This is a genomic window from Flavobacterium sp. PL12, assembly GCF_039123485.1.
Lineage (GTDB): Bacteria > Bacteroidota > Bacteroidia > Flavobacteriales > Flavobacteriaceae > Flavobacterium > Flavobacterium weaverense.
This window is the reverse complement of the sequence record NZ_JBANDI010000001.1, coordinates 1-115,343: the sequence shown is the minus strand read 5'-3', so window position 1 is coordinate 115,343 and position 115,343 is coordinate 1. Positions and strand designations below refer to the sequence as shown.

Here is a 115,343-nt window from a genome sequence, read left to right as displayed (position 1 = left end):
TGATTTTAATTTTGGAATTGCCGTTTATGATATTAATGAGCAATTATTGTTTTGGTCTTTTAATACTGACACAGAACCTTTGTTTAGGGTTAATGTTAAATTAGGACTTAATGAGATAACAATACAATTTCCAAAAAATATTTTAAATGAAGGAGAATATACTTTTCACTTCATTGCGAGTAGACATTTTAAATGTTGGCTTTTAGAACCTAATGTGAATTCACCAAGAGTCCAATTGAGAATACAGGGTGGATTGAGTAATTCAGATTTCTGGATAGCAAAACGAAATGGTATTTTAGCTCCAATTTTAAAATATCAATGTAATGATTAAAATTTCAATCGTATTACCAAATTTTAATGGTGGTAAGTATATAGAAAAAGCAATAGACAGTTTTTTATTTCAAGAATATGATAATAAAGAATTAATTATAGTTGATGCAAAATCTACGGATAATTCGCATGAAATTATAAATAATTATTCATCATTACACCATAATATAATTTGGGTCAAAGTAAATGACAACGGTATTTCAAATGCTTTTAATATTGGTTTAAAATATGCAACAGGAGATTTAATAGGTTATTTAGGGTGTGATGATATTATATATCAGAATTTATTTTCAATTATTAATTTTAATTATAGATATGTAAAATATGATGCCATTTATTTTAATTCTTATACTTATTATGTAAATGAAACGAAAATAATTTTAAGAGAATGTCCAGATTTAGAATTCAATATTGTTAATTTATTATCTTATGGAACGATTGTAGGATGGCAGAATATTTATTTCTCTAAAGAAATATATGACAAATACAATATAGATGAAAACAATAAAACATGTATGGATTACGAGCTTTATCTACGTATTTGTTTAAATGAAAGACTTTTAATTATTAAAAATAATAGTATAGGTACTATAAATTTTTTTGACAATAACATTTCATCTGATTTAGAAAGAACCCAATATAAAGAATGTGTTTCAGTAGCAAACTATTATTCTAATAAAATAAATTATAAAGGACATGTACTTGGTAATAAGAAAAGAAAAAAATCATATTACGAAAGAATAAAAATAAAATTCAAGAAGTTATTGCAATTTTTATAACAAAAAAATGGTCGTCATAAATTTAATAGGAGGTTTAGGAAATCAAATGTTTCAATATGCCACTGCAAAAGCAAAATCATTAGAAACGAAACAAAAGCTATATTTGAATCTTAAGGCGTTTGAAACTTACAACTTACACGAATACGGATTGTATCACTTTACACTAAAACAAAAAAAGTACAAAAATCCTTCCCGATTAAATCAGAAATTTATTAAATTATTTGGAAACAATTTTTTTTATAAAGAAGAAGAGTTTAATTATAATCCTTTGTTGTTAAAGGTAAAAGGAAATCCTCTTTTTTTAGAGGGTTATTATCAAAGTGAAAAATACTTTATCAAATATGAAAAACAAATTCGGGCTGATTTTAAAATAATTTCTCCTTTAAAACGAAAAACAATTGAAACGATTAATTATATGAAAATAGTTAATTCAGTAGCTATTCATATTCGTCGAGGTGATTACTTATTGCATGATATTCACAATACTGATAAAAGTAAGTATTATAAAGACAGTATGATGACGATAGAAGATAATGTGAATAATCCTGTTTATTTTTTGTTTTCTGATGATATAAATTGGGTTAAGAGTAATTTTACATCAAATTTTGAAACCCATTTTGTTGATTTTAATGATGCGCAAACTAATTATGAAGATTTAAAACTAATGTCCTCTTGTAAGCATAATATAATAGCTAATAGTAGTTTTAGTTGGTGGGGAGCATGGTTAAATCCAAACCCAAACAAAATTGTTATTGCACCAAAAAAATGGTTTAATGATGAAACTTTAAACTATCAGGATGTGATTCCTGAAAATTGGTTAAAATTGTAACTTAATTGAAAAGATTTAAGGTTTTACTGATTTAATATATTTTATAAAATGATTGTAAGAATTGAAAGATATTTTAAATACCCTGATCTAAAAAGACAAACCCCTAATTCATCTTATAAATGGAAAGAAATTACATTTACAGAAGAACTTGTAAAAGAATGTGATTATCTAGTAATTTTAGAATATCCTAAGAAAGATTTTTCAGTAAATGTTAATAATAATAATATTATTCATCTTTGCCTAGAACCATCAAATGAAGTTTCTAAATATAGACAATTTGCAAATAAATGTGTAAATATAAATTTTAATCAACTGGATATAAATAAGAACAATATTCTCTCTCAGGGTGCATTACCTTGGCATATTGATAAAGATTATGATTTCTTAAGTGCTTTAAGTAAAGATGAATTGTCTAAAGAGGATGAAATTGTTTGGATAACCAGTAACCAGAGAAGTTCAAAAGGGCATAAAATTAGAATGGATTTTTTGGATTCGATACAAAGTTTAGAATTTATCAATTTATATGGGCGTGGTATACGACCAATAGATGATAAATGGGATGTATTATGTAAATCGAAATATGCAATTGCTTATGAAAATTTTCAGAACGATTATAACTGGACAGAAAAAATAAGTGATTGTTTTTTAACTTATACAATGCCTTTATATTTTGGATGTAATCATATTGAAAATTTCTTTCCAAAAGATTCCTTTATACAAATCGACCCCTTTGACAAGCATATTGGTTTGTTTTTAAAAGAAGTTGTTGCTTCAAAAAAATGGGAAAATAATTTAGACGCTTTAGAAGAAGCTCGCAATTTAGTTTTAAATAAATATCAATTATTCCCTTTTTTATATAATCAGATTATGGCGATTGAGTCTGCAAAAGGGGCATATAAAAAAAACAAAAAAGAATTAATTTTCATTGAAGGAGGAAATAAATATTTTAATAATACTCCATTAAATGTTTCCATAGAAAAGTTTTTGTATAAGCAAATTTCTAAGATTAAAACAATTAAATTATAATTTTCATTGTAATTATAAAGTAATCTATTTTTAAATAAAATGAAAAAATGAAAAAAGCATTAATTACAGGGATTAATGGACAAGATGGTTCTTACTTAGCAGAGTTGCTATTGCAAAAGGGATATGAGGTTCATGGAATAATACGCAGAAGTTCTACATTTAACACTGAAAGAATAGAGCATTTGTATATAGAATCATTGATTCAAGATTTGCATAAGGATAAAAAAATTAATCTTCATTATGGAGATATGACTGATGCCACTAGTTTAATACGTTTAGTACAAGAAATTCAACCTGATGAAATATATAATTTAGCAGCTCAATCTCATGTAAAAGTTTCGTTTGAAATGCCAGAATACACTGCTGAAACTGATGGTGTAGGAACTTTAAGATTGTTAGAGGCAATCCGAATTTGTGGATTAACTCAAAAAACTAAAATATACCAAGCTTCTACTTCTGAATTGTATGGTAAAGTACAAGAAGTACCTCAAAGAGAGACAACACCTTTTTATCCTCGTTCTCCTTATGGCGTGGCAAAATTATACGCTTTTTGGATTACCAAAAATTATCGAGAATCGTATGGAATATTTGCCGTAAATGGTATTCTTTTTAATCATGAATCGGAACGCAGAGGTGAGACATTTGTAACTAGAAAAATAACTCTCTCAGCATCTAGAATTAAACACGGAATTCAAGATAAATTATATTTAGGAAACTTAGACGCTCTGCGCGATTGGGGTTATGCAAAGGATTATGTTCAGTGTATGTGGCTTATGTTGCAACAGCAAATTCCCCAAGATTATGTGATTGCTACAGGACTTCAATACTCAGTGCGTTATTTCTGTGAACTTGCTTTTAAACATGCAGGTATTGAATTAGAATGGCAAGGTAAAAATGAAAATGAAAAAGGGATTTGCAAAGCTACTGCTAAAATTTTAATTGAAGTAGATCCAAATTATTATAGACCAGCAGAAGTGGAAAGTTTATTGGGTGATCCTACAAAAGCAAGAACAGAATTGGGTTGGAATCCAAACCACACTTCAATTGAAGAACTTGTAAAAATTATGATGCAGCACGATTTGAACTATGTAGCACGATTTTTAGATAGAGATTCATTAAATAAATACGAATAAAAAAATGAAAATTCTAGTAACTGGAGGTAATGGAATGGTTGGTAAAAATATTTTGGAACATGAAAAAGCTATCCATTATTTTCTATTGGCTCCATCTAGTACCGATTTAAATCTTAGTGATTATACTTCCGTTGATAATTATCTAAAAGAATATCAACCTGATTTTATAATTCATTGCGCTGGATTAGTAGGAGGAATACAGGCTAATATTGCTAGACCAGTTGATTTTTTAGTTTGTAATTTAGACATAGGTAGAAACATAATTATGGCTGCAAAAAATAATGGAATCAAAAACTTTATGAATATAGCAAGTTCTTGCATGTATCCACGGGAAGCACAGAACCCATTACAAGAAGAATTAATTTTGCAAGGAGAATTAGAACCCACAAATGAAGGATATGCACTAGCAAAAATAGTAGCAACTCGTTTATGCGAATATATAGTTAAAGAAAATTCTTCTTTACAATACAAGACCATTATTCCCTGCAATTTGTATGGTAAACATGATAAATTTTCTAATAAAGATTCCCATATGGTACCAGCAGTAATTAAGAAAATATATGAAGCCAAACAGAATAAAGCTACTGAAATTGATATATGGGGTAATGGTTTAGCTCGAAGAGAATTTATGTACACGGAGGATTTGGTTGATTTTGTATATTTTGCATTAGAAAAATTTGACCAATTGCCACAAAATATTAATGTAGGATTAGGGTTTGATTATACCATAAATGACTATTATCAAACAATAGCAGGAGTAATTGGTTTTGATGGTAAATTTGTTCACGATTTGACAAAACCCATTGGTATGAGACAAAAAGTGGTAGACGTTACAAAACTTAAACAATTGGGTTGGGAGCATAAAACATCATTAGAGGAAGGCATAAAAAAAACAGTTGAATATTTTAAAATAGCTATTTTACATGATTAAATATTCATTAGCATCTTCTACTTGGGATGAAAAAGAGATCGAAGCCATCAATGGAGTTATCGCCAAGGATATGTACACCATGGGTGAAGGTGTAAAGCAGTTTGAAGAAAATTTTGCAAAATTTGTCGATTCTAAATATGCCGTGATGGTCAATTCGGGTTCATCGGCTAACTTAATTGCAGTTGCAGCTTTATTTTATACTAAAAATCCAAAATTAAAAAGAGGAGACGAAGTTATAGTACCAGCAGTTTCTTGGTCAACTACCTATTTTCCTTTATATCAATACGGACTAAAATTAAAATTTGTAGATGTAGATTTGCATACTTTAAATTTTGATTTAGAACAATTGAAATTAGCCGTTAGCGATCAGACTAAAATGATATTAGCCGTAAATCTTTTGGGTAATCCAAACGATTTTGAGGTAATTAAAGATATTATAGGGAACAAAAATATCATCTTAATCGAAGACAACTGTGAATCTATGGGGGCTGAATTTAAAGGTAAACAAGCAGGTACTTTTGGATTAGTAGGAACTTATTCTACTTTTTTTTCACATCACATGGCTACTATGGAAGGCGGATTGATTGTAACAGATGATGAAGAGTTATATCATGTAATGATATGTTTGCGTGCACATGGATGGACGCGCCATTTGCCAAAAGAGAATAAAGTTTCTAACAAAAGTGACGATTGGTTCGAAGAGTCATTCCGATTTATCTTGCCAGGCTACAATGTTCGTCCAGTAGAAATGAGTGGAGTAATTGGAGTAGAACAATTAAAAAAATTACCTTCATTTTTGGATCAAAGAAGAAAAAATGCGGCTCTTTTTGTTTCCTTATTCAAAGACAATAAAGATTTTTATATACAAAAAAATATAGATAATAGCAGTTGGTTTGGATTCAGTTTTATTATAAAACCAGAATCCAAATTAGATCGTCTCGAAATTGTAAAAGCATTAGAAAAAAATCAAATTGATTGTCGGCCAATTGTTACAGGCGATTTTACTAAAAACGAAGTGTTAAAATATTTTGATTATGAAATTTTTGGGGAAATGAAAAACGCACAATATTTAGACAAAAAAGGTTTTTTTGTGGGTAATCATCAAATTGATTTAACCAAAGAAATTATCCATTTACACAAGGTGTTAACTGCTTTGCAATAAAGTTATATGGAGAATAATCCCTTTATTTCTGTCTTAATGCCTGTATACAATTGCGAATTGTATATTAAAGAAGCTGTAGAGAGTATTCTTAACCAAACCTATACCAATTTTGAATTATTGTTAATTGATGATTGTTCTAATGATACTACATTACAAATTTGTAAATCTTTTCAAGACGAAAGAATTGTAATTATTGAAAAAGAAAAAAACACAGGATATACTAATAGTTTAAATTACGGTTTAGCCATTGCAAAAGGAAAGTATATCGCTAGAATGGATGGAGATGATATTAGTTTACCTGATCGTTTTGAAAAACAATTTGCTTTTATGGAAGCTAATGAAGATGTGGTGGTTTGTGGTACTTCTTTTTCAATAATTGGAAGCAATAAATTAATAAGAGTTCCTGAAACTCATAATGAAATAAAAGTTGGATTATTAAAAGAATGTAAAATAGGTCACCCAGCAGTAATGCTTAGAAAAAGCGTATTAGATAACTATCGAATTACTTATGATAAGTTAATGGAGCCTGCTGAAGATTATGATTTGTGGGTTCGATTATCTATTATTGGTAAGCTACATAATTTGCAAGAATGTTTATTAAATTATAGAATACATGAATTACAAGTTTCTAAGGTTAGAAATAGTAAACAAGAAGAGGCAGCTAATAAAATACGCTTAAAACTAGTCTCATTATTTGATAATTCCATTACTGATTGCCAGAAAGGAGTATATCTAAAAGCAATTAAAAACAAAGAATTACTAGATTTTAAAGAGTTTGAAATTTTGATAAATTTGAAACAGCAATTGTTTAAGAAAAATAAAAATGAATTTTTTAACACAGAAGAATTTTTACGATATTGGATTTCAATTGAAAGAACTTTTATAAGCCACTATTTTAAAAATAGAAAAAATTATTCAGTTTCAATATTTTTAGAGTATATAAGAGTTTTTAGTTTACTTTCCAGTACATTAAGTGTTAAGGAAACTATTAAACTATTTATTAAATCTTTAATACATCATAAAGTAAAATGAGTCCTTTAGTTTCTATCATAGTTCCTTGTTACAACCAAGCACAGTATTTATCGGAAGCTTTGCAATCCATATTGGATCAAACCTATCAAAATTGGGAGTGTATTATTGTCAATGACGGTAGTCCAGATAATACCGAAGCTGTTGCTCAAGAATGGCTTGCCAAAGGCTCTCGTTTTAAATATGTTTATAAAGAAAATGAAGGTTTAAGTAGCGCTAGGAATTCAGGAATTGAAATTGCAATTGGAGAATTTATTTTGCCTTTGGATGCGGATGATAAAATAGGAAAGGATTATTTGAAATTAGCTTTACAAGCTTTTGAAAACGATCAAACTTTAAAAGTGGTATATTGTAAAGCAGAAAAATTTGGACAAGTTTTAGGGATTTGGAATTTGCCTTCTTATTCTATAACAGAAATTGCTCGAAATAACTCCATTTTTTGCTCAGCAATTTATAGAAAACTAGAGTGGGAAAAAGTCTGTGGCTATGATACTAACATGATTTATGGTCTGGAAGATTGGGAGTTTTGGATTGCTATTTTAAAAGATGGAGGTAATGTGAAATGCATCGATTATATTGGTTTTTATTATAGGATAACTGCTGGATCAATGGCAAGAATAATTAATCAAGAGGAACGTTTTTTTTCAGAGAAATATGTTGCCATTAAACATTTAGATTTTATTCTAAAGAGTTATGATGAGCTACTTAAGGAAAACAATGAAATTGTTTATAAGTTAACTAGCGAGAAGTTTGTCAGTAATCTATTTACTAAAATGTTTTTGGGGTTTAAATTTTTTAAATAAATCCTAAATGGACATTTCAATTATTATAATCAACTTTAATACGGATGAATTAACGATTCAAGCTGTGGAATCTGTGTTTAAAAATAGCAGTGACTTGGATTTTGAAGTTATTGTTGTTGATAATAATTCAAGAGAAACAAAACTAGCTGAGGCGTTATCTTTGTATCCGAAAACTTATTTCTATCAATTGAATTCGAATGTAGGTTTTGGGAACGCCAATAATTATGGTTATTCAAAATCCAGCGGAAACTATATTTTTCTATTAAATTCAGATGCTTATTTAATCGATAAAAATACCTTTTCAACATTTGTTGATTATTTAAAAAAACATTCAGATGTAGCTTGTGTAGGTGGGAATTTGATGGACTTGAATCATGAACCCAATATTTCTTACGGTAATTTTTTGAGTGTTGAGCGGATGTTACACGATTTCGGGATAAAAAAAGCAGCAAATGATCATTATACGCAACAACTGTCTACGTCAAGGATTTGCTCCTTTACGGAACCAACCGCAGTTCCCTATATAACGGCTGCTGCAGTACTGATAAAGCGCGAAATTATTGAGAAATATGGATTGTTCAACCCTCAATATTTTATGTATCTTGAAGATATGGACATGTGTTATCGCTATAAAAAAGAAGGGTATTTAAGCGTTTTAATACCAGAAATCAGTATGGTTCATGTTGGAGGTCAATCCGGTTTGAATAATGCGACGTTCTCAAGATTTGTGAATAAAAAAATAGTATATAGTAAGTATCTTTTTCTTCAAAATGTAACCAATTGGCCAACAGCTTTTGGATTGTTTATGCTTGGAAAAACAATTCCAATTTTCAGAAGGATAGTAAGGAAATTAAAAAGCACATGAGAGAATCAAAAAAAACAGCCATATATTGTAATACTTGGGATGCTGATGGAGGTGGAGGTATTGTATATGTTTTGGCAATAGCCAAGATATTGACCACAAATGGTTTTGATACAACTGTTTTTTTTAATGACTCGATACTTTTGTCTGAATTACATGCTCGTTATGAAACCTCGGGACTAAAAATTAAAACCCAAAAGAGAAGTCATATTCCACTATTGTCACAGGTTCATTTTGCGATAAAGGAATGGTTTAATTTCGATATTGTTATACAACAATCGTTGGTTGGCCCACGACTTACTTTTGTAAAGGAATCCTATATTTTATGTGATTTTCCCATGGGAAAGCGAGAAACTATTAGTGAAAAAATTCGTTTTAGATTTTGGAAAAATACCATAGTCAATTCGGATTATACTAAACAGTGGGTGCAAAATTATTGGAAACGAGATGCTTTAGTATTATATCCATTAATAGACATACCAACTGAATTTAATTGTAATCGAAATATTGATATTGTTTGTATTGGGAGATTTAACAATGGAAGACGATCTAAACGGCAAGATGTTGTAATTTCTGTTTTTAAGGATTTGATTCAATTGGGTTATGAAGGGGTTAGGCTTCATTTAGTGGGTTATGTTCAGGATGAGAATTATGTTAATAATTTAAAAGATTCCGTTTTTGGATTTCCAGTTTTGTTTCATGAAAATTGTTTAGCAAAAGATAGAATTACACTCTTAAATAATTCGGCTGTATTTATAAGTGCTTGTGGATTTGAGAATAATGAAAAACTGGAGCCAATGCTTGTGGAGCACTTTGGAATTTCAGTTATTGAAGCAATGTCTTATGGTGCTATTCCGTTAGTTATAGGCAAGGGTGGGCATCTGGAAACGGTTGACAATAGAATAAACGGCTATCACTGGTCAACAAAAGAGGAATTAAAAGAAATATTAATTTTGTTATTTGAAAATCGTCAGTTGAGAGAAACAATGAGTAAAGAAGCATACTCAAAATCAATGGAATATTCATCTAAAAAATTAGAAGAAAAAGTATTGAAGGTATTTGTAAAACCTAAAATTTAAGAGTAGTATAAACCGTCAATTTATTTTAAAATAAAATAGTAGTTTTAATTATGAAAATTATTAAAAACATAAGTGCAGAAATCAAAAAAAAACTTAATAAGTTGCCTTATATTAGGGTTTTATATCAACAGAGTTTGAATTCGTGTTTTCCAAATGGACACTTTTATTCGCCAATAATTTTAATTGAAGAGGTGAAAAAAAGAGAAGTTGAAATATGGAAAAAAAGAGATATTGATGGGGTTTTGGGTATCGATTTAAGAACAGAAGAACAGAAACAACTTGTTCGAAAATTAATAAAATATTATCAAGAACTTCCTTTTAAAGCTGAAAAGCAAGCTAATATCAGATATCAGTTTGAGAATGGATCCTATTCTTATACTGATGGTGTAATTCTTTATTCAATGATTCGATACTCCCAGCCTAAGAGAATTATTGAAGTCGGTTCAGGCCATTCTTCGATGGTAATGTTGGATACGAATGAATTGTTTTTTAAGAATCAAATTGATTTGACATTTATTGAACCTTATCCAGAAAGATTGTATTCTTTAATGAAGGATTCAGACAAGGAAAAAGCGACTGTGCTTGAAAGTGATGTTCAACTAATTCCATTATCAGTTTTTGAAGAACTAGAGTCTGGAGATATTTTATTTATAGATAGTACTCATGTGTCTAAAACGGGAAGTGATGTAAATTATATGTTATTTGAAATATTACCAATATTAAAAAGTGGGGTGTTAATACACTTTCATGATGTTTTTTATCCTTTTGAATATCCAAAAGAGTGGGTGTTTCAAGGTAGAAATTGGAATGAAAACTATATTTTAAGAGCGTTTTTGATGTATAACGAAAATTTCGAAATAAAATTATTTTCAGAATACTTGCATACTCATCATAAAACTATTTTTGAAGAAATGCCATTATGTTATAAAAACCCTGGAGGCAATCTGTGGATTGAAAAAAAATAATTTCCTAAATTGCATTTCTTTACACCTCGTTGAATGGTAAAAAATAGAAATATTCTCCTTTGTTTCGGTACCCGTCCAGAGGCCATTAAAATGGCACCGCTTTACCACGAATTACAGCAAAATAATTTTGAGGTCAAAGTCTGCGTGACTGCACAACACAGAGAAATGCTGGATCAGGTTTTAGATTTCTTCGAAATAATCCCTGATTATGACCTCAATTTGATGCAACCCAACCAAACATTGAATGGATTAAGCGCCAAAATTCTTTCGGAAATAGACGTTGTTTTAACAAAAGAACAACCAGATTTGGTTTTGGTCCACGGGGACACAACGACATCTGCAATGGTAGCTTTGGCATCCTTTCATTTGGGTGTAAAAGTAGGTCATGTTGAAGCGGGCTTACGAACCTATAACAAGCAAGCTCCATTTCCTGAAGAAGTCAATCGCCAAATTTCGAGCCGAATTGTAGATTTTCATTTTACACCAACTCAACAAGCTACTCAAAATTTGTTGCAAGAGGGAATTGCTAAAACCGCAATAATTCAGACAGGAAATACAGTTATTGACGCTTTGCTGTGGACGGTTAATAAAATAAGTAAAGAGGAATACTTACATCCAGAAATTGAAGAACTAAAGAAGTTAATTCCACTACATAAAAAAACATTATTAGTTACCGGACATCGTAGAGAGAGTTTTGGAGAAGGGATAAAGAATCTTTGTGAGGCATTATTAGAAACCGCCAAAAGAGACGACGTTGTTATAGTGTATCCTGTGCATTTAAATCCTAATGTGAAGGATGTAGTTTATGAATTGTTATCTAAAAAAGAAAATATTCTATTGATTCCTCCAGTTTCTTATCCTGCTTTTGTGTGGTTAATGCAACAATCGTTTATCATTGTCACAGATTCAGGAGGAATACAAGAAGAAGCACCATCATTAGGAAAACCAGTAGTAGTAACGCGAACAATTTCCGAAAGGCCAGAAGGAGTAAGTGCGGGGTTTTCGACTTTGGTAGGAACTGATAAAAATAGAATTGTATGTACTATTCAAAATCTTTTAGATAATTTCGTTGGTTTTGAAAAGAGCAATAATCCTTATGGGAATGGTTGTGCATCAAAACAAATTGTTGACTATTTATTAAAAAAATGATAAAAAAAATACTTGTTGTAGTCGATTCTATAAATATTGAGGACAGTAGCGGATCAAAAGCTAATGTTGTGTTTATTCAGAATTTGGCTGAAGCGGGATTTGAAGTTTTAGTGTATCATTACACAAGAATGAATATTAAATTAAAAGGTGTTTCTTGTTATTCAATTCCTGAAATAAAATACAGTCCACTCTATTTTTTAAGCCGATTGCAAAGAGTTTTACAACGCCATTTGAAAGTGAATTTTAATCCTTATTTAGAAGGCTTTTTTGGGTTTTCCTTTACTTTTTTTAATGACACTAAAATCATTAGTAAAGCTTTAAAAAAGAATATATTTCTGCCAGACTTAATTTTGACATTGAGTAAAGGAGCAAGTTTTAGACCGCATTATGCTGTTTTACAAATCCCTGAATTTCATGATAAATGGATGGCTTATGTTCATGATCCGTATCCTTTTCACTATTACCCAAGACCTTACAATTGGATAGAACCGGGATATAAACAAAAGGAGGATTTTTTCCGAAAGGTCTCGCTAAAATCTAGCTATAGTGTATTTCCTAGTCAGTTATTAAAGGAGTGGATGGGAAGTTATTTCCCAAATTTCATTAAAAACGGAATTGTCATACCGCATCAAAATGGAAATTATATTATTCAAGACAAATCATTTCCTGATTATTTTGATTCCTCAAAATTTAATATACTCCATGCTGGTAATTTAATGCAAGAAAGATCTCCTAAAGGATTGATTGAGGGTTTTATGTTATTTTTGAAACAAAATCCTGAAGCAAAAAAAGAGTCTAAATTAATTTTGGTAGGTAATGCTTCCGATCATTCGGAAATGCTCAAAGGCTACGGAAATGAGCCTGAAATTTACATTTATAATGGGAATATTGCATTTGATGTTGCTTATAATCTTCAAAAAAATGTTTCTGTAAATGTTATTTTAGAATCAAAATCTGAAATAAGCCCCTTTCTTCCAGCTAAGTTTCCACATTGTGTAGAAGCTAATAAAAAAATAATTTCTTTAGCTCCTTATTACAGTGAAACAAGGCGATTATTAGGAAATGATTATCCATATTGGGCTGAAGTAGATGAGGTTGATAAAATTGCTGCTATTATTACTTCATTATTTAAATTATGGAAGCAAAATCCTGTGAATTTTTTTTTGAATAGAGAAGATTTAATAAATTATTTATCAGCTGATTATTTAAAAAGAACAATTTTAGATTTAAAAAATATCAATTAATAATGCGGAATCCTTTTTTTTCTATACTTATCACTACCAAAAATCGTAAAGATGATTTAGCATTTACATTAGTTAAAATCCAACATTTATTAATTAGAGAAGAGGTCGAATGTATTATTTGCGATGATGGCTCTACAGATAATACAGTATCATTTTTACAATCCAATTATCCAGAAATTCAATTAATTCAAAATAAAAAAAGTGAAGGGTTAATTTACAGTCGCAATAGACTCATGAGCATAACAACGTCTGAATTTGCTATTTCAATAGATGATGACTTGCATTTTGTTACAGAAAATCCTTTAGCCATTATTCAAAAAGCTTTTGATGCGAATCCCCATATAGGATTGTTGAGTTTTAGAATTTTTTGGGATTTAGAAGCACCAGAAAGCATAGAATGTAATGAGGTTTCACATCGGATGAAAAGTTTTGCAGGAGGTGCAAATGTATGGCGAATGGCTGCTTGGCGAGAGGTTCCAAATTACCCAGCTTGGTTTGTGTTTTATGGAGAAGAAGATTTTGCATCGTATCAGTTATTTAAAAGCAAATGGGAAATTCATTATTTACCCGAGGTTTTAGTAAATCATAGAGTAAATGTTAAAGCTAGAAAAAAAGACACCGATTATAGTTTGCGTTTGCAACGTTCCTTACGTTCGGGTTGGTATCTTTATTTTTTATTTTATCCAATTCCAGTTATTCCTCGAAAATTATTTTATACACTTTGGATTCAACTTAAAACGAAAGTGTTAAATGGTGATTTGAAAGCATTAAAAGCAGTTTTGTTAGCTATGTTAGATGTTTTGTTGGCTATTCCAAAGATTATTAAAAATTCAAATAGGCTGTCAATGAAAGAATATAAGGAATATCAGAAACTAGAAGAAACTAAATTGTATTGGAGACCAGAGGATAAATAAACTGTTATATGAAAACCATCGCAATAATTCCAGCACGAGGAGGGTCGAAAAGATTACCTCATAAAAACAGATTGGCATTAGGAGGTATCCCTCTTATAGTACATAGCATTTTATATGCGCAACAGCACGATTTTATTGATGAGATTTATGTTTCAACAGATGATGAGGTAATAAAAAATATTGCATTGCAATATGATGTTAAGGTAATTGACAGACCAGTTGCTATTTCAGGAGATGTAGAGCCAACAGTTTCCGCACTTAAAAATGTATTAGAACAAATAGCAGAAGTGGTAGAGAATGTTATTTTGTTGCAACCCACAAATCCATTACGTCCAAAAGAATTATTAAAGGATGCTTTTGAAGTCTATCAAAAAAACAATTGTGATAGTTTATTTACAGTTACTAGAAATCATCAAAAATTAGGAAAGCTTAGTAATGGTGTTTATATTCCATTTAACTATACAATAGGACAACGTTCTCAGGATTTAGAACCTTTATTTTATGAAAATGGATTGCTTTATATAACAAAAGCAAATTTGATTAAAGAAGATATAATTATTTCTGATAAAGCTTTCCCGTTTGAAGTAGATCATATTTTTGCCAATGTTGATGTCGATACAAAAGCTGATTTAGATGATGCAGAGTATTTATACAATAAACTCATAACTTATAACTCATAATTTTATTTATGAATCCATACATAGAAATCGCAGGTAGGAAAATAGGTTTAGATTTTCCACCTTTAGTTATTGCTGAAATCGGGATTAATCACGAAGGTTCTTTGCAAACAGCCAAAGAAATGGTTGACGCTGCAAAAAGAGCAGGTGCTGAAGTGGTAAAACATCAAACGCATATTGTAGAAGATGAAATGAGTGGAGCTGCTAAAAAAGTGATTCCAGGCAATGCGGATGTTTCTATTTATGAAATAATGGAACGTTGTTCACTCAATGAAGCGGACGAATTAGAATTAAAAAAGTATGTTGATAATAAAGGAATGATTTTTATATCAACTCCTTTTTCTCGCGCAGCAGCCGAAAGATTGAAAAAATTTGATATTCCCGCCTACAAAATTGGTTCAGGTGAGTGTAATAATTATCCTTTATTAGAACACATTGCTTTGTTTGGTAAACCTGTTATTTTGAGTACAGGAATGAATACGATCGAAAGTGTTCAGAAAGCAGTAGCGATATTTGACAAACACAATGTTCCAGTAGCTTTGTTACACACCACCAATTTATATCCAACACCAATTCATTTGGTGCGTTTTGGTGCAATGGTCGAATTGTATGAAGCTTTTCCAGACAAAGTCTTCGGATTATCAGATCACACGTTGAATAATAATGCTTGTTTAGGAGCAGTAGCTTTGGGAGCGAGTATTTTAGAACGTCATTTTACAGATCACATGCAGCGTACAGGTCCAGATATTGTTTGTAGTATGGATGAAAAAGCCTGTCAAGAATTAATTAACTCTTCAGCCGAAATAGCATTGATGCGTGGTGGAACTAAAAAACCAGCAGACGAAGAGCAAGTCACAATTGATTTTGCTTTTGCAACGGTTTGTTCTATAGCAAATATTAAAAAGGGGGAAGTGTTTTCTAAAGAAAATATTTGGGTAAAACGTCCAGGAACAGGAAAAATACTAGCGGAAAATTTTAGTGGTATTCTTGGTAAAATTGCTACAAGAGATATTGAAAATGATGAACAATTAGATTTTAATGATTTTGAATAATGAAAGAATTTGTAGCTTTTTTATTGATTAGGGTTTATAATAGTAAAACAATTCTTGATGAAATTATACTTTCAGCATTTGATAAAACTGTTGCGGACGTTCAGTATCATTTTCCAAATTTATCAACTGCCGATATTGAAACTAGTATAAAATCGAATAGTAATGAATTGGCAATCTTTTTATATAGATTAGGTAATGAAATTCATAAACATGGTTTAGAAGAGTTGAAACCTCAAATACATTGGTTATTAAAAGAATTATGTTGCTGTGAAATTTATTTCAATAACATTATTGATGTAGGTTTTTACATTGTACATGGTCAAGGAACTATTATTGGAAGCAGAAATACAATTGGAAAAGGATTTATTGTTCATCAAGGTTGTACTATTGGACATAAAAAAAATGGTCATGGTGATGGCAACAAGATTGGTAATAATGTTACCATATATTGTAATTCTTCAATAATAGGAGAGCTTACAATTGGTGATAATGTTATTATTGGAGCTCATCTATTAATAAATAAGGATATTTCTGATAATAAAATAATTACAATAAATACTTTAAACTAAATTGAAAAAAATTCTTTTCCTAACAGGAACACGAGCTGATTTTGGCAAAATAAAATCATTGATTTCAACTCTTGATAGGGATCAAGATTTTGAAGTTTTTGTTTTTGTTACAGGAATGCATTTGCAGGAGCAATATGGATATACCCTAATTGAAATTGAGCGCTGTAATTTTAAAAACATTCATACTTTCGAAAATCATACTCATGAGACTACGATGGATTTAACTTTGGCAAAAACCATCGAAGGGTTGTCGGCTTACTGTAAACAGGTCAAACCTGATTTGATTGTTGTTCACGGCGATAGACTAGAAACTTTAGCAGGTGCTATTGTAGGTTCTTTAAATAATATTTTGGTAGCTCATATTGAAGGAGGAGAATTATCAGGTACTGTGGATGAATTGATTCGTCATAGTGTGAGTAAATTGAGCCACATACATTTTGTGTCTAATAATGAGGCCGCTAAAAGATTGAAGCAAATGGGCGAAATAGAATCTGCCATTTTTACCATTGGTTCACCCGATATTGATATTATGTTTTCGGATAATTTGCCTGATTTATCGATTGTAAAAAAATACTATGATATTAATTTTGAAAACTATGCCATTGTAATGTTTCATCCTGTTACGACCGAGGTAAATCAGATGCAATCGTATGCAGAAACTTTTGTAAAATCATTAGCAGCCGATAATCATAATTATGTAGTTATCTATCCAAATAATGATTTGGGAAGCCAATTTATAATAGAAGAATATAAAAAATTAAAAGACAATTCCCGATTCCGGATTTTTCCATCACTACGGTTTGAATATTTTTTGACACTATTAAAGAATAGTCAGTTTATAATAGGTAACAGTAGCGCAGGAATTCGGGAAGCACCTTATTATGGAATTCCAATTATTAATATTGGAACTCGTCAACAAAATAGAGCAGTTCAAGCCGATATTATTAATGTTAATTATGGATTTCAAGCAATCAAAGAAGCTTTATCAGTTATTGATACTCATAAAATTAAAAGGTCAGATGCCAGTTTTGGAAAAGGAAATAGTACAGCATTATTTCTCGAGTGTCTTAAAAAAGAGAATATTTGGCAGTTGAATCACCAAAAACAATTTAGAGACAGAGAATGAGTTTTTTAAAGACAATTAAAAATTGGTACTATATTTCTTTAAAGGTAAAAAGTAGGCTTCTAATTGGTAGACCTGTTTTAGTAATGATGTATCATAGAATTAATAATTCCGTTGGAGAAAAATTAACAGGATTGTCAGTTGATATTTCTAATTTTGAAAAGCATTTACTTTTTTATAAAAATAATTTTCATATTCTAAGACTAGAGGAAGAGTGGACTTCTCTAAAAAAAACTGGACTTGTAATTACGTTTGATGATGGTTATGCGGATAATATTATAAATGCATTACCGCTATTAGAGAAATATCAGCTACCTGCAACCATTTTTGTAACGACTTTAAATATAGACTCTAGAGACGAGTTTTGGTGGGACCGTTTGGTTTTTGATTATTCCAATTGCAAGGAATCATTTTATGTTCCCAATCAAAATAACGCAATTTTAAAATCAAATCGTTCCTATACGTTTCTTACGGATTGTGTTCATGCATTGCGAAATGAAAACAAAGAGGAATGGTTTTTAGCTTTTGAAAAGATAAATAATATCTCTTTTTTACATAGAGAAGGATTTCGTTCATTGACAAGATCAGAGTTGAAATTGTTATCAGAGCATCCTTTGATTTCAATAGGAATACATACACATAACCATTACTCTTTGGGGACTTTGAGTTATGAAGAGCAAAAAAAAGAGTTGCAATTATCGATACAAAACTTAAACGAATTAACAACTCAGAATATAAAATATCTGGCTCTGCCTCATGGTTCCTATAATCAAGATACAATTGAGGTTATGAATGATTTGAATTTGTCAGCAGTTTTATTGGCTAATAATTATTATTCAAGTAGTGAAAATAAAGCCAGTAGAAAAATTTATAGAATTTTGATGCCTAATATTAAGGATAATGAATTAAGAAATTATATTAAAAAATATGATTTTAAAATTTGGTAGTAGAAAGTTCTAATATAGAAATACTTTCGACAATTGTAAATTTTCAATTATATGAAAAAACTTCTCAATTATCTCCCTAAACATTCAGAGATTGAAAGAAAAGGGAATTGAATAGCTAATTATGACAGATGAAGTTATGATTTTTAATAATAAATAATTTTATGCCATACTTGTTATGCTAGAAGTTATGGTTTAAGTGAAAAACATACCAAAAGAATAAATAATTTATTAGGTAAAGCTTTAAATTTTGAAATTAATAGAAAAGAGCAAAAGTCGAAAATTATTTTTTACAAAAAGAAAACATTTGCAATTGAACAAATGATTAAAAAACAGTATCGGCGAATTTGTTTAAAATTAAAGTAATGAAAAAACTAGCAATAGTTATAACAGACGGAGTAGGATTTAGAAATTTTATTCTAAGTGATTTTCTATCTGAAGCGGAACAGCAATTTGATGAGGTAGTTATTTTATCTTGTTTGCCAGCATCTGTTTATGATGGTTTTCTGCAAAAAACAAGAGTTTTAGAATTAGTCGTTTTTGAAGAAAAATTCCAAACTTGGTTTTTTAGGAAAGCTAAAGAAGTAGCGCATTTGCAACTGTATAAAAAAGGTAATTTTGGAATTACAGATAATTTAAAAGCAAATAGGTCAAAAACAAAAACTCCGAGAGGATATGCTTCTCGATTTATTTTTAAATGGACTTCACTATTTCATTCGGAAAATTGGATTCAGCGATATACTAAATTGCAACAATTCTCTTTTAAAAATAATGCAATTGTAAAAGAGTATAAAACAATTTTACAAAAAGAACAATTTGATATCTTGTTTTTTACCCATCAACGGCCTCCATTTATTGCACCCTTGGTTTATCAGGCAGAGAAATTAAAAATAAAAACTGCTTCTTTTATTTTTAGTTGGGACAATCTGGCTTCGAAAGGGAGAATGGCGGCTGACTTTGATTACTTCCTAGTTTGGAGTGAATTGATGAAGACTGAATTACTACATTTTTATAAAAAAGCTAATGCTGAGGATATTGAAGTTGTTGGTACACCACAATTTGAGCCTTATGTTTTGGAACGATATAAAGTTACGAAAGAGGATTTTTATACCCAATTTAATTTAAATGCTGTAAAAAAAACTATTTGTTTTAGCTGTGGTGATATTTCGACAAGTAAGAATGATGAACTGTATATAACTGTAATTGCCGAAGCTATTCAAAAAAGTAAAATTCCAGATGTGAATTTTTTAGTTCGAACTTCTCCTGCTGAAAATCCCATTCGTTTTGAAAGCTTTGTTGCCAAATATCCTTTCATAAAATGGAATTATCCCAAATGGCATTTATCTAGAAAAGGACATCAAGAGGAATGGTCACAACGAATTCCATCAAAACAAGATGTTATAGATTTAAGGATTATTTTAGAATATTCTGATTTAAATATTAATATGTTGTCTACCATGAGTCTGGATTTTATGCAATTTGACAAACCAGTAATTAATCCTGTTTTTGGTAATAATGAAAATGGACTTTATGATGACCAACGCTTTTTAGAATATCCGCATATTGAATACGTTGTTAACTCCAAAGCCAGTCAAATTGTTAAGACGGAACAGCAATTAATAGATGCCATAAATTTATATCTCCAAAAACCAGAAACCGATACAGAAAAAAGAAAAGAATTAATTCAACTGCAAATCGGAAAACCGCTAGAAGGAACATCTAAACGAATCATTCTAACACTTTTAAAATGGGTATAAATACAAAGAGAATAGATTTACTAGACAGTTTTAGAGGTTTGGCAATATTAGGTGTGCTGTTTACTCATTTATTCTATAGATGGAATGATGCTACTTACCCTTATTTATATGCAAATCTATTTCATTATGGTTTTAAGGGAGTACCTTTTTTCTTTATGATTAGCGGGTTTGTAATTTGTTATACTCTTGAAAATACATTAACATTTGTTGACTTTTGGAAAAAAAGATTTATTAGATTATTTCCTTCCATGTTTATTGCCAGTTCTTTAACCTTTGTTTTTTTGTTGGTTTTTGATCAAGAAAAAGTATTTCCTAATAGTCATTTATTCAGGAATTATTTAGTTAGTCTTACTTTTTTATTACCGAATATTTTTGACTTTATTTTTTCTAAAAAAATACACTTTAGCTACATAAATTCAAGTTATTGGAGTCTTTGGCCAGAAATTCAATTTTATTTATATGCAAGTTTAATTTACTTTTACAATAAAAGTAAGTTTTTCAATAACTTTTTAGTTATTTCAAGTTTTATAATTTTAGTATTTGGTTTTATTTCCTATTTTGATTTCGATAAGAATGTAATTTTTGAAAAAACAGTTAATTTATTTTCACTTATTAAACATCTTCGATTTTTTTTTATTGGCGCATTGTTTTATCAATTGTTTAGTAAAATGAGGAAAATTAGGATAAGATATTTGATTGCTGTCCTAGCAATATATTACCTTACCTTTTGGATTTCTTACAATAAAGTAGAAATAATTTCTACTTCAATAATGTATATTCTTTTTCTTATTATGGTTTTTGCTCCAAATTATTTATTTTTTTTAAATAATAAAGTATTAATTAAAATTGGGTATTCTTCTTATTTTTTATATTTAATTCACGAGTATATTGGGGTTGTTGTAATAAAAAAGATAGTTAATTTATTTTATCCTTACAGTTTTATTGCACCATTATTGATGATTATTTTGTTTATAATCTTAAGTATTAAATATTCAAAATATATTGAAATTAAAATAACAATATTTCTACGAAAGTTAATTTTTAAAATACGTTTAAATGAAAATAGCCATACTTTGTAATTACGAACTCTTGCCCGAGCGAGTAGGCGGCATGGATTATTTTTTTTGGCAGTTTGATGCAAAATGCAAACAAAATAACATTCACGTCGATTGGTTTTTTCCAAATCAATCCAGTCATGGCGATTATGCTAAATTAACGATTTTGGATGCTAAACATCAAAATCTAGAATCTTTTTTTCTAGAATATTGTTCCCAAAAACATTCAAAATATAAGTATGTAATTACTCATTTTATAGAATTATGTACGTCTTTTTTTAAAAAAGTAAAAAAGTTTTCAGACACAAAAATTATTGTAATTGATCACAATCCAAGACCTTTGAACGGTTATTTTTTTGTGAAAAAAATAAAGAAAAGAATCAAAGGTTTATTGAATTCTAAATACATTGATACTTTTATTGGAGTTTCTGAATACACAAAAAAAGAGATAGTTAAAGATTTTGGTTTTCAAATAAAAAAGAAAACTAAAGTAATATACAACGGAATTAATATAGAAAGCATTCAAGTAAGAGCGAAACGAAGTAACACTAAACCAAGTTTTTTAACCGCTTCACACTTGCGTCAATCCAAAGGAATTCAAGATTTGATTGAGGCAGTTTCATTATTGCCTGAAGACATAAAAAAGGAAATTGTTATTGATGTTTATGGTAATGGTCCATATGCTTATAAATTAAAACAACATGTCAAAAGTTTGTCATTAGAAAATTGTTTTAATTTTAAAGGAAGCAATTCTGAATTAAAATCGATTTATTGTATTTATGATTATTTGATTCATCCCTCTCATGAAGAAACTTTTTGTTATAGTGTTGTTGAGGCTTTAGCAGCGAATACAAAAGTAATTACAACTCATGAAGGTGGAAATGTATTATCAATTATTACTCATTTGGAAAATGGTTTTTTATTCGATTCAAAAAACACAAAGCAACTATGCAATTTAATTATTCAAGTTTGGAACGGTACTTTTGAAAACACTAAAGAAACAAGAACTTATATAGAAAATAATTTTTCTTTAGAACGTATGGTTCAGCAACATTTTGCCTTACTTAATCCATAATTAATTATAAATTTGTTCATCAAATTACGCTAATCTATTTATGTTTTTCAATTCCTTTGCTTTTGCTATTTTTCTGCCTATTGTTTTTATCTTGTATTGGTTTGTATTCAATAAAAATAAAAGCACTCAAAATGCGCTATTAATCATAGCGAGTTATTATTTTTATTCTTGTTGGGATTGGCGTTTTTTATTTCTGTTAGTATTCTCTACATTTTTAGATTATTATACAGGGATTCAAATTGAGAAAGCCAAAAAAGAAAGTATTCGAAAATTTTGGTTTTGGTTAAGTATCAGTGTCAATCTTGGTTTTTTAGGTGTTTTAAATATTATAATTTCTTTGCTGATTCCTTTTCGGATTTACTCAACGGATTCGGCATGCGAACGAGCCCTTTGTTACTGCATGTCATTCTTCCAGTTGGGATTTCTTTTTACACTTTTCATGGTTTATCGTATGTAATCGATATTTATTTAAAAAGGATTAAAGCCGAATACAACTTTGTTGATTACTCTTTATTTGTAAGTTACTTTCCATTATTGGTGGCAGGTCCCATAGAAAGAGCTACACATTTATTACCACAAGTAAAAATAAAACGAGAGTTTAATTATCAAAAGGCCAAAGAGGGAATTTTTCAGTTTATTTGGGGATTAGTCAAAAAGGTCGTAATTGCAGATACTTGTGCAACTTATGCCAACCCAATTTTTGATAATTATTCCTCCATGAATTCCCTATCATTACTATTGGGCGCGGTTTATTTTGCCTTCCAGATATATGGTGATTTCTCTTGTTATTCTGATATGGCCTTGGGAATGTCTAAGTTGTTTGGTATCGACTTGCTCAAGAATTTTAATTACCCTTATTTCTCAAGAGATATAGCCGAATTTTGGCGTCGTTGGCATATTTCATTGTCTTCGTGGTTTAAAGATTATTTATACATTCCTTTAGGCGGTAGCAAAGGAAGTAAGCTAATGCAAGTACGAAATGTATTTATCATTTTTGTTGTTAGCGGTTTTTGGCATGGAGCCAATTGGACTTATTTGGCCTGGGGATTTATTAATGCTGTCTACTTTCTACCCCTATTATTGTTGAAGAAAAATAGAAATAATATGGAGAGTGAAGATTTAAGCTGGAATGTTGAATCTATTAAAGTGCGATTAAGTATTATTTTAACTTTTTTACTTACGTGCATTGCTTGGGTTTTTTTTAGAGCCAAAAGCATTACTGATGCGGTATTGTATTTAGAAAGAATTGTTGTAAACGGTGACTTTGCCTCACAAAACCTTTCTAATGAAAGATACAACTATGAGTTGTTGTTAATGATTGGTTTTTTTGTTTTGGTAGAATGGAATAACAGAACCAAAGTTGAACCTATTTCTGGTAACTATTCGTATTTAAAATTGACATTGTGTTTGGCCGCAATTATTGCGCTTGGAACGTATTCGGATCATAAAGAATTTATTTATTTTCAGTTTTAAACAATAGAGATTGACTTAGTATTGTTTTTAACGTGTTTTAATTTTAAAAAAGTAAAATGAAGAAATTTTCGCACCTGGTTATATTTATTTTCGCAATAGTAATAGTATTGTTGTGTGTGCTAGACTTAATCTATACCAAAGTCTATTTAAATTCTTCTACTAGAGGTAAAATAGATTACGTATTCAATTCTACGAAAAAGGATTATGATGTGATTATCTTAGGTTCTTCAAGAGCAAATAATCATTTTGTGTCAAAAATGTTTGAAGATAAAGGATTGAAAACTTTTAATTACGGAATGAGTGGCGGACATTTGTTTGAAGCCGATTTATTATTGCAATTAATGATAGAGCGTAATTATCAAATTAAGAATGTAATTCTTGAAGCCGATTTAAATTTATCTAATGATAAAAGAGCGGACGGAATTTCCTCTAAATTTTTGCCGTATTTGCATGATTCCGAGAGTATAAAAAAACACTTTTCTAAAGAGGAAGATTTTAATTATTTATATTACATTCCATTTTATAGATACATACAGTTTGATCCTGAAATTGGATTTAGAGAAATGTTTTTTCAGAGTATACATAAAAAGACAAGTCATTTACAAAACTTAGGATATCATGCTTTAGAAAGTGGGAAAAAAGGGAATATGAAAAACAACTTAACAAGTTTAAAGCCTTTGATAAATAACAAATATTATGAAAATATAAAGCAAATTTGCAAAGAAAGTAAAATCAACGTCATTGCTGTTTCAACTCCAATGTGTGAAAATACGAAAGGAATTAACTATTTTGAGAAAGTAAAAAAACAGTATCCAGAGATTCATAATTATGAGAATGTAGTAATCGAAGATAAGTATTTCTCTTCCTGCGGACACGTGAACGATAGCGGAGCACGAATTTTTACGGCTCGAATTATAAAAGATTTTTTTTAAATTTTAGGCTTTTAACCCTGTCAGAGTTAAAAACTCTAACAGGGTTAAAGTAATATCAAAACAAAATGAAAATAGCTTTTCTAACACCAGAATACCCACATCCAAAGACCGGAAATTCTGGCGGAATTAGTACCAGTATAAAAAACCTAGCTCAAGGACTTTTGTTAGAAGGATGTCAAGTTCGTATTTTGATATATGGTCAAAAAGAAGATGCTGTTTTTGAAGATGACGGAATAATTATACAACAAATTCGCAATATAAAAGTTAAAGGTTTGTCATGGTTTTTTACTCGAATAAAATTACAGAAAATAATAAATCAACTTTATGAAGACAAAACAATAGATTTGGTTGAAGCTCCAGATTGGACAGGAATTACCTCTTTTATTCAACCAAAAGAATGTCCAATTGTTATAAAATTACACGGATCAGATTCTTATTTTTGTAATTTGGATAAACGTCCTGTGAAATGGAAAAATAAGTTTCATGAAAAAAGAGCGCTACAAAAAGCAGATGCTTTACTTTCTGTAAGTCAGTTTACGGCCGATAAAACTAATGAAATTTTTGTTCTACAGAAACAATTTACTGTTATACCCAATGGTATTGATAGTAATTTATTTGCTGTAAATACTCCTTTAGATTCCAATTCAGAAGCAAGCGAAATTTTATATTTTGGTAGTTTAATTCGCAAGAAAGGACTTTTAGAATTGCCCTTTATTTTTAATGAAATTATACTTTTAAACCCAAAAGCAAAATTAACATTAATAGGTAAAGATGTCCCAGATATTGTTTCTGGTTCGGCTTCAACCTGGGAAATGATGCAAACACTATTTTCACATAAAGCATTGCTTAATGTTCATTATTTAGGAAGTGTTTCCTATCAAGAAATTCAACAGTATATTAATGAATCTACAGTCTGTGTTTTTCCTTCTTTTGCGGAAGCATTACCTGTTTCGTGGATAGAGGCCATGGCAATGCAAAAAGCTGTTGTAGCCTCAAATATTGGTTGGGCAACAGCGGTAATTGACGATGATGTTAACGGTTTTTTAGTAAATCCTAAAAATCATGTAGAATATGCTTCAAAAATTAATACATTACTTTGTAATCCGTCACTACGTCATAAATTTGGAGTTGCTGCTAGAGAAAAAGTGATTGAGAAATTTAGTATTTCGGTTGTTGCAAAACAAAGTTTGGTATTTTATAAACAATTATTAAAAAGATGATTCTAAAAGAATATAAGAGTAATTCAGGTGAAGTTATTTTATATAATGGTAATCCTGATTTACAGAAATTAGAACAGCTTTCAAATGGATCTGGAGATATTTGGCATAGTTCTTTTGAACAGGGTTATAAAAATGCATTTCCTGAATTAGTGTATCAAACAGCAGTTTTTTTTTGGTATATTAATGATTTTGACAATTTGGACGAATGTATAAGCTGGAGAATTAATCCCAATCATTTTGCTGTTCGAAAATCGGTTTGGGAAACACTAAATGGGTTTGATAATGATTATAAGAATCCGCAAATACAGGCATTAGATTTTGGATATAATGCGATTAGAAACTCGGGTGCTGTTTCATTGTATGCAAAAGGTTTATTTGTTAGTAATGAAAAAGAAAAAATAAACATATCGGTGCGAGATCGATATACTTTTTTTATCAAAAATTTTAAGCTTGAGCATTCTTTGTATATGATTTACAGACAAGGTTTCTGGAAATTTACCGAATGGAGTGCTTTTTTTTACGCAAAAAACAGGTTTAATAAAATCTTACTTAAGCCAATAGTAAAGCCTAAAGAATTAAAACCTATTGTTGATAAGCCATCAGTAAGTTATATAATACCAACAATGTTTCGTCAAGATTATACTTTACAATTGTTGAAAGATTTGGCGAATCAAAGTTATCGAGTTACTCAAGTAGTTGTAGTTGATGCTACTCCAGTAATTGATCGGAATGAAAGTCTATATCAAGAAAAAGAATATCCATTTGAGTTAATTGTAAAGTGGCAAGAATCTAAAGGTAGTTGTCGAGCAAGAAATGAAGCTATTGACTTGTGTAATGGTGATTATATTGTTTTTGGAGATGATGATATTCGAATTCCATCTGATTTTATAGAAAATCATATTCGTTTTCTACAAACCAATAATTCAGGAGCATGTAATGGATTGGATATAAGAGCAGATCATCAAAATCAAGATTTACAAGATTTAAAAAATAAATTAAAGATACTAGGCAATAAAAGATGGATTGCTGGTAGTGCGCAAATGTTTAGTAATGCTAATTCCTGCGTAAAAAAAGAATTTGTGTCGCAATTACATGGAAACGATGTTAATTTTGATGGCGGTTATGGAGAGGATAGCGATTTTGGAATGTCATTATCAAAAATAGGTGTTACAGTTTTACATAATCCATTTTCGGTAAATTTACATCTCAAACCACCCGTTGGAGGTTATCGATTTTGGGGGCTTGAAGCTAAAGTTACTGGTAAGAAGAGAAAGGCTCAAGCATGGGAATTAGAAGTTCCTGTAAAAACAATTAAGCCTGTTCCAAGCCCTACGGTACTATATGGAATTGTAAAACATTTTACTCCGCAACAAGTTATTGAATATAAGAAAAAGCATTTTTTTTTATATCTTTTTAAAGGAAAAAAAACTTCTTTTTTATACCGATTAATACGTATTCCATATAAAAATATTCAATTTAAAAAATCGCTGTTTTATGCCAAAAATCTTTTGGCTTTAGGAAAAAGAATAAATTAATTCATGAAATTTTCTCTAATCATATGCACTTATATGCGTCCAAAACCATTGCTTAAATTATTACAATCGGTTAAGGAGCAAACTATTTATCCGAACGAAATTTTAATTATCGATGGCTCTACTGACGATGTAACAAAGGCTATTCTTGAAGAGAATAATTTCAAAAATTTAAAATATTTCCTTGTTGCAGAAGATTTCCGTGGACTAACTAAACAAAGAAACTTTGGTGTTTCGAAGATAGATCAAAAGAGTGAAATGCTTGCTTTTTTAGATGACGACACTGTTTTAACTTTAAATTATTTCGAAGAGCTATTAAAAACATTTAATTCTGATAAAGAAGTTTCTGGAGTGGGAGGAGTGGCATACAATGAAAATGCTTGGTCCTTATTTGACACTGCTAAAAGTTATAATAAATACAAGTATTTCAAGTTTGAAGATTACATATATAAGGAGGGACAACGGAATATTATGCGCAACTACCTGGGGTTAAACTCGAAGCAAGGACCTGGAATTATGCCTACTTACTCTCATGGTAAAACATGTGGTTTCCCACTTAATGGAAATACTTATCAGGTTGATTTGCTTATAGGAATGTCATTTGCATTCCGGAAAATAGTTTTAGATTCTATCAAATTCTCCACTTATTTTGAGGGATATGGCTTGTATGAAGATGCTGACTTCAGTTTAAGAGCTCTAAAGTATGGCAAGAATGTAATAAATACCAAATTACAATTAGCCCATTTCCACCACCCGTCAGGCAGGCCCAATCAGTACCAATATGGGAGAATGGTAGTACGCAACGGTTGGTATGTTTGGAAGGTAAAAAATCCAAAACCTGTTGGTAAAGATCAATTCAAATGGTATTCAATTACGATACTATTAACTTTGATAAGATTTTCGAATATGGTAACCACCTCTAAAAGAAAACAAGCTTTTACAGAAGCACTAGGAAGAACCGTTGGATTGTGGAGTTTACTTTTTGATAAGCCGAGAGAAAAATGAAATTTATTTAAATCAATAAAAATTTTCCTTTTGATTTAATAAATAATAATGACGCATGGTTTACAAAAAATTTGCATTAATGCGATTACTTTTGTCAGTATAGGGATGGCATATCTCATAATTAGTAATAAAAATCACAAACTTTATAAATACAATTAAAGTGCTAAAGTCAAATTTATTTAGGATATAATGTTTCGCCATAGAATAAAAAAATAATAATGAAAACAATACTTATCAGTCACAATTTTAGCGAAATATCATTTTCTTGTATGAGTTATAGTTTGGCGCATCATCTGGCTGATTTAGGACATAAAGTTATTTTTATTTCTCATAAACCGTATTTTTCAAAAAAACTTACAATAAAAAAAACTGAAGGTAGCATCATTATTTACTCTTGGCCGACAGTAAAAAGACCTACTACTTTAAAAGATTTTTTTTGGTTCAGTAAGTTGTATTTTCAATATAAACCAGATATTGTAGTTGGGCATTTTGTAGGTAGCAATATTAGTGTCTCGATGTCAAAATTACTTTCTTTTGGAAGAGTAGACACTTATGCGTATTACCATACTTTATCTAAACAGCTTTTATTGGACGAAAAAAAAACATCATTAAAGCAAAAAGTTAAATTTATTAGAAAAAAAATATTTTACAAATTCTTCTGTGATATAATTGTTTGCCCATCAGAACTAGCTAAAAAAGATTTGAAATTATTTCACAATGTAGATAAAGCAATTGTACTTTTAAATCCAATGATAGATAGATTTGAAAATAAAAAAGATATTGAAAACGATTTTATTATAATAAGTTATTTAGGTAGATTAGATAATTCTAAGGGAGTAGTAAATTTAATCAAAGCTTACTTGTCTTATAAAAAGGAATTTAAACATTCTAAAATTATTTTAAAAATTGCCGGTACAGGCGCACAACAAAATGATATTAAAGAATTGAGTAAAAAAAATAGTTCAATTGCTTATTTTGGAGGACTTTCATATGATAGAATTGATGATTATTTAAACAAAAGTCATTTTACAATAATTCCATCTAAGTTTGATGCTTTTAATGTAGTTGGTGTAGAATCACTGATGAATCAAACCCCATTATTAATATCTAATATGGTTGGTTTAGCAGATTATCTAACTGATGGAAAAGAGTGTTTTAAATTCGATCCTAATATTGATTCAATGGTAAGTTTGTTTAGTAGAGTGGAAAATAGTTTTGATTCTCAGAAACAAATGTCCTTGGATGCGAGACAAACTTTTTTAGAGAAATTCGGCATTAGTACGTACTGCAATAAATTTTCAGAAGTCTTATTATGAAATTCCTAATTGTAACTCACGTTCCACATATTCTAGAAGAACGATCGTATTTTGCGTACGCACCTTATATTGACGAAATGAATATTTGGGCAAAACAAGTCAGTGAAGTGATCATCATTGCGCCATTAAAAACTGCTAACAAAACAGCAGTTGATAGTACTTACAGAGATCCGAAAGTTAAATTCTTAGCGATTGAAATTTTCGATGTATTAAGTTTACGAGCTGTATTTCGAGCTTTAATAAAACTCCCTAGAATTAGTTGCAAAATTTTCAAAGCCATGCAACGAGCGGACCACATTCATCTGCGTTGCCCAGGTAATATTGGATTATTAGGGTGTTTTGTTCAGATAGTATTTCCTAACAAAAAGAAAACAGCAAAATATGCAGGGAATTGGGATCCGAAATCGAAACAACCATGGAGTTACCGTTTGCAAAAATGGATTTTAAGCAATACTTTTTTAACCAGAAATATGCAAGTCTTAGTTTATGGAGAATGGAAAAATCAGTCTAAGAATATCAAACCTTTTTTCACGGCAACTTATCTAGAATCGGAAAAGAAGGATTTTCAAGAAAAATCATTAAGTCAAAACATTCATTTTATTTTTGTAGGGACATTGGTAAAAGGGAAAAATCCAATGTATGCAATTCAACTAGTACATGAGTTGGTTAAAAGTGGTTATTCAGTATATTTGGACGTATACGGTGAAGGAGTTGAAAGAGCGAGTTTAGAAAAATATATTTTGGATTTTAACTTAGCGGAAGCTGTTAATCTAAAAGGAAATCAATCAAAAGATATTCTAAAAAAAGCCTATCAAGAAAGTCATTTTGTTATTTTACCTTCTAAAAGTGAAGGTTGGCCAAAAGCAATAGCTGAAGGGATGTTTTGGGGTTGTGTTCCTATTGCTACTCCCGTTTCCTGCGTTCCTTTTATGGTAGATTTTGGAAATAGAGGAGTGTTGTTGCAAATGAATATAGATCAAGATGTTTCGCAATTAAAAGTTTTATTAAACAATGAATCAGACTTTGTTACAAAAGCTAGAATGGCTGCTGCTTGGTCAAAAAAATATACTGTTGATCTTTTTGAAACTGAAATAAAAAAAATGATTTTGTCATGAGAATAGTTCAGTTAATTGATTCTTTAGAAGCAGGCGGCGCAGAGCGTATGGCAGTTAATTATGCGAATATTTTGTCTGGTGAAATAGAATTTTCTGGATTGGTAGCCACTCGAAAAGAAGGTGCTTTATTACAGCAAGTAAATCCTAATGTTTCGTATTTATTTTTGAATAAAAAAGGTAAGCTTGATTTAAGAGCTCTATTTAGATTGCGTTCTTTTGTTTTGAAAAATAAAGTAACCCATATTCATGCGCATAGTACCTCTTTTTTATTGGCATTTTTATTGAAATTGATTTGTCCCTCTATTACAATTTTCAGACATGATCATTACGGTAATAATGAGTTTTTAGCAACGAGACCTGCATTTGTCTTAAAAATTACTGCTTCTTTTTTTAATGGTACTATTGCTGTAAATCAAAAACTTAAAGTTTGGTCTGAAAAAAAACTAAATGCAGGAAATGTTATTTATTTGCCAAATTTTCCAGTACAAGAAATAGAAGATAGTAATCTTTCCAATTTAAAGGGATTAGATAAAAAGCGAATAGTATGTTTGGCAAATTTAAGAGTGCAAAAGAACCATTTTTTACTTTTAGAAGTCGCTAAAAAATTAAAGAAATCAAATCCAGATTGGAGTTTTCATTTAGTTGGAAAAGATTTTGAAGACGGTTATGCTTTTCAAATCAAGAAATTGATAAAGCAATATGATTTAGAAGATAATGTTTTTGTTTATGGATCCAAACAAAATATAGAAAACATTCTTCAGCAGGCAACAATTGCAATTTTAACTTCTCAATCGGAAGGTTTACCTGTTTCACTGTTGGAATATGGCTTGTATAAAAAAGCTGTAGTGGTAACGCAGGTAGGAGAAATTCCAATGATCGTTGAAAATGGAAAAAATGGATTTAGTGTAGTGTCAAATGAACCCGAACTATTTTTTCAATCGCTACTCGCTTTAGTCGAAAACGAAAACTTAAGAACTACTTTTGGTGAAGCATTATTTAGGACAATTCAGTCGACTTATACTGCTGAAAGTGTTATGAAAAAATATTTAAATTGGTTGCAAAAAAGTTAAAATGAAAAAAGAAGATCAAATTTATTTTTATTTAATTCTTTTTCACGCGATAATAGGAACTTTAGGTTATCTGTTGCCCTTTACCACAAAGATTTACGGGTACTCCATATTTATATTTGGAATCTACTACATTGTAAAAAGTCAAAACAAAAATAATGAAGCTCTGATTGCAGCAGCTTATGTAGTAGGAAGTGAAGTTTTCTTGAGGATGACTGGAGGAAATCCATTATATGAAATTTCCAAGTATGGGGTCATGACATTTATTGTTATTGGAATGTTTTTTAGCGGTTTTTCCAAAGGATCAGTACCTTATTGGTTCTTTTTATTATTATTAGTTCCTAGCATTATTATTTCAACGACTTCACTAAATTTTGATACGAACATAAGAAAAGCAATTGCGTTTAATATTTCTGGTCCAGTTTGTTTAGCATTAACTTCTCTATATACTTGTAGGAGAAGGATTACACTAGACGAAATGAACAAGATTTTACTTAGCATGGGGTTACCAATTATTACTTGTGTAGTATATTTGACGCTCTATACGCCAATGCTTCAAGATGTTATTACTAGCACTGAATCTAATTTTCAAACTTCGGGTGGATTTGGTCCTAATCAAGTGGCCACTATTTTGGGTCTTGGAGCGTTTATCTTTTTTTCTAGATTAATGTTGGAATCTAAAACAAATTTTCAAATTGTAGTCAATCTAATTCTAGCTCTGACTATCACTTATCGAGGAATGTTAACTTTTTCTCGTGGAGGAGTAATCACGGGTTTCGCTATGATTGTTGTATTAGTAGGTTATCTATATTTTAAATCTAATCACGTCGGAAAAATTAAAATGAATTATATTATCCTATTGTTAGCACTTTCTATGTTAGCAACGTGGACGTACACCTCTTTTCAGACTGGAGGATTGATCGATAAAAGATACTCTAACCAAGATGCTGCCGGTAGAGTTAAAAAGAGTCAGTTCACAGGTAGAGAGCAAGTTGCTGAGAATGAAATCAGTATGTTTTTAGAAAATCCTATTTTTGGAGTAGGAGTGGGTAAAGGTAGAGAGGCCAGAGAAGAGGAAATCGGAATAAAAGTCGCTTCACATAATGAATTGACTCGAATGCTAGCAGAACATGGTACTTTAGGTATCATAGGTTTGTCAATTTTGTTCATTATGCCTTTGATATTGTATTTTGAAAATAAATTTACTTTATTTTTGATATGCTTTACGCTGTTTTGGTTTTTAACTATGAATCACGCTGCAATGCGAATGGCAGCGCCCGCTTTTGTTTATGCATTATCTCTGCTAAATGTTCATTTGCGATTTCCGACGAAAACTGAGTAATAAAATGATTTTTATTAGGGATCGAAAGTTCAATAAATAATCTAATTTAATTAATTTTCTTACTAATTTAGTTGTTGGGATTTATTTTATTGATAGACTTCGAAATTGTTACAATTTCTCCAATTAAAAAACCATAAATTGCGCACAAAACATTTATTACTTCATGCCTTCATTTGATAAAATGCATTTTGAAATATCGGAACGAAAGATGGGTCTTCGTCTTTTTGACGTTCTCTTTGTTTTAATAGCTCTTTACATTACTGGTCGAGTATTTGAGTTCGATTATTTTGTTATTTCCACTTCTAATTTTTATTGGACTATCGTTTTGGCAGTTTATATTAATGTGTTTGGAACAATATTCGAAATGTATAATCTGCAGGTTGCTAGTAATCAATTTCAGATTTTAAAAAGTACTATTATTACGGTTTCTACTACGGTTTTAGTTTACTTATTAACGCCTTTTTTTTCACCACAGTTACCTTCCAGTCGATTACAAATTCTTTTGTTTTTTGGAGTGATGTTTTTTACAATATTTATTTGGCGAATGTTTTATGTTAGATTTTTAGCATCCACACGTTTTTATCAAAATGCTATATTAATATGTGATCAAAAAGAATTGCGAAAACTGATTGCTGGTTTAGAAAATATTGATCCACATTATAAAATAGTTGGTTTTGTCAATACAGACGTTAGCAAACAAGATTTTGAAAAATATAATTTTATAAGTAGTATAAAAACAGAAGATTTGTCTAATTATGTAAAAGATAACGGAGTTTCAGAAATCGTCATCGCCTCTCAAAAAACAGTGGGAATTACTGCTGAACTATACCAACAATTATTACACTTACTGCAATCTCGAACAATTATAAGGGAATACAATCAAGTTTATGAAAGCAAAACACAGCGTATTCCGGTACAATATATGTCTAGAGATTTTTATCGCTTTTTCCCTTTTAGCCGCAGTAATCAAAATAAACTATATCTTTTAATTGCTCGAGTTTTTGAAGTTGTGGTTTCTTTAATCGGTTTAGTAATTGGTTTTTTACTACTTCCATTGATTGTTATAGGAAACGCAATTGGAAATAGAGGAAAACTATTTTATTCTCAGCAAAGAGTAGGGCAGGACGGAGTAGTTTTCGAAATTTCGAAATTTCGCACCATGGTGAAAAATGCTGAAAATGAGGGTGCTGTTTTTGCAACTACAAATGATTGCCGAGTGACAGCATTTGGTAAATTCCTTCGAAAAACACGAATTGATGAATTTCCGCAGTTTATAAATATCTTGAAAGGAGACATGGCTGTTATAGGTCCAAGACCAGAACGACCATTTTTTGTTAAAGAATTAGCTGAAATAATGCCGTTTTACGAAACTAGACATATCATCAAGCCAGGTCTTACGGGTTGGGCACAAGTCAATTATTCGTATGGCGAAACGGTTGACGATAGTTTGATAAAATTACAATACGACTTGTATTACATCAAGCACCGAAGTATTTACTTAGATTTAAATATTGCGTTTAAAACGATCACAACTGTGTTGTTTTACAGAGGTCAATAATTAACAGATGATCTTTACATCTATGTTAAATTACACTAGGAATGCGTTTTTTATTCTGAATTGCTATTCTCACTAAAAGTATCCCGCTAGCAATCACTAATGGTAAAACTATAATAAAATGTGCTTTCCCTATTAAGACAAATATATAGACCACCAGGCAGAAAATATTAAAACCTGCGAGCCTATAGATTGCTTTTTTATTTTTAATCCAATAGAAGTATAGAAAAAGTAAAAGAGAAGGATTGAAAAGTAAAATGTTGTAGTTATATCCTAATTCTAAATGATTTGAATAAAATCCAACGAAAGCAAAGAACAAACCAATAACCCCAATCATACTTAGATAAAATAAGCTGATACTTTTCTTTCTCACAAAAATAAAAAACAGAAGGAAGATCAAATAACTGTAAGGATTATTCCACCAAGAGAATGAATGAGTATTGCTGTACTCAAGAACCGTTTTATTTTGCGGAGCTAATGGTACATTTTGAAAGGAGACCTTTTCTAAACTTTTTTGTAATTCAAAGGGCAAGAATATTTGTGTCCCCAACTGATCTACCTTCTTTCCAAAAATAATGCTAGTTCCTAGTTTTTCGTAAAAATGTCCATCGAAATAGGGATAAAGAATCGTTCGATAAGTGATTTCAGTATTTTCTCCTTTTATAATAGCATTCGTTTTTAATGTTTTATTGATAATGTCAACTACCATCGACGTGCAATTTTTATCAATAAATTTATAGGTGTAGTAGCTTTCTCCTGATGATAGAGAAGTTTGTAAATTTTCAAAAAGTTGTTGCTTAAGTTCTAATGGAATATTAAGATCCTGCTCGTACACTGATCTTTTTTCATATTGGTATTGGTTAATAAAATCTTTGTATGAGTTTGTAACTGCAAAGTATTGTAAGTCACCTTTTATAAATTTCATTACAAAATTAGGTGTGTTGAAATCAAAAGCGCCATAATTATAAACGACATCAATTCCATTTATGCTATCTTGAACTCGTAAGGCAGTGTGTCCAAAAAGGGAGTAGGATTCGTTACCCAATCCGCATGTAATTACGCTAACATGAGAATCTTTTGAAAGTTCTATATTTTGCCCAAAACTTGAGCACGAAAATAGCATAACTGCTATTATTAAGATATTTTTTTTGAGTGAAGAGAAATTTAGAGACATAAAATTTATTAATAATCCTAATGGACGTAATTAATGAAAGAGAAATATTTGAGTTAATGGAATCTGCAGATCAGAATTTTAATTAGCCATTTTTAATTTCGAAAAAGACCCAAGTCAACTTTTATCGAGAAAATATTTGAATACAGCGCTGCACTTTGATTTCCTAAATCAGTCAAAGCATAATCGATTTGTATTCCTTTATATTTGAATCCTAAGCCGATATTGGGTTGGAAACCTACTCTTTCTGTATTATCTAATTGTTGGATGTTTTGAAAATTTCCAACTCCAGCACGAACGAAAACTAAGTTTGTATATCCAAATTCGAATCCTAAAGCTGGATCTATACTTACAAAATCTGTTGCAATCAAATCATTTGTTTTAGAAAATCGCATATTCATATTCGCTGCGGCCAAAATACTGTAATCATATCTGATGATAAATTTTTTAGCAATTCCTAATTGTGCTTTCGGTGCAGTAATCTCTGTGCTTTCTGGTAATTCTTGATTTTCTCCCGGAATAGCATTTGCAATTTTTTGATATTCTTTTTCGTCAATATTCCATACATTATAAGTAGTGGTGATATCTCGAAGCATCAATCCAAATTGCCAGTCATTCTTTTCAAATTGGATTCCAGCATCAAAACCAAAACCCCAAGAGTTTGCAAATTTCCCAATAACTCTACGGATTATTTTAGCGTTTACTCCATATTGAAATCCTGGAACAGGTAGCTTACGAGCGTAAGATAAGGTAAAACCATAATCAGCAGTTGAAAAAAGACTAATACGATTGTAATCGATATTACCTTGACTGTCTATTAGCTCTGTGGTGTTCAGAATATCGTCAACGCCAAAACGAATTAATGAAATACCCCACGCGCTGCGTTCATCTATTGGGCTAGCGTACGCTAAATAATCATATTGTGCAATGTTAGCAAAATAGCTTGCATGCATGAAAGAAGCCTGGTGGTCTTCTAAGTGGATTAGCCCTGCGGGATTCCAGTAGCCTGCATTCACATCGTTAGACGAGGCTACTACAGCGTTTGACATACCTAATGCTGCAGCATCGACGCCGATGTTCATAAACTCATTTGAATATTTTCTAACTACTTGGCTGTAAGTCAAAAAACTCCCAAAAAAAGCAGTTACTAAAAAGTACTTCTGAAGTGACGTCATTTTATACAAATGGATGTTCTATTTAATTTTTATCAAAAATATAATATTTATTGAGCATATTTCGCCATTTCGCGAAATATTAGTTTTACAATGATGATTTGTATCAAGGTTTATTTTCAATTTATAAATTAAGTTCTATGATTGCTGCTTATCATTACAAAGGAGATTTAATCGTCGGCTATTACTGGTAAATAATATTGCGCTAATCTTTAAGTCAAAATGTATAGTACAAAACGCACTGCGCATTCAGTTATTATATTAAATTTGTCATCTTTGCTTTTCTATTTAAGCATTCCAAAGACGACATTGAAAATGAAAACAACAAACTATGAATATTAAAAAACATATCCCTAATCTAATTACTTTACTTAATCTTTTTTCGGGTTGTATTGCTTTAGTATTTGCTTTTAATGCAAAATTTGAAATGGCATTTTATTTTGTTTGTCTAGGAATATTTTTAGACTTTTTTGATGGCTTTTTTGCGAGATTATTTAAAGTTTCAAGTCCGTTAGGATTGCAATTAGATTCCTTAGCTGATATGGTCACTAGTGGAGTTGTGCCGGGTTTAGTAATGTTTCAAATGATGGTCAGTAATTCATCAGATTCAGTGGAGAGCTATTTACAATTTTTTCCATACTTAGCTTTTGTAATTACGATGGGCTCTTGTTATCGACTCGCAAATTTTAACATTGATACTCGTCAAACAGATTCTTTTATTGGTTTGCCCACACCAGCAAACGCGCTTTTTATTTTAAGCTTACCTCTTGTTTTACAAAATACAGATTCGTTAGTTGTAATTGAATTATTGACTAATCAATGGTTTTTATTACTAATCACTTTTTTAAGCGCTTATATGCTTAACGCTGAAATCCCTTTATTTTCATTAAAAATCAAGAAGTTTAGTTTTAAGGAAAATGCATTGCAAATCATATTTTTACTTTTGTCTTTCCTGCTATTGATTTTCTTTCAGTATTTAGGAATCCCTCTATTGATTCTTTTATACGTTTTGCTTTCTGTAGTAAACAATAAAGTACTTCAAAAGTAAAAGTATAATGGCTAAAAGAGTTGTCAGAAAAAGAACTGCGGTAGTGCGCAAGCGCCAAAAAAAAGCAACATTTTTTTCAGGTAATTTTTTGCGGTACGCCATATTTACTTTTTTAATTCTCTTAATAACTGGTGTTGGTTTTCATTATCGCAACGGTTTAGCTTATTATCTTGGTTTCAAGTCAGATAAGGCTTTAAAAGCAAAAAGCGAATCTAAAAGAATTTCTGATGTTCGTAACTATCAAGTTTTAGAGAAACATGAAGGAAAGAGTATTGGAATTGACGTTTCAGAATACCAAGGCGAAATAAGTTGGACATACGTGGATACAATAGAAAAAAAATATCCTATTGACTTTGTTTTTATTCGAGCTACAGTTGGAAAAGATCGCCAAGATTATAAATTTGAAAAGAACTGGCTTGGCGCCAAAGCAAATAAAATGATTCGTGGAGCGTATCATTATTATCGTCCGAATGAAAATTCTCTCGAACAAGCAGAACTATTTATTGCGACCGTCGAACTTAAAAAAGGCGATCTACCACCTGTTTTAGATATCGAACAATTACCAAACAAACAATCAATTGCAAATCTCAAAATAGGATTGAAAAGATGGCTAAAAGTGGTTGAAGCGCATTACGGAGTAAAACCAATTATATATACAGGAGAACGCTTTTATAATGACTTTTTAAAAGATGAATTTAGTGACTATCTTTTTTGGATAGCAAACTATAATTTCTACCGTGAAGAAATAGTCTCTGATTGGCTTTTTTGGCAATTTACAGAGAAAGGTTCAATTCCAGGAATCAAAGGAAATGTTGATGTGAATATTTACAATGGTGATTTGCAGCAAATACAATTTATCACTGTAGAATAAAATTCTTTTTAATTATTTAATCCAACAAAGGTAAACGCTATTAATAAAATAATGAGCAATAAGCTTACTGAAAGCGGATTGGCAAAGTTTACTGTCCATCCCATCCAAGCTATCCTTTTCGGGGGAAGAATACGTTTATCTTCGACATTGTAGTAGAATATTCCCAAGAACCAATTATTAGGATCTTGATGCCACTGTCTTTTTGTTTCTTCTGAAGGTTCGTTTTCGTTTTTCATTTTCGAAATTTAGACGATTCTATATAATTTTCGAAAAAACCGAAAAAACAGTAATATGGAATTCTTTATGAATTAAAACTCGAGTTTTTTCTTTCTCAATTCAAAATTCTGTCCAAGATAAACACGGCGAACCATCTCATCCTCAACTAATTCTTCTGGGATTCCCGCTTTCAAAATTCCTCCTTCAAACATTAAGTAGGTTTTGTCAGTAATCGCTAATGTTTCTTGAACATTGTGATCTGTAATCAAAATTCCAATATTCTTATTTTTTAATTGAGCAACAATACGTTGAATATCTTCTACAGCTACTGGGTCAACACCAGCGAAAGGCTCATCAAGTAAAATAAATTTAGGATCCGTAGCAAGACAGCGTGCTATCTCAGTTCGACGACGTTCTCCCCCAGAAAGTAAATCGCCACGGTTGGTTCTAATGTGTTCTAAGCTAAACTCTGCAATTAGACTTTCCATCTTTGCTTCTTGTTCGGCTTTCGAAAGTTTGGTAAGTTGTAACACACTTAAAATGTTGTCCTCAATACTTAATTTTCTAAAAACAGAAGCTTCTTGAGCTAAATATCCTATTCCTTGTTGGGCTCTTTTATACATTGGATAATCTGTGATATCCAAATCATCTAAGAATATGTTACCAGAATTTGGTTTTACTAAACCAACAATCATATAAAAAGAAGTTGTTTTTCCAGCACCATTTGGACCTAAAAGTCCAACGATTTCTCCTTGATTCACTTCCACCGATATGCCTTTTACAACACTGCGTCCTTTGTAGGTCTTTACTAGATTTTCGGCTCTTAATTTCATGTTTTTAGGTTTAATCGTTCACTGAATGTAAAGAAACGAATTTGGTTTCTTTACATTTAGTTTTTAACTTCAATTTTAGAATTATCTGCTAGACTAATTCTCTATTTATTTTTTTCGAGAGCTTCCCAAAATTCATAAGCTCTACGTAAATGAGGTACAACTATAGTTCCGCCCACAAGTGTAGCAATTCCCATAGCTTCCATCATTTCCTCTTTAGTAACTCCTTCTTTATGACTCGTTTCTAAGTGATACTTTACGCAATCATCGCAACGTAAAACAGCAGATGCAACTAATCCTAGTAACTCTTTAGTCTTAACATCTAATGCACCAGCGGCATAAGCATTGGTATCCAAATTGAAAATTCGCTTTACAATTTTATTGTTGTCAGCTAATAATTTTTCGTTCATTCTTGAACGGTATTCATTGAATTCTTCTATAATATTATCCATTTACTTTCTTTTGATTTTTTACTACTAATTTTGAAATTAAGATGCTTGCTTCGTAAATAATAAGCATCGGTATTGTTACAATTACTTGGCTCACAACATCTGGAGGAGTTACTATAGCAGCAACAACAAGAATAACGATTACTGCATATTTCCAATATTTTCTTAAAAATTCAGGAGTTACTAACCCTAATTTGGTCAAGAAATATATGATTATTGGTAACTCAAAAAACAATCCACAGGCAATAACACTAGTTTTTACCATACCAATATAGGAGTCAACGCTAAACTGATTTATTACCACGTTACTAATAGTAAATGTAGCAAAAAAGTTAACGGACATAGGCACAATTAAATAGTAACCAAACAACACTCCTATGAAGAATAATAAGGAAGACGAAAAAATAAAAATTTGTGCATGTTTTTTCTCTGTCGAATAAAGCGCTGGGCTAATAAATTTCCAAACTTCCCAAAGTATAAAAGGAAATCCCAGAATAAAACCAGTTGTTACACACGTCCAAATCAAAACATTGATCTGGCCTTCCATATTGGTGTTCTGGATTATAAAAGGCATTTCGGTGACACAAATAATATCTGAAAAACCTAACTGATTTGACAAATCACAAAAAAAGCGATACGTTATGAAATTAGGATCTGTAGGACCAAATATGATTACATCAAAAATATAATCACTTATAAAAAATGCAACTGTAGCTAAAATTAATATTGCTATTGTGCTTCTAACGAGCAACCATCTTAATTCTTCAAGATGATCTAAGAACGACATTTCGTTCAAGTTTTTTTTTGCCATTATACGATTCCTTCTTTTAAAATGTCATGTAAATGCAGCACGCCTTTGTAATCGCCATTATCAACAACAACTAACTGAGTAATTGAGAAGTCTTCCATGATATTCAATGCTTCAACCACCATTGCCTCTGACGAAGTCATTTTTGGATTTTTTGTCATAATATCTTTTGCTGTCAAATCAGTGAACGTATCTCTGTCATTAAGCATTCTTCTAATATCACCGTCGGTAATAATTCCTATCACTTTATCGTTTTCAACTACGGCTGTAACACCAAGTCGTTTTTCTGAAATTTCAAAAATTACTTGTTTGATAGATGCTTCTGGCGATACTATAGGTTTAAGACTATTTTCTAGCATGTCTTTTACTCTTAACAATAATCTTTTCCCTAATGCGCCACCGGGATGATAAACTGCAAAATCTTCTGGTTTAAAATCGCGCATTTCCATTAAGCACACAACCAACGCATCACCCATAACTAATTGTGCTGTGGTACTATTTGTAGGAGCAAGATTATTGGGACAAGATTCTGATTCCACAGTTGTATTTAGAACAATGTCAGATCCTTTAGCTAAAAACGAAGTCATGTTTCCCGTTATTGCAATCAAGCTGTTTCCAAATCTTTTCAGTAAAGGAACTAAAACTTTGATTTCAGGACTGTTTCCGCTTTTTGAAATGCAGATAATTACATCATCCGTTTGAATCATCCCTAAGTCGCCATGAATAGCTTCAGAGGCATGTAAAAAGAGCGATGGTGTTCCAGTCGAGTTGAATGATGCTACCATTTTTTGAGCAATTATGGCGCTTTTTCCTATTCCCGTAACTACTAGTCTTCCCTTTGAATTATAGATCTTTTGAACTGCTTCGGTAAAGTTTGCATCCAGAAAATCAGCGAGTTTAGCAATGGATTCACTTTCTGAAAGGATTGTTTTTTTGGCGCTTGCCAATATGTTTTCTTTAATAATCAAAACTGAATAATTAAAATTTGTATGTGTAAAAGAAATTTGTACCTTTAGGTGTCGCAAATTTATACAAAATACTACATAATCAAGAATGAATCCAAACGAAATTGACATACATAAAGAATTAAAGAAGTATTTTGGCTTCGGCCAATTCAAAGGATTACAGGAACAAGTCATAAAAAGCATCCTGAATCAACAAAATACATTTGTGATTATGCCTACAGGGGGAGGAAAGTCTCTTTGTTATCAATTACCCGCTTTGGTGCAAGAAGGAACTGCCATCGTAGTTTCTCCTTTAATTGCCTTGATGAAAAATCAAGTGGACGCTATTAGAAGCTTGTCTTCAGAAAATGGTATTGCGCACGTTTTAAACTCCTCACTTACTAAAACTGAAATCGCACAAGTCAAGAAAGACATTACTTCTGGATTGACAAAATTGCTTTATGTTGCACCTGAGTCTTTGACAAAAGAGGAATATGTTAACTTTCTTAAAAATGTTACCATTTCGTTTGTGGCGATTGATGAAGCGCACTGTATTTCAGAATGGGGACATGATTTTAGACCAGAATATAGAAATCTTAAACATATTATAAAGCAGTTAGGAGATGTTCCTATCATTGGCTTAACCGCTACTGCTACTCCAAAGGTTCAAGAAGATATCTTGAAAAATCTAGATATGACTGATGCTACCACTTTCAAAGCATCGTTCAATAGACCTAATTTATATTACGAAGTACGTACAAAAACTAAAAATATTGAATCGGATATTATTCGATTTATAAAGCAGCATAAAGGGAAATCAGGTATTATTTATTGCTTGAGCCGTAAAAAAGTGGAGGCTATTGCTGAAGTTTTGCAAGTTAATGGAATAAGTGCTGTGCCATATCATGCTGGACTAGATGCGAAAACACGGGCAAGGCATCAAGATATGTTTCTGATGGAAGATGTTGATGTAGTAGTTGCGACAATCGCTTTTGGAATGGGAATTGACAAACCAGATGTGCGATTTGTTATTCACCACGATATTCCTAAATCATTAGAAAGTTATTATCAAGAAACTGGACGTGCGGGTAGAGATGGTGGCGAAGGACATTGTTTAGCGTATTACTCGTACAAAGATGTTGAAAAGTTAGAAAAGTTCATGTCTGGCAAACCAGTAGCTGAACAAGAAATTGGTTTCGCTTTACTGCAAGAAGTCGTGGCTTACGCCGAAACTTCGATGTCACGTAGAAAATTTTTACTCCATTATTTCGGAGAAGAATTTGATGATGTGACTGGTGAAGGTGCTGATATGGATGATAATATTCGAAATCCAAAAACAAAAATAGAAGCGAAGGATCAAGTCGTAAAATTACTTGAAGTGGTTCGTGACACAAAACATCTGTACAAATCTAAAGAAGTTGTTTTTACCTTAATAGGTCGCGTAAATGCTGTGATAAAAGCACATAGAACGGATGTTCAATCTTTTTTTGGATGCGGAATTAAATTCGATGAAAAATATTGGATGGCATTATTGCGACAAGTTTTAGTCGCTGGGTATTTATCTAAAGATATTGAAACGTACGGAATTGTAAAAATCACTGATAAAGGTCTCGATTTTATTAAAAATCCAAAATCTTTTATGATGTCAGAAGATCATGAGTATAATGAAACTGTTGATGAAGCGATTGTAACGGCTTCAAAATCAACAGCTGTTGCTGATGAGGTTTTGATGGGTATGTTGCGTGATTTACGTAAAAAAGTAGCAAAAAAAGTAGGAGTTCCTCCTTTTGTAGTTTTCCAAGATCCTTCTTTAGAGGATATGGCATTAAAATATCCAGTTTCTCAAGAAGAAATGATAAATATTCACGGTGTTGGAGAAGGTAAAGCAAAAAAATATGGTAAAGAATTCTTAGAGTTAATTAGTAGATACGTTGATGAAAATGATATCGAACGTCCAGAAGATTTAGTCGTGAAATCTACGGGAGTAAATTCAGTAAATAAACTATATATTATTCAAAATATAGATCGAAAATTACCACTTAATGATATTGCTTCGGCAAAAGGAATAAACATGGATGCTTTGATCAAAGAAATGGAGCAAATTGTTTATTCTGGGACAAAGCTAAATATTAAGTATTGGATTGATGATATGTTAGATGATGATCAGCAGGAAGAAATTCACGATTACTATATGGAATCAGAATCCGATAATATTGAATCAGCATTAAAGGAATTTGATGGTGATTACGACTTAGATGAGTTGCGCTTAATGAGAATCAAGTTCATTAGTGAAGTAGCCAATTAAAAATAAATAAGCAATTAAAAATTCCAAATTTCAGCTAATCGTATAGTCGAAATTTGGAATTTTTCTTTTCAATCTATCCCTCGTATATTTCTCCACGATGCGGTTTCAGAGCGTCGCGAACAGCGATCATGTTTTCATCTGCTACTACCATAAAAGCAATTGCTTGCATTTCGCCTTGAATTTCAAAACCGGTAATGTTAATTGGTAATTTCTCTATTGCAATATATTCTTTTAGATGAATTTCGTGGTGCTCAGCCGTTTTACCAGATGCAGGACCGCGGAAATCCCATATTAATTTTATTTTTCTAGACATTTTTATTGGAGATTAATCGATTCAATTTTTAGTTTTTAGAAGATGCAAAGTTACAAAGTCTAAATTGATTACATACTAATATAAAGCTTTGAAAATCGATTCTAACTGGAATAAGAAGATGTCAGTACAAAATGTTACTTTTGCACAAGGATTGTTTCATGTTTTTAAAAGAATCAACGACCTACAATTGAATAATTAAGCAAATGCCTCAAGAACTACTTTTACAAGTTACTCCCGAAATAGCAGCAAACGAATTGTTGCTAAAAGATTATTTAGCGAAACAAATGAAAGTTTCAGTAAATGAAATTCAGCATATTTCGATATTGAAGCGCTCTATAGATGCGCGTCAGAAAACCGTCAGAATCAATTTAAAAGTTTTAATATTTCTAAAAGGTGAAAAATTTGAGCAAACTAAATTCCAACTTCCAGATTATAAAAATGTTTCTGATGCTCAAGAAGTTATAGTAGTAGGAGCGGGGCCAGCTGGTCTTTTTGCAGCATTGCAATTAGTAGAACTAGGTTTGAAACCTATCGTAATTGAGCGCGGAAAGGACGTTCGCGGTCGTCGTCGCGATTTAAAAGCAATTAATGTTGATCATATCGTTGATGAGGATTCTAATTATTGTTTTGGTGAAGGTGGAGCAGGAACCTACTCTGACGGAAAATTGTACACGCGATCGAAAAAAAGAGGTGATGTAACTCGCATTTTAGAACTTTTTGTAGCTTTTGGAGCCACTCCAGATATATTAGTGGATGCTCATCCGCATATTGGAACAAATAAATTACCTCAAATTATTCAAGATATTCGCGAAAAAATAATTGAATTTGGTGGGCAAGTTTTATTCGAAACAAGATTAACAGATATATTAATAAAAAATAACGAAGTACAAGGAATTGTAACTCAAAAAGGTGATACGATACTTGCTAATAAAATAATACTAGCAACAGGTCATTCAGCGCGAGATATTTACGAATTACTTGATCGAAAGAAAGTGTTTATTGAAGCCAAGCCCTTTGCTTTAGGAGTACGAGCTGAACATCCACAATCTTTAATTGATAGTATACAATACAGTTGCGACTATCGCGGTGAACATTTACCGCCAGCTCCATATTCTATTGTAAAACAAGTTAATGGACGCGGAATGTATTCTTTCTGTATGTGTCCAGGAGGCGTTATAGCGCCATGTGCGACTAGTCCTGGCGAAGTAGTGACAAATGGATGGTCACCCTCTAAAAGAGATCAAGCGACAGCTAATTCTGGAATTGTAATAGAATTAAAACTAGAAGATTTTAAACCTTTTGCAAAATTTGGAGCCTTAGCAGGAATGGAATTTCAGAAAAGTATTGAGCAGAAAGCTTGGCATTTAGCTGGTGAAACTCAAAAAGTCCCAGCACAAAAAATGATTGACTTTACTCAAAATAGAGTTTCATCAGAAATTCCAAAAACTTCTTATGTTCCTGGAACTACTTCCGTGGAAATGGGACAAGTTTTCCCTGGTTTTCTGTCTCAAATATTAAGAGAAGGTTTTACCGAATTTGGAAAATCCATGCGTGGTTATTTAACCAATGAAGCAGTGATTCACGCACCAGAATCGAGAACATCATCTCCTGTTAGAATTCCTAGAGAAATACTAACTTATGAGCATCTACAAATAAAAGGACTTTATCCTTGTGGTGAAGGAGCGGGTTATGCCGGCGGAATAATTTCTGCAGCAATTGATGGTGAGAAATGTGCTATCATGATTGCTGAAGCCTTAAAGAACTAGATTTCTAAAATTAGACATTCTGCAATTTTCAAAATACGCTTATAAACAAAAAACGCCTTGTTACTAAAAAGGCGTTTTTCATATCTTAATTATTTTTTGTTCTTCAATCGGTCTTTAAAAAGTTTTTCAAATTTTTCAATTTTAGGCTGAATAACTAACTTACAGTATTGCTGATTTTTATTATTGGCGTAATAGTTTTGTTGATAATCCTCAGCTTTATAAAATTTTTTTAAAGGTTCTAAAGTTGTTACAATTGCACTATTGTAAATTTTAGCTTTTTTCAACTCATTAATAATAGATTGAGCAGCTGCTTTTTGTGCCTCATTTTTATAAAAAATTGCCGAACGGTATTGAGTACCTACATCACCACCTTGACGATTTAATGTCGTAGGATCGTGAACTGTAAAAAACACATTGAATATTTCGTCGAGATTGGTAACGTTTTTGTCGTACGTAATTTGAACTACTTCAGCGTGACCTGTCGTCCCTGTGCTAACTTGTTCATAATTAGGATTAGCGATTTTACCACCTGCGTATCCAGAAACTACTGATTTTACTCCATCTAAATTTTCGTAAATTGCTTCAACGCACCAGTAGCAACCACCTGCTAAAGTAATAGATTCAATATTTGATTGCTTCGTTTTTTTTACTGCTTTATTGCTTTGTGCAAACGTACTTATTGTAGCAAGTAAGCAGACTAAAAGTATTTTTTTCATGATTATTTAGTATCAGGCACAAAATCAAGTGCGATTGAATTCATACAATATCTTTTTCCAGTTGGTTCTGGTCCATCGTCAAATAAATGGCCTAAATGTCCATCACATCTCCCGCATAAGGCTTCGATTCTCTCCATCCCTAACGAGTTATCAGTTTTGTAAACGACACTAGTTTTACTGTCTTGTTCAAAGAAGCTTGGCCAGCCGCAAGTGCTAGAAAACTTTGCGCCAGAGCGAAATAATTTGTTTCCACATGCTGCACAGTAATAAGTTCCTTTGTCATCAGAGTCCCAGTATTTACCTGTAAAAGGTCTTTCTGTATCTGCTTCTCTTGTTACCGCATAAACATCTTCAGGTAATACTTTTTTCCACTCTGCGTCGCTAACCTTTAATTTGGTAGTATCAGTATTAGAGTAATAAGGATTTCCTGGTTTTTCAATTGTATTTTCCATTGTGATTTTGTTTTTAGGATTGTTTTGCTTCTTTGCCGTTTGGCCGCAAGCGGTGAACATAAATAAGGGTAGCAAAAATAAGATGCTTAAAAAATGTGTTGCTTTGTTCATGATTATATTTTTTTTAAAGCGTAAGCAATTTTATAAATAGCCTACTTCTGTTATGTTATTTTTGTTAAACCTTTCTTTTTTTCGTCAAAATTATTAATTGTTACACAAATGTAAGGGTTACAATTAATTTGCATCTGAATCGTCAATTATTTTAATAATGATTTAGGCTAGGTTTAACTACTAACATTTACGAGAAATGACTAGTTATGGTTTCGTAAGTCTTATAGTTTTAAGTTGCTATGACGGCCTTGAAGTTTAATTATGGATTCAAAAAGTAAATTTCCAAAATTGAATTCACTTAATACAGATAGTGAGAGTCTTAGTTAACAGATGTATTTATAAACAGTAATAGTGTTATTTGCGACTTTTTATTTTATGCTTCATTTTAAGAAGTAGAGATAAATAATAGTCGACAATCTTATATTTTAAAGCTATTTTATCAATTAGAATTGCTCTTTTACGTCTTTAACAGAGTTAATAATCAAAAAAACATATCAAAATACATCAACAAACTGAAACAGAATGTTAAACGCTCTGACCATAGTTTTCTTTTTTGTATTTTTGACCTGAAAAACATTAATATGACAGAAGAAAACGTAATCTTAGTGAATGAGAAAGACGAGCAAATAGGATTAATGCCTAAGCTTGAGGCACATGAAAAAGCAGTTTTACATCGTGCCTTTTCTGTGTTTATATTAAATAGTAAAAACGAGATCATGTTGCAGCAACGTGCGCATCAAAAGTATCATTCCCCTTTATTGTGGACTAATACATGTTGCAGCCATCAGCGTGACGGAGAGACAAATATTCAGGCTGGAAGTCGCAGATTATATGAAGAAATGGGTTTTAAAGCAGATTTAAAAGAACTGTTTCATTTCATTTATAAAGCTCCTTTCGATAACGGTTTGACAGAGCACGAGCTAGATCACGTAATGATTGGATATTACAATGACGAACCAGAGATTAATCCTGAGGAAGTTGAAAGTTGGAAATGGATGAAAATTGAAGATGTAAAAAAAGATATGGAAGTTCAACCTACTCTTTATACGGTTTGGTTCAAAATTATTTTTGACGAATTTTATCATTTTTTAGAAGAACATAAAAGTCCTTTATCAGCTGAGGAAGAGATTTAATTATAATAATTTATTCTATTTATGAAAGTTACTATATCAAGAAAAGCGCATTTTAATGCAGCACATAGATTACATAGAAAAGACTGGACTTTTGAGCAAAACGATGCGATTTTTGGCAAATGTAATAATCCAAATTTCCATGGTCATAATTACGAATTAATTGTAAGTGTAACAGGACCAATTGATCCTGAGACAGGATACGTTATGGATGTAAAGTTCTTAAGTGATATTATAAAGGAAGATGTTGAAAATCAATTTGATCATAAAAATTTGAATTTAGACGTTCCAGAATTTAAAGATTTGAATCCAACTGCTGAAAATATTGTTGTTGTCATTTGGGATAAAATTAGAAAAAGAATCAAGCCAGAATTTGAATTAGAAGTTGTTCTTTATGAAACACCTCGAAATTTTGTAACCTATAAAGGAGAACAATGGAACTAAAAGTAGGCGATAAAATTCCAAATTTTACAGCAAAAGACGCAAATGGTGTTGAGTTTAAAAGTCAAAGTTTTGTAGGGCAAAAGCCTTTAGTTATTTATTTTTATCCAAAAGATAACACACCAGGATGTACTACACAAGCTTGCAGTTTTAGAGATCAATATGAAGATTTTAAAGATTTAGGTGCTGAGGTTATTGGTATTAGTAGTGACAGTGTTGCTTCACACGACAAGTTTAGCAGTCAATATAAATTACCCTTTATACTTTTGTCTGATTCCGATAAGAAAATCAGAAAGTTGTTTGGAGTACCTACAGGAATGTTTGGATTGCTTCCAGGTCGAGTTACTTATGTAATTGATAAAAATGGCGTAGTTCAAATGGTTTTTGACAGCATGTTAGCTGGAAAGCACATTCCAAAAGCGCTTGACGCTATTAAGAAATTAGTGAAGTAAATTAACATTGTTGCAGCGTCACTTTTTCTTAATTAGCTCGCTGTAACAATTGTAATATTAGATTTCGGGAAAACGATTTATATTAAAAATTGTTTTTCGAAATCACATTAGAAATAAATCAAATGAAATTTTATCCTTTACAATTTACGCCTATCCTTAAAGGCAGAATCTGGGGTGGAAATAAACTAAATACGGTTTTAAACAAATCTATTACTGCTGATGCAAATGGCGAGAGCTGGGAACTATCGACTGTGAAAGGAGATGTTAGTATTGTTGCTAATGGTAAGTGGAAAGGGAAATCGTTAATGGATTTAATTAATGAGTATCCCACAGACATTCTAGGTACAGAAGTTTATCAGCGGTTTGGAAAAGAATTTCCGTTGTTATTTAAATACTTGGACGCTAAAGAAGATTTATCAATTCAAGTTCATCCAAATGATTCTTTAGCTAAGACACGTCACGGCTCTTTTGGCAAGACTGAAATGTGGTACATAATACAAGCGGATTTAAATTCCCATATAATAGCTGGTTTCAAAGAGCATTCAAATTCTGACTTATATTTAGAACACGTAAAAAACAATACCTTACTTTCGACTTTAAATGAAGTAGAAGTTAAATCAGGTGATGCTTTTTTTATTGAAAGTGGCACAGTTCATTCAATAGGAGCTGGACTAGTAGTCGCTGAAATCCAACAAACATCAGATGTTACCTATCGATTGTATGATTTTGATCGAATAGATAGCGCTGGAATAAAGAGAGAATTGCATGTTGATTTAGCGCTAGAAGCTATAAACTACAATAGTTTAGATACTAAAATAGAATACTCGAAAGAGACAAATGCTCCTAACGAGTTGGTTTCATGTCCGTATTTTACAACAAATTTTATTCCGCTAGATGGACAGGTTGCAATTGTTAAATCAAAGCAGTCATTTACAGTCTACATGTGTGTTGAAGGTTCGTTCGAATTAACTTATGATGACGTTAAAGTAGATTATAATAAAGGAGATACAGTTTTGATTCCAGCGAGTATGAATTCATTCAGTATCAATGGAAAAGCTTCAATTTTAGAAATTTACATTTCATAGTCAGTAATAGAAAGATTATATGTACTTTTGCAGACGCAAATTAAAATTCAAATTTTAAAAAAATAAAAATGGCAAACGTTAAAAATTTAAAGAAAGACATCAACTACGTTTTAGGAGATATTATTGAAGCAGTTTACTTGTTCGAAATTTCTACTACAGGAAAACCAACAACAGAAACTAATGCTTTAATTGACGAAGCTATTGCAGCTTTTGATGTTTTAATCACTAAAGTGAATGCAAAAAAGGTAGAAGATAAAAAAGCACACTTCAAACAAATCAATGTTGAATTGGAACAAACTGCTAATCAATTAGTTGCTAAAATCAACGAATTGTAGTCAAAAAAAAGCAAAAAAAGATTGAATTTGTTTTGGAAAATAGAAATTCAATCTTATATTTGCACCCGTAATGAGTCGCCAGCGTAGCTCAGTTGGCTAGAGCAGCTGATTTGTAATCAGCAGGTCGTGGGTTCGAGTCCCTCCGCCGGCTCTTAATAAAACCACTTAACTTCTGTTAAGTGGTTTTTTGTTTTGATCAAAACCGTGAATAATTATTTTTTTATATTTTCATCTTTTTTAAGCTAAATTTGAAATTGAAATTTAAGAATATGGACGAGTAATTGATTATTGATAATGTCGAAATGAAACTTAGCGAATCATCAAAGAATTTTTTAAAAGAAACTGCAAAGTGGACTTACCTATTGTCAATCGTTGGATTTATAATAATTCTGTTGATTTTAGCGTCTGGATTATTTGCTTTTAAGATGTCTTATACAATGATTCAAATGAACTCTGAGATTTACAAAGTGGGTGCTTCCTTTAGTCTCGTGATGGCTTTGTTAAAGATAGCGACATCAGTACTTTATATTTATCCCGTATCTTGTTTAAATAAATTCTCATCTCAAATTAAAGAAGCATTACTAGCTAATGATTGAGAAATGCTAGCTAGTTCTCTTGAATTTTTAAAATCTCATTATAAATACTTAGGTATTATGACAATAGCGATTGCTATTTTTTACATCTTTCTATTTGTATCTAAATTCTTTTTATAATTCGTCTTGACAATTGTCTTACTAGTTCCGATATGCATAAAAAAACCATCTTGTTAATTTCAAGATGGTTTTTTGCTTTGTAATTTTGTTTAAAAATTTAAGTCGTTTTATTTCTGACTTTTTACTTTCGAAACATATTCTGTTAATTTCTTTCCATAAAGAGATTGTGCTACTTTTGGTGACATAGCTTTTTGAATTGTGTCTAAATATTTTACATTAATATCGTAAATTTCAGATAATGCAATATAAGGGGCAACTTCATAATCTCTATTGTTCAAAGCAAAATTAGTAGCAAATAAATATTTCCTTTTAATGTTAGCATCTTGAAGCGCACTGATACTATCTGCTGCTTTTAGATTTTGTATTTTAATTGCTTTAAATCTTTGTTCTAACATGGTCAAGTTTTTATCTGTGAATCCCATGTTAATTTTTTTGTACTCTTCAAAAATCTCGTTATTTTTTGATCCTGTAACTTTCGCATCAGCTAGGTAATGATCTAAAGTGGTTTCGATAGTGATGTTTCCAGGCTCTGCAAAGAAAGATATATTGTTGTCTAAAGAATTTGTAGTACCACGATCTAGAGATAAATAAAGCATCTCTGGTGACTTTAAATCTAGGTCGCTCTTAAATGTTGATGTTCCGTCTAAAGTAATTGAATCAAGAACTACTAAAGTAGTATCAACAATTCTTTGAATGTATAAAGTTCCTTTTTTTAATCCTTTTATATTTCCAGTAATATGTAAGTTGCCTGTGGTTTCGGTTTTGTTACAAGAAACTAGTAATACTAATGTAACGAATGCAATAATTGATTTTTTCATGTTAGATTAAAATTTATTTTTTTGGTGCGACTTTAATTTCTTATTTTATAAATAGAAACGATAATTGATAAGCGAGCCCAGTTTTTAGCGTTCTTTGATTTGGGCGCAAAATAAAGAAAATTGTTTGAAAGATTCATTTAATGTGATCTATTTTGGCAAAAATAAATCCCAATCTATTTCTAAATTGGGATTTCTTAATTATTTCAGTAATTTAAGCTTTAAGCCATGCTTCTTTAAGTATGTTTTTAGTCGCATCTGTTGAATGTAAACCTTCTTTTTCCTCATATGGGAGCTTTACTTTCCCTTTGACTGTTTGCTCTTTTCCGTTACGTTTTATTTTAACGGTAATGGCATCATTTTCTTTCCATGACTGGCTAGTCGTAATCATGTCGTATATGTTGTCTACTGAATATGGTTTTCCATCAATAGCAACAATAATGTCGCCTCCTTGTAAATTTAAATTTTTATAGAAATCATTTAATTCCATATTTGGAATTACAATAATCTCTTTCGTTTTCTGATCAACAGTAATATAGGGAACTTGTCCTTTTAAGAAAACATTTGTAGCAGCCTTAGTCATCGTTTTTGTGATTCCCACTTTTGCTAAATAAGCATCATAAGGAATAGGTATTGGTCCTGCGACATACATTTCTAAAAACGCACCAACTTCAGGATAAGTCAAAGAAGTTATTTTTGCGAAAAGCTCATTATCATTAAATGGTTTAGAAACTCCATATTCATTTGAAAGTTTTTGCATCAAATCTAAAATTCCTCTCTCGCCATTACTTTTCTCTCTGATAATAATGTCTAGACACATTCCAATCAATGCTCCTTTTTCATATACATTAAGATACTGCGCTTTGTATGGCTCTGCTAAAACATTTGTGCTCATTTTAGTGAATGGCATCATGTCATCCATCTTATTTGCAGCAGCGATTTTATCAGCTATTCTAGAAAGAAACTCATCTTCGTCAATTAAACCTTGATTGATCTGAAAAAGATTAGCAAAATATTCAGTAACTCCTTCATACATCCATAAGTGTTCAGACATCTTTGGATTGTTATAATCAAAATCGTGGATTTCTTTGGAGTGAATTGACAATGGAGTTACAATATGAAAAAACTCGTGAGATACAACGTCTATCATTGATTTGACTAATTCTTCTTTTGGCATCATTTCTGGCAAGACTACAGTTGTCGCGGTAGGATGCTCTAGAGCTCCAAATCCCTTAGCGTCAGTCTCAGTCATAGTAGATAAGTATAACAATACACTATACTTTTTTGTAGCATTGATTTTACCTAAAAAGTTTTTCTGGGCAGTGATCATTGTTTTCATTTCTGGAGTGATGCTTTCTGCAGTTACTTTTCCAGTTGGAGAATACACTCCAATAAGAATTTCCATTCCATCAATAGTAAAAGTGGTGTAGTCTGGTTTAGCATACATGATAGGATTTTCTACTAATTCAGCATAACGAGCCGTTTTAAATAAATCATTTGTAGTGCTTTCATCATAATCTGTCATTGATGTAGCACCCCATAATGTTGCAGGATGTGAGATAGTAACATTGTATGGAAGATCTTTTTTGTCCTGAAAATATCCAACAAAACCATGCATGTTTAAAACGAAATTTTTACCAGCATCGATATTTGTTCCAGCAGGAGAGAAAATATCTGTATTTCCAAAACCACCGCCTTTTTCAGTATCAAAAGTGTCGTTTACTAAATATGTTACCTTCGAAATAGATTTTGCGCTTTTTATAGACCACGTATTATCGTCTGTTTTTGTCACTGCCAACATACTTCCTTTACTGTCGAAAGCTTTAAAGTCTTCGATATATTTTCCGTAATTATCGACAGAGTACGTTCCTGGAACAATTTTAGGAATGCTGTACGTCACTTCGTCAACAGTAATTTTTGGAGATATAACAGTTACTAGAACTTTATCATCCTTAACTTCGTTTAAATTAATAGTGACTGCTACTGTTTCAATTTGTGATTTTGAACTCGTGTTTGCTGTTCCTGTAGTTTTACAGCTCCAAAATACCGAAGCAAATGCTAAAGCGAAAAATATTCTTTTCATCTGAGATTGTTTTATTTTAGAAATTAGTCTGTGAGAGATTGAAATTGTTACAACGTAATGTGATTTTTATAAGGTTTTAAATTTAGTTCAAGTTCAACGACAGCCTATAAATATCAGTTTCTAATGTTTCTGTATCCTTGTCTTCACAAAGTAGGAATTCAATTTTTTCTTTAGACTTTGAATATAATGTCAAACCTTCAAACTTATGAATGTCACTAATTTTTTTTGTAAAATTAATTTTCATTGTTTTTGTATTGATACTACCTATTATACTGCCTAAAACTTCGCCATCTTCATAAGTTGACTTTGTGTCTTCGGCTGAAGCCAAAAAATAAATGGATTCGTTTACTAAAATCGCATCTGTAAAACTGCTGCGTACTCCTTTAATTTTGGGTAGTTTGTAATCATTGGAAAGAATGGCGAACTGGTCGTTCAAGTTTTCACCTTCGATGGTAAAGATTACATTTTTATTTGAAATTCCATTTCCGCGATTGAATAAGTACCAACTCTTTCCTTCATATATTGCACCTTCTAGATTAAAATCTTCAGGTCTTATTTTTTCAAAATTTTGCATTACTGCGTACAATTCGGTTAAGTCGTGTGTAGTAGTTATTTTCTTCTCTAATGAATTTAATTGTACCATAGTATTTCTTTTATCTGTAGAACCAGATCCAAATATGTAAAGGTCTTCGCCAAAACTTGCAATAGCCTCAAAGTCCGGCTTATCTTTTTTCAGAATATTTTGAGAAGGATTTTCGATTAATGCGTGCCGATTTAACTCTCGAGAATCGATATGATATTCGTAAAGATAACCGCTATTATCTCCAATAATTAAAAGTATATTGTCTTTGTAAATAAGTCCTGAAGCAGATCCAATTCCTATAATTTGAAATAATAATTCAAGCTTAAATTTTTCCATTGTAAGTATTTTGAAAACGAGATTTTATTTATTTCCCACGAATTTTGAGCAAATTTAATGTCTTGATGTGTCAGAACTAATATTAAGCTCCTCAAAATTTATTATATTTGAGTTTATAAAGATAAATTATTTCCTATGAAGTCGATAGATCCAGCTGATTTTAAAGTAGTAGACAAAATTAAATTGTCCAAGTTGCCAACTAATTTAGAGGTTGGCGCTAGCGATGAAAAAAAAGAAAATAAATTAGAGAAAATAAGTGCTAAGTTGAGCGAATTGCAGGACGTTATGTATGCGCACAATAAATATGGTGTGTTAATTTGTCTTCAAGGAATGGACACTTCTGGAAAAGATAGTTTAATACGTGAGGTATTTAAAGGATTTAATTCACGTGGAGTAGTAGTGAGCAGTTTTAAAACTCCTAATTCTGCAGAATTAGAGCACGATTATTTATGGCGCCATTATTTGGCTCTGCCTGAAAAGGGGAAATTTGCTATTTTTAATAGAACGTATTATGAAAATGTGTTGGTAACGCGCGTGCATCCTGAATATATATTAAATGAGAACTTACCGGGAATAGAAAATGTGGAAGATATCACGCCGGAATTTTGGGAAAATAGAATGGAACAAATCAGGAATTTTGAGAAACACATTAGCCAAAATGGAATTATTGTTTTAAAATTCTACATGCATTTAAGTAAAGAGGAGCAAAGGCAACGTTTACTAAGAAGGTTAGAAGAGGGAAAACACAATTGGAAATTCTCTACTAGCGATTTAAAAGAAAGAGGCCACTGGGACGAATATATGGAGTATTACGAAGATGCGATTAATAGTACCTCTACAGAAGAAGCACCATGGTACGTAGTTCCAGCTGACGATAAAGAAATGGCTAGATATATTGTTGGTAAAATAATATGGGAAGAAATGCAAAAACATACCGATATAAAAGAACCTGAAATGGACGACAAGGTTAAAGAAAACATCGAAATGTATAAAGACATATTAAAAAAAGAGTAAAAAAAAATGCACTGATTTTCAGTGCATTTTTTTATATCTAAAATAAATTATAGTTTGAATCCGTAAGCGATACGCAAAGCAATTTGATTTGTATCGTATTCTGTATATGCTTCATAACGTAAACTAACGTCAATGTCTTTTCCAGCATATCCAACTCCTGGAGACCATAAGTAAGTATCCTGTTTGTAACCATTAGTAACTGCAATACCACCACCAACTTCACCTAAAACGTAGAATTGATCTTCCCATACAAAAGCTTTAAAACCTACTTTTACAGGAATAAATCCTAAATCTTTTACATTATTACTAATGAAAAGGTTTGTAAAACCTGTAGTTAATACTGCTGAATATCTTTTAGTTAAATCGTACTGAAGTCTTACATCAGCTCCTAAAGAATAATTGTAAAAATCCTCGTTAGTAGGAACGCCGCCATTGATACCAACACCTAAACGGAATCCTTGATCGTAATTTGTTGCTTTGTTTGTTTCTTGAGCTTGCGTTTGACTTGCAAAGAAGAATGCCATTGTAAATGCTAATGCGATTTTAATTTTTCCTGAAATTTTCATAATTGATTTTTAAAAGTTTTTCTGTTTTGATATTCTCAAAACGACGATGCAAATGTAAAATTCAAGATATGGATGTAGTTATAGAATTATAGAATTTTGTTTCAGAATTGCTCGTTTTTTCGATGTTATTTTTAAAATTATTGTGTTATATATTAATTTGTATCAGTACAATTCAATGCTTCTCCTTACCTTTGTCGACTTTAAAAAAAATCACGTGAATTTATCCCAGTATACTAAAGAGTTCTCCTATAATTTACGATTAGCATATCCTATTATTTTAGGAATGCTAGGTCACACAATTGTTGGTATTGTAGACAATATAATGGTTGGAAAATTGGGTCCAACAGAATTAGCAGCTGTTTCTCTTGGAAATAGTTTTGTTTTTATAGCGATGTCATTAGGTATAGGCTTTTCGACTGCTATTACTCCGCTTGCCGCGGAAGCTGATGGTAAAAATGATATCGACGAGGGAAGAAGTGTTTTTCATCATGGATTATTTTTGTGTTCTATTTTAGGAATAACCTTATTTCTGATAATTTTCTTTTTTAAGCCATTAATCGCTTTTATGGGACAGCCAGATATTGTAGTTGAAATGGCTAAGCCTTATCTCGATATAGTTGCATTTTCACTAATTCCGTTAATTATATTTCAAGGATACAAGCAGTTTGCTGATGGAAAATCAGAAACTAAATATTCAATGTGGGCAACTATTATTGGTAATGTAGTCAACGTTATTATCAATTATTTTTTGATTTATGGGATTTGGTTTTTTCCAAAAATGGGTATAGTAGGAGCAGCTATCGGAACAATTTTATCACGCATAGTAATGTTGATTTTTATGCATTATGCTTTGGCTACGAAGCCAAAATTCTATCCCTACTTTGAGAATTTTAGTTTCAAAGAGATCAAGAAGAAAATGTTGAATAAAATAATTAATCTAGGCTTTCCTTCTTCAATGCAAATGTTTTTTGAAGTAGCTTTATTTACTGGAGCAATATGGCTCTCTGGATTGTTAGGGACAACAAGTCAAGCGGCTAACCAAATTGCGCTAAGTTTAGCCTCTTTAACCTTTATGTTCGCGATGGGTTTGAGTGTTGCTGTAATGATTAGAGTAGGGAACCAGAAAGGTTTAATGGATTATGTTAAACTACAGTTAGTCGCACGTTCGATTTTTTTATTAGCAATACTATTAGAAGTTGTTTTTGCCATTATATTTATTGTTTTTCATAAATATTTACCGCAAATATTCGTAGATGTTAATGATGCGAAGCACATTATCGAAACAAAAGAAGTTATCTTTATTGCGTCCCAATTATTATTTGTTGCCGCATTTTTTCAAATATCAGATGGAATTCAAGTTGTCGTCTTAGGGGCACTGAGAGGTTTACAAGATGTAAAAATACCGATGTATATTACTTTTGTTGCGTATTGGGTAATTGGTTTTCCAATTTCAATATATTTAGGTTTATATACAGATTTAAAAGCAATAGGAATTTGGATCGGGCTTTCGGCAGGATTAACATCAGCCGCTATATTTTTGTATATTCGCTTTGCGAAATTGACAAAAAAATTAATTTTAGAAGGACAAAATAGTAGCATAAATAAATAATTAAAACATGGAATTACCAAAATTTTTATTGGGTGATAATACGGATTGCCCAGAAGACATTTTCATTATACATTTAGATTACCCTAGATTCATCATCAATTTAAAAGATGATGAAGTGGAGTTTATGGAAGAAGCCGAAGATCTTGATGAAGGCGAATTAAATGCTGAAATGGAAGGATTAATTGTAGAGGCGACTGCGTTCTACGATCGTGAAATGGAGCGATACGAAAAAGAATAAGCTTCTCTATCTTTTACATTTCAGTTACATGAATTAAAACCGATGTACTATTAAACAGTCTCCCACAATAAAGCGCGAGACTGTTTATATGCAATCGGTTTTTTTTGTAGATTTCAAACGCTAAATTCCTCTTCTCTTTTATCATTTTCTAAATAGCATTCAATGAAAAAGTTATTCTTTTTAAAACCTATTTTTAATTTTATAGCGATAGGTCTGCTTATTACAACAGCGAGTCGATTGTTTTTGTTTTTTTTATTTAAAGACCGAGTGACTGACACCGCCGATTATTGGTTCATCTTTCCCATAGGTTTGCGTATGGATTTGATACTTTTGTGCTACCTGTCTTTTCTTCCGGCTTTATTGCTCAGTTTTGTTCCAAATAATTATATCAAATACATTAATAAGTTTATTGCTTACTACAGCATCCTATTCTTATTCTTATTTTTATTTGTCGAATTAGCTACTCCTGATTTTGTTGCACAATATGATACGCGTCCCAACAGAATTTTTTTAGATTATCTCATCTATCCTAAAGAAGTTATAGGAATGCTTCTTAAAAGTTATTTATCGTCAATTATTATTACTTTTTTAATTTTGGGTATTGCGCTTTACTTCGCGTTAAAAAAAGTGAAGAGTCTTTTCTATACTCAAGCGACTGATTATAAATTTAGATTGCTGATTTTTCCATTGCTCGTTTTTCTTTTATTTTTTGGAGCGCGTTCCAGTCTAACTTCAAAAAGACCAATAAATGCTAGTAATGCAGTTTTTTCTACAGACCAATTAACGAATTGCCTGGGATTAAATTCATTTTATACTGTCGCTTATGCGGCTTATTCGATAAAAAATGAAGGCAATACAAAAATGTATGGTACAATGGATGAAGATGAAGCAGTCTCTCGCGTTAAGAAATATATGGATGTAACTGAATTCACTGATAATTCTATTCCTTTTCTGCACGTTCAAAAACCAGATGTAATCTTAGAAAGACCTTATAATTTAGTAATTTTTTTACAAGAGAGTTTAGGTGCTGAGTACGTTGGTGTTTTGGGCGGAAAGCCATTAACGCCAGAGTTTGACAAACTTTCAAAAGAAGGATTGTTATTTACTAATTTGTATTGCACAGGAACGCGAAGCGTAAGAGGTATCGAAGCTGTGGTGACAGGTTTTCTTCCATCTCCATCAGAAAGTGTCGTTAAGTTGAGTAATTCACAACAAGGATTTTTTACGATGGCAGATGCGCTAAAAAGAAAAGGCTACGAAACTAGTTTTATTTATGGAGGCATGGCCAATTTTGATAATATGGCTTCCTTTTTTAATGGCAATGGTTTTGAAGATATTGTCGATCAAGATGACTTTGATACTGATGGAAATAAATACGCTTTTAAAGGAACTTGGGGTTATTCTGATGAAGATTTAGCGGTTAAAGCAAATGAATATTTCAAATCTAAAGGTACTAAACCTTTCTTCTCTTTAATGTTTTCTACCTCAAATCACGAGCCTTTTGAATATCCAGAAGGAAGAATAAAGGGTTATGATAAAAAAGCCGCAACAGTTAATAATGCTATGAAATATGCTGATTTTTCGATAGGGAAATTTATGGAAATGGCTAAAAAGGAATCTTACTATAAAAACACTGTTTTTATAATAATTGCTGACCATAATACTAGAACTTTTGGAAAAAATCTAGTCCCTATTAACAAATTCCATATTCCTGCTTTAATTATTGGACCTAATGTACCTGTAGGAAAAGTGTATAGTCAATTAGCGAGTCAAATTGATATTCCGCCAACTTTACTAAGTTATCTTGGCGCCGAATTTGAAACTCCCATGGTAGGAAGAAATTTAAGCAAAATAAAAGCAACAACTAAAGGTCGATCTATAATGCAGTTCAATGATATCAACGCATTCAGAGTTGAAGATCAAGTAGTAATTATGCAACCTAATCTAGATCCATTGCAATTTAAAATCATTAATGATACCACTTTGATTCCAGTAAAATTAGATAGTGAATTGGCTAAAGATGCTTTGGCATATGTTGTAACTGCTGGAAATTTATACAAACAAGGTAAATACAAGCTTAGGGAAATTAAGAAATGATATTACTAATTATCTTCAGAATTGTTCATGCAGTTCTGATATACATTTAATAGTTTTTGAGCTGCTGCAAACGGCGATATTTCATCGTTTTGAACCGCCTTTTTTGTTGGTTCTAATAAATTCTGAATTTCGATTTGGTTATAGAAATTTAATTTTAACTGTTCGTTTATAGTTTCAAACATCCAGTATTGATTTTGTTCTTTGCGCTTTTCAAAAAAGGAGTTATTAGTTTTGGTTAAATCAAGAAAGCTTTCTATTGTGTCCCAAACTAAAGGAATTCCTTCGTGAGTGATCGAACTACAGGTTGAAGTTTTTGGAATCCAGCCAGATTTTTTTGCTGGAAAAAGGTGTAAAGCTCGATTAAATTCCATTTTGGCAAAATGTGCCTTTCTTATATTATCGCCATCTGCTTTGTTGATAACAATAGCATCTGCCATTTCCATAATACCGCGTTTTATACCTTGTAGTTCATCGCCAGCACCAGAAATTTTTAGCAATAAAAAGAAATCGACCATACTATGAACCGCAGTTTCGCTTTGTCCTACACCTACAGTTTCAATAATAATAGTATCAAAGCCACAGGCTTCACATAAAGTAATCGTTTCGCGAGTTTTTCGTGCAACGCCACCTAAAGTTTCTCCAGAAGCGGACGGACGTATATATGCGTTTTTATCTTTTACTAATTCTTCCATTCTAGTTTTGTCACCTAGAATACTTCCGTGGCTAATTGTGCTGCTTGGATCAACTGCTAACACAGCGACTTTTTTACCTAAACTTGTTAAAAATTTCCCAAACGCTTCTATAAAAGTACTTTTCCCAACTCCCGGAACGCCTGTGATTCCTATTCGGATGGATTTACTCGCATGTGGTAAACAAGCATTTATGACTTCGTTGGCTTTCGCCAAATGATTGCTATTAGTACTCTCTACTAAAGTGATCGCCCGACTTAATGCAGTTATATTTCCTGCTAAAATACCATCGACTAATTCTAATGCAGAAGGCTGCATTTTTCTAAACTTTTGAATGTTTACAATGGATGTTGAGCTAGTGATTTCTGGGGGAGAAATCCCTGCTTTTTCGTTTAATGCGGTAGGATGAGTTTTTTTGTTTGACAAAGCTGAAGATTTGAAAAGTAAAAGTAGTGAAAACAAAAATAGTTTCAAAAGCATTGTAGCGCTGGTCTGTTATATTTGAACGTAATGTTTTTAAGATATTCACTTTTTATATGATGATAAATCAGGAATTTTATCCCTCAATTTTTAATAATATGATAATTAAATATTTTAAAAATCACAATGTTGTATTTGTCACATTAAGATTAATTTCTTCATTTCAGTAAAAGATTTTAGTGGTATTTTTACATTCAATTATTTGCTATGTACAACTTCATAATCATCTTTGGTTTTTTATTCTTAGGCTTGATTCTTCAGCGCATAAATGGATTTCCAGTAAGGATTTATAAGCAAATAAATACGATTGTAATTTATATATGTCTACCAGCTCTTGCTTTATATTACATTCCAAAAATTGAATGGAGTAACAATCTTTTATTCCCCATCGGGGTAGCATGGATAACCTTTGCAGGATCTTACTTTTTATTTAATTATATCGGTAAAAAAAGAGCTTGGTCTAAAAAGCTGATAGGTTGTTTAATAATCACCGCTGGTTTAGGAAATACTTCGTTTGTTGGATTTCCTATTATTCAAGCCTTGTATGGCGAAGAAGGAATGAAAACTGCTATTTTAGTTGATCAGCCTGGTTCTTTTGTTATTCTTTCCACTTTTGCGATTCTTGTTGCAAGTATATACTCTACTGGAAAACCTGATGGACTTAAAATTGCTAAAAAAATTGCATTTTTTCCTCCCTTTTTAACCTTTTTAATTGCTTGCTTAATGAATTATTTAAATTTTGATTTTCATGATTACGTGCAAGCTTTACTTCAAAAGGCAGGGACGATTATGACACCATTAGCGATGCTATCTGTGGGATTGCAGTTGAAGTTTGATCGAAGAAGCCAACATTGGAGATTTTTAGGAATGGGACTTTTATATAAATTAATCCTATCTCCTGCAGTGATATACTTACTGTATGTTGTAATTTTGCAGCAGCATTCAAAAATGATCGAAGTTGCAGTGATGGAATCAGCGATGGCGCCAATGATTACGGCCAGCATACTTGCTTCGTCAAATGGTTTAAAGCCGAGGTTGAGTAGTATGATGGTTGGTTTTGGAATACCTATTTCATTTATCACGTTAGTCTTTTGGTATTTCATACTGCAACTATAAAATTCTTTTGGATCTCTATTTAATAATATAGTTTTTATCTTAAAAAATGAATTCATCTTCCGCTACCGCATCCCAAAGTGAAGTTTTAAATAATGGTCAACAAACCGTTTACCCAATACTGTTTTCAATAGCATTTGCGCATTTAATAAACGACTTATTACAAGCCGTTATTCCTGCTGCGTATCCAGTTCTAAAAGAAAATTATAATTTAACATTTACCCAAATTGGTTTAATTACACTCGCATATCAATTAGCAGGTTCGCTTTTACAGCCACTAGTTGGTCTTTACACTGATAAAAAGCCAAAACCTTATTCTCAAATTTTTGGAATGATTTTCACCTCGCTTGGAATAGTATCATTATCGTATGCGGATAGTTTTTCATTGATTATTGTTTCGGTTATTTTAGTTGGTATCGGTTCTTCTATTTTTCATCCTGAAGCTTCCCGAATTTCTTTTTTAGCATCAGGAGGAAAGCGCGGATTAGCGCAGTCTATCTTTCAACTTGGAGGTAACGCAGGAACTGCTTTAGGACCTTTATTAGTAGCATTAATTGTCGTTCCTAATGCGCAACATTATATCATTTGGTTTTTGATTGCTGCAGGAGTTGGGTTGATTGTGTTGAGTAGAATAGCTACTTGGTATCAAAATCATCTTAGTTTGAGGAGTGCAAAAAAAGCAGTGATTGATTTACCTAACATTTCGCAAAATAAGATTGTGATCTCAGTTGTAATTTTGATGGTTTTGATATTTTCAAAGTTTGTTTATATGGCAAGTATGTCTAGCTATTTTACTTTTTATTTGATGGAAAAGTTTAAACTATCAGTACAAGATTCTCAATTTTATTTAGTTTTGTTTTTAGCTTCTTGTGCCGTTGGAACATTAATTGGAGGACCGCTAGGTGATCGATTTGGTAGAAAATATGTTATTTGGTTTTCTGTTTTAGGCGCTGCGCCATTTACGTTGATGTTACCTTTTGTCGATTTGTTTTGGACTGGGGTTTTATCAGTTGTAATCGGAACTGTTATTTCTTCGGCATTTCCTGCAATTTTAGTTTATGCTCAAGAATTACTACCTAAAAAACTTGGAATGGTTTCTGGTCTTTTCTACGGTTTTGCTTTTGGAATGGGAGGACTTGGTTCCGCATTACTTGGTAATCTCGCAGATCACACGAGTATAACGTATGTGTATTATCTCTGTGCTTATTTGCCATTAATAGGTATCATCGCTTTCTTTTTACCAAATTTAAAGAAGAAATAAAAATCACTTAAATAGTAATTGAAGCTTCTTCTTTTTACTAAAATTTGTTACTGCTTTTTGAGTAATGAATGTTTTCTTAATTGCAGTTAAATGCCTAAAAGATGTATGATTATTGTCATTTATAACTCCTACTAAATAATTATTTATTCTTATTATTTATTTTCGAAAATAAAAATTAGCAGAATTTTAAGATTATTTTTCTTCTTTATTAGTTAAAATTCAATAACTTAGAGTGTTATTAATTAGAAAATAAAACAATATGGCAACAGTACGATTAGGTGATATTGCTCCCGACTTCGAAGCAGAAACATCACAAGGAAAAATAAAATTTCACGAATGGATGGGCGACTCTTGGTGTGTCTTATTTTCGCATCCAGCAGATTTCACTCCCGTTTGTACCACAGAATTAGGAGCAGTGGCAAATTACTATCCTGAATTCCAAAAAAGAAATGTAAAAGTAATTGCTTTGAGCGTTGACGGCGTTGATTCTCATATGGAGTGGATTAAAGATATTAATGAAACACAACACACCACTGTTAACTTTCCTATAATAGCTGATGAAGATAAGCGTGTGGCTGAATTATATGATATGATGCATCCTAATGCAAGTGAAAGCTTTACCGTGCGTTCTGTATTTATTATTGGACCTGATAAAAAAGTAAAATTAACCTTGACTTATCCAGCATCGACGGGAAGGAATTTTGATGAAATATTGCGTGTTATTGATAGTTTACAATTAACAGCTAATTATAGTGTAGCTACACCAGCTAACTGGAAAGATGGTGAAAAAGTAGTGATTTCGCCATCAATTAAAGATGAAGATATCGCGGCAAAATTTCCAAAAGGATATGAGAAAATTAAACCATATTTAAGAATGACACCGCAACCTAATAAATAAGTAGCAGTAAATTACAATTTGTTAAGAAAGCAGCATAAATTTTATGCTGCTTTTTTATTTGTAAGCAATAGACCTAACACTATTATCGTCATGCTTATAATTTGGATAAGACCAATGGCTTGGCCGAGAAAAAAATAAGCTATGATGCCACTAAATATTGGAATCAAATAATAAATTACAGCAGTTTTTGAAGTTCCAATTAAAGAAATAGCCTCGTTCCATAAATAAAAACACACTAGAGACGCAAAAATCCCTACATAAGAAGTTATTAATATAGTTTTTGAGTCAAAAGTAACTTGGTTATAATTTACATGTTCAAAAATGTAAAATGGCAGGAGTAGTAAGGTTCCGATAATAAAAACACTGAATAGAAATACTTTAGAATCTAATGCTGCTGGTTTCTTTCGAACTAAGATAGTATAACAAGCAAAGAATAAACAAGCCAGAAGCATCAATAAATCTCCACTTGTAAAATTGATATTGATTAGTGCTTGTAAGGATCCTTTTGTGATAAGTATTAAAACACCCATTATTATAATTGCTATTCCTACCATTTTTGTAGTCGAGACTTTTTCTTTAAAAACAATTCTCGAAATGGCGATAATAAATAAAGGAATTGAAATAGCCATCAGAGATAAGTTAATCGCACTCGTTGTTTGTCCCGCAAAGTAAATCAAAGTATTAAATATACTTATCCCGAAAATAGCAGTTATTATTAAATAGCCAAAATGTCTTTTTACAATTGCAAAATCGCCGATAGTATTTTTTAAAGCAAATGGTGCAAACACGATGCACGCAATTGTCCATCGCCAAAAAGCTAATCCAATGGGCGGAATATGATCTTTTACACCACTAGCGATTACCATATTTACGGACCAAAGAAGCGTAGCTATCAGTGCAAATAAAACGCCTTTCATCTGATTATTCATTAAATAAGATTCTTTATCTTGGCGTGTTGTAGTAGTAAAATTGTTTTTGCATCTTTAATTTCACCAGTCGAAATCATATTGTAAGCTTCGTCGTATGACATTTCTAAAACGTCAATGTTTTCTTGTTCGCTTTCTAATCCACCGCCTTCACTCACTTTCATACTTGCGTTATATTCACCCACAAATAAATGTAAAATTTCAGTTACAGCGCCAGGAGACATATAGGATTCCATTATTTTCTCTACTTTAGAAATGCGATAGCCAGTTTCTTCTTCAGTTTCGCGAATGATACATTCTTCAGGATTATCTTTATCTAAAAGGCCTGCGCAAACTTCGATCATCATTCCTGATTTATTTCCATTTAGATAAGAAGGTAATCTAAACTGTCGTGTCAATAAAACTTTTTTCGTATTAGGATTATATAGTAAAATAGCAGCACCATCTCCTCGATCATAAACTTCTCGTTTTTGAGTAATCCAAGAGCCATCTTTTTTTTGATAGTCAAAAGTTACTTTGTTTAGAATATACCAGTTGTCAGAAAGTAATTCCGTTTTCTGTATTTTTATAGAAGGATTTTTCATGAGTGTAATTTTGTGAAACTAAAAAAAAACGCTCTGAAATTTTCAGAGCGTTAGTAATATTATTTTAGAATTGTTTGCTTTCTATCTGGCCCTACAGATACAATTTTAATAGGAACTTCGACTTCTTTCTCTATAAATTCGATGTATTCTTTTAACTCTTGAGGTAATTCATCATAAGTAGTAATACCAGTTAAATCTTGTTTCCATCCTTTGAAGTCTTGGTAAACAGGAGTTACATTTTCTGGATCGATGTTATAAGGAAAATGAGAAATATTTTCTCCCTTATACGTATATTCAGTACAAACTTTCAATGTTTCAAATCCTGAAAGTACATCGCCTTTCATCATCATTAATTGCGTTACTCCATTTACTTGAATAGCGTATTTAAGCGCAACTAAGTCTAACCAACCACAACGTCTTTGTCTTCCAGTCACAGATCCAAATTCATTTCCTACGCGTGCCATCGTTGCACCATCTTCGTCGAAAAGTTCTGTTGGAAATGGTCCACTTCCTACACGAGTGATATACGCTTTAAAAATTCCGTAAACTTCCTTGATTTTGTTTGGAGCAATTCCTAAACCAGTACAAGCTCCTGCTGCAGTAGTATTTGAAGATGTTACAAATGGATAAGTTCCAAAGTCAACGTCTAATAATGAACCTTGAGCGCCTTCACATAATATAGATTTACCAGCTTTTTGAGCTTGGTGTAAATATTCTTCACTATCAATAAAATCTAATTTTTTTAGATCTTCGATAGCTTCAAAAAATTCTTTTTCTAATTCTGGTAAATTGTATTGAATATCGACATCATAAAACGCTATCATTGCTTCGTGCTTGTCAGCTAGAGCTCTGTAACGATCTGCAAAATCTTCTAATTCAATATCACCAACACGGATTCCGTTTCTACCTGTTTTGTCCATGTAAGTTGGTCCAATACCTTTTAGAGTAGATCCAATTTTAGCTTTTCCTTTAGAAGCTTCAGAGGCTGCATCTAATAAACGGTGTGTAGGCAAAATTAAATGTGCTTTTCTAGAAATGATCAATTTAGATTGTAAATCCAAGTTGAACTTAGCTAAACCGTCAATTTCGCTTTTAAAAACTACAGGGTCAATTACAACACCATTACCAATAATGTTGATATTATTTCCGTGAAAAATTCCGGAAGGAATGGTTCTAAGCACGTGTTTTATTCCGTCAAATTCTAAAGTATGTCCTGCATTAGGTCCTCCTTGAAAACGAGCGATAATGTCGTATTTTGAAGTAAGAACATCAACAATTTTTCCTTTTCCTTCATCTCCCCATTGTAATCCTAGTAATAAATCTACGGTCATTCTGCGTGTTATTTGTAGTTAATTTTTATATTTCGGAACCGTCTAGTTCCACATTCTTTTTTTGTTTTTTTACACCATAGAGATACAACGAATGATTTGTGATTTCGATATCAAAAATCTCTTCAATAGTTTTCTTTATTGTTTGGATTCGAGGATCACAAAATTCAATTACTTCTCCAGTGTCAGTCATAATAATATGATCGTGCTGTTTGTCAAAGTATGATTTTTCGTAATGAGCTTGATTTTGCCCAAATTGGTGTTTTCTTACTAAAGCGCAATCGAGTAGCAATTCGATTGTATTATAAAGCGTCGCTCTACTCACACGATAGTTTTTATTTTTCATTTTGATATAAAGGTTTTCTACATCAAAATGTTCTTCGCTATCGTAAATTTCCTGAAGGATAGCATAACGTTCAGGTGTCTTGCGATGTCCTTTATTTTCAAGATACATTGTAAAGACATTTTTTACAATTTCTTGGTTTTTCGAGTTATCTGTGGAAATGAGTGTCATATAGTGGCAAAGATAATTTATTTAGTTAAAGAATAAAACTTCCCGTTTGATAAGTTTGAAGTTTGTCCTGTTTCCAGTCTAATATGTTTCATTTAGAAGATAAACTAAATTTTAGGTTTTATATTCTCTCGTAACTTTTTCTACACCATCGATTTTTTTGATATTACTTATCATCTTTTTCAAAATGGTGTTGTTTTGAACTACCACGGTAACTTGACCATGAAAAATACCTGCATCAGTGCTCAAAGCGATACTTTGAATATTTACATGCATATTATTCGAAATCACCTTCGTCAACTGGTTCGTCAGTCCTAGAACGTCCATTCCAGTAACATTAATTATTGCCTTAAATTCTTCTTGTGATGAGTCAATCCACTTTGCTGTCATGATTCGGTATGCGTAATTTGATTGCATTCCTATAGCATTAGGACAATCTTTTTTATGCACTTTTATTCCTTCGTTAATAGTAACAAAACCAAAAACGTCATCTCCAGGAATTGGATTGCAACAAGGTGATAATTTGTAATCTAATTTGTCTTGTTCTTTACCAAAAACAAGCATGTCATAATTACTACTTATAATTGGTTTTTGAATGTCTTCAATAGCTTGTGAGCTAGGAGAGCGCTTCATTTTATTTTTGAAAAAATTAATGAAGGTGTTACTTTTTTGTGCTGCGTAATCTTTTAATTGCTGGTTTTCGATTGCACCAACACCTACGCGATAAAACAAATCTAAACTGGTTTTTAACTTAAAAAAGTTCACTAGTTCATTTATAACCTGCTCGCTTAACGTTATTTTAAGGTGTTTTAATTTACGGGTAAGTAACTCTTTACCTTCTTCACCAATTTTTTTGGTGTTTTCGTTTAAAACATTTTTTATCTTGGTTTTTGCTCGTGAGGTAGTAACATAATCCAACCAGTTTATGGTTGGTTTTTGATGTTGCGAAGTAATAACTTCTATTTGGTCACCACTCTTTAATTCGAAATTTAAAGGAACTAATTTTCCATTTACGCGCGTTCCTCTTGTTCTAATACCTATTTCAGAGTGAATACTAAATGCAAAATCTAGGGATGTTGCACCTTTTGGCAATGATTTGATTTCTCCCTTTGGTGTAAATACAAAGATCTCTTTTGAATATAAATTCATTTTGAAATCTTCGACAAAATCTACAGCATTGGTTTCTGCATTTTCTAAGGCTTCTTTAAGTAAATTAAGCCAAACATCTAATCCGCTTTCTTCAGTAGCACCATTTTTATACTTGTAATGCGCTGCATATCCTTTCTCAGCAATTTCATCCATGCGTTCACTGCGCACTTGTACTTCAACCCAGCGCCCTTTTGGCCCCATAACGGTGATGTGCAAGGCCTCGTATCCAGTCGATTTTGGTGATGATATCCAGTCGCGTAAACGGCTTGGACTTGGACGATAATGATCCGTAACGATAGAATATATTTTCCACGCAATAAACTTCTCTTCGTGCGGATTTGATTTATAAACAATACGCAAAGCAAACTTATCATAGACTTCTTCAAAGCTTACGTTTTGTGCATGCATTTTTCGACGAATCGAATAAATCGATTTTGGACGACCTTTTATAATATATTCAACTCCTTCTTCGTCGAGAGATTTCTTAATTACATCAGAAATAGATTTTATATAATCATCCTGTTCTTCTTTAGTCTCTTTTAGTTTACTTACAATTTCATTGTAAATAGCAGGTTCAGTATATTTTAAACCTAAATCTTCTAGTTTGGATTTAATATTATATAATCCAAGTCGATGTGCTAGGGGTGCGTAAATGTATAGCGTCTCTGATGCGATTTTGGTTTGTTTGTCCTCGCGCATAGAATCCATTGTTTGCATATTGTGCAAACGGTCAGCGAGCTTAATTAAGATAACACGAACGTCATCATTAAGAGTTAATATCATTTTACGGAAATTCTCCGCTTGCATTGATATATTTAAATCTTTTTGAACTAATGCTATTTTGGTAAGTCCCTCTACAATTTGAGCGAGTTTTGGATTAAACATTCGCTCGATATCTTCGACCGTAGTTGGCGTGTCTTCGACTACATCGTGTAATAATGCTGCAGCGATCGACGTTGCTCCAAGACCAATTTCTGACGCTACTATCTTTGCAACAGCAATTGGATGAAAAATATAAGCTTCACCTGATTTTCTACGCTGATCTTTATGTGCTTCGACTGCAACATCAAATGCCTTCCTGATCAGTTTTTTATCATCATCAGTTAGCGTTTGATAGCTTATGCGCAACAATTCTTTATATTCTTGAGCAATTGCTTTATTTTCTTTCTCTAGGTCAATTTCTATCATAATTGGTAGGATTCAATTCCTAAAAATAGAAATTTGTTAGGATATATACAAGGAAAAACAGCATTCTGTTTGTTATTAATCAAATTTAATTTATTAAAGATTATTGCATTTTAGCGAAATCTAAATCTTGGAAATCATAACTAAAGTCAGTCAATTCTGAAATAGGTTTCATCGTTAATCGAATTGCCTTTCCAGTTGCATCGCACTCAAAAAACAAGTGTGCATCAGCATGAAAATAAGCATTATTCCATTTTACCACATAATTATTTCCTTTGTAATAAAAAACCTCACCAGCAAGTTGAGGAGAACGTTTTGAAGCAAAGTATAATCTTCCATTTTTCTCAGAAAGAACTACTTCTCCAAACCAATTGTCTTTGTATGAACCTAAAACAGTTTTAAAGTCAACTTTAAATTTGTCTTTTTTATTTTTAGCAACGGTCGCCCATACTGCTTCTGTTTTTTTATCAGCTGATGCTTCATTTTCTTTTAAACTTTTGCTGTAATTAGCTACATAATCTTCTGCTTGTATTCCTAAATAACTATCTTTTATTGTATTTGTAATTGCTCTAAAAGCCGCTCCAGATTGCTGATTTGTTAAAACAATAATTCCTAGATTCAATTCAGGTAGTAAAGTAACTTGAGTAACAATCCCTTCTAAACCTCCAGTGTGAGTAACTTGTTTGAATCCTTTTACATCACTTAAAAACCATCCTAATCCATAACCACTAAAGTGAGTTTTGTACGGAGGTCGTGGATTTACCGGAATAATAGTTTGCAATTGCCACATTTCATTATGCTCCTTTTTTGAAAATAATTGCTTATTATCTGCGCCGTATTGTCCATTATTCATTTGCATAATTGTCCATTTACTCAAATCATTTACACTAGAATAAATCCCTGCTGCTGCATCAAAAAGTTGATTTTGATAACGCTTAATGACTTTTAACTTTCCATCAATAGGAACGTGCGGAGCAATAATGTTTGTAGAATCTTTCAAACGTACATAAGAAGCCGCACTATTATTCATTTCTAGCGGTTTCATGATGCGCTGCTCTATAAAGTCGCACCAACTCATTCCACTTGCTTTGTGAATAACTTCTCCAGCAACAATATAAAGTAAATTGTCGTAATCATATTGTGTTCTAAAAGCTGATACCGGTTTTAAATACTGTAAATTCTCAATAATATCTTGTGCTTTAAAATCGCTTCCATCTGGCCATATCATTAAATCACCTGCTCCTAGACCTAATCCGCTGCGGTGTGTTAATAAATCTCTAATCGTAAATTCAGTTGTAACGTAATCATTATACATTTTGAAATTAGGAAGGTATTGAATCACTTTATCATCCCATTTAACTTTTCCTTCATCTACAAGCATCGCGAGTGCAGCGCTAGTAAATGCTTTACTATTGGAAGCTATTCCAAAAAGTGTGTTTGCATCTACTTTTTCTTTAGTTAAAATTGATTTTACACCGTATCCTTCGGCGTGAACTATTTTTCCATCTTTCACAATTGCAACTGCGATTCCCGGAACATTAAAAGTTTTTAGCGTTTTTTCTACTAGTTCATCGACTTGTTTCGAGCTAATTTGTGCAAATAGATTTGCAGTCGAAACCGTTAAAATTAAAAGTGTAATCGTTACCTTTTTCATGTTTCAATATTTTTTATTAATTCTTTAAAAATCTAAAATCTAAAATCTAAAATCTAAAATCTAAAATCTAAAATCTGCAATCAAAAATCTAAAACCCTCTTTGTCTTTTTGCTTCGAAAATCAAAATTGCAGCCGCAACCGAAACATTCATTGAATCTATTTCGCCTTGCATTGGAATAATGATATTTTGAGTGGCTGCTTCACGCCATTCATTAGTCAATCCCGTCGCCTCAGTACCTACAACTAGAGCAGTAGGTGTCGTATAATCTTGCGTATGATAGGATGTGGAATTTTGTAAAGTCGCGCAGTAGAAGTTGATCTTTTTTTCTTTTAAAAAAGTAATTATTTCAGTTGTTGTTCCTGTCGCAATTTGGTTTGTAAAAAGGCAACCCACGCTCGACCGAACAATATTAGGACTGTATAAATCACTTTTAGGATTAGCAACAATGACGGCGTCAAGATTAGCTGCATCTGCTGTCCTAAGTAAAGCACCAATATTTCCTGGCTTTTCTGGAGCTTCAGCAATTATAATTAATGGATTGTCCGATAATTTTAAATCAGACAATTGCATTGATTTTGTTTTGGCTACAGCCAAAATTCCTTCAGTAGTATCTCGATATGCTAATTTTTGATAAACTTCTTTATTAATTTCGACTAGCTCTGCATTATCTGAAAGCTGTCGTGCATCATTTTCCGAGCAAATTTCTGGATAAAATAAAAGTGTTTCTATTTCGTAACCTCCTTTAATGGCGATTGCAATTTCACGTTTTCCCTCCATCAAAAAAGTACCCGATTGTTTTCTCGCCTTTGCTTTTTCCTGCAATTGCACTAAAGTTTTTATATATGGATTTTGTATCGAAGTGATTTGTTTCAAGACTTTCAACTATTTAATTAGTAGCTACAAATATACATAGAGAATTCGCAGTTTTTTAAATCGCTTTCGAATATTTGCTACCTATTTCAATAAACCTTAATTAAGATGGTTTCAATCTGATTTGACAAGTATTTTCTTTATTTTTGTCGAATTCTTAAAATTAAAATCCCAAAATAAATGTTTCAACTATTAGATATCATTGGTACGATGGCTTTTGCAATGTCCGGTGCATTGACCGCAATGAATAAAAAGATGGATCCTTTTGGTGTTTTTATTATTGCATTTGTGACTGCTGTTGGTGGAGGAACCTTGCGCGATATCATGATTGGAAGAACTCCAGTAGGCTGGATGCTTGATTTAAAGTACGCTTACGTAATCACTATTGGTTTTGCTTTAGCAATTATTTTTAGGAAAAAATTTGATCGACTTCGCACTTCATTATTTTTATTTGACACGATAGGATTGGGAGTATTTACATTAATTGGTCTCGAAAAAGGTATTAATATTGGACTTCATCCTATAATTTGCATTGCATTAGGCACAATGACTGCCTGTTTTGGTGGAGTTATAAGGGATATTTTATGTACAGAAATACCTGTTATTTTTAGAAAGGAAATTTATGCAACCATTTGTATTTTAGGTGGCGCGGTTTTTTTTCTACTTAAAAAATTCAATTTAGAAAGCGATGCTTTGTATTTAATTACTTCACTAGTTATAATTTCTGTTCGTTTAATGGCTGTAAAATTTAAATGGTATTTGCCAACATTAGAAAATAAATAAAAAAATGCTTAATTTCCCAAAGTTTAAAATTAAAGCGTGAAAAATTATTTCGTCAAGCAATACAAGGAAGATGATTATTCAAATTGGAATTCCTTTATCGTTGAAGCCAAAAATGCTACATTTCTATTTCATCGAGATTTTATGGAATACCACAAAGATCGTTTTGAGGATTTCTCGTTATTGATTTATGACAACCGAAAACTTGTCGCAGTGTTGCCAGCGAATAGAGTAGGAGAAGTTATCCATTCTCATCAGGGCCTTACCTATGGCGGGTTAGTTTATAATGAAAGATTAAAATTAGCAACAATTCTACAAATTTTTAGATCGGTTTTAATTTATTTAAACGAAAATAAAATGGAACGACTAGCTTTAAAAATCATACCTAGTTTTTACAATAATTATTATGCCGAGGAAGTTCAGTATGCATTATTTTCAGTTCAAGCTAAATTAATTAGACGAGATACTTGTGCTGTAATTGAATTACAAAAAAAATTCAAAGTTGCTAAAGGCCGACTTGGGGGAATCAATAGAGGGAAAAAGCTTGGACTTATAGTTAAAGAGGAATCAAATTTTGAAGTTTTTTGGAATCAAATTTTAATTCCTAATCTTGATATCGTGCATCAAGCTAAGCCAATTCATTCGTTACAAGAGATTAAGTCTTTACATCAAAAATTCCCTAAAAATATCAGACAGTTTAATGTTTATAGTAATGGGAAATTAGTAGCCGGAACAACTATTTTTGAAAGTAAAAATGTTGCGCATTCGCAATATATTTGTGGGAATGAAGAGAAGGGGATTTTAGGTAGTATCGATTTTCTATACGATCATTTGCTGACTTCTGTATTTCATGAAAAGCAGTATTTTGATTTTGGAGTTTCAAATATAAATCAAGGTAAAAATTTGAATGAAGGATTGTCTTATTGGAAAGAAAGCTTTGGAGCGAATATAGCAGTACAAGATTTTTATGAAGTTGAAACGTCCAATTACCATCTTTTAGAGAATGTATTAGTATGATTAAATTTTTAGATTTAAAAAAGATTAATGAACCCTACGAAAGTGCATTTCAAGAAAAATTGAAATCAGTTTTAACAAGTGGATGGTATATTTTAGGTAGTGAGGTTGCAGCATTTGAAACAAATTTTGCTCAGTACTGCGGTGCGAAGTACTGCATAGGAACAGGAAATGGATTAGATGCGCTTGTTCTAATTTTTAAAGGATATATTGAATTAGGAAAGTTACAAAAAGGCGATGAAGTTATTGTTCCTGCTAATACATATATCGCTAGTATTCTTGCTATTTTACAAGCTGATCTAGCTCCAGTTTTGGTCGAGCCAAAAATAGAAACATATAATATCAATCCAGACTTAATTAGTGATAGAATCAATTCTAGAACTAGGGCGATTTTAGCAGTTCATTTGTACGGCCAATTGGCCGATATGGAAACAATAAATACCATTGCTACTAGACATAATTTGATTGTTGTAGAAGATGCTGCGCAGGCTCATGGTGCAAAAGCAAATCAAAAATCAAAAACAATAAATCAAGAAACTGCAACTGCTTATAGTTTTTATCCAGGTAAAAACTTGGGTGCATTAGGAGATGGTGGAGCGGTAGTAACAAACGACGCTGAATTAGCGAACGTGATTCAATCGCTTCGCAATTATGGTTCCAAAACAAAGTATTATAATGATTATATCGGTGTTAATTCAAGATTAGATGAACTTCAAGCTGCTTTTTTAAATGTTAAATTACCTAATTTAGATCGTGATAATGATAATCGCCGTTCCACTGCAAGACGCTACATATCTGAAATAAAGAATGATAAAATTGTATTGCCTTTTCACGATAATTCAAAGAACCATGTTTTTCATCTATTTGTAATTAGAACTAACCGTAGAAATGAATTGCAAAATTATTTATTGCAAAATGATATTCAAACGGTTATTCATTACCCGATCGCTCCTCATAAACAAAAAGCTTTAATTGGTTTTAATAATTTATCTTTTCCTATCGCTGAAAAAATTCATGACGAAGTGTTGAGTTTACCTATCAGTCCAGTTATGACTTTTGATGAGGTGGATTATATTATTGAAATTATGAATAAATTCTAATTTGGAATTCGTCAAAAAAATATTGCAAACTCAATTATTCAAAATATCTTCTTTGAATAGCATTAGTGTTTTTATTAAGTTATTCATCGGAATTATAACTTCTAAAATGCTTGCTGTATTCGTAGGACCGGGAGGAATGGCATATATAGGTAATTTTCGAAATTTCATGACATCTTTAGAAGGAGTTTCCACGTTAGCTTTTTCATCAGGTGTTATTAAGTATATTGGCGAAAATGAAGGAAATGAAAAAGAACTTAGTAAAATAATTACGACTGTTTTAATTACATTTTTATTTCTTTCAACCATCATTGGTCTCTTGCTATTTTCCTTTTCTAGTTTTATTACCACTAAAATTTTCGGGAATAATATTCAGTATGAAATAATTTTTAAAGTGGTGGCCATAGTATTACCATTTAGTGTTATTTCCTCTCTTTTTGTAAGTATTATCAATGGTTTAGGTAAATACAATAAGTTAGTTTACGCCACTATTGTTAGTAATATAATTGCGATAATTTTAACTGCATCATTGATATACGAATTCAAATTAGTTGGAGCGCTTATTTCGATCGCTGTAAATCCTATCATTCTTTTTACCGTAAATTTCTTCTATGTCCCTAAAGAATTACAAATTATTAACAGAATAGATTTTAAAGAGTATGATTTTGTTGTAATAAAAAAACTAGCGGGATTTTCAATTATGATATTACCTTCTTTTTTATTGAGTCCTTACATTACATTAGAAATTAGAAAATTTTTAATTATTACGGTCGGACTTGATGAGTCTGGATTTTGGGAAGCGATTACGAAGGTTTCTAATTTATATTTAATTTTTATAAGTACTTTAGTTAGTCTATATTTTTATCCTCAATTAATTAAAGCAAAAAGTAAAAAGCAAACAAAAGAAGTTTTTTTACAATTTTATAAGTCCATCATTCCACTATTTATTTGCTGTGCTGTTGTTATTTATTTTTTAAGATTTTGGATTGTGAAAACACTTTTTAGTAATGAATTTTTACTTGTGTCTGATTTATTTTTATGGCAAATTATTGGAGATTTTTTCAAAATATGTGGTACTATTATAGCATTTCAATTCTTAGCGAAGAGAATTATCGTTCCCTATATTATATTTGAATTTTCGGCAAACGTGTTTCTATATTTTTTTAGTATCTACTGTATTGAATTAGTAGGAATTCAAGGTGTGCTGATTGCGCAAGCAGCTGAACATTGTTTGTATTTAATTGTTATTACGATTTATTTTCGAAAACTGATATTTTAAGTTACAGAGACAATTAAAATGAAAAACGATAAACTGATCACTATTTTTATTCCTGTCTATAATGGTGAGAAATATTTGCAGCAAACATTGACCTCAATCAAAAAGCAAACTTATACTAACATAGAAATACTTTTAGTTGATGATTCCTCTTGCGATAGTAGTCTTCAAATTATAAGCGAATATGCTAAAGATGATAAGAGGTTTAAAATTTTTGTAAAAGAGAATGGAGGAATGGTTGCAAACTCAATGAATTTTGTAATGCCAAAGATTAATGGGGATTACTTTTTTTAAGCTTCGCAAGATGATATTTTTTCATTAGATCTAGTTCAACAAATGGTTGAAAAGCAAAATGAAACAGGAGCTGAATGTGTTTTACCAATCATGGAATTTTATTTTGAAAAAAAATCAAATAACAAAAGAATTGTAGGGCTTAATGGAGATAAAAACATTCAATTATCAGGAAAAGAAGCTTGCGTTGCTTCTTTAAATTGGTCTATTCACGGCTTTGTATTGATAAAAAGTGATTTACTAAAAGCTGAATTTTTTCCAGAGGATGCTTTTGATTCTGATGAATATATAACTCGCAAGCTATTTTTGAAAAGTAATAAAGTCGTATTTAGTGATGGAGTTTTTTTTTATCGTCAAGATAATTTAAACGCTATAACTAAAACGTTTGGTAAGAAAAATTTTTATGTTTTAAATTCTTCTTGGAAACTTTACACTCTTTTAAAAGAAAACAACTATGATGAAAATATTATTTTTAATAGCCAGATAGGAATCATTCATCAGTATCTAGATCTTTATTCAATTTTTAAATCTTTTACATTTATAAATGAGATTGATAAGAATGATGTTCATTTATTTTTAAAAAAGTATAAAAATAAGCATCTGGTACATGATTTTTTGTTTTATAATTTGCAGTACACATTAAGACATTTCAAATGGAAATATTTAATCTTAATAGCGGTCATAAAGGTCGGTTTTCTTTTTAAAATTTTTATAAAATATAAAAGAACGAAACTGAAAAAATCAAATTTCAAAAGATCTATTTCTTAAAATTATACAGCGCACTTTTAACTCCAGATAAACATATTTAATTAGTAATTTGAAATTTCTAGTTTTAAAAGCTACTGTCATTTCAAAATGTATTCTTTTAAGCATTGCTATGAATTCTACTTTTTTATTATTTAAATGAATTACTTTTTTTAAAATTAAGTAAGTACTATAATTAAAATTGTTAGTTTTTTTATTGTTTTTTTTCTCTAACAAAGTGTACATCGAATTTTTTAAAACTCTTTTCTGGACTAAAATTTTATCTATATAATCAAAGTGATAAATTCGAGCTGCCCGAATCCAGAAGTCGTAATCTTCGTACGCTAATGTTTCGTCGTATCCTTCTAAATTTTCAAAGACTTCCCTTTTAATTAGAGCAGTGATAGAGCATAAATTGTTATTTCCATTTAGTAAACCTATATAAATGTCACCTGTCGGTTGAGATTTAATCCTTCTTTTTTGCTTATCCGTTATAAAGTAATCTTTGATAAAGTCACCTTTTTCTGTGAATAATTCAGCATTTCCGTATATGACTCCTACGTTTTGATGTACTGTCGTAATAAAACCTTTTAATTGATTTTCAATACAATCTGATTTTAGAATGTCATCAGCCGCGAGATCGATAATATATTCACCTTTAGCAATTTTTAAACACTGATTGAAAGATTTTGTATTACCTAAATTTTCTTTGTTGATTAAAAAGGGAATCTTTGGATTTTTTTTTAGCCAGTTTTCGATAACTTGAACTGAATTGTCAGTGCTAAAGTCGTCAGCGATGATCAATTCTACGTTCTTATGTGTTTGATTTAACACTGATTCTAAAGCTTCAACCACAAAGCTTTCATGATTATAGCACAAACAAATAACGGTAACTAGCGGATTGCTGTGCATACTATGGGATAAGATTTTTATATTTGGTACGAAAATAAGAATAACAATTGGGAAAGGAGCGTAAAAATATTAAAATAGCACTAGTTGGCTATAAACTATCTGAGGGTGGATTGGAGCATGTCTTTGGTACAGTTTCTGAGTTGCTTTATCATGCTAATTATGAAGTTCATGTTATTGTTTTAGAAAACAAGATTGAGTTTCCGTATCATGGAACCTTACTTAATTTGGGATGTTATTCTAAATTTAAAAAGTATTTTCAATTAAAACAGTATTTAGTAAGGAACAACTTTGACTATATAATTGATTTTAGACACCGTATAAATCCATGGATGGAAATTCTTTTTATCTATTATATTTTTGCTGGTTTTAAATTTATATATACGGTTCACAGCAGTAGATTAGAGATTTACTTAACCTCAAGATCTTGGGTTGCAAGAAAAATATTGAACAAAGCTTTCAAAATAGTCGCTGTTTCCAGAGCTCTAAATGAAAAAATAAAACTAAAATATGGATTTATTAAAGCTGTGACAATACCTAATTCTGTATCGGAGAAAGCAACAGAATTTGATTATTTAAACTCTTTGCTTCCTTTTAAATATTGTATTGCAGTTGGTAGATTAGTAAATTTGAAACAGTTTGATAAAATGATTGCTGCATATCATGAATCAATTTTACCAACAAGTGAAATTCACCTCGTTATTTTAGGTCAAGGAGAAGAGAAAGAAAATTTGCTGCAACAAATAGAAAATTTAAATTTGACAAAATACGTCCATTTACTAGGTTTTAAAAATGATGCTTATTTTTATATTAAAGATGCTCAATTTTTAGTTCTAAGTAGCAAATATGAAGGTTTTTCGATGGTTATTTTAGAAGCTTTAAATGCCGGTATTCCAGTTGTTTCCTTTGATTGTGAAACAGGACCGAGTGAATTAGTAACGCATGAATATAATGGTTTGTTAGTTGAAAATCAAAATTTTATAGCGCTGAAAGAATCATTAAACAGAATGGTAGAAAATCCTGCATTATATAATTACTGTAAAAAAAACGCAAAAGAATCTGTAAGTAAATTTTCAAATGAGAAAGTTGCTAAAAAATGGATTGATTTATTAAATTAGATAAGTATTTGACATGAAAATTGAGCTAATTACCATTCGCAAAATTCAAGATCAGAGAGGAAATTTATCTGTGCTAGAAAATGATATTCTACCATTTGACTTTAAAAGGATTTATTATTTGTACGATGTTCCAGCTGGAGCAGAAAGAGGTGGGCATGCACATATTGCGCAGCAAGAATTTCTAATTGCATTAAGTGGAAGTTTTGATGTAGTGTTGAATAATGGTGAGGAACAGAAAACTATTTGTTTGAATAAGCCTTATGAAGGACTTCTAATCCATGAAGGTATATGGAGGGAACTAAATAACTTTTCTTCTGGAAGTGTTTGCTTAGTAATTGCATCGGCTGTATTTGATGAAGAAGATTATATTAGAGATTTTAATGAATTTTTACGATTTAAAAAATAGTCATTTTTATTTTTTTAAGATTTTTTTGTAAATCAATTCGAGCTTTTTGTAATGATTATCAAATGATAATTCCTTAATGTAAACACTTGCATTTTCTTCCATCTTGTTTCTTAAGGTAGTGTCTGTTAATAGTTTTTTAATTGATTCCGTTAGTTTTAAAACGTTCCCATGAGGGAAAACTAAACCACTATTAGATTCTCTAATTTCTTTTTCTATTCCTAATAAATCGCTAATTATAACGGTTTTGCGAAAAGCAAAACTTTCTAAAATTACATTTCCATACGATTCTAAAAATTCGCTTGGCACAATTGTAAATTTTGCTGAAGCATACAAATGCACTAACTCTTTCTGGCTTTTTTTGCCTAGAAAAATAACGTTATTGATGTTATTGTTTATTACATAATCTTGCAATTCTGATTCAATACTACCTGATCCAACAATTTTTAATTGCTCTTGCGGAAATTCTTGAAGAATATTTTTAAAGGACTTCAGTAATGTCATTACTCCTTTTTCAGGATCTAGTCTACCTACAAAAAGTAAATAAGTTAGATCACTTTGTTCTATAAATGAGTTAGAAATTAAAACGGGGTTAGCGATTGTTTCGCCTAAAATTTTAAATTTTTCTTTTATTAGTTTAGTTAAATTATCAGAAGGAGTAAGGAAGTAGTCAATATTTTTCTTTATTATTTTTGCATGGTAACTTTGCTTAAAATAGAGGAAACTGTCAAATATAATATTTTGTTTAGGATGATGATTTAAAATACAATCTAAAAAATTGTCGTGGTGTTTTAATGTGTTACCAGATGTATCAAGCATGAATGCTTTAGCACATATATAGTAGTAATCTCTAAAGGACTGAATTATTGGAATTGATTTACTTTTTGCGTAACTCATAAAATGTGGCGTTACTGTGGCGCCTATGCTAAAACAATGAATCAGATCTGGTTTGAAGGAATCAATTTCATTAATTATAGCTTTGGTAGTTTGTGAATTGTAAAACTTTTGATAAATCTTAGTTTTTTTTTCGACAACTCCAAACCATTTGAATTCAATTTCAGTTTTATGTTCTTCTGAATACGAAACTAAAGTCTCCAAGTAATTTTCGACTCCACCAACAGTGTTATTTAAGAAGTTATTAATTAGTAGAACTTTCATACTATTTCTTTTTTCTTTAAATAATTTTTTGAAAAATAACCCAATCGGTAAAAGTCAAATAGCAGTAACGATGGTTTCGTAGATAAAAGATTGCTCTCTAATAAATTTTCAGTTCGTTCGAAAACAAAAATAATTAGCGACGATATATGAAATTTTCTAGCCATTGTGAACGCACGAAGTAAACTAGAATCCTTACCATTAAGAATTTTTTTCTTGTATAGTTCCACAAGGTTTATAACTGCAGTTTTTGATTTTTCAATAAATACGATTGATTGTTCTTGATTTTGATGAAAACATGGATTGTCAATTTGCGTAATGGAGACGTTATTCTCCTTTAGATTTTTTAAAAATACTAAATCTTCAAAACCATAAGAACGAATCGAAGAGTCAAATGGATTTTCTAAAAATAATTTTTTCTGTAATAAGAGATTCCAACTAAAAACGAGATCATTTGGATTTTTAACACGATATTTTAAATCCTTTGATTCTCTTGCATGACCGTAAGTCCATCGCAGCAAACTATTATCATTTGGCTTTCTTTTATCATAAAGTACACCGCCAAAGACTGCTTGTGGATTTTTTGTAATAAAATCAGTATATAAACTGATGTAATTTTTATTACAAGGAAACGAATCAGCTTCTAAAATTAGTAAATATTCAAAATTGGAGTACTCGACTAACTTATTAATTGTCGCGCCTCGACCAAGATTTATATTATTGATTAAAAAACGGCAGTTGTTTAATTCATTAATCTGCTGATTTTCAATAAAATTTACTTTTGAGCTATCATCTAAAATAATTATCTCAAATTCAATTCCGCATTCATTACATTGCCTGTGTAATTCCGTCACTAAAGTATAAATATTACAGTTGTATGTAGGAATGAGAATCGATAGCATTATGCAGTCCTCTGCTGAATCACTTCAAATATTTTAGAATCTTCGCACTTTAATGTCTTGGATGGAAACTTCATTAACAAAGCATAATCATGCGTTGCCATTATAATAGTTTTTCCATTAGCATTGATTTTTTTTAAAACTTCTAGAACTTCTACACTCGTTTGAGGATCTAAATTTCCTGTAGGTTCATCAGCAAGAATTAATTCGGGATCATTCAATAGCGCTCTAGCGATTGCTACACGTTGTTGCTCACCACCTGATAATTGATGCGGCATTTTTTTTCCAAAGTCTCTCATTCCAACTTTGTTCAAAACTTCGTCAATTTTAGTGTGCATTTCTAAAGTGTCGGTCCAGCCAGTTGCTTTAAGTACAAACAGCATATTATCATCAACAGTACGATCTGGTAATAATTTAAAATCCTGAAATACAATACCAATTTTTCTCCTTAGAAAAGGAATGTCGTTCTCCTTTAAACTAGCTAAGTCAAAGCCTACAATGCTTCCTTCTCCTTCTGTTAAAGGTAAGTCTGCATATAAAGTTTTCATTAAGCTACTTTTTCCAGAACCTGTTTTACCAATGATGTAAAGGAATTCTCCGTGATTTACCTCCAAGTTCACTTCTGTTAATACAGCTTTAGTTTCTTGATAAATAGTTACATTTTTTAAAGACAATACGGATTGCGACATAATTTGGTTTTGTTTAAGGGGTAAAAGTAAGAAGATAACGGTTCTATTCAAAATAAATTCTATGCTATTCGAAAGAATTAGAAAAATAAAAAGTAATAATAGGTGGGCATGGTGTTTGATTCTAAGAACTATATATCATTATACTTATGAATCTAAATAGAATTACAAATTTTCATAATAAAAGTCAATTTTGATTCGTTATAGAGTACGGAATATAATATATTTGAATTATTAAAAAACACACGACAATGCGTAAATTTTCCTGGGGATACTTCTTATCTTTTTTTCTTCTAACTGCTTTAGTTTCGGCACAAAAATCAACGATTTATACTAATGATTTAAAAGATTTCTACAGAGCAGTTTCGCTTTTTAAAGGGCAGCAATACGCATCGGCACAACTTATTTTTAATAAAATTAAAGAAAATGCTACCAATGAAGAGCTCAAATCTGATTGTGCGTATTATGCTGCAAATTGTGCCATAAGAACGAATCAAGCTAACGCTGATGAGTTAATGGAAAAATTTGTTTCGGATTATCCAACGAGTGTAAAACAAAATCAAGCCTATATCGAAGTAGCGCATTACCATTTTAATCAAGGGAACTACCCGCAAGCATTGCAATGGTTTGATAAAGTAGATGAAAGCAGTTTAAGTCGCGCTGATCAGGATCAATTTAACTTCCAAAAAGGATACAGCTTTTTTAATGCGCAAAAGAAAAAAGAAGCAACAACGTATTTCAACAAAGTTGTAAATTCAGCTGAATATGGATCACAAGCAAAATATTACTTAGGTTTCATGGCGTATGAAGGAGATGATTATAAGCAAGCTACAAAGTATTTTGACGAGGTTTCAGGTGAGGAAAAATATAAAGAGAAACTTTCGTATTATCAAGCTGACATGAATTTTAAGTTGGGTAATTTCCAGAAAGCAATTGATTTAGGCCAAAAAGCAATGGCAAAATCAAACGTAATGGAAAAGTCAGAACTGAGTAAGATAATTGGGGAAAGCTATTTCAATTTAAAAAAATACGATACAGCGATTCCGTTCTTAGTGGCTTACAAAGGTAAAAAAGGAAGATGGAACAATACCGATTATTATCAATTGGGATATGCTTACTACAAGCAAAAAGACTATGAAAACGCAATTGCTCAATTTAATAAAATAATTGGTGGTAAAGATTCTGTTGCGCAAAATGCATATTATCATTTAGGAGAAAGTTATTTAAATACAGATAAAAAGCAACAAGCTTTGAATGCTTTCAAAAATGCTTCTGAGATGGATTATGACTTAGCGATTCAAGAAGACGCAAGTTTAAACTATGCGAAATTAAGTTATGAATTAGGGAATTCCTACCAAAGTGTTCCTGCTATTTTACAGGGATTTTTGAATAAATATCCGAATAACGCAAGTCGTTCTGAAGTAGAAAAGTTAGTGATTGACTCTTATATTTCATCAAAAAATTACAAGGAAGCTTTAGTGTTATTGGAAAAAAATAAATCTCCTGAGAACAAGTTGGCCTATCAAAAAGTGTTATTTTATAGAGGATTAGAATTATATACAGATGGAAAATATGATGATGCCTTAAAAATGTTCACGAAAGCTACTACGGAGCAGAAAGATGTTGTTTTTACAACCAGAGCAACCTTCTGGAAAGGAGAAGCAGAATATGTATTAGGTGATTTTAAGGAAGCTTTGTTGAGTTATAAGCAATTTGCTACTTCAAGTTCAGCTCCAAAAACACCAGAATATAAAAATCACAACTACAATATTGCTTATTGTTATTTCAAATTAAAAGAGTACGATCAAGCGGGTAATTATTTTCAAAGTCAGATTGAAAAAGCAGCTTCTGATAAAGTTCGTTTAAATGATTCCTATTTGCGTTTAGCAGATTGTCGTTTTGTAACTTCAAAATACAGTCAAGCGATTGATGCCTATAATAAAGTGATTGAGTCTAAAAGTGTTGACGCAGATTATGCTTATTTTCAAAAAGCAATTTCTTACGGATTTATGTCTAAAAACGATAAAAAGATAGATGAACTAAATTCTTTTATCCAGATGTTTCCAAAATCAGAATATAGAGATGATGCGCTTTTTGAATTAGCAAATACCTACCTTGCTGATAACAAAAATGATTTAGCTATTAAAACGTATGAGCGTTTAAATGTTGAATATAAAAAGGGTTCATTTACTTCTCGCGCTACTTTGCGTCAAGGTTTAGTATATTATAATACTGATAAAACAGAGCAAGCTTTAGTGAAATTCAAGAAAGTGGCATCAGATTTCCCTAGAACTCCAGAAGCACTTGAAGCTGTAGCAACCTCAAGATTGATATATGTAGATGGCGGAAGAGTAGATGAATATGCAAGTTGGGTGCGCACTTTAGATTTTGTTGCTGTGACTGATGTCGAACTTGATAATGACACTTTTGAAGCGGCTGAAAAGCAATTTCAACAGAACAATTCAAAGCAAGCAATCTCTGGATTTAATAGTTACATCAATCAGTTTCCTCGTGGTATTCATGCTTTAAAAGCAAACTATTATCTTGGTCAATCGTACTTTGCTGAAGGTTCTGAAAGCAAATCAATACCTAATTATGAATATGTGATTGCACAACCAAGTAGTGAATTCACAGAACAATCTCTGTCACGATTAGCGCAGATATTTTTGAAGAATAAGCAAACTGATAAAGCGATTACTGTTTTAGTTCGTTTAGAAAATGAAGCTGATGTCCCTCAGAATAAAACGTATGCGCAATCAAATTTGATGAAATCATACTATGACGTAAAAGATTATCAAAACGCAGTTGGTTACGCTGAAAAAGTTTTAACAAATGCAAAAGCGGATGACAAGGTTAAAAGTGATGCTCAAATTATAATAGCACGTGCTGCTATTGAAAGTGGAGATGAATCTAAAGCCAAAGTAGCTTATGCTAAAGTAATGGCAATTGCTAAGGGAGAATTAGCGGCTGAAGCTTTATTTTATGATGCTTATTTTAAAAATAAAGAAGGCAATTTTGATGCGTCAAATACTGCAGTTCAAAAATTAGCTAAGAGTTATTCTAGTTATAAATATTTTGGAGCTAAAGGTTTAGTGGTAATGGCTAAAAATTATTATGGATTGAAAGACAGTTTTCAAGCTACTTACATTCTTGAAAATGTAATTAAAAACTTTACCGATTATCCAGAAGTCGTTTCAGAAGCTAAAACTGCGTTAGAAAAAATAAAAATGGAAGAGTCAAAAACGAATTCATCGATAGGGAAATAATTCATTTGTCGCGATAGATTTTAAAAGCATAGTTCAATTTAATTTAGAAGTAACTCTAGTCAAAATATTCCTAGAATGACAATACCTTTTTACATAGTTGATGTTTTTGCTGAAGAAAAATACAAGGGAAATCAATTAGCAGTTTTCCTAGATGCTGAGAATTTAAGTTATGCTCAAATGCTTGAAATTGCTCGAGAAACTAATTTTGCGGAGAGCACTTTTATTACGGCTGTAGGAGCTCAAAGCGGAATCGTAACAATTAGGATTTTCACGCCACAGCACGAGATGCAATTTGCGGGTCATCCTATAATAGGGACTTCATGGTTGCTCATGAACAAAATATTAGATGATAGGCCGCAAGAAATCACTATTTTAGTTCCTGTTGGTGCGATTCCAGTGAGACAAGAAGTAGATTTAGTTTGGTTACAGGCAGCGCAACCTGAATTTTTTTCTACATATTCAGCATCTGATTTTTTGAACTTTACTAATTTTAGTTTAGAGGATTTAGAGACTGAATTTCCTATCCAAGAAGTTACAACGGGAAGTGCGTTTGTACTTGTTCCTGTTAAAAGTGTAAATGCTTTAAAAAATTTAGTGGTTAACCAAGATAAAATGGATCAATGGTTGCGTGAAAACTGTAATTCTGCGCATCGCGCATTTTACTTTTTTTGTTTAGAGGATGAAAATAGTACCAGCAGAATGCTGTGCATCGAGAATGGTAAACTTATAGAGGATCCAGCAACAGGAAGTGCTAGTTCTTGCTTACAAGCTTTTCTTTTGAAATATCACAAATCTGAAATTAAAATGATAAATTTTCAAGGAGATTTTATTAATAGACCATCACAAATTCATTTTGAAGGCAGTCTAATTGATAATCATTATGATATTAAAATTGGCGGTAAGACAAAGTTCGTTGCAAGTGGACAGTGGGAAGTTTAAATTAGAGTTCAAAATACACTCAGATATAAAATAAATAAAAGATGACATTTAAAGATTTGAATATTAAAATGATACAAAGCAATACATCAAAATTCTCGAAGCCTTGTCTTTCAAGTAGGGTAGGAATCGGGATTTTATTTTTATTGATTTCGCAAGTTTCAATTGCGCAAAAGAAAGAGCAAATTGGAAACGAAACAGTAAATGTTATAAAACCATACACACCAAAGATTTCGGATGCATCCAAAGTAAAAGAGGTCGCTGATTTAGATGATGAGGCTACTTCTAAAAAAGAGGTGGTGAAATACACTATTTTTTCATTTCCGGTTGCATCGACATTTACACCTTCAAAGGGAAAAGCTGAAGGAGTTGAGAAAGAAAAACAAGCACAGTTATTTAAAAACTATGCAACTTTAGGAGTTGGTAATTACGGAACATTTATCGGTGAGCTTTTTGTTAATCATGATTTAAATGATACTGATTACGTTGGTGGAATGTTTCGCCATCACTCTTCACAAGGCGGAATAAAGGAAGTAATCTTAGATGATAAATTCTACGATACCTCTCTGAATTTAATGTACGGTTCAAATCAGAAAAATATATCTTGGAACGTAGATTTAGGGTTGCAAAATCAAATCTATAATTGGTATGGTTTACCTACGGATTTTGCAAGTACACTTTCTCCTCAAGATGGCGTAAGTTTAATTAAAGGTATTGACCCAAAACAGTCGTATAACACAATATCATTTGGTGGAAATGTCGCTTTTAGCGAAAGTATCGTAAATAAGATAAATTTAAAATTTAGTCATTTTACGGATATTTATAATTCTTCGGAAAATCGATTTTATATAAAACCAACTGTAGAGTTTGACGTGATGGACAGTGCTGTAAAAACAGATTTGCTTGTTGACTATGTTGGAGGTAGTTTCGAAAAAAATTACTTAAATAACATGCAGCCTTTAAAATATGGTTTTACAAATTTTGGGGTTTCACCTAGTTTTGTGATGTTAAAAGATGATTGGACTTTAAACATTGGTGCATCAGTTATCTACAGTTTAGATAATGAAAACAACAATAACAAATTTTTTATCTATCCAAAGTTTAATGCATCATATAAGGTCGTTGGAGATTTAATGATTTTTTATGCTGGTGTAGAAGGAGATTTAAAACAGAACTCTTACCAAAATTTTGTTGATGACAATTCTTTTTTATCACCGTCTTTATTTATAACTCCTACAGATCAACAGTATGACATTTTTGCAGGATTGAAAGGGAAATTAAGTAGTAATTTGAGTTATAACATTAGAGGTTCTTATTTAAATGAAAGAAATAAAGCTTTGTTTAGAAGTAACGATTATAATGAGAGAACTGGCAATGAAAACTATGAATATGGAAACTCTTTTCAAGTTGTTTATGATGATATGAGAACGCTTCGCTTTTATGGGGAACTAAAAGCTGATTTCTCAGATAATGTGACTTTTGGTATTGATGGGAGTTTTAGTAGTTTCAAAAACAATTTTCAAATTGAAGCGTGGAACTTGCCAGCTATCAAAGTAAACACAAGTCTTGATTTCAATATTACAGAAAAGTGGTTTGCTGGTGCAAATTTATTTTATGTAGGCGAAAGAAAAGATTATAAAACGAATACTGATTTAGTCTACGTTGTTGCTCCTAACCAAAATCCTATTACCTTGAAATCTTATTTTGATATCAACGCTAATGTCGGTTATAATTATAGCGATAGATTGACTGCATTTATTAGAGCTAATAATATCGCTAATAATGGATATCAAAAATGGTTGAATTATCCAGTACAAAGTTTCCAAGTGCTTTTAGGAGCAAATTATAAATTTGATTTTTAGATATTGAACTAATTTTCCAACATAAAAAAAGCAGGCAACTTATTTAAGTAGCCTGCTTTTTTTATCTGAATCGTTTTTTATTTAGTAAAAGGAACTGCGATTCTAACTTTATCCCATCCCATGTTAAGCACAACGCCGTTATCAGCTTTAGTGAAAACCATTGAGAGTGCATCTAGAGCAGTATCGCCTGCAGTTACAGGAACTGTTATTCTTGTAATATCATTTTTATCATTATAAGTATATGCACCCCAAACATTTCTATCTTTATTAATGATAATGGTCCATTCTTTTTCACCAGGAATTGTATATAACGTGTAAACTCCCTTTTCAATTTTAGTTTTACCTAAGTAAGAATCAGTAAAAAATGTTATTTCAGCTGCTTCATTAGCTCCAGTTCTCCATATTTTTCCATTTGGTGCAAGTTCGCTAATAGCACGTCCTTTTAATTGAGGTCTGCTATAGATAATTCGTGCTGTTTTATTAGAATCTTTATAATCATTAGGGTACCAAGCAGCATCCAATGGACTTTTATCTAAATCTGGGAATTTTTGTGCGTGTATATCATTAGATAATAGCATAACAAGTGCACAGATTCCTGTGGCTAGAAATGTAGATTTTCTCATAGTTTTTAGTAATAATTAAATGTTTAAAATTCAATTGTGATTCGTAAAGTTAGAAATTCCTTCCGAAGTTTCATAGTGATTCTAATATGGTTTAGGAATAAATCGCAGACTCCCATTTAAAATTTTAACTTTGGTCGTTCTTACAATTATAAAGATTCGCTTTTTCACTTATGTCAAACTGTATTTTTCACAATTGTCTAACATATATCAAAATCTATAAAAATGACTTTTAAGCAAAAAATATATACCTATTATCTTCAGTTGGTCCAAGATAAAATCGATGTTTTTAGAGATATGATTTCGGCTTTGACGGAAGATTCGAAGAACGATGCTAAAGGCTCTGCAGGTGATAAACACGAAACGGCTTTGTCAATGATGCACATTGAGCAAGAGAAACTGAATCGCAAACTAAGAGAAGTATTAGACCAAAAGATAATTTTGGATAAAATTGAGGCAACTGCAATTACAGAAACTATTATTTTAGGCAGTTTAATCAAGGCTAACGGCATATTTTTATATTTAAGTGTTGCATTACCAAAAATCGCAATCGAAGGAATCAATGTTATTGCTCTTTCTCCTCAATCACCTTTAGGAAATAAATTAATGGGAATGAAAGTGGGTCACAGTTTCGAAATTAATACTACCAAATATATCATTGAAGAGGTTTATTGATTGAATACGTACTAAATCAGTTTTACCAAAATACTTTCTTTGCGATTTTATAGAAAAAAAATAATAAAATTAAACATCAACATATCATATTAACTACTACTAAATCGAACACTTCTAACTACTAAATACAAACTACATGAAACAAATCTCTTTACTTTTTTCTTTTTTATTATTACTGTCTTGTAACCAAAGCAATAAGACTGCAGTTGATACAATTGTTACTGACGCAACGATTTATCAGGTTAATGACTCTTTTAGTACTGCTTCTGCAATGGCAATTAGTGATGGTAAAATTCTAGCCATTGGAACAAATGAAGAAATAACAAAAAAGTATGAATCAAAAAATACAATAGACGGTAAAGGAAAGTTTATTTATCCAGGTCTAATCGATGCCCATTGTCATTTTTACGGTTATGGTTTGAATTTACAAGAAGTCGATTTGCGTGGAACTAATAGCATGAAAGAAGTAATTGAGCGTGTTAAAGCGTTTCAGAAAGAAAAAAATCCTGAGTTTATTGTTGGTAACGGTTGGGACCAAAATGATTGGGAAGTAAAAAAATATCCTACTAAAGAAGATTTAGATGCTGAGTTTCCAAATATTCCTGTTGTTTTAAATCGAATAGATGGTCACGCAATGATTGTAAATAGTAAAGCTTTGTCATTAGCAGGGATAACCAGTAAATCTGACGCTACAGGAGGTCAAATCGAATTAGCAAATGGGCAACCAACTGGAATTTTGATTGATAACCCAATGCGATTAATTAGTAAAATTATTCCAGCACCAAACCGTAAAACACAAATCGCTGCATTAGTAGATGCACAAAAAACGATGTTTGAATACGGATTAACAACAGTTAATGACGCTGGTTTATCGCCTGATGTAATTCAATTGATTGATAGTTTGCAAAAAGCGAAAATCTTAAGTATAAATGTTTACGCAATGATATCGGCGAGTCAGAAAAACGTGGATTTGTATTTAAAAAAGGGGATTTATAAAACTAATGCCTTAAATGTGCGTTCCTTCAAACTTTTTGGTGATGGAGCTTTAGGTTCTCGTGGAGCATGTATGCATGACGAGTATTCTGATATGGCAAAACAACATGGCGCTTTAAGATCTTCGCCACAAGAATTAAAGTCTATTGCAAAGCAAATTGCAGCTTCTAATTTTCAGCTCAATTCACACGCTATTGGTGATTCAGCTAATACCGTTTTACTGAAAATTTATAAAGAAGTTTTAAGCGGTAAAAAAGATCGCAGATGGAAAATCGAACATGCTCAAGTAATTAGAGAGCAGGATTTTGATTATTTTAAATTGGGTATAATTCCGTCGGTACAGCCTACACACGCTACATCTGATATGTATTGGGCAGGAGAACGATTAGGGAAAGAGAGATTGAAAAATTCATATGCTTATAAAAAGCTACTTCAAAAAGCAGGAATGGTAGCTCTAGGAACTGATTTTCCTATCGAGGAAGTAAATCCTATGTTGACTTTTCATTCTGCTGTTGCGAGAAAAGACAGTAAAAATTTTCCAAAAGGCGGATTTCAAATGGAAAATGCGCTAAGCAGAGAAGAAACATTGAAAGGAATGACGATTTGGGCTGCCTATTCTAATTTTGAAGAAAAAGAAAAGGGAAGTTTAGAAGTGGGGAAATGGGCTGATTTCGTAATATTCGATCAGGATTTAATGAAAATGAAAGAAGAAGAAATCGTCAAAATGGCTGCTGATGCTACTTTTTTAAAAGGCGCTAAGGTGAAATGAGAAACAGTAAAAAAATAAGAAAATGTAATTTTTAAATAAATTTTTTATTCTAAAATTTACATTTGGTTACTATAACGGCTATTTTGGTTTATATTTATAACCAAAATAGCCATTTGTGTTTTGTATTTATAGCTACTAACGCATCTTTGCCTTAACAATATAAAGAAAATATTTAAAATATATAGTTATGTGCGGAATAGTATGTGCCTTCGAATTAAAACAAAGTTCTGAAACTTTAAGACCACAAGTCTTGGAAATGTCTAAAATTATTCGTCATCGCGGTCCAGACTGGAGTGGGATTTTCAGTAACGAAAAAGCAATTTTATCTCACGAAAGATTAGCGATTGTGGATCCAGCTTCTGGAAAGCAGCCGTTATTAAGCGAAGATGGAAAGTTAGTTTTAGCAGCTAATGGCGAGATTTACAATCATAGAGAACTTCGCAAGCAATTTGAAGGGAAATACAACTTTCAAACAGAGAGTGACTGTGAAGTTATTTTAGCACTTTATAAAGAAAAAGGTCCTCATTTTATTGATGAAATGAACGGAATTTTTGGATTTGCTATTTATGATGTTGATAAAGACGAGTATTTTGTTGCGCGAGATCATATGGGAATTATTCCATTGTACATAGGTTGGGACCAACATGGAACTTTTTATGTAGCTTCAGAATTGAAAGCGCTAGAAGGCTACTGTACTAAAATAGAATTATTTCCTCCGGGGCATTATATGTCAAGTAAAGATGGAGAATTTGTGCAATGGTACAAGAGAGAATGGACTGATTATGATGCGGTGAAAGACAACGAAACCAATATTGCAGAAATTAAAGTAGCGCTAGAAGCTGCTGTTCATAGACAATTGATGAGTGATGTTCCTTATGGAGTTTTACTTTCAGGAGGTTTAGATTCATCAATTACTTCGGCTGTAGCCAAAAAATATGCTCAAAAACGTATTGAGTCAGGTGATGTTGCCGATGCTTGGTATCCACAATTACACTCTTTTTCAGTTGGATTAGATGGTTCTCCTGATTTAGCTGCAGCGCAAATCGTAGCCGATCATATTGGGACTATTCACCACGAAATTAAATTTACTATTCAAGAAGGTTTAGATGCCATTCGCGATGTGATTTACAACTTAGAAACGTATGATGTTACAACTGTTAGAGCATCAACGCCTATGTGGTTAATGGCGAGAGTTATTAAGTCAATGGGAATTAAAATGGTGCTTTCAGGTGAAGGAGCAGATGAGTTATTTGGAGGTTATCTTTATTTTCATAAAGCGCCAAATGCAAGAGAATTTCATGAAGAAAATGTTAGGAAACTAGGAAAGTTGCACATGTACGACTGCTTGCGAGCAAACAAAAGTTTAGCGGCGTGGGGAATTGAAGGTCGTGTTCCATTTTTAGATAAAGAATTTATGGATGTTGCGATGCGCATTAATCCTCAAGATAAAATGATTAACGCAGAGCATCCGATGGAAAAATGGGTAGTTCGTAAAGCTTTTGAAGATATGTTGCCGCCAAGTGTAGCTTGGAGACAAAAGGAGCAGTTTAGTGATGGAGTAGGTTATAGCTGGATTGACACTTTAAAGGAAGTTGTCGCGAAAGAAGTTTCTGATGAGCAGTTAGCTAATGCGAAATATAAATTCCCATTGCAAACGCCAACATCTAAAGAAGAGTATTATTACCGCTCTATATTTACAGAACATTTCCCTAGTGATGCAGCTGCTCTATGTGTTCCTCAAGAAGCTAGCGTTGCTTGTAGTACAAAAATCGCTTTAGAATGGGATGAAGCATTTAAAAATATGAATGATCCTTCCGGTAGAGCTGTGGCTAGTGTTCACGATGATGCTTACGCAAAAGTTTAAAATTTTTTCAATAAATTAGAAACGCCTCCATTATTTGGGGGCGTTTTTGTTTTTATATGTATTTCGAAGTAGCAGTGAAATTTTAAACTTAAATTAGGTTGTGTGCTTTTTAGCCACCTTATAACTCACTACCAAATTATAAATGTATTAGTGAAAATTTAAATCTATAACTAAAACTAGATATTTAGTAACAATTTATAAGTAAATAATGATTTTGTATTTTGTTTTAAAAGTCAATCGCTCATATTTGTATTATGTAAATTACAGTAAGGATTTAAAAAAGAATATTTATGTGTGGAATATTAGCGATCATTGGAAAAGGGAAAGATGGAGAACTTGTTAGAGAGCTTTCAAAGAGAATGTCTCATCGTGGACCAGATGAAAGTGATATTCATGTTACAGAGAACGGACATATTTTAAGTCATGAAAGATTATCAATTATCGATTTACATTCTGGGAAGCAACCTATTCAAGGTTCTAAAACTGCATATATGGTTCACAACGGTGAGATTTATAATCATCAGGAATTAAGAGATGGTATTTTAAAAGAACACACATTTAGAACCAAGTCCGACTCTGAAGTTATAGTTCATCTATATGAGGAATTTGGTTACGATTTCTGCAATATGCTTGATGGAGATTGGGCTTTTGTTGTTGTAGATGGAAATGATTTTATTGCCGGTAGAGATCCAATGGGCGTAAAACCTTTATATTATGGATTAGATGAAAGAGGAAGAATTTACTTTTCTTCAGAAATGAAACCTATCGCAGATCAGTGCAAAACTTTTTCTACTTTTCCACCAGGACATTATTACACCCAAAAAACAGGTTTTGTCAAATACTACAAACCAGAATACGAAAATCACTTAAAAGCAGATCAGGAATTAGATTTGGATTTAATTAGAAAAACTTTAACTGAAGCCACTAGAAAACGATTAATGAGTGACGTGCCTATTGGAGTTTTACTTTCAGGAGGATTAGATTCGTCGTTGACCTCTGCAATTGCTTCTCGTTTATTGGCGGAAAGCGGTAAAAAATTACATTCATTTTCTATAGGATTAAATGCTGATGCGCCTGATGCTAAAGCAGCAAGGCAAGTAGCTGATTTTTTAGGTACAGAACATCATGAAATTTATTTTACTGTTGACCAAGGAATTACAATATTAGATAAATTAATTTGGCATCTCGAAACGTATGATGTAACATCGATTAGAGCAAGTACACCTATGTATTTTTTGTCAAAAGCAATAACGGATTTGGGAGTTAAAGTAGTTCTTTCAGGTGAGGGAGCTGACGAAATCTTTGGAGGTTACTTATATTTTAGAAATGCACCATCTGCCGAAGAATTCCAAAAAGAAACAATCGAGAGAGTACAAAAACTTTTTACCGCTGATTTACTTAGAGCTGACAAATCAACAATGGCTCACGGATTAGAAGCTAGAGTGCCATTTTTAGACAAAGAATTCTTGGATTTAGCAATTCGTATCAAAGCAGATGAAAAAATGCCTAAAACTTATGATGGGAAAGAAAAATATATATTGAGAAAAGCATTTGACACTCCTAATGATCCTTATTTACCTGATGAGATTTTATGGAGACAAAAAGAACAATTTTCTGATGGAGTAGGGTACAGTTGGATCGATGAGTTAATCGAGTATTGCTCTTCGCAAGTTACTGATGAGCAGTTAGAAGGTGCCACCAAGGAATTTTTATATAACGCACCTACAACTAAAGAAGCCTACTTATATCGATCTATTTTTAATAAGCATTTCCCGCAAGTGAGCGCTGCTCAAACAGTGAGGAAATGGATACCTAAATGGCAAGAAAATCAAGATCCAAGCGGAAGAGCAAACGCTGCGCATGTAAAAGCAGATACTGCAATTGCTAAAAAAGCAAATGCTGTATAAAGTACTATTTTGTTTAATCATTATTTTTTTGAATAGGACGATTTTTAAACAAAATTTATAGTCATTATATATTGATCTACTCATCTATGCAAGTTTTTGCAAAATCGATTTTATGCGACTAATTCTTGTACACGAACTTTAATAAAAATTTTAGAATTATAATTAGTGTGAAACCATTGAATATTATGACTTTTCATTTTTAGAATGTCGCGCTTTAAGCCTAGGTATTTAGTAATGAAATTTTGTTTGAAACAGATAAATTTACTTTGTTTAGGAGAGAAATGCAATATAAATTGATCTCAGTATTACAAAAAAGCTTTTTTTACGATCTTGGTTTATTTAATCCTCTATCATAGAGTACGATAGTTCCAGCAACCGAAACATTTAAGCTTTTTTCTGATTTAAATTTTACTAAAAAATGGCATTTTTCAATCGCCTGTTTAGTAAGTCCGTTATCCTCAGCGCCTAATAAATAAACACATCTTCTTGGGTGTTCGAAAGTTTCTAAGTCTTCTGCATTTTCATCCAATTCAACGCCAACTAATCGCGCGCCTTTCGGTAAATTTTTATAGAAATCTTCAAAATTTTCATAGTGGAAATACGGCATAGATTTTACAGCATTATGCGTATCACAAGCTTGTTTTGCGTATCGATTTCCGATTGTGAAAATATAACTAGCACCTAAGTTTTGCGCAGAGCGCCATAAAACCCCCAGATTTTCAGGTGTTTTACCATTTTGTATACCGATACCGAAATATTCAGTCGTGAAGTTATCATTCATACTACAAAAATACAAACAGTTATTTATAATGGCAAAATTTTATTTTTACTAAAAAGTTTAAATTATTAGCGTTTTTATTAGTTTGAAATGGGAAAATGTTAATAACTTAAAGGCTTTAAAAGGTAATTTAACGCTTATCTAATTTGCGTTTTTATATATTTGCGTGTTAGACAAAAATTACATTTTTTTAGAATAAAAATATGAGCGAAGAAATCAAGAAGGACAGTTATTCAGCAGATAGTATTCAAGCATTAGAAGGAATGGAGCACGTAAGAATGCGTCCTTCGATGTATATTGGAGATGTGGGTGTTCGAGGTCTGCATCATTTAGTTTATGAAGTAGTAGATAACTCTATCGATGAGGCAATGGGCGGCCATTGTGATACAATTATTGTAGATATAAATGAGGACGGATCAATTTCTGTGGAAGATAATGGACGTGGTATACCAGTTGGGATTCATAAAAAAGAAGGTGTTTCTGCACTGGAAGTTGTAATGACCAAAATTGGTGCTGGTGGAAAATTTGATAAAGACTCTTATAAAGTTTCTGGAGGACTTCACGGTGTGGGTGTTTCTGTAGTAAATGCTTTGTCAAAACATTTACGTGCGACTGTTTACAGTGCTGATGGTAATGTTTATGAGCAAGAATATGAAAAAGGTAAAGCACTTTATCCAGTAAAACAAATTGGAGTAGCTGGTAAGAGAGGAACTGTAGTGACTTTTTATCCAGATCCAACAATTTTCACGCAAACAGTTGAGTATTCTTATGATACTTTATCGGCTAGAATGCGTGAATTATCTTATTTGAATAAAGGTATTACAATTACGTTTACAGATAGAAGAGAAAAAGATAAAGACGGGAATTTCGTTTCAGAGGTGTTTCATTCTGATGAAGGTCTTAAAGAATATATCAGATATTTAGATGGAAATCGTGAGCCTATTATTGCACACGTAATTTCGATGGATAATGATAAAGGTGAAATTCCAGTTGAGGTTGCCTTGATTTATAACACTAGTTATACCGAGAATATTTTCTCTTATGTGAATAATATTAACACGCATGAAGGAGGAACGCATTTGCAAGGTTTTAGAACTGGTCTTACAAGATCATTGAAGAAATATGCGGATGCATCTGGAATGTTGGATAAACTTAAATTTGATATTGCAGGAGATGATTTCCGTGAAGGATTAACTGCTATCATTTCTGTAAAAGTTCAAGAGCCACAATTTGAAGGACAAACCAAAACTAAACTTGGAAATAGAGAAGTAGTTTCTCCAGTTTCTCAGGCAGTTTCTGAAATGATTGAAAATTATTTGGAAGAAAATCCAAATGATGCTCGTATCATCGTTCAAAAAGTAATTCTTGCAGCACAAGCACGTCACGCAGCTAAGAAAGCTCGTGAAATGGTTCAGCGCAAAACCGTGATGGGTGGCGGTGGATTGCCTGGAAAACTTTCTGATTGTTCAGAACAAGATCCTGCAAAATGTGAAGTATATCTTGTCGAGGGAGATTCGGCAGGTGGAACGGCTAAGCAAGGTCGTGATCGTGCATTCCAAGCTATTTTACCATTACGTGGTAAGATTTTGAATGTTGAGAAAGCAATGCATCATAAAGTTTTTGAAAATGAAGAGATTAGAAATATATTTACTGCTTTAGGTGTTACTGTAGGTACTGAAGAGGATAGTAAAGCATTGAATATTTCAAAATTACGTTACCATAAAGTAATTATTATGTGTGATGCCGATGTCGATGGAAGTCACATCTCTACTTTGATTTTGACATTCTTCTTTAGATTTATGAAAGAATTAATCGAACATGGTCACATTTATATTGCAGCACCACCTTTGTATCTAGTTAAAAAAGGAAATAAAAAAGAATATGCTTGGAATGATGTTCAACGTGATCAAGCGAATGAAAGAATGGGCGGAAGTGCAGGAATTCAGCGTTACAAAGGTCTTGGAGAAATGAATGCAGAGCAGTTATGGGAAACTACTATGGATCCTAACTTTAGAACTTTACGCCAAGTAACTATTGACAGTTTAGCAGAAGCTGATAGAGTTTTCTCTATGTTGATGGGTGATGAGGTTCCACCAAGAAGAGAATTTATTGAGAAAAATGCAGTTTATGCAAAAATTGACGCATAAAAATTTATTAAAACGTTCGCCTTTTATTCGAAAAGCGAACGTTTTCATTTAATATTGACAAACAACCAAATAAACTATAAAAAATGAAAGTTACCATTATAGGAGCAGGAAATGTAGGAGCAACGTGTGCAGATGTAATTTCTTATAGAGGAATTGCTAGCGAAGTAGTATTATTAGATATCAAAGAAGGTTTTGCTGAAGGTAAAGCTTTAGATATTATGCAATGTGCTACTAATACAGGTTTTAATACAAAAGTGACTGGTGTTACTAATGATTATTCTAGAACAGCAGGAAGTGATGTAGTAGTTATTACATCAGGAATTCCTAGAAAGCCAGGAATGACACGAGAAGAACTAATAGGAATAAATGCAGGAATTGTAAAAACAGTAGCTGAAAATGTATTAAAGCATTCTCCGGATACTATTATTGTTGTGGTTTCTAATCCTATGGATACTATGACGTATTTAGCATTAAAATCAACTGGATTACCAAAGAATAGAATTATTGGAATGGGTGGAGCTTTAGATAGTTCTCGTTTTAGAACTTATTTGTCTTTAGCTTTAAACAAACCAGCTAACGATATTTCTGCTATGGTTATTGGTGGACACGGAGACACTACAATGATTCCTTTAACAAGATTAGCTTCTTACAATGGAATTCCAGTTTCTCAATTTCTATCAGAAGAGCAATTAAATAAAGTTGCTGCTGATACGATGGTTGGTGGTGCAACACTTACAGGTCTTTTAGGAACTTCAGCTTGGTATGCTCCAGGTGCTTCTGTTGCTTTCTTAGTAGATAGTATATTAAATGACCAAAAGAAAATGATTGCATGTTCTGTTTTTGTAGAAGGAGAATACGGTCAAAATGATATTTGTATTGGTGTTCCTTGTATCATTGGTAAAAATGGAGTTGAAGAAATTCTTTCTATTGAATTAAATGATGCTGAAAAAGCTTTATTTGCTAAAAGCGCGGATGCTGTTAGACAAATGAATGACGCTCTAAAATCGATTTTGGTATAAAAATTACATAAAAGAAATAGAAGACTGCAGCTTTGCAGTCTTTTTTCTTGAGATTAATCGATAAATAAATTGGTTAATCTTAACCATAATTATATATTTGCTCGGTTTAAAAAAAATTAGGTTGCTCAATATGTTCTTTTTTCATCTTAAAAAAGTTCCTGAAGTGCTTCTGTATAGGGTTTAAAGCAAAAATAAATAAATAAAAAATAATTAATTTTTAGTAATAATGCAGAATAAAGGACTTATTAAATTTTTCGCAATTCTATTTGCATTGGTAAGTATTTACCAACTTTCTTTCACTTTTGTTGCAAGTAAAGTAAAAAACGATGCAAAAGCTTTTGCTAATGGGAATTCTGAGAAGGAAGTTAAATATTTAGACTCTATTGGTAAAGAGAAAGTATTTAATCTTGGTTTTACCAATTTCACTTTCAATGAAGTTAGTGATAAACAAATCAACAAAGGTCTTGACTTAGAGGGAGGAATAAATGTTATTCTTCAAATTTCGGTTAAAGATATCTTGAAAGGATTATCTAATAATTCTAAAAATCCAGTTTTCAATAAGTCTTTGGCTGATGCAACTGTGAATCAAAAAGGAAATCAAACCTATTTAGATGCATTTTATGACGCTTTTGATGCTAATTCAAATGGAACTGTAAAATTAGCTGCACCAGACATTTTTGCAAACAGAAGCTTGCAAGGTGAAGGTGGAGTAGATTTTCAAATGACTGATGCACAAGTAAAGAAGGTTATTTCTAGAAAAGTTGATGAGTCTGTAGAGAGTGCATTTGGCGTATTAAGAAAACGTATCGATAAATTTGGTGTAACACAACCTAACATTCAAAAATTAGGAGAATCTGGAAGAATTCTTGTTGAACTTCCTGGTGCTAAGGATGTTGATAGAATTAAAAAATTATTACAAAGTACTGCTCAACTTGAGTTCTGGGAAACTTATAAAATTGAAGAAATTGGTAATTTTTTAATGGCTGCTAATGAGTCATTGAAAAAAACTGAGGTTAATATTGCTGAGGTAAAACCAGTTGTAAAAGATTCATTAAGTGCTTTGTTATCTGATGGTAAAGATTCTGCTGCGACTAAAAAAGGAAATAATCCTTTATTAGATAAAATCATGGCTCAAGGTGGTGGACCAGTTTTAGGTCTTTTCTCACCAAAGGACACTGCTGTTGTTAACGGTTATTTTAAGAGAGCAGATATTAGAATTTTACTTGCAGGAGATCAACGTTACGCAAAATTTGTTTGGGGAATTCCTTCAGCAATTAAAGATGCAAACGGAAAATCAGTAGATGCAGTTGAATTATATGCATTAAAAGGAAATAGAGACAACGTTCCTGCTATGAGCGGTGGAGTTGTTACTGATGCAAAAGATACTTTTGATCAATTAGGTAAACCAGCTGTTTCTATGCAAATGGACGGTCAAGGTGCAAAATCTTGGGAAGAGTTAACAGGAAGAGCATACACTCAAAAAAGTAATATTGCTATTGTACTTGATGATGTGGTTTATTCTGCACCAGGAGTTTCTAGCGGACCTATTTCAGGTGGAAGATCTGAAATTTCAGGAGCATTTGATGTAACACAAACTAAAGATTTAGCTAACGTTTTAAGAGCAGGTAAATTACCAGCTGCTGCTGACATTGTTCAGTCAGAAGTGGTAGGACCATCCCTAGGACAAGAGGCAATTGATAATGGTACTAGTTCAGCAGTTTGGGGATTAATTATTGTATCACTTTGGATGATGTTTTTCTATGGTAAAGCAGGATGGTATGCTAACGTTGCATTAGCAGTTAACTTACTTTTCTTATTTGGTATTCTTGCAAGTCTTGGTGCAGTATTAACTTTACCTGGTATTGCTGGTATCGTTCTTACAATGGGAACTGCAGTAGATGCAAATATTATTATCTACGAAAGAGCAAAAGAGGAGCTACGTGCTGGTAAGTCACTTGATGAAGCCGTTAAGACTTCTTATAGCTGGAGAGGTGCAATGTCATCTATTACTGATGCGAATGTAACACACATATTAACTGGAGCTGTATTATTTATATTTGGTTCAGGACCAATTAAAGGTTTTGCTACTACTTTGTTAATAGGTATTATAACTTCATTGTTTACTTCTATTTTCATCGCTAGAATCTTTATTGATTGGAATATTAGTAAAAAGAATGATTTAACTTTTGTTACTAAATACTCTAAAAACATATTTACAAACTTCCATTTTAATTTCTTAGGTATGAAGAAATGGACGTATTTAATCTCTACGATTATTGTAATTGTAAGTTTCACGTCATTAGCTATAAATGGTTTGGATCAAGGTGTGGATTTTGTTGGAGGTAGAACATTCCAAGTACGTTTTGAAAAACCAGTTTCAACTGAAACAGTAAAACAAGAGTTAGAAAAAGTTTTTGATGGTAGCGCCGAAGTAAAAGTATTTGGTAGTGACAATCAGTTAAAAATAACTACTAAGTATAAAGTTCAAGAGCCAGGAACTAAAGCTGATGAAGAAGTTAATAAGCTGTTGTTTGAGAATTTAAAACAACATTATTCTTCTGCTATGACTTATGATAAATTTGTTAACGCTTACGACGGTAAAAATTTAGGAGTTTTACAAGCTTCTAAAGTTGGACCAACTGTTGCAGAAGATATCAAAACAAATGCATATTGGGCTGTCTTAGGTTCATTAGCATTAGTTTTCTTATACTTAATGATCAGTTATAGAAAATGGCAATATAGTTTAGGTGCGATTGCTGCAGTAGCGCATGACGTAATCTTTGTCTTAGGTGTTTATTCATTATGTTATAAGTTCATGCCTTTTGGAATGGAAATCGATCAGCATTTCATCGCTGCGATTCTAACCGTTATTGGATATTCAATGAATGATACTGTTATTGTATTTGACAGGGTTCGTGAATATTTAGCTGGTAAAACTAAAGGTACATTTGCTGACATCGTGAATCAATCTATTAACACAACAATGTCAAGAACTATAAATACTTCGTTAACGATGATTGTTGTATTGTTAATTATGTTTGTTTTTGGTGGAGAATCAATCAGAGGATTTATATTCGCTATGTTGATTGGTATTGTAGTAGGAACTTATTCTTCGCTATTTATCGCAACACCAATTCTTGTAGATACAATCTCTAAAGAAGATAAAGATAAAGTTGAAGTTAATCACCTAGAAGCTTAATTAGCTTTAAAATAAATGTAGAAAAGAGATTCAGCGAAAGTTGAATCTCTTTTTTTTTTGGATTAAAATAATATCTGTTTTAGAAATAAAATTCAGATGAGTGTTCAATGTTTACCTGAGGGAAGAGTTAAACCTTAAATTATTAATTTAGCAATGTTGAGATCATCAAAGTAAGATTTATTAATAGATCTAATTCAGAGTGTGGGAAAGATTCTATTTTATATTGAAGGTACTTTCCACCATATTCTGAATTATCATTTATTCTCATTAAATATTTAAAAGGTCCTAAAATGTTATTTTTTTCTAGTTAGACCAAGATCTTTAGCATCCTAAACGAGTGAGTTAACATTAAATTAAATGTACGTTACAACTAAATAATGTGCCATCACTTTGTCACGCTGGAAGCCTCTCAACTAATGCGCTCTTAATAATTTATTTCAGACATCATTAGAATTTAAAACAGTTTCTTTTAATTAATCTATTTCAGAATTGAAATACTATTTCAACTTCAAGTTGCTCTCAATTTTATATTAAATTGCAATCATAAAAAAAGCGCTATCTAATTTAATTAGTTAGCGCTTTCTGATTTCAACTTATTTTTTATTAGTTTACATGTTCCTTTTGAGCTGTAAATATAAAATAAAGACCAATAATGATGAAAGGTATACTTAGCCACTGTCCAGTTGAAAACAGACCTAATGCGCTTTCAAAACCACCTTGGCTTTCTTTCACTGATTCTACGATAAATCGAACCGTGAACAAAAGAACTAGGAACATGCCAAAAATGTAACCGGTATATTTTCTTTTTTCTGTTTTCCAATACATGAAGAATAATACTGCAAATACAAAAATATAACAAAATGCTTCATATAATTGTGTAGGATGTTTTGCCGGTACTTGCGCTAATAATGCAGAGAATTTAGGGTCTTGAGCTATAGCTGCGTAAGCTGCTTGCGGATTTGGTATTCCAGTAGCATTTACAGCATCCATTGGACTGAAATGATCTCTTACAAATCGTATTCCAAAACTAGAAGTTGTTTGATGACCTATAATTTCAGAATTGAAAAAGTTTCCTAAACGTACAAAAATAGCGCCACTAGCAACTGGAATTACTACACGATCTAAAATCCACATTTGTGGTCTTTTTAAAACATTTTTGCTGTAAAAATACATCGCTATTATTATTGATATAGCAGCTCCATGACTCGCTAATCCAGTAAAACCTGTAAATTCCCATCCTTGTATAATATTAAATAAGGATTCATTTGGGTTTTCTCTAATAGGTAATAGAATTTCCGTCAAGTGATTGCTGTAATATTCCCAATCGTAGAAAAACACATGTCCTAAACGTGCACCAAGTAATGTCGCTAGAACAGTCCAAATGAATAAAGAATCCAGTTTTTCTATAGATTCGCCTTCTCTCTCGAAAATATTTTTCATTATGTACCAACCCAAGCCAAAGGCGATTACAAACATCAAGCTATAATACCGAATCATAAAAAAACCTAAATCTATTCCCTCTGATGGATTCCAAACGATGTTTAAAGCATGTGTCATTTATTGTTTTTTTTTAATCAGTTGTAAAAATATGTAATAAAAGGAAGGTTTCTACTAATAAAAGGTTAATGTTGGTGATTGCATTTCTCATTAGGAACCGGATCATATCCACTGCCTCCCCAAGGATTACAACTCACAATCCTTTTTAGGCCTAAAAAGCCACCATAAAGTAATCCGTGTTTTTGTAATGCTTGTAGCATATAGGTAGAACAAGTCGGCTCAAATCTACAAGATGCAGGTGTAAAAGGAGAGATTGCAGTTTGGTAAAAACGCACTAATACCACAAAAGGAAATATGAGAATTTTTTTAATCATATTTAATCAGTTCTGATTTTTAAATAGATATACTAAACGCTAAAAGTAGTTCCTTCTTTTCCATCTTTCAACTGGATTCCTAAAGCAACTAATTGATCTCTAATTTGGTCAGATAAGGCAAAATTCTTATTATCTCTAGCTTGCTTTCTCATTTCGATCAACATATTAACTGTTCCTTCTAGTTTGTCGTTATTGCTGTCAGATACTTTCTCGTCTTCTAAACCTAAGACATCAAATACAAAAGCGTTCATAGCTTTTATAAAAGATTCTAAGTCAGCAGACGTCAAATTTTCTTTACCATCATTTAGTAAATTGATGAATTTTACACCTTCAAATAATTGTGCTATCAATATAGGTGAATTGAAATCGTCATTCATTGCATCGTAACAAGACTGTTTCCACGCTGAAATATCAATAGTACTTTTTGAATTTGGTGTAATCTCTTTAGCTACACTTAGTGCTTCCATCAATCGTTTGTACCCTTTTTCTGCAGCAACAATTGCATCATCAGAAAAGTCAAGAATACTTCGGTAATGAGCTTGTAACATGAAAAATCGTGCTACAGAAGCTGAAAATGCCTTACTAAGAATTGTGTTTTCTCCTGTAAGTATTTCTCTTGGTAAAATATTATTACCTGTTGATTTGGCCATCTTTTTACCGTTCAACGTAAGCATATTGGCATGAAGCCAGTAATTAACTGGAGTTTGACCCGTACAAGCTTCGTTTTGAGCAATTTCGCATTCATGATGCGGGAACTTTAAGTCCATTCCGCCTCCGTGAATGTCAAAGTGATTCCCTAGATATTTTGTACTCATTGCAGTACATTCTAGGTGCCATCCTGGAAAACCATCACTCCAAGGTGAGGGCCAACGCATAATATGCTGCGGTTCTGCTTTTTTCCAAAGTGCAAAATCTTGCGGATTTCTTTTGTCAGTTTGACCATCAAGATCTCTAGTATTAGCCAACATATCCTCAATATTACGTCCACTTAATCTGCCATAATGATTGGTTTTATTAAATTTTACTACATCAAAATAAACAGATCCATTAGCTTCATAACCAATTCCGTTATCAATTATAGTTTTGATAATTTCTATCTGCTCAATGATATGACCTGTAGCTGTCGGCTCAATGCTTGGTGGCAAAAAGTTGAATGCGTTTAGGATGTCGTGAAAATCTACCGTGTAGCGCTGAACTACTTCCATAGGTTCCAGCTGTTCTAAACGAGCTTTTTTTGCAATTTTATCTTCACCTTCGTCTTCATCATCAACAATATGTCCAACATCAGTAATATTTCTAACGTAACGAACTTTATAATCTAAATGTAAAAAATACCTAAAAATAACATCAAATGACATGAAGGTACGTACGTTTCCTAAATGCACATTGCTGTAGACCGTAGGTCCGCAAACATACATCCCAACATTTCCTTGATGGATTGGTTTAAATGTTTCTTTTTCTCCTGAAAGAGAATTGTATATTTTGAGTGTTTGCGTTTCGTATAAAGGCATTTAGTTTATTTTTTTTAGGAGCTAATTCCTGCTTTCCGCTTCAATCTTTCCATTTTTAAGAAAAAATAGAAAGGATTTCCACTACGATCAGGGCTAGGATTTATTGCTGAGAACGTAATTTAGACTTATTTCTACTTCCCCTTTAATTTGTCGCGGTAAAGGATTATAAGGATTTAGAACTTAGTTTCTAGTTTAATGTAATCTAAAAATTCTCTTCGAGTAACACTATCTTTAAATTTCCCACCAAACTCTGAAGTTACGGTACTACTTTCTATATCGCTGATTCCTCTTGAGTTTACACAAAGGTGTTTTGCATCAATAACACAAGCAACGTCTTCCGTACCTAGTGCTAGTTGCAATTCTTGAACAATTTGCATAGTCAAACGCTCTTGTACTTGTGGCCTTTTCGCGTAATATTCAACAATTCGGTTCATTTTTGATAAACCAATAACTCTTCCGTTTGAAATATAAGCTACATGAGCTCTTCCTATAATTGGTAATAAATGGTGCTCACAAGTAGAATATACAATGATATTTTTCTCTACCAGCATTTCGCCATACTTATAGTTATTATCAAATGTTGAAGCTTTAGGTTTTTTTTCTGGATTAAGACCACCAAAGATTTCCTTCACAAACATTTTAGCAACACGATTAGGTGTTCCTTTTAAACTATCGTCTGTCAAGTCCATTCCTAAGGTTAATAAAATACTCTCAACATCTTTTTTTATTTTCTCAATTTTCTCATCATCAGAAATGGCAAAAGCATCATCTCTCACTGGGTTTTTTGCGGATAAACTAACGTGATTATCTCCTATTTCGTCTTGAAATTCTTCTTTATTTATCATTAAAAGGAACTATTATATTTTGTAATTTTATTTAAAGCGTAAAGGTAAATAATAAAAATTAAAGAATTTCTATAGCGTGCACTATTTCAGTTCAAACTAACAGTTTTAAAAAAGTTAAAGCTAGCATAATTAAAGGTTCGGTGCTAAATTGAGAGTAGTCATACATTTATTAATACTACATTTTAAAAATACGATTGACTTTTCCTGATTGAAATGTATCTCGGACTGTAGACCAAAAAAAAATGCAGCAACTATAAAGTTGCCGCATTTTAAAAAAACCATTTCGTTTCCACGAGTATAGAAATCTATTATTATGCTTTAACCTGCATAGCGTTATAAACAGGAATTGCAGCTTTTAGAATTCGTACTGCGCTTATTAAATCTTCTTTCTTTAAAACATAAGCAATTCGAACCTGATTTAAACCCATTCCTGGAGTAGAGTAGAAGCCTGCCGCTGGAGCAACCATTACAGTTTCACCATTCAAATCGTAGCTTTCTAATAACCATTGAGCAAAAGCATCAGCATTGTCAATAGGCAATTGTGCGATACAGTAAAAAGCACCTTTCGGTTTGCTCACAATAACCCCATCTATTTTGTTTAGCTCTTCTACTAATGTATCTCTGCGTTCTCTATATTCAGAAATTACTTCGTCAAAATAACTTTGCGGAGTATCTAATGCTGCTTCACTTGCAATCTGCTCTATTGTTGGCGGACTTAATCTAGCTTGTGCAAATTTCATTGCAGTTGTCATTAATTCTTTATTCTTAGAAACAATACAACCTATTCTAGCACCACACATACTGTATCTTTTAGAAACAGAGTCAATCATAATTGCATGCTCTTCAAGTCCAGGAACATTCATCACTGAATAATGGATATCTCCATCATAAGTGAACTCTCTATAAACCTCATCAGAGATTAAGAATAAATCGTGCTTTTTAACTAAAGCAGCTAACTGCATGATTTCCTCTTTCGAATATAAGTATCCTGTTGGATTTCCAGGATTACATATAAGAATTGCTTTTGTTTTTGCAGTAATTAGTTTTTCAAAATCAGCAATCGCTGGTAATGCAAATCCAGTATCGATAGTCGAAATAACTGGTATTACATTAACTCCTGATGCCGTTGAAAATCCATTGTAATTCGCATAAAAAGGTTCTGGGATAATGATTTCATCTCCTTGATCCATAGTACTTCCCATAGCAAACATCAAAGCTTCTGATCCACCAGTAGTAACAATAATGTCCTCAATGTTTACTGGTATTCCTTGATTTGTATAATAGGCAGCTAGTTTTTTTCTATAACTCTCGTTTCCTGCAGAATGACTGTACTCAAGAATTGTTAAATCGATATTTTTAACAGCTTCCATCGCAACCTCAGGAGTTTTGATATCAGGTTGACCTATGTTCAAGTGATATACTTTATGTCCTTTTTTCTTAGCTATTTCCGAATACGGAACTAATTTACGTATCGGTGATTCAGGCATTAGTTTGCCCTTGTTTGATATTTTTGGCATAGTCTTAATATTATTGAATTGCAAATTTGCGATTTTTTTTCGGAATTTATTGCAAATAAAAAGTGTATAAATTGTTAAATCTGCATTATTCACTGGATTAATTCAGTATTTTTATGTAAAAGAATGACGATGCTAAAAAGACTTTTTTTAATTACTATTTCTCTACTTTTTTTACCTGTGTTTTCGCAGCAAGGATTTCTATTTGAAGATGGAAATTATAAAATTAAAATCCCTTTCAAATTAATTAATAACCTAGTATTTGTTCCTATCAAAGTAAATGGTATCGAACTAAATTTTTTATTAGATACAGGAGTTTCAGAGACTATTCTTTTCAGTCTAGAAGAAAAAAAAGAAATGCGTTTTTTAAATACTGAAAAGGTTTTGTTGAGAGGTCTTGGGAATCAAACGGCTGTTGAAGGGTTAAAATCTACAAACAATATTTTAGAGTTTAGTACTTTAAAAATGAAGCAGCATAAGCTCTACATCGTTTTGGATCCTGAATTTAATTTATCGTCTCAAATTGGGATTCCTGTAAACGGTATTATAGGTTATCAGTTTTTTAAAAATAATTTGGTCGAAATTAATTATCGAAAGAAAGTAATTGTCGTCTATAAAGACAGCCCAAGAAATAAAAGTAGAATAGAAAAAAAGTTTAAAGCAATTCCTATCACGGTCGAAAAGTCTAAGCCCTATTTAAAAACTACTGTCACTTTAGAAAATGAAGAAATACCAGTTAAGTTATTAATTGATATTGGCAATAGCGACGCTGTGTGGCTTTTTGAAGATCGCACAAAAAAAATAAACATTCCTTTTAAAAACTTTGATGATTTTTTAGGAAAAGGATTTAGTGGCGATATTGAAGGAAAACGCGGTAGAATACAAAAATTTAAAGTAGCAGATTTTGAATTTAACAATTTAGTAGCCTCTTTCCCGGATTCCATTTCGATTCGGAATGTAAGTATGGTTCCCGGTAGAATGGGTTCAATTGGTGGCGAAATAATGAAGCGTTTTGATGTAGTTTTCGATTATGAAAACGAACTACTATATCTCAAAAAAAATGGTAATTATACTGCTGCTTTCAGTTACAACAAGAGCGGTATCGAAATCCAACATAACGGATTACAATGGGTTCAAGAAACAGTACCTATGGAAACAGTTCCTTTAAGATCTAGAACCAGCGAAACAAACGTTTACAGCGCAAAATCGGACTTCAAATATAAATTTAAATTAAAACCTATTTATGAAATCGCACATATTCGTAAGAATTCTGCGGCGGCAAATATAGGATTACAAAAAGGTGATATACTTTTAAAAGTAAACAGCAGCGCTACTTATAAATATTCTTTAGAAAATATTAATTCTATGTTCCGGTCTGAAGGTTTAAAATGGATTACACTAGAGATAGAACGTGAAAATCAAGTTCTTAAATTTAGATTTAAACTAGATGATATTTTATAAAAAAAAATGCTTCTGAAAAACTTTCAGAAGCATTTTGAATTTAAGAGTGAATAAGTTATTTAATAATTACTTCTCCTTTTATTTTTAAAGCTACTCTTCCTTCATCATAGTTCACTGCATTTGATTCTACAGTTATAGTTTTTCTGATTGGTCCAGGAGCCATATTGTATTTAACTGTAATTTTACCTGTTTTTCCTGGCATAATAGGTTCTGTAGGTTTTGTAGGCACTGTACATCCGCAGGTAGAAAGTACATTAGTGATAATCAATGGTGCATTACCAGTGTTTGTAAAAACGAAATCGCGCGTACCATTTTCTGTTTTGGTAACCTTTCCATAATCGATTGTGTTATTAGGTGCAGAGAATACAATCTTTGGTCCATTTTGGGCAAAACCAATGCTGCTTATCAGTGCAAATGCGAATAAAATTATCGTTTTTTTCATTTTTAGTTATTTAGAATCATTTAGTAAAAATAGTTTCTTTTAATTAATGCACAAATTTTTATTTATCTTTTTATAGTGTGCAGAATTATTTACTTTTGTTCGCTATATCAATTACAAATATCAGACCAAAGTATAATTTTGGTTTTAACAGTTGCTTTATATGACTATTCCTGCACAATTTGACGCTAAAACTATAGAAAACAAATGGTATGACTACTGGATGAAAAATAATTATTTTCATTCTGAGCCAGATCATAGAACCCCATATACCATTGTAATTCCACCGCCTAACGTTACAGGTGTTTTGCACATGGGACACATGTTAAACAATACTATTCAAGATGTTTTAATTAGAAGAGCGCGTCTTAAAGGATTTAATGCTTGCTGGGTTCCTGGAACGGATCATGCTTCAATAGCGACAGAGGCTAAAGTGGTGGCAAAATTAAAAGCGGAGGGAATTAATAAAAATGATCTAACTCGTGAGGAATTTCTTGCTCATGCTTGGGAATGGACTGATAAATATGGAGGTGTAATTCTTGACCAACTTAAAAAACTGGGAGCTTCATGTGATTGGGAGAGAACCAAGTTCACCATGGATCCAGATATGTCGGCATCTGTAATAAAGTCTTTTGTTGATTTATATAACAAAGGTTTGATTTATAGAGGATACCGTATGGTAAACTGGGATCCCGAAGCTAAAACAACTTTGTCTGACGAAGAAGTTATTTATGAAGAACAACAAGGAAAATTATATTTCCTAAAGTATAAAATAGAAGGAACTCAAGACTTTCTTACGATTGCTACAACGCGTCCGGAAACTATTTTTGGAGATACTGCAATTTGTATAAATCCAAATGATGAGCGTTTTGCTCATTTGAAAGGGAAAAAAGCAATAGTTCCTATTTGCGGGAGAGTGATTCCTATTATAGAAGATGAATATGTAGATATCGAATTTGGAACAGGATGCTTAAAAGTTACTCCTGCTCACGATATGAATGATAAAGCTTTAGGTGAAAAGCATAATCTTGAAATTGTTGATATTTTCAATGAAGATGCTACTTTAAATAGTTTCGGTTTACATTATCAAGGGAAAGACCGTTTTGTTGTTCGTGAAGAAATTGCAAATGAACTAGAGAAAATTGGCGCTTTAGAAAAAACAGAGATTCACTTGAATAAAGTTGGAACTTCAGAGAGAACAAAAGCAGTTATCGAACCTCGTTTGTCTGATCAATGGTTTTTAAAAATGGAGGATTTGGTGAAGCCAGCAATTCAATCTGTTTTAGTTGATGGTGATATTAAATTACACCCAGCACGTTTCAATAATACGTATGCACACTGGTTAAATAATATTCGCGATTGGAATATCTCTCGTCAATTGTGGTGGGGACAACAAATTCCTGCTTATTTCTACGGTGACGGGAAAGAAGATTTTGTTGTAGCTGAATCTATTGAAGAAGCTTTGGCTTTAGCCAAAGAAAAAACGGCTAACAACGAACTTCAAATTTCTGATCTTAGACAAGACGTAGATGCTTTAGATACTTGGTTTTCTTCTTGGCTATGGCCAATGTCTGTTTTTGGTGGAATTATGGATCCAGAAAGTGAAGATTTTAAATATTATTACCCAACAAATGACTTAGTGACTGGTCCAGATATTTTATTTTTCTGGGTAGCTAGAATGATCATTGCGGGTTATGAGTATACAGACAAAAAACCATTTACGAATGTATACTTGACTGGATTAGTTCGTGATAAACAAAGACGTAAAATGTCTAAATCATTAGGGAATTCACCAGATCCTTTGGATTTAATCGAGAAATTTGGTGCTGATGGTGTTCGTGTTGGGTTGCTTTTAAGCGCTTCGGCAGGAAACGATATTATGTTTGATGAGGAGTTATGCAATCAAGGAAAAGCATTTACAAACAAAATCTGGAATGCATTCAAATTGATTAAAGGTTGGGAAGTTTCAGATGCAATTCCGCAACCAGAATCTTCAAAAGTGGCAATAGAATGGTATGAAGCTAAACTGCAACAAACATTGCTAGAAATTGAAGATAATTTTGAGAAATACAGAATTTCTGATTCTCTAATGGCAATATACAAATTGGTTTGGGACGATTTCTGTTCTTGGTTTTTGGAAATGATTAAACCTGCATACCAACAGCCAATTGACAGCGTAACTTTTGCAAAAGCGATTGAAATGCTAGAAAACAACTTGAAATTATTGCATCCATTTATGCCTTTTTTGACAGAGGAAATTTGGCAAATTATTGCTGAAAGAACTACAGAAGAAGCATTAATTGTATCTACTTGGCCAGAAATAAAACCTTTCAATACAAAGCTAATCGCAGATTTTGATCACACAATAGAAGTGATTTCTGGAATTAGAACAATCCGCAAGGACAAAAATATTCCTTTTAAAGATGCAATCGAGCTTAAAGCAATTAACAACGATAAAGCCTCAACTTATTTTGATTCGGTCGTAACCAAATTAGGCAACATTACTGCACTAGAATATGTTTCTGACAAAGTGGATGGCGCTTTATCTTTCCGTGTTAAATCTAATGAATATTTTATTCCTATAACTGGAAACATTGATGTTGAAGCTGAAATAGCTAAACTAAATGCGGAACTTGTTTATACGCAAGGTTTCCTTAAGTCAGTTCAAAACAAGCTTGCAAACGAGAAATTTGTGGCTGGAGCACCAGAGAAAGTTTTGATAAATGAAAGACAAAAAGAGACGGATTCATTAGCCAAAATTGCGACTATCGAACAAAGTTTAGCTGGATTAAAATAAGTTTAAATACTATATTATAATTCATTGTTGTCCGATATAATTAAATAAAAAAAGAAGCCAAAAAGATGGCTTCTTTAAATGAATCGTAAATTTGTGTTTCGACATACAAAATACGATGGGTAAAAGTAATTATTTT

At 31.8% G+C, this 115,343-nt stretch carries 103 protein-coding genes, 1 tRNA gene and 1 pseudogene (1 of these 105 running past the window's edge); 71 read left to right on the top strand and 34 right to left on the bottom strand.

Going from position 1 to position 115,343, the window contains the following annotated elements; translation table 11 throughout:
* From RCH19_RS00525 to RCH19_RS00365, 33 genes and pseudogenes are all read left to right on the top strand, one after another.
* A protein-coding gene (locus RCH19_RS00525; protein WP_343021594.1) for an ABC transporter ATP-binding protein crosses the window boundary here: on the top strand, positions 1-331 show its final stretch. It extends 1,031 nt beyond the left edge of the window; the window shows 331 of its 1,362 coding nt (coding positions 1,032-1,362); its start codon lies beyond the left edge, outside the window; it ends in the stop codon at positions 329-331.
* A complete protein-coding gene (locus RCH19_RS00520) occupies positions 324-1,109 on the top strand; it encodes a glycosyltransferase (RefSeq protein ID WP_343021593.1) in 786 nt (261 codons plus the stop codon). Before RCH19_RS00525 ends, RCH19_RS00520 begins: the two co-directional genes overlap by 8 nt.
* A 7-nt stretch (positions 1,110-1,116) precedes the next feature.
* A complete protein-coding gene (locus RCH19_RS00515; protein ID WP_343021592.1) occupies positions 1,117-1,938 on the top strand; it encodes an alpha-1,2-fucosyltransferase in 822 nt (273 codons plus the stop codon).
* 48 nt (positions 1,939-1,986) lie between these two features.
* The gene (locus RCH19_RS00510) at positions 1,987-2,964 is read left to right on the top strand and encodes a glycosyltransferase family 10 (RefSeq protein WP_343021591.1); all 978 of its coding nucleotides are present in this window, start codon (positions 1,987-1,989) and stop codon (positions 2,962-2,964) included.
* Between the two features lie 47 nt (positions 2,965-3,011).
* Complete coding sequence (gene gmd, locus RCH19_RS00505; protein WP_343021590.1) at positions 3,012-4,097, top strand: GDP-mannose 4,6-dehydratase; 1,086 nt, start codon at positions 3,012-3,014, stop codon at positions 4,095-4,097.
* A gap of 4 nt (positions 4,098-4,101) precedes the next feature.
* Complete coding sequence (locus RCH19_RS00500) at positions 4,102-5,028, top strand: NAD-dependent epimerase/dehydratase family protein (RefSeq protein ID WP_343021589.1); 927 nt, start codon at positions 4,102-4,104, stop codon at positions 5,026-5,028.
* Positions 5,021-6,190: a DegT/DnrJ/EryC1/StrS family aminotransferase gene (locus tag RCH19_RS00495; protein WP_343021588.1), complete on the top strand. Its 1,170-nt coding sequence runs from the start codon at positions 5,021-5,023 to the stop codon at positions 6,188-6,190. The genes RCH19_RS00500 and RCH19_RS00495 overlap by 8 nt, the downstream gene beginning before the upstream one ends.
* A 6-nt stretch (positions 6,191-6,196) precedes the next feature.
* A complete protein-coding gene (locus RCH19_RS00490) occupies positions 6,197-7,222 on the top strand; it encodes a glycosyltransferase family 2 protein (RefSeq protein WP_343021587.1) in 1,026 nt (341 codons plus the stop codon).
* Positions 7,219-8,022: a glycosyltransferase family A protein gene (locus RCH19_RS00485; RefSeq protein ID WP_343021586.1), complete on the top strand. Its 804-nt coding sequence runs from the start codon at positions 7,219-7,221 to the stop codon at positions 8,020-8,022. Before RCH19_RS00490 ends, RCH19_RS00485 begins: the two co-directional genes overlap by 4 nt.
* Positions 8,023-8,029: 7 nt before the next feature.
* Positions 8,030-8,887, top strand: a complete 858-nt coding sequence (locus RCH19_RS00480; protein ID WP_343021585.1) for a glycosyltransferase family 2 protein — start codon at positions 8,030-8,032, stop codon at positions 8,885-8,887.
* Complete coding sequence (locus RCH19_RS00475; protein ID WP_343021584.1) at positions 8,884-9,963, top strand: glycosyltransferase family 4 protein; 1,080 nt, start codon at positions 8,884-8,886, stop codon at positions 9,961-9,963. The genes RCH19_RS00480 and RCH19_RS00475 overlap by 4 nt, the downstream gene beginning before the upstream one ends.
* Positions 9,964-10,013: 50 nt before the next feature.
* Entirely contained in the window at positions 10,014-10,928 is a 915-nt protein-coding gene (locus RCH19_RS00470; protein ID WP_343021583.1) for a class I SAM-dependent methyltransferase, read from the top strand.
* A gap of 33 nt (positions 10,929-10,961) precedes the next feature.
* A complete protein-coding gene (gene wecB / locus RCH19_RS00465) occupies positions 10,962-12,077 on the top strand; it encodes a UDP-N-acetylglucosamine 2-epimerase (non-hydrolyzing) (RefSeq protein ID WP_343021582.1) in 1,116 nt (371 codons plus the stop codon).
* Positions 12,074-13,321, top strand: coding sequence for a UDP-glycosyltransferase (locus RCH19_RS00460; protein ID WP_343021581.1), 1,248 nt, complete (start codon positions 12,074-12,076; stop codon positions 13,319-13,321). The genes wecB and RCH19_RS00460 overlap by 4 nt, the downstream gene beginning before the upstream one ends.
* A 2-nt stretch (positions 13,322-13,323) precedes the next feature.
* Positions 13,324-14,235, top strand: a complete 912-nt coding sequence (locus tag RCH19_RS00455; protein WP_343021580.1) for a glycosyltransferase family 2 protein — start codon at positions 13,324-13,326, stop codon at positions 14,233-14,235.
* 8 nt (positions 14,236-14,243) lie between these two features.
* Positions 14,244-14,915 (top strand): acylneuraminate cytidylyltransferase family protein, encoded by a 672-nt coding sequence (locus RCH19_RS00450; RefSeq protein ID WP_343021579.1) that lies wholly within the window; start codon positions 14,244-14,246, stop codon positions 14,913-14,915.
* Between the two features lie 8 nt (positions 14,916-14,923).
* On the top strand, positions 14,924-15,964 hold the full coding sequence (neuB, locus tag RCH19_RS00445; protein ID WP_343021578.1) for an N-acetylneuraminate synthase: 1,041 nt from the start codon (positions 14,924-14,926) through the stop codon (positions 15,962-15,964).
* Positions 15,964-16,533: a hypothetical protein gene (locus RCH19_RS00440; protein ID WP_188049584.1), complete on the top strand. Its 570-nt coding sequence runs from the start codon at positions 15,964-15,966 to the stop codon at positions 16,531-16,533. Before neuB ends, RCH19_RS00440 begins: the two co-directional genes overlap by 1 nt.
* Before the next feature lies 1 nt (position 16,534).
* A complete protein-coding gene (gene neuC, locus RCH19_RS00435) occupies positions 16,535-17,659 on the top strand; it encodes a UDP-N-acetylglucosamine 2-epimerase (protein WP_343021577.1) in 1,125 nt (374 codons plus the stop codon).
* Positions 17,656-18,603 carry a polysaccharide deacetylase family protein gene (locus RCH19_RS00430; RefSeq protein ID WP_343021576.1) on the top strand — a complete coding sequence of 316 codons (948 nt, stop codon included), beginning with the start codon at positions 17,656-17,658 and terminating at the stop codon, positions 18,601-18,603. The genes neuC and RCH19_RS00430 overlap by 4 nt, the downstream gene beginning before the upstream one ends.
* A 362-nt stretch (positions 18,604-18,965) precedes the next feature.
* A complete protein-coding gene (locus RCH19_RS00425) occupies positions 18,966-20,357 on the top strand; it encodes a hypothetical protein (RefSeq protein WP_343021575.1) in 1,392 nt (463 codons plus the stop codon).
* Positions 20,348-21,436 (top strand): acyltransferase, encoded by a 1,089-nt coding sequence (locus RCH19_RS00420; protein ID WP_343021574.1) that lies wholly within the window; start codon positions 20,348-20,350, stop codon positions 21,434-21,436. Before RCH19_RS00425 ends, RCH19_RS00420 begins: the two co-directional genes overlap by 10 nt.
* Positions 21,414-22,487 carry a glycosyltransferase family 4 protein gene (locus tag RCH19_RS00415; protein WP_343021573.1) on the top strand — a complete coding sequence of 358 codons (1,074 nt, stop codon included), beginning with the start codon at positions 21,414-21,416 and terminating at the stop codon, positions 22,485-22,487. The genes RCH19_RS00420 and RCH19_RS00415 overlap by 23 nt, the downstream gene beginning before the upstream one ends.
* Positions 22,488-22,527: 40 nt before the next feature.
* Positions 22,528-23,960 (top strand): annotated as a pseudogene (locus RCH19_RS00410) (MBOAT family O-acyltransferase).
* A gap of 56 nt (positions 23,961-24,016) precedes the next feature.
* Positions 24,017-24,892, top strand: coding sequence for a hypothetical protein (locus RCH19_RS00405; protein ID WP_343021572.1), 876 nt, complete (start codon positions 24,017-24,019; stop codon positions 24,890-24,892).
* Positions 24,893-24,957: 65 nt separating this feature from the next.
* Positions 24,958-26,112: a glycosyltransferase family 4 protein gene (locus tag RCH19_RS00400; RefSeq protein ID WP_343021571.1), complete on the top strand. Its 1,155-nt coding sequence runs from the start codon at positions 24,958-24,960 to the stop codon at positions 26,110-26,112.
* A complete protein-coding gene (locus tag RCH19_RS00395; RefSeq protein ID WP_343021570.1) occupies positions 26,109-27,647 on the top strand; it encodes a glycosyltransferase family 2 protein in 1,539 nt (512 codons plus the stop codon). Before RCH19_RS00400 ends, RCH19_RS00395 begins: the two co-directional genes overlap by 4 nt.
* Positions 27,648-27,650: 3 nt before the next feature.
* Positions 27,651-28,649: a glycosyltransferase family A protein gene (locus tag RCH19_RS00390; RefSeq protein WP_343021569.1), complete on the top strand. Its 999-nt coding sequence runs from the start codon at positions 27,651-27,653 to the stop codon at positions 28,647-28,649.
* A 218-nt stretch (positions 28,650-28,867) separates the two neighbouring features.
* Positions 28,868-29,965, top strand: a complete 1,098-nt coding sequence (locus tag RCH19_RS00385) for a glycosyltransferase family 4 protein (protein ID WP_343021568.1) — start codon at positions 28,868-28,870, stop codon at positions 29,963-29,965.
* The gene (locus RCH19_RS00380; protein WP_343021567.1) at positions 29,962-31,080 is read left to right on the top strand and encodes a glycosyltransferase; all 1,119 of its coding nucleotides are present in this window, start codon (positions 29,962-29,964) and stop codon (positions 31,078-31,080) included. The genes RCH19_RS00385 and RCH19_RS00380 overlap by 4 nt, the downstream gene beginning before the upstream one ends.
* Positions 31,077-32,150: a glycosyltransferase gene (locus RCH19_RS00375; RefSeq protein ID WP_343021566.1), complete on the top strand. Its 1,074-nt coding sequence runs from the start codon at positions 31,077-31,079 to the stop codon at positions 32,148-32,150. Before RCH19_RS00380 ends, RCH19_RS00375 begins: the two co-directional genes overlap by 4 nt.
* 1 nt (position 32,151) lies before the next feature.
* Positions 32,152-33,489, top strand: a complete 1,338-nt coding sequence (locus tag RCH19_RS00370; protein WP_343021565.1) for an O-antigen ligase family protein — start codon at positions 32,152-32,154, stop codon at positions 33,487-33,489.
* Between the two features lie 163 nt (positions 33,490-33,652).
* Positions 33,653-35,047 carry an exopolysaccharide biosynthesis polyprenyl glycosylphosphotransferase gene (locus tag RCH19_RS00365; RefSeq protein ID WP_343021564.1) on the top strand — a complete coding sequence of 465 codons (1,395 nt, stop codon included), beginning with the start codon at positions 33,653-33,655 and terminating at the stop codon, positions 35,045-35,047.
* 25 nt (positions 35,048-35,072) lie between these two features.
* On the opposite strand, the gene RCH19_RS00360 is transcribed toward RCH19_RS00365, so the two are convergent.
* Together RCH19_RS00360 and RCH19_RS00355 are read right to left on the bottom strand one after the other, a co-directional pair.
* Positions 35,073-36,167, bottom strand: coding sequence for a DUF4105 domain-containing protein (locus tag RCH19_RS00360; RefSeq protein ID WP_343021563.1), 1,095 nt, complete (start codon positions 36,165-36,167; stop codon positions 35,073-35,075).
* A 143-nt stretch (positions 36,168-36,310) separates the two neighbouring features.
* A complete protein-coding gene (locus tag RCH19_RS00355; protein ID WP_343021699.1) occupies positions 36,311-37,297 on the bottom strand; it encodes a PorV/PorQ family protein in 987 nt (328 codons plus the stop codon).
* A 421-nt stretch (positions 37,298-37,718) separates the two neighbouring features.
* On the opposite strand from RCH19_RS00355, the gene RCH19_RS00350 reads away from it, so the two are divergent.
* Positions 37,719-38,435: a CDP-alcohol phosphatidyltransferase family protein gene (locus tag RCH19_RS00350; RefSeq protein WP_343021562.1), complete on the top strand. Its 717-nt coding sequence runs from the start codon at positions 37,719-37,721 to the stop codon at positions 38,433-38,435.
* 7 nt (positions 38,436-38,442) lie between these two features.
* A complete protein-coding gene (locus RCH19_RS00345; protein WP_343021561.1) occupies positions 38,443-39,306 on the top strand; it encodes a glycoside hydrolase family 25 protein in 864 nt (287 codons plus the stop codon).
* Positions 39,307-39,314: 8 nt separating this feature from the next.
* Here the strand turns inward: RCH19_RS00345 and RCH19_RS00340 are convergent, their stop codons facing one another.
* The 5 genes from RCH19_RS00340 to RCH19_RS00320 form a co-directional block, all read right to left on the bottom strand.
* Entirely contained in the window at positions 39,315-39,542 is a 228-nt protein-coding gene (locus RCH19_RS00340; protein ID WP_121924171.1) for a DUF5808 domain-containing protein, read from the bottom strand.
* Between the two features lie 72 nt (positions 39,543-39,614).
* On the bottom strand, positions 39,615-40,355 hold the full coding sequence (gene lptB / locus RCH19_RS00335; RefSeq protein ID WP_121924172.1) for an LPS export ABC transporter ATP-binding protein: 741 nt from the start codon (positions 40,353-40,355) through the stop codon (positions 39,615-39,617).
* 101 nt (positions 40,356-40,456) lie between these two features.
* Positions 40,457-40,804: a carboxymuconolactone decarboxylase family protein gene (locus RCH19_RS00330; RefSeq protein WP_343021560.1), complete on the bottom strand. Its 348-nt coding sequence runs from the start codon at positions 40,802-40,804 to the stop codon at positions 40,457-40,459.
* Complete coding sequence (tatC, locus tag RCH19_RS00325; protein WP_121924174.1) at positions 40,797-41,612, bottom strand: twin-arginine translocase subunit TatC; 816 nt, start codon at positions 41,610-41,612, stop codon at positions 40,797-40,799. Before tatC ends, RCH19_RS00330 begins: the two co-directional genes overlap by 8 nt.
* Positions 41,612-42,577 (bottom strand): KpsF/GutQ family sugar-phosphate isomerase, encoded by a 966-nt coding sequence (locus tag RCH19_RS00320; protein ID WP_343021559.1) that lies wholly within the window; start codon positions 42,575-42,577, stop codon positions 41,612-41,614. Before RCH19_RS00320 ends, tatC begins: the two co-directional genes overlap by 1 nt.
* An 85-nt stretch (positions 42,578-42,662) precedes the next feature.
* Between RCH19_RS00320 and recQ the strand changes: the two genes are divergently transcribed.
* The gene (recQ, locus tag RCH19_RS00315) at positions 42,663-44,858 is read left to right on the top strand and encodes a DNA helicase RecQ (protein ID WP_343021558.1); all 2,196 of its coding nucleotides are present in this window, start codon (positions 42,663-42,665) and stop codon (positions 44,856-44,858) included.
* A gap of 73 nt (positions 44,859-44,931) precedes the next feature.
* Here the strand turns inward: recQ and RCH19_RS00310 are convergent, their stop codons facing one another.
* Positions 44,932-45,171, bottom strand: coding sequence for a hypothetical protein (locus RCH19_RS00310; RefSeq protein WP_343021557.1), 240 nt, complete (start codon positions 45,169-45,171; stop codon positions 44,932-44,934).
* Between the two features lie 203 nt (positions 45,172-45,374).
* Here RCH19_RS00310 and RCH19_RS00305 point away from each other — a divergent pair, with 203 nt between their 5' ends.
* A complete protein-coding gene (locus RCH19_RS00305; RefSeq protein WP_343021556.1) occupies positions 45,375-46,937 on the top strand; it encodes an FAD-dependent protein in 1,563 nt (520 codons plus the stop codon).
* A gap of 89 nt (positions 46,938-47,026) precedes the next feature.
* Here the strand turns inward: RCH19_RS00305 and msrA are convergent, their stop codons facing one another.
* Positions 47,027-47,653: a peptide-methionine (S)-S-oxide reductase MsrA gene (msrA, locus tag RCH19_RS00300; protein ID WP_343021555.1), complete on the bottom strand. Its 627-nt coding sequence runs from the start codon at positions 47,651-47,653 to the stop codon at positions 47,027-47,029.
* Positions 47,654-47,655: 2 nt separating this feature from the next.
* Positions 47,656-48,216: a peptide-methionine (R)-S-oxide reductase MsrB gene (msrB, locus tag RCH19_RS00295; RefSeq protein WP_343021554.1), complete on the bottom strand. Its 561-nt coding sequence runs from the start codon at positions 48,214-48,216 to the stop codon at positions 47,656-47,658.
* A 581-nt stretch (positions 48,217-48,797) separates the two neighbouring features.
* Between msrB and idi the strand changes: the two genes are divergently transcribed.
* The 7 genes from idi (at position 48,798) to RCH19_RS00260 (ending at position 52,255) form a co-directional block, all read left to right on the top strand.
* Positions 48,798-49,349, top strand: coding sequence for an isopentenyl-diphosphate Delta-isomerase (idi, locus tag RCH19_RS00290; RefSeq protein ID WP_343021553.1), 552 nt, complete (start codon positions 48,798-48,800; stop codon positions 49,347-49,349).
* 21 nt (positions 49,350-49,370) lie between these two features.
* Positions 49,371-49,790, top strand: a complete 420-nt coding sequence (locus RCH19_RS00285; protein WP_343021552.1) for a 6-carboxytetrahydropterin synthase — start codon at positions 49,371-49,373, stop codon at positions 49,788-49,790.
* Positions 49,781-50,239, top strand: coding sequence for a peroxiredoxin (locus tag RCH19_RS00280; protein WP_343021551.1), 459 nt, complete (start codon positions 49,781-49,783; stop codon positions 50,237-50,239). Before RCH19_RS00285 ends, RCH19_RS00280 begins: the two co-directional genes overlap by 10 nt.
* Before the next feature lie 122 nt (positions 50,240-50,361).
* Positions 50,362-51,324, top strand: a complete 963-nt coding sequence (locus RCH19_RS00275) for a type I phosphomannose isomerase catalytic subunit (RefSeq protein WP_343021550.1) — start codon at positions 50,362-50,364, stop codon at positions 51,322-51,324.
* Between the two features lie 68 nt (positions 51,325-51,392).
* A complete protein-coding gene (locus RCH19_RS00270) occupies positions 51,393-51,659 on the top strand; it encodes a hypothetical protein (protein ID WP_121924184.1) in 267 nt (88 codons plus the stop codon).
* Positions 51,660-51,736: 77 nt separating this feature from the next.
* A tRNA-Thr gene (locus tag RCH19_RS00265) sits at positions 51,737-51,810 on the top strand.
* A 151-nt stretch (positions 51,811-51,961) separates the two neighbouring features.
* Entirely contained in the window at positions 51,962-52,255 is a 294-nt protein-coding gene (locus RCH19_RS00260; RefSeq protein WP_343021549.1) for a hypothetical protein, read from the top strand.
* A gap of 224 nt (positions 52,256-52,479) precedes the next feature.
* On the opposite strand, the gene RCH19_RS00255 is transcribed toward RCH19_RS00260, so the two are convergent.
* The 3 genes from RCH19_RS00255 to RCH19_RS00245 all read right to left on the bottom strand — a co-directional run bounded on the left by RCH19_RS00255 (position 52,480) and on the right by RCH19_RS00245 (position 56,189).
* A complete protein-coding gene (locus RCH19_RS00255; protein WP_343021548.1) occupies positions 52,480-53,190 on the bottom strand; it encodes a DUF4369 domain-containing protein in 711 nt (236 codons plus the stop codon).
* Between the two features lie 211 nt (positions 53,191-53,401).
* Positions 53,402-55,270 carry a peptidase M61 gene (locus RCH19_RS00250; RefSeq protein WP_343021547.1) on the bottom strand — a complete coding sequence of 623 codons (1,869 nt, stop codon included), beginning with the start codon at positions 55,268-55,270 and terminating at the stop codon, positions 53,402-53,404.
* A gap of 82 nt (positions 55,271-55,352) precedes the next feature.
* Complete coding sequence (locus tag RCH19_RS00245) at positions 55,353-56,189, bottom strand: hypothetical protein (RefSeq protein WP_343021546.1); 837 nt, start codon at positions 56,187-56,189, stop codon at positions 55,353-55,355.
* Positions 56,190-56,324: 135 nt separating this feature from the next.
* Between RCH19_RS00245 and RCH19_RS00240 the strand changes: the two genes are divergently transcribed.
* Positions 56,325-57,203, top strand: coding sequence for a PPK2 family polyphosphate kinase (locus RCH19_RS00240; protein ID WP_343021545.1), 879 nt, complete (start codon positions 56,325-56,327; stop codon positions 57,201-57,203).
* A 47-nt stretch (positions 57,204-57,250) separates the two neighbouring features.
* Here RCH19_RS00240 and RCH19_RS00235 read toward each other — a convergent pair whose 3' ends face one another.
* Positions 57,251-57,769, bottom strand: a complete 519-nt coding sequence (locus RCH19_RS00235) for a hypothetical protein (RefSeq protein WP_343021544.1) — start codon at positions 57,767-57,769, stop codon at positions 57,251-57,253.
* A 214-nt stretch (positions 57,770-57,983) separates the two neighbouring features.
* Here RCH19_RS00235 and RCH19_RS00230 point away from each other — a divergent pair, with 214 nt between their 5' ends.
* From RCH19_RS00230 to RCH19_RS00220, 3 genes are all read left to right on the top strand, one after another.
* Complete coding sequence (locus tag RCH19_RS00230) at positions 57,984-59,378, top strand: MATE family efflux transporter (protein ID WP_121924509.1); 1,395 nt, start codon at positions 57,984-57,986, stop codon at positions 59,376-59,378.
* Positions 59,379-59,385: 7 nt separating this feature from the next.
* On the top strand, positions 59,386-59,616 hold the full coding sequence (locus tag RCH19_RS00225) for a hypothetical protein (RefSeq protein ID WP_121924191.1): 231 nt from the start codon (positions 59,386-59,388) through the stop codon (positions 59,614-59,616).
* 162 nt (positions 59,617-59,778) lie between these two features.
* Positions 59,779-61,713, top strand: coding sequence for an LTA synthase family protein (locus tag RCH19_RS00220; protein ID WP_343021543.1), 1,935 nt, complete (start codon positions 59,779-59,781; stop codon positions 61,711-61,713).
* A gap of 5 nt (positions 61,714-61,718) precedes the next feature.
* Here RCH19_RS00220 and meaB read toward each other — a convergent pair whose 3' ends face one another.
* Positions 61,719-62,828, bottom strand: a complete 1,110-nt coding sequence (meaB, locus tag RCH19_RS00215) for a methylmalonyl Co-A mutase-associated GTPase MeaB (RefSeq protein ID WP_343021542.1) — start codon at positions 62,826-62,828, stop codon at positions 61,719-61,721.
* 261 nt (positions 62,829-63,089) lie between these two features.
* Here meaB and RCH19_RS00210 point away from each other — a divergent pair, with 261 nt between their 5' ends.
* The 3 genes from RCH19_RS00210 to RCH19_RS00200 all read left to right on the top strand — a co-directional run bounded on the left by RCH19_RS00210 (position 63,090) and on the right by RCH19_RS00200 (position 66,154).
* Positions 63,090-63,998 (top strand): AEC family transporter, encoded by a 909-nt coding sequence (locus tag RCH19_RS00210; RefSeq protein WP_343021541.1) that lies wholly within the window; start codon positions 63,090-63,092, stop codon positions 63,996-63,998.
* A gap of 46 nt (positions 63,999-64,044) precedes the next feature.
* Positions 64,045-65,256, top strand: coding sequence for an MFS transporter (locus RCH19_RS00205; protein ID WP_343021540.1), 1,212 nt, complete (start codon positions 64,045-64,047; stop codon positions 65,254-65,256).
* A gap of 259 nt (positions 65,257-65,515) precedes the next feature.
* Positions 65,516-66,154, top strand: a complete 639-nt coding sequence (locus RCH19_RS00200; RefSeq protein WP_121924196.1) for a peroxiredoxin — start codon at positions 65,516-65,518, stop codon at positions 66,152-66,154.
* A 41-nt stretch (positions 66,155-66,195) separates the two neighbouring features.
* Here the strand turns inward: RCH19_RS00200 and RCH19_RS00195 are convergent, their stop codons facing one another.
* The 7 genes from RCH19_RS00195 to RCH19_RS00165 form a co-directional block, all read right to left on the bottom strand.
* Positions 66,196-67,083: a DMT family transporter gene (locus RCH19_RS00195; RefSeq protein WP_343021539.1), complete on the bottom strand. Its 888-nt coding sequence runs from the start codon at positions 67,081-67,083 to the stop codon at positions 66,196-66,198.
* Positions 67,083-67,664: a GDP-mannose pyrophosphatase NudK gene (gene nudK / locus RCH19_RS00190; protein WP_343021538.1), complete on the bottom strand. Its 582-nt coding sequence runs from the start codon at positions 67,662-67,664 to the stop codon at positions 67,083-67,085. The genes RCH19_RS00195 and nudK overlap by 1 nt, the downstream gene beginning before the upstream one ends.
* 59 nt (positions 67,665-67,723) lie before the next feature.
* Entirely contained in the window at positions 67,724-68,995 is a 1,272-nt protein-coding gene (locus tag RCH19_RS00185) for an adenylosuccinate synthase (RefSeq protein ID WP_343021537.1), read from the bottom strand.
* A 25-nt stretch (positions 68,996-69,020) separates the two neighbouring features.
* Complete coding sequence (locus tag RCH19_RS00180; protein WP_121924200.1) at positions 69,021-69,506, bottom strand: transcriptional repressor; 486 nt, start codon at positions 69,504-69,506, stop codon at positions 69,021-69,023.
* Positions 69,507-69,617: 111 nt separating this feature from the next.
* A complete protein-coding gene (locus RCH19_RS00175) occupies positions 69,618-71,840 on the bottom strand; it encodes a RelA/SpoT family protein (RefSeq protein WP_343021536.1) in 2,223 nt (740 codons plus the stop codon).
* Positions 71,841-71,940: 100 nt separating this feature from the next.
* Positions 71,941-73,491, bottom strand: a complete 1,551-nt coding sequence (locus RCH19_RS00170) for a serine hydrolase (RefSeq protein WP_343021535.1) — start codon at positions 73,489-73,491, stop codon at positions 71,941-71,943.
* An 88-nt stretch (positions 73,492-73,579) separates the two neighbouring features.
* Entirely contained in the window at positions 73,580-74,365 is a 786-nt protein-coding gene (locus RCH19_RS00165) for an RNA methyltransferase (protein WP_343021534.1), read from the bottom strand.
* Positions 74,366-74,542: 177 nt separating this feature from the next.
* On the opposite strand from RCH19_RS00165, the gene RCH19_RS00160 reads away from it, so the two are divergent.
* Genes RCH19_RS00160 through RCH19_RS00135 form a run of 6 tightly spaced genes read left to right on the top strand, consistent with a single transcriptional unit; the run spans position 74,543 to position 79,588 of the window.
* Complete coding sequence (locus RCH19_RS00160) at positions 74,543-75,145, top strand: trimeric intracellular cation channel family protein (RefSeq protein ID WP_343021533.1); 603 nt, start codon at positions 74,543-74,545, stop codon at positions 75,143-75,145.
* Between the two features lie 36 nt (positions 75,146-75,181).
* Positions 75,182-76,159, top strand: a complete 978-nt coding sequence (locus RCH19_RS00155; RefSeq protein WP_343021532.1) for a GNAT family N-acetyltransferase — start codon at positions 75,182-75,184, stop codon at positions 76,157-76,159.
* Complete coding sequence (locus RCH19_RS00150) at positions 76,156-77,256, top strand: DegT/DnrJ/EryC1/StrS family aminotransferase (protein WP_343021531.1); 1,101 nt, start codon at positions 76,156-76,158, stop codon at positions 77,254-77,256. The genes RCH19_RS00155 and RCH19_RS00150 overlap by 4 nt, the downstream gene beginning before the upstream one ends.
* Before the next feature lie 52 nt (positions 77,257-77,308).
* Positions 77,309-78,532, top strand: coding sequence for an O-antigen translocase (locus tag RCH19_RS00145; protein WP_343021530.1), 1,224 nt, complete (start codon positions 77,309-77,311; stop codon positions 78,530-78,532).
* Between the two features lie 18 nt (positions 78,533-78,550).
* Complete coding sequence (locus RCH19_RS00140) at positions 78,551-78,823, top strand: glycosyltransferase family A protein (protein ID WP_343021529.1); 273 nt, start codon at positions 78,551-78,553, stop codon at positions 78,821-78,823.
* A gap of 42 nt (positions 78,824-78,865) precedes the next feature.
* On the top strand, positions 78,866-79,588 hold the full coding sequence (locus RCH19_RS00135) for a hypothetical protein (protein WP_343021528.1): 723 nt from the start codon (positions 78,866-78,868) through the stop codon (positions 79,586-79,588).
* On the opposite strand, the gene RCH19_RS00130 is transcribed toward RCH19_RS00135, so the two are convergent.
* Positions 79,562-80,476 carry a glycosyltransferase gene (locus RCH19_RS00130; RefSeq protein WP_343021527.1) on the bottom strand — a complete coding sequence of 305 codons (915 nt, stop codon included), beginning with the start codon at positions 80,474-80,476 and terminating at the stop codon, positions 79,562-79,564. The two genes, RCH19_RS00135 and RCH19_RS00130, sit on opposite strands and share 27 nt — an antisense overlap.
* Positions 80,477-80,523: 47 nt before the next feature.
* On the opposite strand from RCH19_RS00130, the gene RCH19_RS00125 reads away from it, so the two are divergent.
* On the top strand, positions 80,524-81,591 hold the full coding sequence (locus tag RCH19_RS00125) for a glycosyltransferase (protein WP_343021526.1): 1,068 nt from the start codon (positions 80,524-80,526) through the stop codon (positions 81,589-81,591).
* Between the two features lie 13 nt (positions 81,592-81,604).
* On the top strand, positions 81,605-81,997 hold the full coding sequence (locus RCH19_RS00120; RefSeq protein ID WP_343021525.1) for an FdtA/QdtA family cupin domain-containing protein: 393 nt from the start codon (positions 81,605-81,607) through the stop codon (positions 81,995-81,997).
* A gap of 6 nt (positions 81,998-82,003) precedes the next feature.
* Here RCH19_RS00120 and RCH19_RS00115 read toward each other — a convergent pair whose 3' ends face one another.
* From RCH19_RS00115 to RCH19_RS00105, 3 genes are read right to left on the bottom strand one after another with little or no spacing between them, the layout of a single operon-like run.
* Positions 82,004-83,152 carry a glycosyltransferase family 4 protein gene (locus RCH19_RS00115; protein ID WP_343021524.1) on the bottom strand — a complete coding sequence of 383 codons (1,149 nt, stop codon included), beginning with the start codon at positions 83,150-83,152 and terminating at the stop codon, positions 82,004-82,006.
* On the bottom strand, positions 83,149-84,051 hold the full coding sequence (locus RCH19_RS00110; RefSeq protein WP_343021523.1) for a glycosyltransferase: 903 nt from the start codon (positions 84,049-84,051) through the stop codon (positions 83,149-83,151). The genes RCH19_RS00115 and RCH19_RS00110 overlap by 4 nt, the downstream gene beginning before the upstream one ends.
* Positions 84,051-84,737: an ATP-binding cassette domain-containing protein gene (locus RCH19_RS00105; protein WP_343021522.1), complete on the bottom strand. Its 687-nt coding sequence runs from the start codon at positions 84,735-84,737 to the stop codon at positions 84,051-84,053. The genes RCH19_RS00110 and RCH19_RS00105 overlap by 1 nt, the downstream gene beginning before the upstream one ends.
* A 248-nt stretch (positions 84,738-84,985) precedes the next feature.
* Between RCH19_RS00105 and RCH19_RS00100 the strand changes: the two genes are divergently transcribed.
* The 3 genes from RCH19_RS00100 to RCH19_RS00090 all read left to right on the top strand — a co-directional run bounded on the left by RCH19_RS00100 (position 84,986) and on the right by RCH19_RS00090 (position 90,798).
* Positions 84,986-88,000 carry a tetratricopeptide repeat protein gene (locus RCH19_RS00100; RefSeq protein WP_343021521.1) on the top strand — a complete coding sequence of 1,005 codons (3,015 nt, stop codon included), beginning with the start codon at positions 84,986-84,988 and terminating at the stop codon, positions 87,998-88,000.
* A 75-nt stretch (positions 88,001-88,075) separates the two neighbouring features.
* A complete protein-coding gene (locus RCH19_RS00095) occupies positions 88,076-88,939 on the top strand; it encodes a PhzF family phenazine biosynthesis protein (protein WP_343021520.1) in 864 nt (287 codons plus the stop codon).
* Between the two features lie 41 nt (positions 88,940-88,980).
* Positions 88,981-90,798 (top strand): TonB-dependent receptor, encoded by a 1,818-nt coding sequence (locus RCH19_RS00090; RefSeq protein ID WP_343021519.1) that lies wholly within the window; start codon positions 88,981-88,983, stop codon positions 90,796-90,798.
* Between the two features lie 77 nt (positions 90,799-90,875).
* Here the strand turns inward: RCH19_RS00090 and RCH19_RS00085 are convergent, their stop codons facing one another.
* Positions 90,876-91,421: a DUF2911 domain-containing protein gene (locus RCH19_RS00085; RefSeq protein ID WP_343021518.1), complete on the bottom strand. Its 546-nt coding sequence runs from the start codon at positions 91,419-91,421 to the stop codon at positions 90,876-90,878.
* 222 nt (positions 91,422-91,643) lie between these two features.
* Here RCH19_RS00085 and RCH19_RS00080 point away from each other — a divergent pair, with 222 nt between their 5' ends.
* From RCH19_RS00080 to asnB (RCH19_RS00065), 4 genes are all read left to right on the top strand, one after another.
* Complete coding sequence (locus RCH19_RS00080) at positions 91,644-92,093, top strand: hypothetical protein (protein ID WP_343021517.1); 450 nt, start codon at positions 91,644-91,646, stop codon at positions 92,091-92,093.
* Between the two features lie 136 nt (positions 92,094-92,229).
* Positions 92,230-93,855, top strand: a complete 1,626-nt coding sequence (locus tag RCH19_RS00075; RefSeq protein WP_343021516.1) for an amidohydrolase — start codon at positions 92,230-92,232, stop codon at positions 93,853-93,855.
* Between the two features lie 187 nt (positions 93,856-94,042).
* Positions 94,043-95,719, top strand: a complete 1,677-nt coding sequence (asnB, locus tag RCH19_RS00070) for an asparagine synthase B (RefSeq protein ID WP_343021515.1) — start codon at positions 94,043-94,045, stop codon at positions 95,717-95,719.
* 290 nt (positions 95,720-96,009) lie between these two features.
* Positions 96,010-97,626 (top strand): asparagine synthase B, encoded by a 1,617-nt coding sequence (gene asnB / locus RCH19_RS00065; protein WP_343021514.1) that lies wholly within the window; start codon positions 96,010-96,012, stop codon positions 97,624-97,626.
* 322 nt (positions 97,627-97,948) lie between these two features.
* On the opposite strand, the gene RCH19_RS00060 is transcribed toward asnB (RCH19_RS00065), so the two are convergent.
* Entirely contained in the window at positions 97,949-98,407 is a 459-nt protein-coding gene (locus RCH19_RS00060) for an RNA methyltransferase (protein WP_343021513.1), read from the bottom strand.
* Between the two features lie 200 nt (positions 98,408-98,607).
* Here RCH19_RS00060 and gyrB point away from each other — a divergent pair, with 200 nt between their 5' ends.
* The 3 genes from gyrB to secDF all read left to right on the top strand — a co-directional run bounded on the left by gyrB (position 98,608) and on the right by secDF (position 104,769).
* Positions 98,608-100,551 carry a DNA topoisomerase (ATP-hydrolyzing) subunit B gene (gene gyrB, locus RCH19_RS00055; RefSeq protein ID WP_121924217.1) on the top strand — a complete coding sequence of 648 codons (1,944 nt, stop codon included), beginning with the start codon at positions 98,608-98,610 and terminating at the stop codon, positions 100,549-100,551.
* 83 nt (positions 100,552-100,634) lie between these two features.
* Entirely contained in the window at positions 100,635-101,570 is a 936-nt protein-coding gene (mdh, locus tag RCH19_RS00050) for a malate dehydrogenase (RefSeq protein WP_343021512.1), read from the top strand.
* Between the two features lie 226 nt (positions 101,571-101,796).
* Entirely contained in the window at positions 101,797-104,769 is a 2,973-nt protein-coding gene (secDF, locus tag RCH19_RS00045; protein WP_343021511.1) for a protein translocase subunit SecDF, read from the top strand.
* A gap of 603 nt (positions 104,770-105,372) precedes the next feature.
* Here secDF and lgt read toward each other — a convergent pair.
* The 5 genes from lgt to RCH19_RS00020 form a co-directional block, all read right to left on the bottom strand.
* Positions 105,373-106,326 (bottom strand): prolipoprotein diacylglyceryl transferase, encoded by a 954-nt coding sequence (gene lgt, locus RCH19_RS00040; protein ID WP_343021510.1) that lies wholly within the window; start codon positions 106,324-106,326, stop codon positions 105,373-105,375.
* Positions 106,327-106,391: 65 nt separating this feature from the next.
* Positions 106,392-106,640, bottom strand: a complete 249-nt coding sequence (gene yidD, locus RCH19_RS00035) for a membrane protein insertion efficiency factor YidD (RefSeq protein ID WP_121924221.1) — start codon at positions 106,638-106,640, stop codon at positions 106,392-106,394.
* Positions 106,641-106,672: 32 nt separating this feature from the next.
* A complete protein-coding gene (cysS, locus tag RCH19_RS00030; RefSeq protein WP_121924222.1) occupies positions 106,673-108,151 on the bottom strand; it encodes a cysteine--tRNA ligase in 1,479 nt (492 codons plus the stop codon).
* A 173-nt stretch (positions 108,152-108,324) separates the two neighbouring features.
* Positions 108,325-108,996, bottom strand: a complete 672-nt coding sequence (folE, locus tag RCH19_RS00025; RefSeq protein WP_121924223.1) for a GTP cyclohydrolase I FolE — start codon at positions 108,994-108,996, stop codon at positions 108,325-108,327.
* A gap of 311 nt (positions 108,997-109,307) precedes the next feature.
* Positions 109,308-110,513 (bottom strand): pyridoxal phosphate-dependent aminotransferase, encoded by a 1,206-nt coding sequence (locus tag RCH19_RS00020; protein WP_343021509.1) that lies wholly within the window; start codon positions 110,511-110,513, stop codon positions 109,308-109,310.
* A gap of 129 nt (positions 110,514-110,642) precedes the next feature.
* Between RCH19_RS00020 and RCH19_RS00015 the strand changes: the two genes are divergently transcribed.
* Positions 110,643-111,971, top strand: a complete 1,329-nt coding sequence (locus RCH19_RS00015; protein WP_343021508.1) for an aspartyl protease family protein — start codon at positions 110,643-110,645, stop codon at positions 111,969-111,971.
* A 55-nt stretch (positions 111,972-112,026) separates the two neighbouring features.
* On the opposite strand, the gene RCH19_RS00010 is transcribed toward RCH19_RS00015, so the two are convergent.
* The gene (locus RCH19_RS00010) at positions 112,027-112,413 is read right to left on the bottom strand and encodes a DUF1573 domain-containing protein (protein ID WP_343021507.1); all 387 of its coding nucleotides are present in this window, start codon (positions 112,411-112,413) and stop codon (positions 112,027-112,029) included.
* A gap of 160 nt (positions 112,414-112,573) precedes the next feature.
* Here RCH19_RS00010 and RCH19_RS00005 point away from each other — a divergent pair, with 160 nt between their 5' ends.
* Positions 112,574-115,207: a valine--tRNA ligase gene (locus RCH19_RS00005; RefSeq protein WP_343021506.1), complete on the top strand. Its 2,634-nt coding sequence runs from the start codon at positions 112,574-112,576 to the stop codon at positions 115,205-115,207.
* Positions 115,208-115,343: the final 136 nt, after the last annotated feature.

Coding starts and splice junctions, on each gene's coding strand:
- RCH19_RS00520 (WP_343021593.1), top strand. CDS start 324: ATGATTAAAATTTCAATCGTATTACCAAATTTTAATGGTGGTAAGTAT.
- RCH19_RS00515 (WP_343021592.1), top strand. CDS start 1,117: ATGGTCGTCATAAATTTAATAGGAGGTTTAGGAAATCAAATGTTTCAA.
- RCH19_RS00510 (WP_343021591.1), top strand. CDS start 1,987: ATGATTGTAAGAATTGAAAGATATTTTAAATACCCTGATCTAAAAAGA.
- gmd (WP_343021590.1), top strand. CDS start 3,012: ATGAAAAAAGCATTAATTACAGGGATTAATGGACAAGATGGTTCTTAC.
- RCH19_RS00500 (WP_343021589.1), top strand. CDS start 4,102: ATGAAAATTCTAGTAACTGGAGGTAATGGAATGGTTGGTAAAAATATT.
- RCH19_RS00495 (WP_343021588.1), top strand. CDS start 5,021: ATGATTAAATATTCATTAGCATCTTCTACTTGGGATGAAAAAGAGATC.
- RCH19_RS00490 (WP_343021587.1), top strand. CDS start 6,197: ATGGAGAATAATCCCTTTATTTCTGTCTTAATGCCTGTATACAATTGC.
- RCH19_RS00485 (WP_343021586.1), top strand. CDS start 7,219: ATGAGTCCTTTAGTTTCTATCATAGTTCCTTGTTACAACCAAGCACAG.
- RCH19_RS00480 (WP_343021585.1), top strand. CDS start 8,030: ATGGACATTTCAATTATTATAATCAACTTTAATACGGATGAATTAACG.
- RCH19_RS00475 (WP_343021584.1), top strand. CDS start 8,884: ATGAGAGAATCAAAAAAAACAGCCATATATTGTAATACTTGGGATGCT.
- RCH19_RS00470 (WP_343021583.1), top strand. CDS start 10,014: ATGAAAATTATTAAAAACATAAGTGCAGAAATCAAAAAAAAACTTAAT.
- wecB (WP_343021582.1), top strand. CDS start 10,962: ATGGTAAAAAATAGAAATATTCTCCTTTGTTTCGGTACCCGTCCAGAG.
- RCH19_RS00460 (WP_343021581.1), top strand. CDS start 12,074: ATGATAAAAAAAATACTTGTTGTAGTCGATTCTATAAATATTGAGGAC.
- RCH19_RS00455 (WP_343021580.1), top strand. CDS start 13,324: ATGCGGAATCCTTTTTTTTCTATACTTATCACTACCAAAAATCGTAAA.
- RCH19_RS00450 (WP_343021579.1), top strand. CDS start 14,244: ATGAAAACCATCGCAATAATTCCAGCACGAGGAGGGTCGAAAAGATTA.
- neuB (WP_343021578.1), top strand. CDS start 14,924: ATGAATCCATACATAGAAATCGCAGGTAGGAAAATAGGTTTAGATTTT.
- RCH19_RS00440 (WP_188049584.1), top strand. CDS start 15,964: ATGAAAGAATTTGTAGCTTTTTTATTGATTAGGGTTTATAATAGTAAA.
- RCH19_RS00430 (WP_343021576.1), top strand. CDS start 17,656: ATGAGTTTTTTAAAGACAATTAAAAATTGGTACTATATTTCTTTAAAG.
- RCH19_RS00425 (WP_343021575.1), top strand. CDS start 18,966: ATGAAAAAACTAGCAATAGTTATAACAGACGGAGTAGGATTTAGAAAT.
- RCH19_RS00420 (WP_343021574.1), top strand. CDS start 20,348: ATGGGTATAAATACAAAGAGAATAGATTTACTAGACAGTTTTAGAGGT.
- RCH19_RS00415 (WP_343021573.1), top strand. CDS start 21,414: ATGAAAATAGCCATACTTTGTAATTACGAACTCTTGCCCGAGCGAGTA.
- RCH19_RS00405 (WP_343021572.1), top strand. CDS start 24,017: ATGAAGAAATTTTCGCACCTGGTTATATTTATTTTCGCAATAGTAATA.
- RCH19_RS00400 (WP_343021571.1), top strand. CDS start 24,958: ATGAAAATAGCTTTTCTAACACCAGAATACCCACATCCAAAGACCGGA.
- RCH19_RS00395 (WP_343021570.1), top strand. CDS start 26,109: ATGATTCTAAAAGAATATAAGAGTAATTCAGGTGAAGTTATTTTATAT.
- RCH19_RS00390 (WP_343021569.1), top strand. CDS start 27,651: ATGAAATTTTCTCTAATCATATGCACTTATATGCGTCCAAAACCATTG.
- RCH19_RS00385 (WP_343021568.1), top strand. CDS start 28,868: ATGAAAACAATACTTATCAGTCACAATTTTAGCGAAATATCATTTTCT.
- RCH19_RS00380 (WP_343021567.1), top strand. CDS start 29,962: ATGAAATTCCTAATTGTAACTCACGTTCCACATATTCTAGAAGAACGA.
- RCH19_RS00375 (WP_343021566.1), top strand. CDS start 31,077: ATGAGAATAGTTCAGTTAATTGATTCTTTAGAAGCAGGCGGCGCAGAG.
- RCH19_RS00370 (WP_343021565.1), top strand. CDS start 32,152: ATGAAAAAAGAAGATCAAATTTATTTTTATTTAATTCTTTTTCACGCG.
- RCH19_RS00365 (WP_343021564.1), top strand. CDS start 33,653: ATGCCTTCATTTGATAAAATGCATTTTGAAATATCGGAACGAAAGATG.
- RCH19_RS00360 (WP_343021563.1), bottom strand. CDS start 36,167: ATGCTATTTTCGTGCTCAAGTTTTGGGCAAAATATAGAACTTTCAAAA.
- RCH19_RS00355 (WP_343021699.1), bottom strand. CDS start 37,297: ATGAACATCGGCGTCGATGCTGCAGCATTAGGTATGTCAAACGCTGTA.
- RCH19_RS00350 (WP_343021562.1), top strand. CDS start 37,719: ATGAATATTAAAAAACATATCCCTAATCTAATTACTTTACTTAATCTT.
- RCH19_RS00345 (WP_343021561.1), top strand. CDS start 38,443: ATGGCTAAAAGAGTTGTCAGAAAAAGAACTGCGGTAGTGCGCAAGCGC.
- RCH19_RS00340 (WP_121924171.1), bottom strand. CDS start 39,542: ATGAAAAACGAAAACGAACCTTCAGAAGAAACAAAAAGACAGTGGCAT.
- lptB (WP_121924172.1), bottom strand. CDS start 40,355: ATGAAATTAAGAGCCGAAAATCTAGTAAAGACCTACAAAGGACGCAGT.
- RCH19_RS00330 (WP_343021560.1), bottom strand. CDS start 40,804: ATGGATAATATTATAGAAGAATTCAATGAATACCGTTCAAGAATGAAC.
- tatC (WP_121924174.1), bottom strand. CDS start 41,612: ATGGCAAAAAAAAACTTGAACGAAATGTCGTTCTTAGATCATCTTGAA.
- recQ (WP_343021558.1), top strand. CDS start 42,663: ATGAATCCAAACGAAATTGACATACATAAAGAATTAAAGAAGTATTTT.
- RCH19_RS00310 (WP_343021557.1), bottom strand. CDS start 45,171: ATGTCTAGAAAAATAAAATTAATATGGGATTTCCGCGGTCCTGCATCT.
- RCH19_RS00305 (WP_343021556.1), top strand. CDS start 45,375: ATGCCTCAAGAACTACTTTTACAAGTTACTCCCGAAATAGCAGCAAAC.
- msrA (WP_343021555.1), bottom strand. CDS start 47,653: ATGAAAAAAATACTTTTAGTCTGCTTACTTGCTACAATAAGTACGTTT.
- msrB (WP_343021554.1), bottom strand. CDS start 48,216: ATGAACAAAGCAACACATTTTTTAAGCATCTTATTTTTGCTACCCTTA.
- idi (WP_343021553.1), top strand. CDS start 48,798: ATGACAGAAGAAAACGTAATCTTAGTGAATGAGAAAGACGAGCAAATA.
- RCH19_RS00285 (WP_343021552.1), top strand. CDS start 49,371: ATGAAAGTTACTATATCAAGAAAAGCGCATTTTAATGCAGCACATAGA.
- RCH19_RS00280 (WP_343021551.1), top strand. CDS start 49,781: ATGGAACTAAAAGTAGGCGATAAAATTCCAAATTTTACAGCAAAAGAC.
- RCH19_RS00275 (WP_343021550.1), top strand. CDS start 50,362: ATGAAATTTTATCCTTTACAATTTACGCCTATCCTTAAAGGCAGAATC.
- RCH19_RS00270 (WP_121924184.1), top strand. CDS start 51,393: ATGGCAAACGTTAAAAATTTAAAGAAAGACATCAACTACGTTTTAGGA.
- RCH19_RS00260 (WP_343021549.1), top strand. CDS start 51,962: ATGAAACTTAGCGAATCATCAAAGAATTTTTTAAAAGAAACTGCAAAG.
- RCH19_RS00255 (WP_343021548.1), bottom strand. CDS start 53,190: ATGAAAAAATCAATTATTGCATTCGTTACATTAGTATTACTAGTTTCT.
- RCH19_RS00250 (WP_343021547.1), bottom strand. CDS start 55,270: ATGAAAAGAATATTTTTCGCTTTAGCATTTGCTTCGGTATTTTGGAGC.
- RCH19_RS00245 (WP_343021546.1), bottom strand. CDS start 56,189: ATGGAAAAATTTAAGCTTGAATTATTATTTCAAATTATAGGAATTGGA.
- RCH19_RS00240 (WP_343021545.1), top strand. CDS start 56,325: ATGAAGTCGATAGATCCAGCTGATTTTAAAGTAGTAGACAAAATTAAA.
- RCH19_RS00235 (WP_343021544.1), bottom strand. CDS start 57,769: ATGAAAATTTCAGGAAAAATTAAAATCGCATTAGCATTTACAATGGCA.
- RCH19_RS00225 (WP_121924191.1), top strand. CDS start 59,386: ATGGAATTACCAAAATTTTTATTGGGTGATAATACGGATTGCCCAGAA.
- RCH19_RS00220 (WP_343021543.1), top strand. CDS start 59,779: ATGAAAAAGTTATTCTTTTTAAAACCTATTTTTAATTTTATAGCGATA.
- RCH19_RS00210 (WP_343021541.1), top strand. CDS start 63,090: ATGTACAACTTCATAATCATCTTTGGTTTTTTATTCTTAGGCTTGATT.
- RCH19_RS00205 (WP_343021540.1), top strand. CDS start 64,045: ATGAATTCATCTTCCGCTACCGCATCCCAAAGTGAAGTTTTAAATAAT.
- RCH19_RS00200 (WP_121924196.1), top strand. CDS start 65,516: ATGGCAACAGTACGATTAGGTGATATTGCTCCCGACTTCGAAGCAGAA.
- RCH19_RS00195 (WP_343021539.1), bottom strand. CDS start 67,083: ATGAATAATCAGATGAAAGGCGTTTTATTTGCACTGATAGCTACGCTT.
- nudK (WP_343021538.1), bottom strand. CDS start 67,664: ATGAAAAATCCTTCTATAAAAATACAGAAAACGGAATTACTTTCTGAC.
- RCH19_RS00185 (WP_343021537.1), bottom strand. CDS start 68,995: ATGACCGTAGATTTATTACTAGGATTACAATGGGGAGATGAAGGAAAA.
- RCH19_RS00180 (WP_121924200.1), bottom strand. CDS start 69,506: ATGACACTCATTTCCACAGATAACTCGAAAAACCAAGAAATTGTAAAA.
- RCH19_RS00175 (WP_343021536.1), bottom strand. CDS start 71,840: ATGATAGAAATTGACCTAGAGAAAGAAAATAAAGCAATTGCTCAAGAA.
- RCH19_RS00170 (WP_343021535.1), bottom strand. CDS start 73,491: ATGAAAAAGGTAACGATTACACTTTTAATTTTAACGGTTTCGACTGCA.
- RCH19_RS00160 (WP_343021533.1), top strand. CDS start 74,543: ATGTTTCAACTATTAGATATCATTGGTACGATGGCTTTTGCAATGTCC.
- RCH19_RS00150 (WP_343021531.1), top strand. CDS start 76,156: ATGATTAAATTTTTAGATTTAAAAAAGATTAATGAACCCTACGAAAGT.
- RCH19_RS00140 (WP_343021529.1), top strand. CDS start 78,551: ATGAAAAACGATAAACTGATCACTATTTTTATTCCTGTCTATAATGGT.
- RCH19_RS00135 (WP_343021528.1), top strand. CDS start 78,866: ATGGTTGAAAAGCAAAATGAAACAGGAGCTGAATGTGTTTTACCAATC.
- RCH19_RS00130 (WP_343021527.1), bottom strand. CDS start 80,476: ATGCACAGCAATCCGCTAGTTACCGTTATTTGTTTGTGCTATAATCAT.
- RCH19_RS00120 (WP_343021525.1), top strand. CDS start 81,605: ATGAAAATTGAGCTAATTACCATTCGCAAAATTCAAGATCAGAGAGGA.
- RCH19_RS00115 (WP_343021524.1), bottom strand. CDS start 83,152: ATGAAAGTTCTACTAATTAATAACTTCTTAAATAACACTGTTGGTGGA.
- RCH19_RS00110 (WP_343021523.1), bottom strand. CDS start 84,051: ATGCTATCGATTCTCATTCCTACATACAACTGTAATATTTATACTTTA.
- RCH19_RS00105 (WP_343021522.1), bottom strand. CDS start 84,737: ATGTCGCAATCCGTATTGTCTTTAAAAAATGTAACTATTTATCAAGAA.
- RCH19_RS00100 (WP_343021521.1), top strand. CDS start 84,986: ATGCGTAAATTTTCCTGGGGATACTTCTTATCTTTTTTTCTTCTAACT.
- RCH19_RS00095 (WP_343021520.1), top strand. CDS start 88,076: ATGACAATACCTTTTTACATAGTTGATGTTTTTGCTGAAGAAAAATAC.
- RCH19_RS00090 (WP_343021519.1), top strand. CDS start 88,981: ATGACATTTAAAGATTTGAATATTAAAATGATACAAAGCAATACATCA.
- RCH19_RS00085 (WP_343021518.1), bottom strand. CDS start 91,421: ATGAGAAAATCTACATTTCTAGCCACAGGAATCTGTGCACTTGTTATG.
- RCH19_RS00080 (WP_343021517.1), top strand. CDS start 91,644: ATGACTTTTAAGCAAAAAATATATACCTATTATCTTCAGTTGGTCCAA.
- RCH19_RS00075 (WP_343021516.1), top strand. CDS start 92,230: ATGAAACAAATCTCTTTACTTTTTTCTTTTTTATTATTACTGTCTTGT.
- asnB (WP_343021515.1), top strand. CDS start 94,043: ATGTGCGGAATAGTATGTGCCTTCGAATTAAAACAAAGTTCTGAAACT.
- asnB (WP_343021514.1), top strand. CDS start 96,010: ATGTGTGGAATATTAGCGATCATTGGAAAAGGGAAAGATGGAGAACTT.
- RCH19_RS00060 (WP_343021513.1), bottom strand. CDS start 98,407: ATGAATGATAACTTCACGACTGAATATTTCGGTATCGGTATACAAAAT.
- gyrB (WP_121924217.1), top strand. CDS start 98,608: ATGAGCGAAGAAATCAAGAAGGACAGTTATTCAGCAGATAGTATTCAA.
- mdh (WP_343021512.1), top strand. CDS start 100,635: ATGAAAGTTACCATTATAGGAGCAGGAAATGTAGGAGCAACGTGTGCA.
- secDF (WP_343021511.1), top strand. CDS start 101,797: ATGCAGAATAAAGGACTTATTAAATTTTTCGCAATTCTATTTGCATTG.
- lgt (WP_343021510.1), bottom strand. CDS start 106,326: ATGACACATGCTTTAAACATCGTTTGGAATCCATCAGAGGGAATAGAT.
- yidD (WP_121924221.1), bottom strand. CDS start 106,640: ATGATTAAAAAAATTCTCATATTTCCTTTTGTGGTATTAGTGCGTTTT.
- cysS (WP_121924222.1), bottom strand. CDS start 108,151: ATGCCTTTATACGAAACGCAAACACTCAAAATATACAATTCTCTTTCA.
- folE (WP_121924223.1), bottom strand. CDS start 108,996: ATGATAAATAAAGAAGAATTTCAAGACGAAATAGGAGATAATCACGTT.
- RCH19_RS00020 (WP_343021509.1), bottom strand. CDS start 110,513: ATGCCAAAAATATCAAACAAGGGCAAACTAATGCCTGAATCACCGATA.
- RCH19_RS00015 (WP_343021508.1), top strand. CDS start 110,643: ATGCTAAAAAGACTTTTTTTAATTACTATTTCTCTACTTTTTTTACCT.
- RCH19_RS00010 (WP_343021507.1), bottom strand. CDS start 112,413: ATGAAAAAAACGATAATTTTATTCGCATTTGCACTGATAAGCAGCATT.
- RCH19_RS00005 (WP_343021506.1), top strand. CDS start 112,574: ATGACTATTCCTGCACAATTTGACGCTAAAACTATAGAAAACAAATGG.